Source organism: Bradyrhizobium sp. SZCCHNR1053 (genome assembly GCF_032381235.1).
Lineage (GTDB): Bacteria > Pseudomonadota > Alphaproteobacteria > Rhizobiales > Xanthobacteraceae > Bradyrhizobium.
Genome location: NZ_JAUHJM010000005.1, coordinates 285514 through 399620 on the forward strand (window position 1 = coordinate 285514; position 114107 = coordinate 399620).

Here is a 114107-nt window from a genome sequence, read left to right on the forward strand (position 1 = left end):
CGATTTGTGTTAAGGCAGCGTCATGTGCTCCAACCAGCAGGTACACATCCGAGAACTTCGTCAGCAGCTTGGCGCGATACTCCATGACTTCCGGCCGATTCTCGACGGCACCGAAGATCTTCTCGGCGCCGCGCAGCAGCCGTTCAGCACTCGAAACCTGGATTGCGCCGGTATTGAGCTGATCCTGAATTACATCGAGCACGCTCCCGACGACGGAAAATGCACTTTTCGCGCTCCGCAGCGCGGATTGCTCCTCCAAATCCGCCTTTCGCCAGCCCCACACCGCAAAAACGAGCAAGGCCGCCATGACAATCAGCGCGCCGTTCCTGGCGCGGGAATATCGTCGCGCCTGCAGCTCGTTGTGGGCCCGACTGGCCGCCACGAGCTCCTTGAGCTCCGGCGCGCCCTCCATGTAGGACGCCGCGTCGTCCAGAGCGGCGCCGGAGAGCAGATAACCGGCGTCGAAGCCGGATGCCTGCCAGCGCTGCGCCGTCGCGATGAGCTGCAGCTTCGCCTTGGAGCGGTTCCGCTCGTCCTGCAGCCAGTCGCGCAATCGCGGCCAGCCGTCGATCAGCGCGCTGTGGGCCAGATCGAAGCGATCGTCGTCCCAGCCGACGCCTGGGCTGCGCCGGATGAGCTCGGCATCCACATATCGCTCCAGAACATGGTCGACGCGACCGGCAGGCGCGATCTGCACCAGAACGTCCCGCCGCACCCGGCGGCGGATGAACCCCTCCACGTCGGGCTGCACCAGTTGCAGGAAGACGCACCTCGCGGCCACCTGGTCGTCAGACGTCAGACCGGCGTAAATCGCTTCTGCTGTACGGATCAGAGCGTCTCGCGGCTTGCCCACCTTATGATAGGCTTCCCAGGTGATGCGGTTGCGCTCGCGCTGGTCCCACAGCCTTCCAAGGGCAAATTGCAGCATGGCCAGCGCGCCCGCATCGCCGGCAACGCTCTTGGCGAGGTCCTCGACGATTCCCTCGTCGAACTTGAGCCCGACCGTGGTGGCCGCGCTCTCGATGATGTGCTGCACTTCGGCAGCGTTGGGCGGCGCAAGCGAGAAGCGCGCGGCCGGGTTCTCCCCGAGTGACTTGAGCGCGGCGAGCTGAAGCGCCGGTTGCTGGTACCGCTCCTCGATAATGAGGATGGTCCGGTCCGGCTGGCCACGCGCTCCGACCAGTGCCTGAACAAAGCCCTCCCTCGTCTTCTCGTCCGAGCAGATCGTAAAGATCTGCTCGAGCTGATCGACAACCATGATAACGGGGCGCCCCGGAAATACGCCGTCGAGCAAGGCGCCAAAAAGCTCTGGCGAACGTTCGAGCTTCTGCTTCTGCTCGGTGATCCATGTTTCGAGTTTGGGTAATGCGGGATTGGCAGCCGCCTCATATATGCTCGTGAGCAACGCGGCGAACGGATCTGCTCTCGGAACTACGACCAGAACGAGCGGGCTCTTGCCTTCCCCGGCAATCTGCGACTTCATCCTTGGGATGGCGCCGGCCATTACAATCGATGTCTTGCCGCTTCCCATCGGGCCGGTGACGAGCACTACTCGCTGTTCGCGAAGCTGCTCCAGAAGTCTTCGGACAGCCTCCTCTCGCCCGAAAAAGCGCCCTGCGTCGCCTTCGTCGAACGGGTTCAACCCTATGTAGGGATTAGCGGCGCTGGTGAGGTCCGGGGCGTGCGATGGGTCGAAGGGGGCGAGGGCGGGCAGCGTGGCAGAGAGAGCCTCCCGATCGCCGGCCGAAAACTGATACGACGTCCAGTAGGTAATGATGTTCTGGGCGGCCTCGCGGTCGGCCGGCGAATCTATCCATCGTCCCGCCGCCTGCGCCCGATCGACGAACTTATGGACGTCGGCAAGCAGATCTTGGTCGTTCTCTCGATCGCGGGCCGCGCGCATCAACGCGATGTGTTCGGCGCGCAATTCGGTTAGCGAGGTGAATGTTGACGGCACCGGTCCTGAGGCTTCCGGCGCAACTTGGTGATCTTTCGACATGGCTCACACCTTGTCAGACAGTTCTCGCAAAGGCTCACGGATCTTCAGGATGTCTCCACACTGCGCCTTGAGATCTCGATCGACATTGAAGAAGTGAAGAAGCGCCGTATCGCGGAATAGTTTGAAATTTCTGCGCAGCGTGCCGAAATTGGTAACGTGGCTAGCGATCGTCTCGTCGACCCGGCTGGCGTACTCCTTCGCATCCTTCGCCCAGTCCGCTTCAGCCTGCGTGGATGCGATCTCGTCGACGCGCGACTTGATCGCCGGCCAGAATTCCTTGAACAGGTCGAGCGATTCCGGTGTGTTCTTTTCGATGTTGTCTTCGGCCTCCCAGAAATCCTTCTCGATTCTCTGCCATTTGTCGTGTTCCGCAACCCGGCTACTCAGTTGCGACTTGATGTTCCTCAAAGATGCGATCGCCTCTTGAAGGTCGGCAGCCGACGCATCCCCTGCCGGTTTGGCGGCGACAGCATTGGCGAGGATTTCGCTCAGCTCTCGCAACGGGAGCTCTTCGGCATATCGGTTGAGCGATGCATTGACCCTGCTCTGTTCGGAGACGATCACGCTCCGAAACGGGAACACCGCAGTGATCACGTCGTGCGTATCCTCGTCGCGAACGGCCTTCCGCAATTTCGGAATCGCCGATTCGAGCTCCTCTATCCAGCCCCGCACATGCGTCCTATCGGCGCCGACCTCCGGGAGCAGTTCGGCCGCCTCGCGCACGCGGCTGCAGATTTTCGCGAGGTCGATGACGTGTTGTTGGAGCCCGAACGATGCTTGCGGATCGCGCCCCAGTTCCTTGGCACAATCGATGATCTCGCGGTAATGTCGCAATTGGATGTCGTGCAGGCAATCGTGCAGCTCCTTGTAATGAAAAAGAGCGTCGATTCTGCTGCTGACCTGGTCGAGCGTTTTGCGCGAGGCGGCGACGACGGAGCGTATCCCGGCGTCCTCCTCGACTTCCCGACGCAGGCTATTGATCCCGGTGTTGAGTGTCTTGACGCTGGCCGGGGTGGAAATGCGATCGAGGTGCTCGTCGACAACCCTCTGAAGGGCCTCGTTGGACTGTTGATCCTCCCAGTTCTTGATGCCATTGAGCAGGTCGAGAAGCCGGCCGTCCCCTTCGACCATATCCAGGAGATCGAGGACGATGTTCGGTTTCGGCTGATCCCAGGACAGTCGATTGAAAACGACTTTGCCCATCGTCGTGCGAACCAGGATCTTCAGATCGTTCATGTTGAACGCATCGCAGATGCCATGGAGCAGCTTCTTGTCCAAGAGAGAGTCCGCCCCTTTCGCGGAGCCGGCAGCGTCTGTCTCGACCATGGCCTCTACGCCCTTTCACTTGAAGCGAAGCGGACCCAGCGCATCATGGCGCCTCGAACTCGATCTTGCCTGCAAGCCGCTGGCGGATCATTCCAATCGGAATGCCCTGATTGAATTTCGGCGAGCCCCAGGCAGGGTCGCCCATGTGATGCATCGCAACCAGCGACCATTCCATATTGAAGCACGGGGACCCCGATGAGCCTCGGTCGCTGTTAGTGGCATAGCGAACCCGTGTGCCGTTGCCGTTCACGCCGAGCACAGCTTGCGTGTCCACGGCGAGCTTCAAAGGGCTCCCGTCCGGATGTTGGGCTATCAGCAGCGGCATGTCGATCTCAAGTGGCGGCTGTGTCTTGGGCATTGCGATCCAGCGCCGTCGCGGGGCACCGGAGCCGGCGTTCTTGTCGATCGGTTCGTTGCCGATGGATCGCGCCAAGCGGGCGAGTACGAAATCGAGTTCGTCGACCGCTGGAAGATCTCGGTCCGGCTGACCTTCGGCCTCGGCCTGGCTGTAACGCGCAAAGTCGATGCGCCAATCCGAATCGTGCAGCGGCACGACAACTCCTTCCGAGCGCGAGCCATCGGTGAGAACCTTGTAATCAAAATGGCAGGCGATCGCGGCCGGACGTGCCGTCCCCTCGATCGCGGACTCGAGCACGTGATAGTTGGTCAGGATGAGATCCGGTCCGATCAAGAAGCCGGTTCCCATCGCGTTGCCGTCAAACTCAATGCGGCAAACTTGGCCCTCGATCTGTGCCATGCATCCCCGCCACACGCCCATATCGAAGGTCTTAAGTCGCGGACGCACGATCGCTTCGAGGCCGCTTGCGGTGGCACGCTCGGGCGCCGCGGTGACGGACTTGCCCGCGTTCTGTACCGACATCGTCGGCGCCATGCCGAATTTCTCGTAGAGGCGTCGTATCTTCTCGTGGTCAGGCTTCGTAAGATACGCAGCGCGGGCCAAATCGACGACGATCGTCGCGCCCTTTCGCTCCGCCCAGTCGATCAGTTGAAACGCCACGTAGTTGTTCGGACCGGGTGTAACAATGTCTTCCAGCCGTTCGTTTAATCGAACGCGGACCATCATCTCCAATTCTCTAGGATTGAACGCTGCGACAAGCGCTTCCTGGAACTCGCCGAAATCGATGCCCGGTATCATCGCACCAGATCCTGCGCGAACTGAGGTGCCCGCCCGGCCGACGACCGGCACACGACGTCTCGTTGAAGCCGATGGGCTCGTCATCTCGGTGCCCCTCATTGCTCCACAGAACAATGTGCTGCGCTCAAGCTCTACTTTCAAGAGCGTTGTTGACGGTATGTAACCTCCCGCTGAAGTCACCGGAGGGACGGGAGGCCGCCAGATCCGGTCTGGAGAGTGTGGATCTTGTCGCGACGACCTGTGGTCGCATCGCATGCGGGCCACGCGATCGGGGCTACGTCCCGCGCCTCACCGCGAGCCGGTCAGCGGGGTGAGCCGACTGCCGTCGGGAGCGAACGCGGCGACGTGATCCGAGATGACGAACGAAGTAAGATCGCGCCCGACGACAAGCGGGCCCTGATAGGCCGTGCGCGTGCGCGCGACCAGCGCATCCTCCGGCACGTCCTGGACCGGCTTCACGGTCGCAAACACGATGTGCGAGTAGACTGCGAGCTTCGGCTTCGCCTCGCTGAAGATCCTGCCGGCCTCCTCGGGCGAGGTGTGGTGGTCCTCGATGGCGCGGTAGTTCGGGTAGGATTTCAGCAGCTCCGGATCGATGACGGCGACCTCATGGATCAGAAGATCGGCACCCTTCGCCGCCTTCTCCACCCGCGGATCGGGCTTGGTGTCTCCGGACAGCACGACCTTCTTGCCGTCGAACTCGACGACATAGCCGAGCGCCGGCTTGATCTTCTCGCCGTGATTGACCTCGATGGCGCTGACCCTGACGCCGTTACGCTCGTAGACGACGCCCGGCCCGATATCGGCCGCGGCGAAGGCGACGCCTTCGGGCGGATAGTGCTCGTCATCGATGCGGATGCGGATGTCCTCGGAGAAGGCTTTGGTGAGATTCTCCGTCATCGCCACTGTCCCCTTCGGTCCGAACACGACCATCGGCCCCTTGCGCGAGGCCCAGGGCGTGCCGATCCATCCGCTCAGCCACATGTCCGGCAGCCCCACCACGTGATCGGAATGCAGATGGGTGAGGAAATGCGCGGTGATGCTGCCGAGCGGGATGTTCTTCTGGAACAGGCGGATCGTGGAGCCGCGTCCGAGGTCGAACAGCAGCCGCTCCGGCCCGGCCTCGATCAGGGTGGAGGCGCTGAAGCTCGACAGGCGCGGCGTCGGCGTGCCCGTCCCGAGCAGGGTCACCTTCATCTCGGCCGCCGCGGCCGGCGACGATCCAACCGCTGCGCAGACCACGACTGCCACGGCTCCCAACCAACTCCGCATGAACGTCTCTCCCGTCTTCACTGGTGTCATTGGCGCGATGCCGCGCCTGCCCATTCTATCAGCTCGTCAAAGGCCGTGGCAGCGTGCTGCAGGAGCACAACGTAACGCTGAATTAACCGTGCAGGACTTAGTTTCAACACTGGATCATCCGGCACGCTAAGAGCCGGCTTTGAGTGGCGAAACATGGCGTTGCCGAACAAAAAACTCTCTCTTCCGGCCGCCGAGGAGCGCCGCCGTTTCCAGCGGGTCAAGGTCCACCTGCTCGGCCGCTACATGCTGCCGGACCGCCGTGAGTTTCCCTGCCAGGTGATCAACATGTCGCCGGGCGGCCTCGCGCTGCTCGCGCCGGGCATCGGCAATGTCGGCGACCGCGTGATCGCCTATCTCGACCATATCGGCCGCGTCGAAGGCAAGATCACCCGCATCATCGACAACGGTTTTGCGATGACGATCGGCGCCACCGCGCGCAAGCGCGACAAGCTCGCCGCGCAGCTGACCTGGCTCGCCAACCGCGACATCCTCAACCTGCCGGAGGATCGCCGCCACGACCGTATCATTCCGCGCAACCCGATCGCGGTGCTGACGCTCGAGGACGGCACCAAGATGACCTGCCGCATCATCGACATGTCGCTGTCGGGCGCGGCGATCGCGGCCGAGACCCGGCCGCCGCTGAAATCGCAGGTCATGCTCGGCCGCGTGCAGGCGCGCGTGGTGCGAAATCTCGAAGGCGGCTTCGCGATCGAGTTCCTGCACGCCCAGATCGCCGAAACGCTCGAAGACAGCGTTACCGCGCGGTAAAGCCGCAAGCCTCTGAAATCCCGCAACTTCACGGAGAACACGGCGTCCGCCACCGCGGGCGCCGTGTGGCGTTCGGCCAGCGCACAGGTGGTCCGGCGCGGTTAATGGCTGGCGGGCAAAGCGCGGCAGACCCTGCAACGGCAGCGGTTCCCGGCTTAATGCCGCGCATTCGATTCAACCCCGAACGATTCAAATTTTAGCTAAGTTCGATTCAAGTGAAAGTCGAATAAGCCCTTTGTTTTACTTGGATTTGCGTCAAATCCATCGTGGCGATTTAGCGGCAGCGAAAAATCTTTATGAGACACATGGTCCCAACGAAAACGGGGGGCCAAAAATGGTCAAGCGGACGGGACAGGCAAAAGGGTGGGCGGTCGCAGCCTTCCTGATGGCGATGGGCGGGATGGCGCATGCCGGCGATGACCGGGTGCTCTATGCGAGCCTTGGCGACACCGCACGGGCGCCGATCGGCTGGGTCGAGTTCTGCACCGAGACGCCCGAGGAATGCCGCGGCGGCGCGTCGCAGCCCCGCGACATCGTGCTGTCCCAGACCGCCTGGCGCGATCTGCTAAAGGTCAATCGCTGGGTCAACGAGAACGTCAAGCCCATCACCGACATGGACCATTGGGGCGTGGTCGAGAAATGGTCGCTGCCGACGGACGGCTACGGCGACTGCGAGGATTACGTGCTGCTGAAGCGCAAGCTGCTGATCGATGCCGGCTGGCCCCGCGAGGCGCTGCTGATCACGGTGGTGCGCGACAAGAAGGGTGAAGGACACGCCGTCCTCACCGTGAAGACCGACAAGGGCGAATACGTGCTCGACAATCAGAACGAGAGCGTCGTCGCCTGGACCGAGACCGGCTACCGCTTCGTCAAGCGGCAGTCGCAGGGCGATCCCAACGTCTGGGTCTCGCTCGGCGACGGTCGCCCGGCAGTGGCCACCGCCAGCGCAAGAGAACGCTAAGGCGTCCGCGAACGCTGATCAGAGAGGCGAGACACGAATTCGAGTTACGCGACCCGGTCACATCCCCACCCCTCCCCGTCCCAGACCGGTTCGCGCGCGGCCAGGCCTCCCCCAAGGCCTGGCCGCAACTTTTTTGAGCCAGCCGAAATTCACGAAAACCGCTTGAATTCCACGGCTTGGCAGCACCGTTCCGGTCCCGCTCGCCGGTCCCCCCGTCACTTCGGCCGCTCGGGCCAGGCCCGACTGACCTGATCGCGCAGTTCCTCGAGCCCGCACGCGAGGCGCAAGTCCATCGGTATACTCGTTTTTTGAGGAACTCGCGGCTGCTGCAGCCCCACAATCCAAGATCAGCGATGTTCCGCATCAACACGCGAAGATTGATCGCGCTGAGACTGTGGTGCTAGAGTGTTTCCACTTTAGCGCGGGGCATTGCTATGGGGATGAACCTCGATGCCGTGATCTACTTGCAGCGGAACGGACATCTGACCGGCAGCAAAAACAGAATTCTCGATATCGGGCCGCAGACCATCTATTTCGCACGCGCCGAGCAGATCACGGAAATCGTCGAGCGCCTGGGACAGCCGCGTCCTGACGCAATAACCGTTGATCGGCTCGTCCACTTCTCGACGCCAAGAGCGGACGAGAGAACGACGATGCTTTCCGAGATCACGGATCTCGCAAACATCGAATATGAGGCGATCGATGTTTGTCCCGGGCTGAAGAACACCAACATCCTGGATCTCAACTTCGACGAACTCCCTTCGCAGCTCCGTGGCCATTTCGACGTGGTTCTCAACTTCGGTACCACCGAGCACATCGTCAATCAGTGGAACTGTTTCGAAGTGATGCATGACGCCATGAAGGTCGGCGGCGTGATCTACCATCAGCTGCCAGCGAGCGGCTATCTCGACCACGGATACTTCTGCTACACGCCGCTCTTCTTCCGGGAGCTTGCCCAGGCCAACGGCTACGAGATCGAGTGCCTCGCAGTCACCCATGCGGGCGAAAACCGGATCGACGCTCTCGGCATCACTTGTCTCGGCGGCGATACGATGTTGAATGAGCCGGCCCATCTCGCCGACAACAATCGCGTCCCCCAGCTCAATCTTCACGTCATCCTGCGGAAGACGATCGACCAGGCGTTCCGCCCCTCGCTCGAGATCGCTACGACCCACAGCCAACTGAGCGAAAGGATGCGAGCTCGCTACAGCGACCTCCTCCAGTTGCAGGATCGCATCGAGGCGCTTGAGTCGGAACTCGGCAGAACGGTGAGCCCCCGCCTTATCCGCTGGCTGCAGAAGAACTACGCTCTGCTGCGTGGGAGCGGGCGCGCGCCCGTCCGGCTGCCATAGCGAAAGGTGGCCTACCGTTTCTCGAATTGTGATGCCAGAGAAGCGTAGCTGGCATCAGTATCTGCCATCGGGCGCAGCCGCGCCTTCAATCGACCAGGCCGTGGCAAAGGCTGCGGCCAGGATCTCTCGCGCGTCGGGCACGATCGACTGTCACCGTGAATCTCTCGACGACGCCGTGCTGAGAGCAGGCCGAGATGCAAGCGTCCGCCGTTAGAGGCCAGCGGCGATCTCGACCGTCCCAGCTCCATCACCCGCCAGGAATCACGGAGGCTTGAGCCGGCAATGGACCATTGTTCAAGCACGTCTGCGGCAGTCGGTCGAACGCGCGAACAAACTCCGAGGAGAACCGCTTCGAGCTGTCAAATGACAGATGAGCCTCGTCGACGAAGGTGAGATCGTCGCCGGTATCAGCATCGATATACATCGCCCCGATCGTCTCGGCGAGTTGCTTGGTCGGATCCGGCTTTGGCCAGATTTCGGTCGTCGGCATCGGGACCAGGACGACACAGTCGGCAGGCATGCCAATTCGCTTCAAGAAGTTGTTTGCCTCGATCGCCGAGAGCGGCACATTGACCTGAAAGTCCCGCAACTGGCTCCGACGAACTCGCGGGCGCTGGCGATCCGCCATCAGCACATCCCGCCAACGAAAATAGCCATCCACTGAGGATCTGAAGGCCGTCGGCGCAATTTCGCAGTCGACAAACCGTAAATTGCACAGGGCTGGCTGGGCCCACATCTCCCCCTTCTTGACCAGAGCCCGCCCGAGCTCCCATCCATCATGCAGCGCGGCCAAGGCGGGCTCGCTTACCCGATCGTTGAAATAGGGATCGACACCAATCACCAGCACACGCGGACGCAGATGGTGCTTCACCGCAAGCGCAGAGAAGAACGTCTGCTGGTCCTCATAGCCGAATCCGAAATTAAACTGCCGTAGACCGCGTGCGGCAAAATACGACCGCACTTCGGCCGTGCTGAAAGCAAACATCGTGCGGCTCGACCCAGTAAAGACCACATCGGCTGCCTTCAGGTTGGCAAGCGCCCTGCGCTCGATCCCGAACCAAAACGCAGCATGCTCGAAGTCGCCAAATCGGCGCGCACTGCAGTAGCTGATGAACTGATCAGGCTCCGGCGCCAGCTTGCATCCGGCGATCGAGATCCCCCTGCCGCCATATGCGATCGGAGCCGCCAGGCAGCCCGATACAATGACCATGGCAATATAGATCAACAACCAAAGTTTGTGCCCATCACGCACGCACGCGCCCCCCCTCTGCCGGCCGGAAAAACGGTTAGCAAATACCACATGGCTCGCCATCACGCGCAAAAAATCGACTTAAGATTGAATTCAGAGTCTAACGCAATCAATAACGGTATTTTTATACTTATCTAAGCCGAGTTTCCGGCAAGCCGGGGTGAGCTGCCGGAACAAAAAAAGCCCGGCGGCGCGGGGGTCGCGGACTTCGTAGTTCGGCGTCTTGCCGTGGGTCGCGGACGGTGGGAGGCACGTCATCGCCTCGCGTAAGGTCGTCTCGATGCGCAACTTTTTTTGGCCTTGCTTTGACGATATGTCGCAGGCGGGGCGCGGCAATGGCCGGCCAACCTTGTTTTCCCTCGACCGTCGGGTTTAGGTTGTCGGCATGATGATGATCCTGCGAAGCGCGACCCTGCTGGCCGCGGCCCTGACGCTGGCGAACTGCTGCATGTCCGGCACCGGCTGCTCGGGACCGCTGGCCTCGGCCGGCGCACCTGCAGCCACGCCGGCGATGGCCGCTGCGCCCGCCGTGATTGCCGCGCAGCCGACGAGCGCTGCGGCCGACTGGGACGGCCGTGTCGCCACCTCCGACGCCGACACCGAGATGGCGACGGAGCCGGACATCGGCACGCCGCGCAAAGGCGCCAAGCGCCGTGGCGACTCGCGGGTCGACGTGATGTCCGCGCAGTCGAGCTCCGGCTATCGGGGCCGGATGAGCTGGGAGGAGGAACAGGCGGCCGACCTCGCCGACGAGGCCCGCCTCAAGCAGAAGCTCACGATCTGCCGGAACTGCAGCGCAACGCAGTAAGCATCTGTCCCGCCGCATTTTTCGGCTGGTCGCGACCGCCGCACGGAACCGGCATGGTGCATGGCGCGGCGGCGCGCTTTCGGACTTGCAGGCCTCGCTTTTGTCGGATTTCCTAATCAAACCTTGACGACTTGGTTCGTCCGTCAGACGCTCGATTTGCGGGCTGGGCGAACAGCGTTCTCTGCTCGAGTTTTCGCCTCTCCCAGTTTTCGGGAGGAGCATCCGAAGCTTTTTCAATTTGGGTGGTTTCGTGATGAATCCGGTGACGCGCGACACCAGACGCTACCCCGAGAAGCTCAGCCCGAGCCCCGTCAAGGGCGCCCAGCCGATCGCGCTCGCAGCCGCGACGCTCGTGGTGCTGGTCGCGGGCATCGGCGGCATCATGTTGTGGCGTGCCCATGGGGGCGCGCCGGAAGCCGAGCGCGGCGCGGTGACGCGGCAATTGCAGGCGCGCACTGTGCAGGCGTCCGAGCAATTGGTGGAGAAGACCAAGGGCCTGGAAGCCACCCAGCAGGAATCGATCGATCAGCTGCAGATGATGCAGGAGCAGATGCAGAGCATGCGCCGCCTGCTCGCCGCCCAGCAGGCCGACACCAAGCGGCTCTCGGACCAGGTCTCGACCTTGAAGGACTCCATCGACGGCCTGCGCCAGTCCTTCGCCAGCACCCAGAGCTCGGAGCAGGCCGCGCCGGCCCCGCGCAACCGCAGCATCCGCGCCCGCGCCCATGCCAGCCGCAGCGGCCATCGGCATCGCCGCAACCGGTCCTGATATGGCCGGTCCTGACACCTGCTCGTAGAATTTCCCGCCGAATTTTCCCGGCCCCTGTGAAGTGCTTCACAGATTGAAACCGGGAGTCACGCCATCCTGCCTTCACCGGATGGCGAGCCAATTTCAGGATGGCACAGGGCCAATTTCAATATCCGGGGCTGGCAAGGTCGTTGGCGCCATACTGCGCCGACGGCCTTGTTCTTTGTGGGATCGCGTTCGACCGCCCGGAACGGACCCGACTGCCGCGGCTCTCCGGCTGGTGACTTGCTTTTCCCAGCCAATTCTCGGCTCAATGCGCCCGCAAGACGCAGAGGAGCCCCCATGTCCGCCGATCCAGCACTGACCTCCGATGTCATCGGGCTGACCACGGTCGCCCCCTTCTCACGCCGCGGCTTCATGACCGCGTCCGCTGCCGTGACGGCCGGCTACACGCTGGCTGCCGGCCCGGTGCGGGCCGAGGTCATCACCACCGACAGCAATGGCCTGAATGCCGGAGATGCGAAGATCAAGGTCGGCGACCGCGACATGCCGGCCTATTTCGCCCGCCCCGCCAGCGCCAGCAACCCGCCCGTCGTGCTGGTCGCGATGGAGATCTTCGGCCTGCATCAGTACATCAAGGACGTGACCCGCCGTCTCGCCAAGCTCGGCGCGTTGGCCGTGGCGCCGGACTACTACTTCCGCAGCGGGACCGACCTCACCAAGATCACCGAGATCAAGGACCTGCTGCCGATCGTGAATGCCAAGCCCGACGCGGAGCTGATGTCGGACCTCGACGCGACCGTGGCCTGGACCAAGTCGCAGGGCGGCGACAGCTCGCGCCTCGGCATCGTCGGCTTCTGCCGCGGCGGCCGCAACGTGTGGGAATATGCGGCGCATAGTTCGGCGCTGAAGGCGGGCGTCGCGTTCTACGGCCCGCTGATCGATCCGCCCAATCCGGCCTGGCCGAAGAGCCCGACGCAGCTTGCACCCGAGATGAAGGCGCCCGTCCTCGGCCTCTACGGCGAGGCCGACACCGGCATTCCCGTCGCCAGCGTCGAGGCCATGAAGGCCGCGCTCGCCGACAACAAGAAGACCGCGGAGTTCAAGATCTATCCCGGCGCGCCGCACGGCTTCCATGCCGACTATCGCCCCAGCTATCGCAAGGACGCCGCCGAGGACGGCTGGGTGCAGATGCAGGCGTGGTTCAAGAAATATGGCGTGCTGAGCTGACGGCCGCCCGCCCGGGCGAGCGAACCGGGTAAGACTGCCCCCGCAAGACGTCCCGCATGTCGCTTGCGCTCATGCGGGCTCGGGGCTGTCGGCGGTTAGCGCAGGCGATGATCGTCGCGACGGATCTTCGCCAGCTGCCTGCCGCCCTGCTCGAGCTCCCAGGCCATCCAGACCAGCGCTGCGCCCAGGCCGACGACGACGCCCATGAAGACCAACGTGAGTTCAGGGGATGTGAGTGTGTTCATCATGCCTGGATCCCATGCAAGCGTTGCGCCAGCTACTTCTCCGCTGCGCGCCGCCGATCGGAGCGACAACAAAAGGTGACGAGATGTCGTTAAGGCGAAGTGACCGGATCGGCCGGTCACCTCGCCCAAGCTTCATTCACACACCTCGACGTTCCGATAGCGCCAGCCGTGCGCCGTGCGCACGCGCTTGCGGGCGACGTAGCAGCCGCCGAGATCTTCGTAGGTGTACGGGTAGTAGTAAGGATAGCCTCCGTAACCGTAGTAGCCTGGATAGCCGAAGCCGAACCCGATTCCGAAGCCTGGACCAAAGCCATGATGATAACCGAATCCGTGATGGAAACCGCCGCCATGAAAGCCGCCCGGCCCGCGCGCCGATGCCATGCCGGGCACCATCGCCGCCGCGATCACGGCACCCGCCAGCAATCCCATCAATCTCTTGCGCATCGATCCGTCTCCAAATTCAACCGGCATGACAATGTCATTGCACTCGGTACTCTCAGCCGGATGTCTCTAAGCCGAATTTGGAACGGCGCGGGGGCAACCCCGCTCACATCTGCGCGATCTCGATGTCGTTGCGTGACGTCCGGAGCCGCGGGCAATATTCAGCAACCGCGGCAGATGCTCTTGACCTTCCGGTCGACCGTCTTGTTCTCCTGCTGAATCTGCTCATCGGTCGCATCACCGGCGCGGTTCGGTCCCGTTGCCGCGGTGCCTCCCGCCGCTCCACGACCCGTGCCCGTCGTGACGCCGGAATTGCTCGACCCCGACCCGCTCGCGCCGGAACCGGACGACTGCGCCGTGCCGAGGCTGTTAGTCCCGTTGGTGCCTGCCGCCCCCGGTTGCGACAGCCGCGAGGGATTGTTGCCGCTTCCGGCTTCGTTCTGCGCGTTGCCGAGACCGGCGGCGTTCCCTGATCCCGCGGCGATACCGGTCGTGCCGGTGCCGGCGGCCCCCGCACCCGGCGCGCCGCCGCCAGCGCCTCCTCCACCGCCCCCACCGCCTTGCGCGAACACCGCTGTGGGCGTGCTGAGGCCTGCAATCACGATCAAAGTGCCCAACGAAGATCTGGCCATGTGACCGTCTCCCTTTACGCTTCAACCCGACCGGGCGGACCGCGTTCCGGAACGAATGTTGATCGGAGAGGATTGATGGGGCGAGGAGACCGAGGAGCCGTGCGCAAGCTGATCGCCTTCGACGAGGACACGTTCGGCAAGCTCAAGCAGCTGGGCCGCGATCAGATGCTGAGTCTGCAGGATCTCGCCGACGAGGCGTTCATGGACCTGTTGGAAAAGCACGGCGTACCGGCGGATCTGAAGGACGCGCTACGCAAGAGCGCTGCGGAGGATGGCGATGGCGCAGGCAAGCCTGCGCGCAAACGGAAAAGCGAGACCGACGACAAGTCCAGAAACCAGTCGAAGCGCAAACCGAAGCAGAGAAGCAGGGCATCAGCATGAGCACCGACCCCGATCCGTTCGAGCAGGGCGAGCGCGCCGCGCGCGAGAACATTCCGGCCGAGGCCAATCCCTATCACGACGGCAGCGAGCAGCATGCGCTGTGGGCGAGCGGCCACGAGCGTGTCGCCAGCGCAGCCGAAGCTGGCGAGTCCGAAGGGACGTGAGGGATCTCCGATAGCCCGACAGTTCGATCGGCGGCGAGGTCAGCCGATCTTCTTCAGACCCTTGGTATAGCGCGGTCCCTTGGCGACATAGGCCTTGGCTGCGATACCCATGCGCTCGACCTGCGCCGGCTCCAGCGCGCGCACGACACGCGCGGGCGCGCCGATGATCAGCGAGTATTCCGGAAAATCCTTGCCCTCGGTGATGATGGCGCCGGCGCCGACGACGCTGCCGCGGCGGATGTGCGCGCCATTCATGATGATCGAGCCCATGCCGATCAGGGCGTCGTCCTCGACCGTGCAGCCGTGCAGGATGACATTGTGGCCGACCGTGACGTTGCGGCCGACGCGCAGCGGAAAGCCGGGATCGACGTGGCAGGTGGCGTTGTCCTGGATGTTGGAGCCTTCGCCGATCTCGATCGAGTCATTGTCGCCGCGGATCACCGCGCCGAACCAGACGGTGACCTCCTTGGCGAGCTTCACCCGGCCGATCACGGTGGCATTGTCGGCGATGTAGTAGTTGCCGTCCACCGGCAGCTCGGGCGCCTGCCCGTCGAGTTCGTAGATGGCCATCGAGGTCTCCCGTTCGCAGGTGACCTTGGCACAGCCGCCAGAGCGATTTCAAGCAACCGCGGCGGCGGCGCCCGGCACGGGAACTAGGTCAGCACGCCCGCGGCGCGCAGCGTCATCACCACGAAGGTGCCGGACATCATGCTCCAGAAGCCGGCGATGACGGTCGCCAGCATCACGAACTCGAAGCGGCGGCGCTCGATGCGCGCGCCGCGTAGCGTGTTGCGCATGATGATGAAAGGCGCGGCGAACACCAGGAACGGCACCGCGGCGAAGCGCCGGGGCGTGACGCCCTCCTGCAGCAGCTCGAAGCCCGGCGGACGTTCGGCATAGGCCTGATAGCCGCTCGCCAGGGCACCGGCCAAGGCGAAACCGATGAGGAGCGAGAACAGGGAATTGAACGCCTCTGCCGACATCGTACGCACTCACACACTTGCAGAACAGCCCGATGCTGGTTTGGCAAAAAGTGCTCGCGCCCGCCACATTATCCTTAAGGAACGGTTAACGGCGGCCGCAGCCGGTGCGCGGCTCCCTGCAGGTAAGTTTCTGCGGAATGCCGCACCGCCGTGGCATAGTCGCCGCTGATTCGGCCTTGAGATCCCCTGCCCGCCATGACGATGTTTTCGGTCCGCAGTGCCCGCCCTTCGAACGGACATGGCCATGCCGTGCCGATCATCCTGGGCTGCGTGCTGGCGGCGGCGGCGATCGCCCTCGTTGCCTACCTGCTCTGGCCGACCTGGCGCGCCAGCACCTTCAAGGGGCCCGAGCGCCTGCCGGTCAGCATCGGCAGCACCGTGTTCAACGTGCCGGCGGCCGCCATCCGGGTGAAGGTCCAGCGCCACACCGGCCCGCAGGAGCGCGTCGATCTCGGCTTCGAATATCCCTCGCTCACGCCGCCTGAGGCGCCGCATCACGTCAGCGCCGACCAGATCGATCAGGCGCCGCACCCGATCGATCGCATCTTCGTCTCGATATCGGCGCATCACGACGCGATGTCGCCCGAGACGCGACTGAAGACAATCTATCCGCGCTACCTCAATCCGGCTGCCGTGTCGGTGCAGGACGGGCTGAGCATGCGAAGCTTCCGCGCGGGCACACCGTACGACGTGGAGGATCTGTTCACGGCCGAGCAGCCTTTGCTGGTCGCCCGCTGCACGCGTGACGCCGCCACGCCCGGCATGTGCCTCAGCGAACGCCGCGTCGAGGGCGCGGATCTGATCTTCCGGTTTCCGCGCAGCTGGCTGTCACAGTGGCAGGACGTCGCCGCCGCGATGGAGCGGCTGACGGCGCAGATGCATGCGACGAAGTAGTCAGTCGTAGCCCGGATGAGCGCAGCGATATCCGGGGTCTTTCGCCCAGCGCGTGTGAACCCGCATGTCGCTTGCGCTCATGCGGGCTACGCGCTCTAGGACTTACTCCACCAGATCGTCTTCCAGGATCGCCATCTGGAACTGGAACGAGCGATCGTCGTCCTCGTCGTCGACGAACAGCACGCCGATGAACTCCTCGCCGATATAGACTTCGGCGGAGTCCTCCTTCTTCGGCCGCGGCACTACACGGATCTTGGGATTGCCAAACACGCGCTTCAGATACGCGTCGAGCTTCCTGACTTCCTGAACGTCCACGGTGATCTCCAATCGACAGCGAGGTTTGCGGATGATGAGGACGTTGCAGCGCGAACGTCCGTGTCCTTGTGATTTCGACATTCCGGCCCACCGATCGAGGCAAGACGAACCGGCGATGTCGAACGACCTGAAAGGGACGCCGTGGATCTCACATTCACTCCGCCAAGACAAACGGCGGATCGTCAAATCCACAGACGCCGATGTGTTGGCACGAATTTCCCTGGATGAGAAGGTCTTGACTTCGCTGTCGCCGACGCGCTCGCGGCTCAGATCCCGATCGCGTTGATCATCTGATCCATGGTGCGCGACGGCTCCGCACAACCGGCCTCGCCGACGATCTTCGCCGGCACGCCTGCGACGGTGACGTTGTTCGGTACCGGCTTCACGACGACGGAGCCAGCAGCGATGCGCGCGCAATGACCGACTTCGATGTTGCCGAGCACCTTGGCGCCGGCGCCGATCAGCACGCCATGACGAATCTTGGGATGCCGATCCTCATTCTCCTTGCCGGTGCCGCCGAGCGTCACGCCATGCAAAATCGAGACGTTGTCCTCGATGATGGCCGTCTCGCCGCAGACGAAGCCGGTGGCGTGATCGAGGAAGATGCCGCGGCCGATGCGCGCCGCTGGATTGATGTCGGTCTGGAACACGGCCGAGGAGCGGCTCTGCAGATAGAACGCGAAATCCTTGCGACTCTTGCGATACAGCCAATGCGCCAGCCGGTGCGTCTGCAGCGCGTGAAAGCCCTTGAAGTAGAGCAACGGATCGATGAAGCGCGAGGTGGCGGGATCGCGATCGTAGACGGCGACGAGATCGGCGCGAAACGCATGGCCGAGGTCCGGCTCGTCGCGCAGCGCATCGTCGAAGGTCTGGCGGATCAGGTCGCCCGACAGCGCGGAATGATCGAGACGATCGGCAACCCGGTGCACGACCGAATCCTCGAGCCGGCCGTGGTGCAGAACGGTTGAATAGATGAAGGTCGCGAGTTCGGGCTCGCGGCGCACGATCTCTTCTGCCTCGTGGCGGATCCGATCCCAGATCGGATCAAGCGTCGCCAGCTTGCTGCCCTGCTGCGGATTGGTCTGGTGCATAGCCATGGCTGCTTCTCGCAGTTTCAGTGGGCGGGCCTTATAGCACGGCGCTGGGAACGATGTCCTCCGCGGGCTGCGCGAGGCCGGCGATCCATCCCAGCCAGCCCGCCTCCCAGAGAACACGGGATTGAGACATTTCCGTTACGCCCCGCCGGTGACGTCCCGGTTGCGCCGCCATGCCGTTCGGCACCGCGTCGGCTCAAGGTGGGCAGCCGGAACCCGAAATCAAGACGATCGTGGCGGAAGAAGCGGCGGACACCGCGGCTGCGGCAAAAGGAACCACCCGGGCACAGAAGGCCGACCATTCCCCCGTTCAATCCCGGGATCGGCTTTACCATCCATCGCTCTGCGTCTACTAGTGAATATCGCCCTGACCATATTGCGGCCATGGTGCTCCTGATCGGGGGGACACGGGTATCAGTAACACTCAGATCCTGGACGAACGCACGACCGAGGCCGGATCGGCCTGGCTCCCCGTCATCGTCATCCCGCTCTTCCTGGTCGCGCCGGCGCTGTGGAACGGCTACCCGCTGCTGCAGTGGGACACCGGGGGCTATCTCGCGCGCTGGTACGAAGGCTATCTGGTGCCGAGCCGCTCGACGGTGTTCGGGCTCTATCTGCATTGGGGCGAGGGCTCGAGCTTCTGGCTCAATCTTGGTCTGCAGGCGCTGGCAACGCTCTGGATCCTGCAGCTCACCTTGCGCGTGTTGGGACTGGCCCAGCCGCTGCGCCTGCTCTGGATCTGCCTGCTGTTGGTCCTGACCACCGCCCTGCCCTGGCTCGCCAGCATGCTGCTGACCGACATCTTCGCCGGGCTGTCGGTGCTGGCGCTGTACATCATGGTCACGCAGGCACGCCGGACCTCCGTGCTGGAGAAATGCGCGCTGTTCGGCTTCGTGGCCTTCGCCTCCGCCACCCACAGCGCCACGCTCGGCGTCCTGTTCGGCCTGTGCTGCGTCGGCTGGATCGCCTATCCCCGGCTGCGCCGGCAGATCGCGCTCTCGGGCCTGGTCCAGGCCAGCATGACCATCGTCGCGGGGGCGGCGATGCTGCTCGCGGCCAACTTTGCCCTGTCCGGCCAGCTGGCGTGGACGCCGGGCGGCACCGGCGTCGCCTTCGGCCGCATGCTCCAGGACGGTATCGTGGCGCAATATCTGAAGGACCATTGCGCCCGCCAGAAGCTGAAGCTCTGCCCCTATCGCAACGAGCTGCCGCCCACCGCCGACGACTTCCTGTGGGGCAACAGCATGTTCAACAAGCTCGGCCGCTTCGAGGGCATGAACGACGAGATGGGCTTCATCGTGAAGCAGTCGCTCGCGGCCTACCCGCTGTGGCAGGCCAAGGCGGCGGCGATCGCGACGGCGGAGCAACTGGTTCACGTCGCGACCGGCGAAGGCACCAGCGGCTGGGTGCCGCACACCTATGGCATCATCGAGCGCTACATCCCCTCGCAGGTCCGGGAGATGCGTGCGGCGCACCAGCAGCATTGGGAGATCAATTTCGCCGTCGTGAACTGGCTGCACGTGCCGGTCGCGCTGGGCTCGATGCTCGCGGCAGCAGCGATCGCCGCTCACGCGATCTGGCGGCGGCGGCGCGACGACGTCGCCCTGCTCGCCAGCACCGTGACGCTCGCGCTGCTCGGCAACGCCGTGATCTGCGGCGTGATCTCCGGCCCGCACGACCGCTATGGCGCGCGGCTGGTGTGGATCGCCACCTTCACGGCGCTGATCGCAGCCGCGCGCTGGTTCGGCGGCGAGCGTGCGGACGTGCCGACGGCATGAGGGCCCCGCAGCCCGCATGAGCGACAGCCGAAGCCGCGAGGCTTCGGCGAAAGCGACATGCGGGTTCACACGCGCTGCTCCTGAGAACCCGGGGTCGCTCCGCTCGCCCGGGCTTCGCGTTCAGCGCCGCGCCAGGAAATCCACCACGCCGGCCTTGTAGACCTTGTCGCCGACCGCGCGCATGTGATCGCGGTTGGGAATGTCGAGCACCTCTGCGCCCGGGATGAGCGCACCGAGCGCGGGCCCCGAGCCCGACACTTCGTCCGTCGTGCCGACCGCGACCAGCACCGGCACCGCGATGCGGCCCGCCTCCTCCCGCGAGATCAGGCCGCGCGAGCCGCGCATGCAGGCGGCCAGCGCCAGGCGGTCCGAGCGGGTCTGGTCGGCGAAGGCGCGGAAGGTGCGGCCGACGGGATCGGTCACGTCGTCGATCGACGGCGCCTCGAGTGCCGAGGCGACGTTCTCGCCGGGGCCGCCGCCCTCGATCATCGCCATGCCGATGCCGCCGAAGATCGCCGAGCGCAGGCGTTGTGGCGTGCTCAAGGCAATATGCGCGGCGATGCGGCCGCCGAGCGAGTAGCCCATGACGTCGGCGCTGGCGAGGCCGAGATGATCCATCAGCGCCGTGACGTCGCTCGCCATCGCGGCGATCGAATACAGCGCGGGGTCGTAGAGCTTGGCCGAATCGCCATGGCCGCGATTGTCGAGCGCGATCACGCGGCGGCCGTCCTTGCGCAATTCGGAGATCCAGGACGGATAGACCCAGTTGACGTTCTTGGTCGAGGCGAAGCCGTGGACGAGCACGATCGGATCGCCCTCCCCCTCGTCGATGAAGGCAATTTCAACAGCGCCGTTGTGAAAGCTCGGCATCGGTCGCGGATCCCGGAATGTGCAAGGATTGATCTTGAGCCGCAGTCTAGCCGCAGGGCGCGGCCGCGACCAGTTCGGGACGGACCGCAGCGGCCTGCATCTGGCGCAGGCGGCGCCGCTTGCTCCGGTCGAGCCAGGCCTGGGTGGCCCGCTCGGCCATCGCCTTGAGCGAGGCGACGAAGCTGAGCAGCGTCATCAACGCGCCGAACAGCCACAGCGCGAGATTGAATGCGCCCGCGGTCAGCAGCAGCGCGCCGCGGCCGAGCAGCTTCAGGATCGCGCGGGTCTGCCCGCCCTTGGCCTCGGCCAGGCGGGCCGCACGGGCAATGTCCTTCGGCCCTTCGGCGAGCTTGAGCGAATCGAGCGCGCCACGCGTGCCGGCCTTTTCGGTGATGCGGCCGACATCCTTGGCGAGCCGCACCAGCGCGCCGGCCTTCTCGGCGCGGAACGCAGCCCGGATCGCGGTCGCGGTCTGGCCCGGCCGCAGCACCGAGCCCGAGGCCACCGCCTGCTGCAACAGCGGCGCATCGACAACCTCGCGCGCCGAGCGCCCGGCCCAGGCGGCGAGCCCCTCGCCGAGCCGGCCGACTTTCCTCGCGTCCTTGACCAGGGTGAGGCCCGCCCGCACCGGCGCGGCAGTCCCGACCGAGGCATAGGTCGCGGCCGTGACGGCAAGGCCCGCAGTCGCGAGACCCAGCACCAGCCGGTCGGTCTCCTCGCCCATCACCAGGTGCTTGCCTTCGCGCACCGCGTCGCGGATGTCGCCGAACACGAAGAGATCGCCCGCCACGGTGCCGGACAGGCTCGCGACGTCGTCGGCCTGGCCGGTGACAAGCCCGCTGGCGAAGCGCTTGGCGACACTCCCCGGCGCCTTCTCGGCGGCCACGGCATCGCTCACCCGCTGGATCAGCGCCTCGTCGAGCGCAACGCGATGATCCTGTGCGAGCGCGACGAAACTCTCGGCGAGATCGGGATCGCCAGCCGCGAGCGCATCCTCGATGTTGCGAGCAATCCGCGCCGGATCGTTCTGCAGAACGGACGCGATCTGAAGCTCCGACAGCCTCGCCGGATCATCCTGCGCCACGATGATGGCTCCGGCCCCATAGGCGTGCGGCCATATCGCAGCGCCGACCGCGGCGCTGACGGCAAGCCCGGCCAGCGCCAGACTGATTCCCAGCTTGATTCGCTTCGAGATCACGCCGCCTTCACGTTGTCGCGGGGACGATGCCGAAAGACATAGGATGTCCTGTGCCTGACACAACGGCCCCGACGAAAGAAGGGCTTCTCGGCGGGCCTGAGTTTGTGTCGAATCCACAGGCCACAACATAACGGCGTGCGTTGCACCAAACGCGGGTTCCCAACACTAGGAATTGGCCTTAAGGCTCAGTATGGTCGCGCCGTTTTCGACGCGTGCGGCCCTGCGACCTCAGTCCCGTCCTGCTCCGTCGTGCTGACCGCATACGCTCCCGTTGCCACGCGAGGTGATACCGATGGCCGATAACATCGTCCCGCATTTCCACAATGATGCCGGTGTCCCCGTCATCGAGATCGGCTCGCATGAGTTCATGTGCGTGGGCGCCAATCCGCCGTTCGATCATCCGCACGTGTTCCTCGATCTCGGCAACGACAAGGAAATCATCTGCCCGTACTGCTCGACGCTGTACCGCTATGCGCCGGACCTCGCCGCGGGCGAAGCGCGGCCGCCGGAATGCGTATTGAAGGACGTCGCCTGATCGGCGTGTCGTGGCATCGCGTACCGTCTATGTGGCTGGAGCCGGGATTGGCGGCCTGACGGCTGCGCTCGCGCTCGCCACCAAGGGCTTCCGCGTCGTCGTGCTGGAGAAGGCCGAACGGCTCGAGGAAGTCGGCGCCGGCCTGCAGCTGTCCCCCAACGCCAGCCGCATCCTGCTCGATCTCGGCCTGGGGCCGCGGCTGACCGCGCGCGCCGTGGTGCCCGACGCCGTCAGCATCATGAGTGCGCGGGCCGGCGGCGAGATCGCCCGCCTGCCGCTCGGCGAGGCCGCGAGCCAGGCGGCTGGCGCGCCCTATTGGGTCATCCACCGCGCCGACCTGCAGGCGGCGCTGGCCGCGGAGGTGATGGCGCATCCGGACGTCGAGCTGCGGCTCGGTTGCCAGTTCGAGGACGTCGCCGCCCACGCCAAGGGCCTGACCGTGGTGCATCGCCGCGGCAATGAGCGCCGCCAGGACGTGGCGCTGGCGCTGATCGGCGCCGATGGCGTGTGGTCGGCGGTCCGGCACCATCTGTTTCCGCAGGTCCGCGCCGCGTTTTCCGGCCTGATCGCCTGGCGCGGCACGCTCGACGCCCGGCAATTGCCACGCGAATTGACCGCAGCACGGGTGCAGCTGTGGATGGGTCCCGAGGCCCATCTCGTCGCCTATCCAATTTCTGCCGGCCGGCAGGTCAACGTGGTCGCGGTGGTGCCGGGGACCTGGAACCGGCCGGGCTGGAGCACGGAGGGTGATCCGAGCGAGCTGAAGGCGGCGTTCGCCCCACCGCGCTGGCCTGCGACGGCGCGCCTGCTGCTCAACGCGGTCGACGGCTGGCGCAAATGGGCGCTGTTCGGCGTCCCCGAAGGCATCGAATGGACCGACGGCAGCGTCGCGCTGCTGGGCGATGCCGCGCATGCCATGCTGCCCTTTGCGGCGCAAGGCGCGGGAATGGCGATCGAGGATGCGGTGGTGCTCGCCAAGAGCCTGAGCGAGGCACGCCCGGACGGTCCCGGCGCGATCCCGGCTGCGCTCAAACGCTACGCCAAGCTGCGCCGTCCGCGCGTCGGCCAGGTGCAGCGCACCGCGCGCAATCAGGGCCGCCTCTATCACATGACCGGGCCGCTGGCGCTGGCCCGCGACCTCAGCATCAAGGCGCTCGGCCCGCAGCGCCTGTCGGCGCGGCAGAGCTGGATCTACGACTGGCGGCTATAGATTGCCGCTGCGGCTGCGGTCAGTAGACCGAGCCGTCGCGCGGCAAGATCGATGGTGCGCCGGAATTGCTCGAGGCCATCGGCCGCGCATTGCGCGCCGGCTTGACCGGCTTGCCACCCTTCGCGGCCACCGGCGCCGGCGGCGTTTCCACGCATTTGTTGCGGCGCCAGGCCTCTTCGGCGAATTGCGACTGGCCCCTGATGGCGACATAATCGTTGCGATACGCGACCTCGGCGACGATGGCGCCGCCGGCTCCGGTCTCCGCCTTGGCCATCAGGCCCTGCAGCTCGGCCGCGCGCGCCGCGAGCGCCTTGCGCTCGGCTTCGAGCTGCTTGCAGTCGTAGAGATCGTATTTGGCGGGATCCGCGAAGGCCGTCGACACGCTGTCGCTCATGCCTGCGCAGCCTGAGAGCAGCCCACCCAACACGAACAGTCCTGCGGCGAGCGCGAGGCGACGGGAACGAAGGCGATCGGTGGTCATGCAGCCTCGATCATGCGGCGGCCTCGAGACGTCGACGCGATTGTGGGCCGATCGGCCGCGAACGGCGGCAGTGTTCGCCTCTGCGATGGTCTTCGGATTCGTCACGCTCACCTCGCCCTGCGACCGGTCCGCAAGGCATGCGGATCCGAATCGTTTTCTCGTGATGGGTCCGTGCCTTACAACGGCCGCTTCGTCCATGTCTTGCACCACGTGATCCCAGACTTGGCAAAGCGCTTCAACGCGAAGGCATCTCAAAGCAGCTGGTGACGGCCGGATTGAGGCTTTACCAAGGCGCTCTCGCTGGCTTAAGCAGAGGATGAGCTTCAGAGCCAAAGTGCAACCTCGTCCGGCCTCGCCGGATGGTGCGCCAGGTCTCTGAAATCAAAGCGCGGACGTGGCGGAATCGGTAGACGCAAGGGACTTAAAATCCCTCGATGGCAACGTCGTGTGGGTTCGAGTCCCACCGTCCGCACCAGCGCTATGCGCGCCTTCCTTGACCGCCCTGCCCGGCTCAGTTCAACGCCGCCAGCCGCTCGAGCTCGGCGAGATCGGTGACCTCCAGCGTGCCCTCCGAGATCGTCAGGATCTTGCGATCGCGAAACAGCGCCAGCACGCGGCTGACATGGACCGATGTCAGGCCGACGGCGTCGGCGATGTGCTGCTGCTTCAAGGGAAACGGATAGCGGTGATTCTGCATAACGCTGTGCGCCGCGACGCGCCGCATCAGGCTGAGCAGCAGATGTGCGATCCGACGCTCGGCCGGACGCTGGCCGAGAACGGTGATGAGCTCGTAGGAGGCCCGGCCGTTGTCGCCGAGAGAGCGGAACACCTCCATCATGACCAGCTCGTCGGCGCGACACTGCTTGCGGACCTCCTCGCCATCGAGCCGGCTGACCTGGACCTGGGTCAATGCCTTGGCCGAGAAGCTCATGCCTTTGGCGAAGATCGCCGCCGGCGAGAAGATGTCGCCCGGCAGCAGGAAGCGCAGGATCTGGCGGCCGCCATCCGACAACTGGATGTAACGGAATGCCCAGCCGGTGCAGAGCACGAGCACATCGTCGCGCGCCTCGCTCTGGCATTTGATCTGCTGGCCCGCCCGGACGGTGAAGAACTGCTGGTGGAGCCGTGGCAGCGCCGACTGCTCCCCGCAAGCATTGAACAGCGCGGCACAGAATCCGGAATTGAGGTGAGTGCAGGAGACGCAGCGGGCGGCTAGATCGGGGTCTGATCGCAGCATCAAGGGGGGTGCTTGTGTCCAATCTGTCCGCAGGGCCGACTTCGTCGCGCGGCCGTCGGCACGCAGCGGCGGCCGCTCCGAGTGAGCGGATGCCGAAGCCTCCGGCATGCCTGACAGCTAAGATGGAACCGGTCCGCAGCGATATAACTTGGATTAATGACGTGGCTGAAAGTCGCGCATTCGTCCGCCCCAGCGGCCTTCACGGCGCGATCAGTCGTTTGGACGCGGATCTCACGCCCAAGCAATGACCGACGCGGCTGGCGCCTACGCAGCCTGCGCTCGTACCATCAGCTCCGCCATGGTGGTGGACTTGAAGCTCGGCCGCCCCTCCAGCCGGTCGATCCAGGCGACGAGATTGGAATGGCCGGCGGTCAGCTCCGTCCAGTCCGGCGTCAACGACAGGAAGCTCGCCTGCGGCGCGGCCTGCAGATCCGCCAGCGACAGATGGTCGCCGACCATGAACGGCTGCTCGCCGAGCAGCCGCGACAACTCCGCGATGACGGCTCTCGCCTGCGGCGCGCGATCGCAGCTTCGTCGGTGGTCGTACCGAAGAATTGCGGACCGACGATGCGCTGGAAAATGATGACGTTGCACACGCCCTGGAACAGGTACCAGTCGCTGATGTTCATCACCTGGTCCATACGCGCGGCCGGATTGACTTCCTCGTCTACGCGCAGCAGGTTACAACCTTTGCGGGACGAATTGTACTAGCCAAATGCATCGAGTGGTTTTCCATTCGTTCGGGACGTGGGACCGGGGGGCCTCACCTTGCGCACAGTTTTGCTTGCTACTGCCTCGGGATTGATTGTTTTTGCATGCGCCGCCAGTAGCTGCGTGCAGGTCCCGCGCCGGGATGGGATCGCTGCCGTGGACGTCAATGCTGTCGTCAAACGGATTAAGTGCGACCTTAACAGGGCTGTTCTGGATAAGGCGTACTCACTCTTCCCGGAAGAAAAGCTACCCGAACGGCGGCAGCCCTTCCTCTTTTTGCGCTCGTGGGCTGCCAAGATTCGACTGACGGTCGCCATTGACGATAGCTTCCAGATCAATCCGGGAGCCTCGTACACGCAGCCACTCCGCACCGTGAACAATGTCGCCCAAACCTTCACGATCGGCGCGGGAGGTGGTTTGACGACGCAAGCGATCAGGCAGGAGGACGTAGAGTTTCTTATGTCGTTCAGGGATCTCGATGCGGAGAACGACAGCGGACGTCTGAAGACCGGGCTCTACGACTTCTGTCGTCCCGATCCTGGATTGCTGCTCGAGAGCGATCTGGGTTTAGACCGTCTCATTGACGCGGCTCTCAAGCCGGTCGAGACCGGCGTTTTGAGACCGGGCAACAATTTTGGACCGGGCGCATCGCCGCCGCCTGCCATTCCCAAACTGGACCTCCCGACAATCGTTGCCGAACGGCGAAAGGTCGATCCGAAGGCCATACCTGAGGATTCCATACGAACCATTGCGGGCCAGTCCGAAAAGATGAGGCAATTTTCAACTCAGCTCATTCAGAAATTCAACATTCCAGAACTGGCGGATAAGACCACCAAGGAGCTGACGGAGGCACCGTCGCCGAAGAATGAAAGCGCGGAACGGATCAAACAGATTCTTGCGAACTCGGCCGAAGCGACCCGCATCGAGACGAAGACACAGGCCATCATAAACAATGTGGTGAAGCCTCGTTACAGTATTGCGCAGGGAGCGCTCGACGGATCGTGCCTAAAGCCGGTCGCTGAAGCGCAGTTTGAGGCCATTGCACAATCAGCCAACGTTTCGACGTTCGTTATCAACATCGACAAGGCGGCCGAACTCACTTCTGATCATCCGAGCGCAGCGCCTCCATCTAAAGCGGACGAGGAAAGATTGAAGGAAGCCGCGGAGCAATCCGCGGCTGATCTCAAGAAATTGATTGAGGCCCGCGACAAGGTCATCGTCGCCACGAATACGATGAGAGACGCCATGCTCACCTGTTTGGTTGAGACGAAGAAGATACAGGAGGAAAAGAAGAGAGAAGGCCCGGCGGTCTTCGATCCGGTGTCAACCATAAGTGAAACAGTCAATTTCTATATAACGCTGACGGGAAGCGTCACACCGACCTGGAAATTGGTGCGGGTGACGGCACCCACCTCGGGAAATTTCCTCTCAGGCACGCGCAAGGATACAAATACTCTGATACTAAGTATGGGTCGACCGACACCTGGATCCAGCGCCGGACCTACGTCCGCCATCGACCAACAAATTCTCTATTCGATACTCGGACAGGCGATCCCAGCATCGAGGCCGTAGCGCCATTTCTCACGCGCCAGCTTACCATCGCGACGCAGAGTGTCGTTAATGGCCCTCGATGGCCAGCGTCGTAGCGATCGCGCCAATAGATGAAGCGGGTGCGGGGTCGCCTTCACCTCACCGAAAACCCATTCTGGCGTGCTCCTATTGCGTCTCAAACCCATTGCACTCGACGTCACTCCTTGGAATGACTTTGACCTCTTTCAGTAAACTTTGCAGTTTGCCTTGTCCGACGAGCCAACAAATATCTGCAATGTCTTTTCGGGGTCCGCGTACGTTCGCAAGATCGAATTCTCGCCATCGATACCGGCCGTGGCGCTCAGCTTGCTCTTCGTCAAATCTGGATCTCCGACTGTCCTCGCTGCGTACTTGTCCAACTCTTCTCCACACTTTACGCGCGGATTGTAGAGAGCAGGCCGCACCAGTCCAATGCGCTTCTGCAGCGCATCGCCAAACGGCGAGACATATTGCGCATCCCATATCGGGAAGGATTCGAGATGCTCCATGAAGACCCCTTACGGAAACTCCGATATCGTCGCTGAGCTGTCGATCCAGGCCCTCCTTCTTGGCGCCACGAAACCAAGGGGGAACGAACTCTTCAACAGGCTGCCCCGGAACCTCTCCTCCGGCCACATCACCGCGCGTGCGCGGCGACAATCAAGGTGAGAACTCCGCGACGATGAGGATGAGAGAGCCGACCTGGCGAAAGAGCAGTCCTGCAGCCTCGTTCGGGAGGCCGATACGGCCCGGCTTTGTCCCGAACAGGACAGCGGACTCGGATCAGCGGCGCGATACAAGCTGACGCCCGCCTGATCCGACGTGAACGCAACGTCGCTCCATCAGTGATCTGATCTGCAGTGATCTGATCTACGGCTCCGGCGTGGGGCAAGCCCTGCTCGCCGATGACGGCGCGACCGGCGGCTTGTTCCGCGGCGGCAGGCCCGCTCGGCTGGTCGCACCTAAACGACCTGCGGAGGCTACGCCGCCTGCGCTCGCGCCGTCAGCTCCGCCATGGTGGTGGATCTGAAGCTCGGCCGCGTCTCCAGCCGGTCGATCCAGGCGACGAGGTTGGGGTGGCCGGCGGTCAGTTCCGCCCATTCCGGCGTCAACGACAGAAAGCTCGCCTGCGGCGCGGCCTGCAGATCCGCCAGTGACAGATGGTCGCCGACCATGAACGGCTGCTCGCCGAGCAGCCGCGACAACTCGGCGATGACGGCTCTCGCCTGCGGCATCGCGCGTGCGATCGCGGCTTCGTCGGTGGTCGTGCCGAAGAATTGCGGGCCGACGATGCGCTGGAAGATGATGACGTTGCAGACGCCCTGGAACAGGTACCAGTCGCTGATGTTCATCACCTGGTCCATACGCGCGGCCTGCCTGACGTCCGCGGGCGTCAGGGCCGGCTCGGGCAGCATGCGGTCGAGATAGCGCAGGATCGCCTGGGTCTCGTACAACACGAAGCCGTCATGCTTGAGCACCGGCACGCGCCCGAAGGGATGACGCGCCAGATGCGCCTCTCCCTTGGAGTCCCCCGGCGCCAGCGCGGCGAGCCGATACGGCGCGCCCTTCTCCTCCAGCGCGATCAGCACGCTGCGCCCGAACGGGCTTCCCGGCACGGAATGGACCACGAACTCGGACATCACGGTCTCCCCACTCTTATGATGATTTGCTCAGGATGACGTCGGCGGCCGCTCGACCTCGGCCACGAAACGCTGCAGCAGCCCCGGCCAGCCGCCTTCGACGTCCCGCCGCATCGATGCGCCGGCCTCGCTGCCCATGGTTTCGAACTTGTGGTGCAGCAGCTCGACGCGGGTCACGTCCGCGCCTTCGACGACGAATTGCACATCGACCTCCGAGCGCATCGCCGCGTTCGGCTTCCACTGCGCATCGATCTGCCACAGCATGACGAAGCGATGCGGCGGCTCCCATAGCGTGATGGTCGCGACCGTGGTCGCCGTGCCGTCCTCGGCGATCTCGAGCCAGCGACCGCCGAGCTTCGGCTCCAGCAGCACCTTCTCGATCGGCTTGCGGCCGACCCCATGCGTATGCGGCCACCAGCGCGTCAGGCCGCGCGTGAAAACGTCGAACGCATGGTCGATCGGCGCCCGGACATGGACGAGCTTCCGAACCGGCGCGATCACGGCACCCTCACTCATCGATCCTCCCTTTCGTCTGCCGATGCGTGCGCTCCGCCTCGATCTTGAAGGCGAGCAGTGCGTCGTCCCAGAAGCTGTCGAGCCAGTCGCGGAGCTCGGCCAGCCCCTCACGGCGCAACGAGTAGATGCGCCGCACGCCTTCGCTGCGCTCCTCGACCAGCCCGGCATCCTTCAGCACCTTCAGATGCTGCGATACTGCCGGCCGCGACACCGGCATCCCGGCCGCAATCGCATGGACCGGGCGCGGCCCGCCGCGCAGCCGCTCGAGCACTTCCCGCCGCGTCGGGTCCGCCAACACGTTCAGCGCCGTTCCGTAAGCCATAGCTTACTGTAAGCTGCGACTTACATAATGGTCAAGGGCGGCAGGTCGGGGAACGCGAGAGCCTGATCCAGCAGATCTCGCCACCACCGGTTGCAGGAAGAAACCCGCCATTAACCACAACCGACGAGGGTGGAACCAACGGCCGCCGGCGTCCGGGCCGGTCACTGCGTGTGACCTCGTTCAGGCCAGCCGGGCTCGCCATCAATGAGAGGCACGATGCTGGGATTCCGCCGAAAGAACGAACCATCGGACGCCCCGCTTGCGTCCGACACCTCCGCACACGACGCCTTCCAGGACGCGCTGGCGCAATGCCTCGGCGACTGGGCGGACGGCAAGCTCAATCGCGATGTCGCAGGCGTCGATGCTGCCGCGCTGCACGCCAAGCTCAAGCCGCAACTGATCGAGGCCATCCATCGTCTCGGCACCGCGCTCGCGGCCCGCGCGTCCCAGGATCTCGATTCGGTCGTCGACCTCTGCATCAACAGCAACGAAGCCTCGATCGGCGCGGCGCGCCTGATCGGCGCCTCCAACAATCAGTCCGAACGCTGCCAGAGTCTCGCTTCCGCATCGGTCGAGATGCAGGCCTCCGTACACTCCATCCGGTCGACGTCTACCGAAGCCGCCGCCGAGGCCGCCGCGACGCGCCAGGCCGTCGAGAACAGCGTGACCGCGGTACAACGGACGTTGCAGACGATGAACGGCATCGCCAGCTCCGTGCGCGACACCTCGGCGAAGATCGCCGATCTCAGCGCCGCCTCCGCCGAGATCGGATCCATCGTCGGCACCATCGACGCGATCGCCAACCAGACCAACCTGCTGGCGCTCAATGCCACCATCGAGGCGGCGCGCGCCGGCGAATTCGGCAGGGGCTTCGCGGTGGTCGCAGCCGAGGTCAAGAACCTGTCGCAGCAGACCACCAAGGCGACGGAGGACATCAAGGGTCGCATCGAGCGGCTGCAAGCCGAGATGAGCGGCATCGTCGAGGCCATGGCCGGCGGCGCCAAGGCGGTTGAGGTCGGCATGTCCGAGATGAACGATCTGGCGCAGGCGATCGATCAGGCCGGCACCCGGACCGCGGTGGTCAGCACCAAGATGGACGAGATCTCCGGCATTCTCGCCGAGCAGTCCGCCGCAACCGACGAGGTCGCGCAGGGCATCACCATCATCGCCGATCTCGCGACCGCCAATGCCAACGAGGTGATGTCGCTCGCGGACACCATGGGCAAGACGGACGCGAAGGTCGGCAAGATGCTGGGCGAGATCGCCAAGCTCTCGCTGGACAACCAGGTCGTGAGACTGGCCAAGGCCGATCACGTGATCTGGAAGAAGCGGCTGGTGGACATGTCGGTCGGCCGGCTGCAACTTCGCGCCGACGAGCTCTCCGATCATCACACGTGCCGGCTCGGCAAATGGTACTATGGCGAAGGCGGTCGGCGTCTGGCCGGGGATCCGGCGTTTCGCAACCTCGAACGCCCTCACGAGGCGGTGCATCGCCACGGCAAGGAAGCCGCGCGCCTGTTCAGCTCAGGGCGCATCGATGAAGCCCTCAACGAGATCGGCAAGGTCGAGGTCGCTTCCAGCGAGGTGTTGGCGGCGCTGGACGAGATCAGGGCCTCATAGCTACGAGGCTGCTGCCGACGTCAGGTCACTCCATCCGCGCGTCATTCCGGGGCGTGCGCAGCATGAGCCCGGAATCCATAGCCACAGGACAGAGCGTGGTGCGAGATGGCCGTGGCGCTTGTCTTCGCCACATGACGGCGCGTGGATATGGATTCCGGGCTCATCGCTGCGCGATGCCCCGGAATAACGGCGAGAGAGTCGACCCCGTCGGCAGTCGCGTAGCCCGGATGAGCGCGGCGACATCCGGGTCTCCTCCACAGCGCGTTTGAACCCGGATGTCGCTATCGCTCATCCGGGCTACGGCTACGGGCCGCGGCCGACATCTCGTCACTCGCTCTTGTCGACGTTCCAGAACACCGGCACGGCCTGCCCTTCCAGGACGCCGGTGATCGATTTGCGCCAAGCGCTCGGCATGAACCATTGGCCGAGCGGCACGTAGATCACCTGGTCGTACACCTCCTGCTGAATCTGGGCGGCGATCCGCTTCTGGTCCTCCGGCTTCGTGGCCTTGGCGAAGGCGTCGCGCAGCTCCTCCATCTTGGGATCGTCGGGCCAGCCGAACGGGCTCTTCTGGCCGCGTGCGCCGACGAAGGTGCTGCCGATCGGATTGCCGGAGTCGGCGATCACCGAGTTGGTGAAGAACATGTTCCAGCCGCCCTCCTTGGGCGGCTTCTGGCTGGCACGCCGCGTCACCACGGTCTGCCAGTCCGTCGTCTGCAGATCGACCTTGAAGCCGGCCTCGCGCAACAGCTGCGCGGCGACCACCGGCTGCGCCTTCAGGGTGATCGCATCGCCCGGCGCGAGGATCACGACGGGAGTACCGTCGTAGCCGGCCTCGGCCAGCAGCTTCTTGGCCTGCTCCATGCCGTTGCCCTTCACCAGCGTCTCCGAGCCGATGTCGGATTCGAGCGGCGTGCCGCAGCCGAACACGGCGCCGCAGATCGTGTAGTACTTGGCGTTACCGACGAGCGCGTCGAGCACATCCTTCTGGTTCAGCGCCAGGAACGCCGCACGGCGGATCTTCACATTGTCGAACGGCGGAAACAGGAAGTTCATGCGTCCCAGGGTCTGGTAGCCGAACTTGTTCAGCACGTTCATCGAAAGATCGGGATTAGCGGCGAGCACCGGCTCGAGGTCGAGCGGCGGGAATTCCATGAAGTCGATGTCGCCCGCCTGCAGCGCGTTGACCGCGGTCTGCGCATCGGGCATCGAGACCCACTCGACGCGGTCGACCTTCACCACCTTGCCGCCGGCCGTCCAGCTCGGCGGCTCCTTGCGCGGCACGTAGTCGGTGTTCTTCTCATAGACCGCCCTCACGCCCGGCTGGAATTCAGCCTTCACGAACTTGAACGGTCCGGAGCCGATCTGCTCTGAAATCTGCTGGTTCGCGGGCGTCTCGGCGAGACGCTTCGGCATCATGAACGGCACGTAGGAGGACGGCTTGCCGATCGACTCCAGCACCAGGCCGTAAGGCTCCTTCAGCTTCAAGGTGATGGTCTTGGCATCGGGCGCCTCCAGCGAGGCCGTGGCCTCCATCAGCTTCTGGCCCATGCTGTCGTTGCGGCTCCAGCGCTTCAGCGAAGCGACGCAGTCCTCGGCGGTGACCGGCGCGCCGTCGTGCCACTTCAGGCCGTCGCGCAAGGTGAAGGTGTAGGTCAGCTTGTCGTCCGAGACCTTCCACTCCGCCATCTGCGGCTGGACCTGAAACTTGGCGTCGGTCCCGAGCAAGGTGTCGTACACCATGTAGCCATGGTCGCGCGTGATGTAGGCCGGCGTGAACACGGGATCGATGACGCGCAGATCCGAATGCATCACCGCCGTGATCGTCTTCTTGCCGGCGGCGAGGGCCTCGGTCGTCACGCCCGCCATCGACACGGCCATGACCGAGGCGACGAACCATGAAACGAGCGCGGATGAGGTCCGGCGCGGAGTATGTGACATGCGATCTCTCTTGGCGTGGCTTCCATCCGAGGGCCCTGATACCGATCAAGGCCTGACGAGGCGTCTTGCGTCGCGTCTGCAAACGCGGAGCAAAGAGTCTCGACAAGGAGACTTGCAGCAGTTCCATCGCAGGTCAATCGCCATGGGCGCATGGGTCACCGCATCGCGCGGATGCACATAGCGCGGCTGCAACGATGGCGTCCCGCCATCTGGAACTCGGCTGCACCTGGTCCGTTATGCGCACCAGCAAGGAGCTTGACGATGCCGAATGAAGTCACCGAACCGCGGGATAATGGCCGACGTCTGTCCGCACCTATCCGCACCGGCAAGACGCCACCCCAGGATCAGATCAGCCCGCCCTTGATGGTCGACGGCCTGGAAGCGGTCCGCGATCCGCACTGCTGAAGCGCGGCTCATGCACAAGGCGAGCGCAAGAACAAAAGAGAGACGCGGCGAAGTCTCCGCTTCACCGCGTCTCTCGTTGCGTCACGAGTTCGGCGCGCGGCCTACTCGCTCTTGTCGACGTTCCAGAACACCGGCGTGGCCGGGCCGTCGAGCACTCCGGTCAGCGACTTCCGCCAGCCGCTCGGGAGCAAATACTGGCCGAGCGGGATGTAGATCACCTTCTCGTAGTTCTGCTTCTGGATCTCGGTGGCGATCTTCTTCTGCTCGTCCGGCGAGGAGGACCGCGCATAGGCGTCGCGCAGCTTCTCGATCTCGGCATCCTCGGCCCAGCCGAACCAGCCGCCCTTGGTGCCGCGGCCGCCGATCGACACGTTCGCCACGGGATTGGCGACGTCGGCGCCGACCCAGTTGGTGAAGAACATGTTCCAGCCGCCCTCCTTCACGGGCTTCTGGCTGGCCCGCCGTGTCACCACCGTCTGCCAGTCGGTGGCCTGCAGGTCGACCTTGAAGCCGGCCTCGCGCAACAGCTGCGCCGCCACCACGGGCTGCGCCTTCAAGGTGGTGACGTCGCCCGGCGCCATGATCGCGATCGGCGTGCCGTCATAGCCGGACTCGGCGAGCGCCTTCTTGGCTTCCGCCATGCCGTTGCCCTTGATCAGCGTCTCGGCGCCGACATCGGTCTCGAGCGGCGTGCCGCACACGAACACGGCGCCGCAGATCTTCTGATACTTGTCGTTGCCGACGAGCGCGTCGAGCACGTCCTTCTGGTTCAGCGCGAGGAAGGCCGCGCGGCGCACCTTCACGTTGTCGAACGGCGGGTTGAGGAAGTTCATGCGGCCGAGCGTCTGGTAGCCGAACTTGTTCAGCACGTCGATCTTGAGCTCGGAGTTCGACTCCAGCACCGGCAGCATGTCGTAGGGAAGGTTCTCCATGAAGTCGATGTCGCCCGATTGCAGCGCGTTCACCGCGGTCTGCGCGTCCGGCATCGTGACCCACTCGACGCGGTCGACCTTCACCACCTTGCCGCCGGACGTCCAGCTCGCCGGCTCCTTGCGCGGCACGTAGTCGGTGTTCTTCTCGTACACCGCCTTCACGCCCGGCTGGAATTCCGCCTTGACGAATTTGAACGGGCCCGAGCCGATTTGCTCGGAAATCTGCTGGCCCTGCGGCGTCTCGGCGAGACGCTTCGGCATCATGAACGGCACCAGCGAGGACGGCTTGGCGATCGACTCCAGGACGAGTCCATAGGGCTCCTTCAACTTGAGCACGATGGTCTTGGCATCGGGCGCCTCCAGGCTCGCCGTGAAGTCCATCAGCTTCTGGCCCATGCCGTCGTTGCGGCCCCAGCGCTTCAGCGAAGCGACGCAGTCCTCGGCGGTCACCGGCGTGCCGTCGTGCCATTTCAGGCCGTCGCGCAGGGTGAAGGTGTAGGTCAGCTTGTCGTCGGAGACCTTCCAGTCCGCCATCTGCGGCTGGACCTTGAAATTCGAATCGGTCGCCAGCAGCGTGTCGTAAACCATGTAGCCATGGTCACGGGTGATGTAGGCCGTCGTGAATCCGGGATCGATGACGCGCAGATCCGAATGCATCACCGCCGTGATCGTCTTCTTGCCGGCTGCGATGGCCTGGGTGCTCAGCGCCGTCGAGAGCGAAAGCACGGAAACGGCGAGGCTCGTCGCGAGCGTCAGACGTTTCCAGCGCGGGCTGTGGAACATTACGAGGTCTCCTGAGTGGATGGTTTGACCTGAAACTGATCAGATCCAGATCATTCGTTGGGCGTGCAGATCAATCCTTGTGCGAACTAACATGCTGTAAGTCGCAAGCCTTCGACAGTTGCAGAGGTCGCCTTTCGCGTCAATCCGCATTCAGCGCATGCGGCCCGTGGCTGACAATGCCGTTAACGTCTGCATAGCTTTCGCTTTACAAAGCGCGCCCGCCTGCGTCTCGTATCATGAGATCGCGACAATGCCTTGAGAGAGCACCAATGAATCCAGCCCATCTTCCCTTTGATACCGAAATCATGCTGCAGGGCTTGCGCGGCTGGGTCGAGTGCGAAAGTCCGACCTGGGACGCCGCCGCGGTGGAGCGCATGCTGGATCTTGCCGCGCGCGACATGGCGATCCTGGGTGCGACGATCGAGCGCATCGCCGGGCGCCAGGGTTTCGCCGGCTGCGTGCGCGCCCGATTCCCGCACCCGCGGCAGGGTGAGCCCGGCATCCTGATCGCCGGCCACATGGATACCGTTCACCCCGTCGGCACGCTGGCCAAGCTGCCTTGGCGCCGCGAGGGCAACAAATGCTATGGGCCCGGCATCTGCGACATGAAGGGCGGCAACTATCTCACGCTGGAAGCGATCCGCCAGCTGATCAAGGCCTCCATTGCGACGCCGCTGCCGATCACCATCCTGTTCACGCCGGACGAGGAGGTCGGAACGCCCTCGACCCGCGACATCATCGAAGCCGAGGCGCAGCGCAACAAATACGTGCTGGTGCCCGAGCCGGGCCGTCAGGACAATGGCGTGGTGACCGGCCGCTACGCCATCGCCCGCTTCAATCTCGAGGCGATCGGGCGCCCGAGCCATGCCGGCGCGCGGCTCGGCGCGGGTCGTTCCGCCATCCGGGAAATGGCGCGACAGATCCTCGCCATCGACGGCATGACAACGGAGGACTGCACCTTCTCCGTCGGCATCGTTCATGGCGGCCAGTGGGTCAACTGCGTCGCCACCACCGCCACCGGCGAAGCGCTCAGCATGGCGAAGCGGCAGGCCGACCTCGATCGCGGCGTGGAGCGCATGCTGTCCCTGTCCGGCACCGCCGACGACGTGACCTTCAAGGTGACGCGCGGCGTGACGCGGCCGGTGTGGGAGCCGGATTCCGGAACCATGGCGCTGTACGAGAAGGCGCGCGGCATCGCCGAACAGCTCGGCCTATCGCTGCCGCACGGCTCGGCAGGCGGCGGCTCGGATGGCAACTTTACTGGCGCGCTCGGCATTCCGACCCTCGATGGCCTCGGGGTGCGCGGCACCGACATGCACACCCTGAACGAGCACATCGAGATCGACAGCCTTGCCGAGCGTGGCCGCCTGATGGCGGGGCTGCTCGCGACGCTCGACTAGATCGCGACACAGGACGGCGCGTAGCCCGCATGAGCGCAAGCGAGATGCAGGTCCCGCTCGTCCGCGCGGTCGCTCCGCTCGCCCGGGCTACGCTGCGCAGCAGCACGGTTTCATTTTCCGGGACCTGCGCGGGGCGAGTGGACAATCACTCCGCAGCGCGCGCATGATGGCATGCGGCTTGCAAAGTTTTGCGCAAGGTTCGCCGCAAAAGTGCTGCGACATTGTTCGCATATGCGATGGTTCGCGCGGATCACGAACACCGTGTCGTCCCGTGTGCACGAGCAGATGAGCGAACACCGGAGACCTTGAAAGCGATGGATATCGGTGACATGCACACTCTCTCACGACGTTGCGCGCGTCGCCCCAGCACCATGAAGGCGGTTCTCTCGAGATGATCGGTTATCTGCTTCGCCGCATCCTCGCATCCATCCCTGTGATGGGCGTGGTGGCGCTGTTCGTCTTTCTCCTGCTGCGGCTGACGCCGGGCGATCCCGCCGCGATTCTCGCCGGCGACAACGCGACCCCTGAGCAGCTCGAGCGCATCCGCGCCACGCTCGGACTGAACGAGCCGCTCTACATCCAGTTCTTCACCTGGATCAATCAGCTGCTGCATGGCGATCTCGGCGTATCGCTGATCTCCAAGGTGCCGGTGCTGCAGATGATCGGGCAGCGCATCGAGCCGTCGATCTCGGTCGCGATCTCGACCATCATCCTGTCGATCCTCGTCGCCGTCCCGCTCGGCGTCATCGCGGCCTGGAAGCACGGCACCTGGATCGACCGTTTCGTGATGGCGCTTTCGGTGATCGGCTTCTCGGTGCCGGTATTCGTCATCGGCTACATCTTGATCCAGTTGTTCGCGATCAACCTGCGCTGGGTCCCTGTCCAGGGCTTCAAGAGTCTCAGCGCCGGCTTCGGCCCGTTCTTCGAGCGCATCATCCTGCCGACCTGCGCTTTGTCCTTCATCTACGTCGCGCTGATCGCGCGCATGACGCGCGCCGCGATGCTCGACGTGCTCGGCGAGGACTTCGTGCGCACCGCGCGCGCCAAGGGCGTCAGCGAGATCGCGGTGCTGTTGCGCCACGCGTTGCGAAATGCGGCCGTGCCCGTCATCACCGTGATCGGCTCCGGCTTCGCGCTGTTGATCTCCGGCGTCGTGGTCACCGAGAGCGTGTTCAACCTGCCCGGCATCGGCCGCCTCACCGTCGACGCCGTGCTGGCGCGCGACTATCCGGTCATCCAGGGCATGATCCTTCTCACCTCGTTCATCTATCTCGCGGTCAATCTCCTGATCGACCTCGCCTACACCCTGCTCGATCCACGCATCCGCTACTGAGGCCCTCATCCGATGGCGATCGTTACCACCCCTGAGCCGTCGATCCCGGTCACCACGCGACTGGGTCCCCGGTTCGGCTTTCTCACCTCGACCCCGATCATCGCCGTGGCGACCGTCTGCCTGTCGCTCATCGTGCTGATCTCGATCCTGGCACCGCTGCTGGCGCCGCACGATCCCGTGCTGCTCGCGCCAGCGCAGCGGCTCAAGCCGTCGAGCGCGCAACACCTGCTCGGCACCGACGCCTATGGCCGCGACCTGTTGTCGCGCACGATCTATGGCGGCCGCATCTCGCTTCTGGTCGGCGTCGGCGCCGCGATCATCTCGATCGCGATCGGACTCGTGATCGGCCTCGTCTCCGGCTTCTTCCGCTGGGTCGACGCCATCCTGATGCGCGTGATGGACGGCCTGATGGCGATCCCGAGCATCCTGCTCGCCATCGCCGTCGTCTCGCTGTCGGGCGCCAGCGTCGGCACCGTGATGATCGCGATCACCATCGTCGAGATCCCGCGCGTCGCGCGCCTGGTTCGCTCGGTCGTGCTGACGGCACGCGAGGAGCCCTATGTCGAAGCTGCGATTTCATTGGGCACGTCGATGCCCAAGATCATGTGGCGGCATCTGATGCCGAACACGATCGCCCCGCTGATCGTCCAGGGCACCTACATCTGCGCCGCCGCCATTCTCACCGAGGCGATCCTGTCGTTCCTCGGCGCCGGCATCAGCCCGGAGACGCCGACCTGGGGCAACATCATGGCCGAGGGCCGCTCCTACTTCCAGATCAAGCCATCGCTGATCTTCTGGCCCGGCCTGCTGCTGTCGATCGCCATCCTCTCGATCAACCTGATCGGCGACGCCGCGCGCGATGCGCTCGACCCGCGCATGAAGCAGCGCGAGGCCGGCAAGTGACAATGGTTTTTCGTCATCGCGAGCGAAGCGACGCGATCCAGGGGCCGCACCCGGAGCTCTGGATTGCTTCGTCGCTATCGCTCCTCGCAATGACGGTGGAGAAATGAACACATGACCGACACCATCCTCGACATCGACAATCTCGTCGTCACCGTCGGCAAGACGAAGAACCCGAACGGCCCGCGCATCATCGACGGCGTCTCGATCAAGGTCGAAAAGGGCGAGACGCTCTGCGTCGTCGGCGAGAGCGGCTCCGGCAAGTCGGTGACGTCGCTGACCACCATGGGCCTGCTGCCGAAGAACGCGCTGCATGCCGTCGGCGGCAGCGTCAAGCTGGTCGGCGAAGAGCTGCTCACCGCGAGCGATCGCCGGCTGCGCGAGCTGCGCGCCACCCGGATGGCGATGATCTTCCAGGAGCCGATGACCGCGCTCAATCCGGTCGTGCCGGTGGGCCGCCAGATCGACGAGGTCCTGCGCGCGCATACGTCCCTCGATGCACGGACGCGGCGCAAGCGCATCCTCGACATGATGGAGCAGGTCCACCTGCCCGACGTCGAGCGCATTTTCGGCTCCTATCCCCATCGCCTGTCCGGCGGCCAGCGCCAGCGCATCATGATCGCGATGGCGCTGGTGCTCGAGCCGAAACTCCTGATCGCCGACGAGCCGACCACCGCACTCGACGTCACCACGCAGAAGCAGATCCTCTCGCTGATCCGCGAGTTGCAGCGCGATCACGGCACCGCCGTGCTGTTCATCACCCACGACATGGGCGTCGTCGCCGAGATCGCCGATCGCGTCTCGGTGATGCGCCAGGGACGCCTGGTCGAGACCGGCGCGCTCGACAAGATCCTGCGGGCGCCCGAGATGGACTACACGCGCAACCTGCTCGCTTCCGTGCCCAGCCTGATCCCGCGCCCGCCGCGGCCGGACAGCACCGAGCCGGTGGTGCTGGAGACCAACGAGCTCGGCAAGGTCTATCGCGAGCGTTCGTTCCTCGGCAAAGCGCGCGAAGTCGTCGCCGCGCAGAACGTCACGCTCACCCTGCGCAAGGGCCGCACGCTCGGCATCGTCGGCGAAAGCGGCTCCGGCAAGTCGACGGTGGCCCGCTGCATCGTCCGGCTGATCGATCCGACCTCCGGCGGCGTCCGTCTGGCCGGCCATGAGATCTCGATCCTGACCCGGCGGCTGCTGCAGCCGCATCGCAAGCGGATCCAGATCGTGTTCCAGGATCCCTACCGCTCGCTCAACCCGCGGCTGACCGTCGGTGAAAGCATCGCCGAGGGACCGGTCAACTACGGCACCTCGCATGACAAGGCGATGGCGCGGGCGCGCGAGCTGCTCGAGCTGGTCGGCCTGCCCGCGGACGCGATCTCACGCTACCCGCACCAGTTCTCCGGCGGCCAGCGCCAGCGCATCGCTATCGCCCGCGCGCTCGCGCTCGATCCCGACGTGCTGGTCGCGGATGAAGCGGTGTCTGCGCTCGACGTCTCGGTACAGGCGCAGGTGCTGGAGCTGCTCGACGAGATCCAGCGCCGGCTCGGCATCGCCATCCTGTTCATCACGCATGACCTGCGCGTTGCCGCGCAGATCTGCGACGACGTCGTCGTGATGCAGAAGGGGCGCATAGTCGAACAGGGTCCGGCCGGCGAGATCCTGACGCATCCGAAGGAAGCCTACACGCGCGCGCTGCTCGAAGCGGCGCCGGGACGGAACTGGGACTTCGCCAACTTCCGGCCGGTGTCGGAAGCAGTGGCGTAGCAACGCCACCCACCGCCGTCGCGGCAAGCGGTGAAGCAATCCAGACTGGATATCTAGACGGATCCTGGCTTGCTTCGCAGCGAAGCAATCCAGGCGGCCCGGGGACTCTGAACTGCGTCGCTGAGCCGGCAAGGACCCACGACGAGACGCCACCGCGCCAACGCGCCGTCATCGTGGCCCGCATGCAAAACGGCATCGCTCGATCGCTTGCGTGGGCCGCGATACGCGGTCTAACGTCATCGCACCACCAACAGCCTGAGGCGGAGTGATGACGCGCGTCGCGATCGGCGGCTTTCTGCACGAGACCAATACATTCGCACCGACGAAAGCGGACTACGACGCGTTCATGCATGGCGGCGGCCGCGCCTCGATCGCCGATGCGGCCTCCGTGCTCACGACGATGCGCGGCATCAATGCCGGCCAGGCCGGCTTCATGGCGGTCGCGGAATCCTACGGCTGGGACGTCGTGCCCACCATCGCCTGCGCGGCGAGTCCCTCGGCGCATGTCACCAGGGACGCGTTCGAGCGCATCACGACCGTGATGGTCGAGCGCATCAAGGCCGCCGGCCCGCTCGACGGCGTCTATCTCGATCTGCACGGCGCGATGGTGGCCGAGCATCTTGACGACGGCGAAGGCGAGATCCTGGCGCGCGTGCGCAAGGTCATCGGCCCGAACGTGCCGCTGGTCGCGAGCCTCGATCTGCATGCCAACGTCACGCCCGAGATGATGGCACATGCCGATGCGCTGATCGCCTACCGGAAATATCCGCACACCGACATGGCCGACACCGGCCGCGCCAGTGCCGAGCATCTCTCCCTGCTGCTGCGCGCAAAGGCGCCGCTGGCGAAGGCCTTCCGGCAATTGCCGTTCCTGATCCCGATCAGCTGGCAATGCACCAACGACCAGCCGACCAAGGGCATCTACGAGAAGCTTGCGGCGCTGCAGAGCGAGGCCGTGCCGACGCTGTCGTTCGCGCCCGGCTTTCCCGCCGCCGATTTCGCGCATTGCGGCCCGAGCGTGTTCGCCTATGGCCGGACGCAGGCCGACGCGGACGCCGCGGCGGATGCGATCGCGGCGATCGTCGCGGGCCACGAGGATGATTTCGACGGCCGCATCTACACGCCCGATGACGGCGTGCGCCATGCGATGACGCTGGCGCAGACGGCGACGCGCCCGATCGTGATCGCCGACACCCAGGACAATCCCGGCGCGGGCGGCGATTCCGATACGACCGGCATGCTGCGCGCGCTGGTGCGCAACCGCGCCAGCCGCGCCGCGATCGGCATGATCTACGATCCGCAAGCGGCGCTGGCCGCGCATGCGGCCGGCGAAGGGGCCACCGTGACGCTGTCGCTCGGCGGCAAGAGCGGCATTCCCGGCGATGCACCGTTCGAGGAGAGCTTCATCGTCGAGAAGCTGTCCGATGGACGTTTCGTCGCGCCGGGTCCGTTTTACGGAGGCCGCAAGATGGAAATGGGACCGTCAGCGTGCTTGCGCATTGGCGATGTCCGCGTCGTCGTGGCCTCGCACAAGTCCCAGCTCGCCGACCAGGAAATGTACCGCTTCGTCGGCATCGAGCCGACCGCGCAGGCGATTCTCGTCAACAAGAGCTCAGTGCATTTCCGCGCCGATTTCGAACCGATCGCGGAACATCTCCTGATCTGCGCCGCGCCCGGCGCGATGCCCGCCGATCCCTCCACTTTGCCCTGGACCAGCCTGCGTCCGGGCGTCCGCCTCAAGCCGAACGGTCCGGCGTTCAAAGCTTAAACCTCTCCAGGGAAACGCACCCATGCCCACCATCGATCGCATCCAAGGTTACGCCGACGAGCTCACCGCCATCCGCCGCGACCTGCACGCCCATCCCGAGATCGGCTTCGAGGAGACGCGGACCTCCGGCATCGTCGCCGAGAAGCTCGCGCAATGGGGCATCGAGGTGCATCGCGGCCTCGGCGGCACCGGCGTGATCGGCGTGCTCAAGGGCAAAGGCGATAGCGGCAAGAGGATCGGCTTGCGCGCCGACATGGATGCACTGCCGATGGAGGAGAACACCAACCTGCCGTGGCGCTCGACGATCCCCGGTCGCTTCCATGGCTGCGGCCATGACGGCCACACCACGATGCTGCTCGGCACCGCGCGCTATCTCGCCGAGACGCGCAATTTCGACGGCACGGTGCACTTCATCTTCCAGCCGGCCGAGGAAGGCCTCGGCGGCGCGCGGGCGATGATCAAGGACGGCCTGTTCCAGAAATTCCCCTGCGACGAGCTGTACGGCCTGCACAACGCGCCCGACCTGGAGCATGGCGAGATCGCCATCCTGCCCGGCCCTGCCATGGCCGGCGCCGACTTCTTCGACATCAAGATCTCCGGCTACGGCGCTCATGGCGCCATGCCCGAGCGCTCCAAGGACGCGGTGGTGATCGCGACCAGCGTGGCGCAGGCGATCCAGACCATCGTCAGCCGCAACGTCGAGCCGCTGCAGGCGGCCGTTGTCTCGATCACGCAGATCCATGCCGGCTCGGCCTACAACGTCATTCCCGGCGATGCCTGGCTGTGCGGCACCGTGCGCGCGTTCTCGGACCCCGTGCGCGCGCTGGTGCGCGAGCGCATGCGCGCGATCTGCGCCGGCATGGCGGCGGCGTTCAATTGCGAGATCGATGTCGACATCCGCGACACGTTCAGCGTGCTGGTGAACCAGGAGGAGCAGTCCAAGGTCGTCGAGCAGGTCGCGCGCACCGTGGTCGAGCCGTCCAAGGTGCTGACCCGCTCGACGCCGAAGATGGGCAGCGAGGATTTCGCCGACATGCTGCAGACGATTCCGGGCGCCTATTTCTGGGTCGGCCATGACGGCTCGGTGCCGGTGCACAATCCCGGCTACGTGCTCGACGACAAGATCCTGCCGATCGGCGCCAGCATGTTCGCCCGCATCATCGAGACTCGTCTGCCGGCAGCTTAGCGCTGATCTACGTCAATGAGCGGGCGCGAATTGAGATGAACTTCGGCAACGGAGCACCAGCATGCACAAGCCCGCCTCTGACGACATCACCTCGCTGCACGATCTCTCCGCGGTCGACCTGATCGCCGGCTATCGCGCGCGCCAGTTCTCGCCGTCCGAGGTGATGGACGACGTGCTGGCGCATGTCGCAGTGTGGGAGCCGCACATCAAGGCGCTGTATCTGCTCGATGTCGACGGGGCGCGGGCGGAAGCGAAGGCCTCGACCGAGCGTTGGGCCAAGGACGAGCCGGCAGGCGTCCTCGACGGCGTGCCGGCGACGGTGAAGGACAACATCGCCACCAAGGGCCAGCCGATGCCGCTCGGCGCAGCCAGCGTCACGCGCGCGCCGCTGGCGGCCGACGCGCCGCCGGTGGCGCGGCTGCGCGAGGCCGGTGCGATCATCTTCGCCAAGACCACGATGCCCGACTACGGCATGCTGTCGTCGGGCCTGTCGAGCTTCCATCCTCTGACGCGCAATCCGTGGGACCTGCGGATGAACCCCGGCGGCTCCAGCGCCGGCGCGGGTGCCGCGGCCGCAGCCGGCTATGGCCCGCTGCATGTCGGCACCGACATCGGCGGCTCGATCCGGCTGCCGGCGTCGTGGTGCGGCCTGGTCGGGCTCAAGCCAAGCTTCGGCCGCGTGCCGATCGATCCGCCCTATGTCGGCCGCGTCGCCGGACCGATGACGCGCATCGTCGACGATGCCGCGCTGATGATGAGCGTGCTGTCGAAGCCCGACCGCCGCGACGGCACCAGCCTGCCGCCCTCGGACCTGCACTGGAAGGTCGCGGAGAAGCCGGTGCGCAAGCTGCGCATCGGCGTGATGCTCGACCTCGGCGGCGTCGGCCAGGCGCTCGAGGAGCCGGTGCGTGCGACGACGCTGGCGGCCGCAAAAGCCTTCGAATCCGCAGGTGCCGTCATCAGCGAGGTGAAGGGCTTCCTGACCCGCGAGATGCTCGACGGTCTCGACAATTTCTGGCGTGCGCGGCTGTGGGACGATCTGGCGCGGCTCGCGCCCGACGTTCGTGCCAAGACCCTGCCCTACATCCTGCAATGGGCCGAGCGCGGCGCCGCGCTGTCGGGCGTCGAGGTCATCAGGGGCTTCAACGTCACAATGACCCTGCGCGCCGCCGCAGCAAGACTGTTCTGCGACTATGACTACATCATCTCTCCGACCTCGCCCGGCGTGAAATTCCCCGCCGAGTTCGCCTCGCCGCTCAACGACCCCGAGAGGCCGTTCGAGCACATCACCTACACCGTGCCGTGGAACATGTCGGAGAACCCGGCGATCTCAGTCAATGCCGGCTATGACGCCGACGGCTTCCCGATCGGCCTGCAGATCATCGGCCGCCGCTTCGACGACGTCGGCGTGCTCGGGATGGCGAAGACGTTCGAAGGATTGCGCGGTGAGCAGCGGCCGTGGCCGGTGGCGCCCTGACGGATTCGTAGGGTGGGCAAAGGCGCGTACACGGCGCTATCCACGCTCACCGCTGCTGACGGGCGCCGTGCCTACCGCCGGACCATCGGTGAAAATGGTGGGCACGTCGCCGCGCGCAATGCGCGCCGCGCCTTTGCCCACCCTACGGAATACCATACGCACTTGCCCATGGCTTGATGCTTGCGCATCGCTCCGTAATGACGTTTCTAACAACGATAACAACAACACATCAGGAAACACCCATGGCGTATCAGACCATTCTCTACGACGTCGCCGACAAGATCCTCACCATCACGCTGAACCGGCCGGAGAAGCTCAACGCCTTCACCGGCACCATGATGGAAGAGCTGATCGACGCCTTCGATCGCGCCGACAAGGATGACGGCGTCAGGGCGATCATCGTCACCGGAGCGGGCCGCGCCTTCTGCGCCGGAGCCGACCTCTCCTCCGGCGCCGACACGTTCGATCGCGATGCCAAGCGCGGGCCGGTGAAGCGCCACGCCGATGGCCGCGTCGACTATTCCGATCCGCAGGTGCGCGACGGCGGCGGCCAGGTGACGTTGCGCATCTTCAAGTCGCTGAAGCCGGTCATCGCCGCGGTGAACGGCCCGGCCGTCGGCATCGGTGTCACCATGCAGCTCGCGATGGACATCCGCATCGCCTCGGAGGGCGCGCGGTTCGGCTTCGTGTTCTCCCAGCGCGGCATCGTGCCGGAGGCGGCGTCGAGCTGGTTCCTGCCGCGCATCGTCGGCATCTCGCAGGCGCTGGAATGGTGCTACACCGGCCGCGTGTTTCCGGCGCAGGAAGCGCTCGCCGGCCGTCTCGTCAGCAAGGTGGTGCCGCCGGAGGAACTATTGCCCACCGCACGCGCGCTGGCTCGCGAGATCGCCGACAAGACCGCGCCGGTGTCGATCGCGCTGATCCGCCAGATGATGTGGCGCATGATGGGCGCCGACGATCCGATGGAGGCGCACAAGGTCGACAGCCGCGGCATCTACGCGCGCGGCCGCTCCGACGACGTCAAGGAAGGCGTGGTGTCGTTCCTGGAGAAGCGCCCGGCGCAGTTCAAGAACACCGTCACCGCCGACATGCCGGACTATTTCCCGTGGTGGGACGAGCGGGAGTATAAATAGAACGCTGTCATCCCGGACAAGCGCGCGGCACGCGCGCGCCGATCCGGGATCAATAGCCACCGGATGCCGTTTGGCGAAGAACGACGTCCAGGGTGCCGCACGATGGATCACGCGGTATGGGTCCCGGCGCTGAGGCCGGGACGACAGCGAGTGGCGCCCCGCGTCACTCCATCATCAGCGCCATGATCATCGGCGCCACGCGCTCGGCCGCTTTCGCTCGATGAGAAGCCAGTCACATCTCGTGAGATCGCTCACGCCGCCTTGATGCCGCGAATGAATTCATCGACATGGCGGCGCATGCTCTCGGACTGGCGCAGCAGCTCCGCCGACGCCCCGAGCACCTGGCTGGCGGTGACGCCGGACTCGTTTGCGGCGGCCGTGACCTGCTGGATGTTCTGCGAAATCTCGTCGGTCCCCTTGGCCGCGTGCTGGACGTTGCGCGCCATCTCGCGCGTGGCCGCGCCCTGCTCCTCGACGGCATTCGCGATCGACGACGCGATCTCGTTCAGCTCGCCGATGGTCGTGGTGATGCCGCGGATGGCCCGCACGGCCTCGCTCGACACCTCCTGCATTCCGGAGATCTGCGCGCGGATCTCGCCCGTCGCCTTGGCGGTCTGCTCGGCGAGCAGCTTCACCTCGCCGGCGACGACGGCAAAGCCGCGGCCGGCTTCGCCCGCCCGCGCGGCCTCGATGGTCGCATTGAGCGCGAGAAGGTTGGTCTGGCCGGCAATGTCGCTGATCAGCCGCACGATGTCGCCGATCCGTTCGGCCATGCTGGAAAGGCCCTGCACGGTCTCGTTGGTCCGCTGCCCTTCCGCGGCCGCCTTCTGCGCCATGTCTGCCGACTGCGTCACCTGACCGCCGATGCCCGCGACTGAGCTCGACAGTTGGTCCGTCGCCGCGGCCATCGTCTGCATGTTGCTCGATGCGGCCTCGGTCGCCTGCGCGACGCTGCTCGCTTCACTGCAGGTCCTGCTCGCCGTGCGGTTCATCACGGCGGCCGTCGATTCGAGCTGTGCCGAGGCTGAGATCACGCTATCGATCACGGCCGCGATATCGCCGCTGAAACGGTCGGTCAGCTCGCCGACGCGCTTGGCTTTTTCGGCGCGCTGGCTCATCGCTTCCGCATCCCTGGCGGCGAGCTCGGCGCCATGAATCATGTTCTCCTTGAAGACCTGCACTGCCCTCGCCATCAGACCGACCTCGTCGCGCCGATCGACCGCGTCGATCGCGGTGCTCACATCGCCCTTCGCCAGCCGCGTCATCGTATCGGCAAGAGCGTTGATCGGCCCGGTGATGCTGCGCGCCAGCGCGACGACGATCGCGAGGCTCAGCGCCAAGGCGAGCAGCAGCAGCACGCCGACGGCGGCGAGACTGGCCGTGGCCGCGGCCTGCTTGCCGGCCATCAGCTCCGACAGCTCAACGGCCAGAGCGTCTTCGACCTGCTTCAGGAGATCGATCCGCAGCGTGGCCGCATCGAACCAGGCTTTGCTCGCGAGCCCTTTGAAATCACCACTGACGCCGCCCTGCTCCACCACCTTGCGCATGGCAACGACGCCGTCGATCGCCGGCCCGGTCATCGCCGCATCGAACGCCGCGCGCCCTCTCGCCGAGACGGCGGCGCGAAATGCCGCGAAATAACTGTCCTGTGCTGCAGCCAGCCCTATTGCACGCGCATAGGCGGCCTGCTCGAAGCGACCGGCGGCAAGGCCTCCCGCCACGACGGCGCGCTCCAGGCCGGCGCGCTCCTTGCCTTCCGTCAGGTTGCCATAGGCGATGATCGCCTTGGAGATGTCGTCATCATCGCTCAGCGTCGACATGCTGCTGATCAGACTGGTCAGCCGGCTGACGATATCGGTGAGCGAGCTGACCGCTGCCGCCGGCGTGACGGCTTGGGCATCGATGTCGCCGCGGCGGCGATCGAGCTGCGCCAACGCCTGCTCGCTCGCCTGCGCCGCCTCGGCCAGCGCGCCGCTCCGGCGCAGCCCGTCCAGCGCGGCGACCGCATGCGCGCGCTCGCCGTCGGTCAGCCTGCGCTGCTGATCCAGCTCGGCGCGCATCTGCGTGCCCTTGCTGCTGAGAAACGCCGACGACATGCCGCGCTCACGCTGCAGCTCATGAACGAAACGGCTGAGCTTGCCGACGGCTTCCGCCACCGGCTGCATGTGCATCATCTCGACGCGCACCGCCCATTTCGTGGAGATCTCGTAGGCCGCCAACGCAGCCAATGTGAGGATGGGCAGCAATGCAGACAGGGCAATGCGGTGAAGTATCTTCGACGTCTTCAACATGATCGGCCTCAACCTGTCCGATCATTCTATGAATCCAGTGGTAAAAAAATACATAGACCCGTCCGCCACATTTTTGGGCAGGCGCCTGCAAACTAATCCATCACCAGCGCCACGCGGCCGATTGCCTTGCGCTCGATCAGGAGCCGCATCGCCGCTGCATAATCCTCGAACGGCACACGGTGCGACACGTTTGGCCGCAGCCTGCCCTGCTCGGCGAAGGCCAGCAGCGCGGCCATACGTCGCTCTCCGAGTTCAGGGTCCCTGCGCACGGCCTCGCCGGCGCGCACGCCGAGCACGCTGGCGCCCTTCATCAGGATCAGGTTGGTGCGTGCGAGCCCGATGCCGCCGGTGAAGCCGATCACGAGCAGCCGCGCGCCCCAGGCGATGCAGCGGACGCTGTGCTCGAACACCTCGCCGCCCACCGGGTCGAACACGACGTCGACGCCCCGCCCATCCGTGATGCGCTTGACGGCGTCGCGGAACGGCTCGCGCGCATACAGCACGAGATGATCGGCGCCACGCGCGCGTGCCACCGCGAGTTTCTCCTCCGAGGACGCTGCTGCAATGACCGTCGCGCCCAAGAGCTTGCCGATCTCGACGGCGGCGAGGCCGACGCCGCCACCGGCGCCGTGCACCAGCAGAGTCTCGCCGGGCTTGAGCTGGCCGCGATCGACCAGCGCGTGATGGGCGGTGCCATGGCCGGCGAGATAGGTCGCGCCTTCCGCGTAGTCGAAGGTCGACGGCAGCGGCGTGAGCTGGCTCCCTGCCACCAACGCCTCCTCGGCGTAAGCGCCGAAGCGCATCCGAACGATGACCTTGTCGCCGACGGCATGGCCGGTCACGGCTGCGCCGGTGGCGATGACGTCGCCGGCCGCCTCCACGCCGGGCGTGAACGGCAGCTCCGGCTTGAGCTGATACTCACCCGCCGCCATCAGGATGTCCGGGAAATTGATGCCGGCCGCGCGGATCTTCACCCGCACCTCGCCGTCAGCCAATACACGAGACGGCAGGCTTTCGAGCCTCAGCTTCTCCGGCGGGCCGAGCTCGCGGCAAACGATCGCCCGCGGCATCAGCTGGCGCGCCCCTTCGCCCTTGCCAGCGCTTCGCGGATCAGCGGCAGCCGGTCGTTGCCGAAATACATGTCGGTGGCATTGACGAAGATGGTCGGCGAGCCGAAGCCGCCGCGCTTGACGACCTCCTCGGTGTTGATGCGCAGCTGGTCCTTGATGCCCTGCTGGGCGATGCCCGCGAAGAAATCCTTCGGGTCGATGCCGACACGCCGGCACACCTCCGTCAGCACGGCATCCTGCGAGATGTCCTGGTCCTCCCCCCAGTAGATATCGAACACGGTCCGCGCGAACGGCACCATGTCCTGCCCCAGCCAGATGCAGCCGCGCATCGCCTTGACGCTGTTCACCGGAAACACCGTCGGCGGCATCTTGATCTTGAGCCCGGCCGAGCGCGCCCAGTCGCCGAGGTCCTTCAGCATGTAGGCCGCCTTGGCCGGCACCGGCTTCTCGCGTTGCGCATAGACGCTGGGATTGACGGTGTTGAAGATGCCGCCGACCAGGATCGGCCGCCAGACGATGTCGACGCCGAACTCGCGCGCGAGCGGCTGGATATTGTGGAAGGCGAGATAGGTCCAGGGGCTGGAGCAGTCGAAGAAGAATTCGATCATTGAGTGGTCCCGTTCTTGCTATCACTCCTCATCCTGAGGAGCGCGCATCGCGCGCGTCTCGAAGGATGAGGCCTGTGCGGTGGCCTCATGGTTCGAGACGCGCCTACGGCGCTCCTCACCATGAGGGTCGTCTTCAGCCTCTCCCCATCATCTCCTTCGCGCGCGCGCCGAACATCACATGACGCGACTGCTCGTTGAACGGCTCCTTGACGAACTTGCCGATCGCAAGCCCGGCCTGCAGCTGCGGCCGCGCGCGCAACGTCGCGTACCAGCGCTTGATGTTGGGATAGTCGTCGAGCGTGAAGCCCTGGGCCTTGTGCGTCATCATCCAGGGAAAGCAGGCGACGTCGGCGATCGTGTAGTCGTCGCCGGCGACATAGGCGCCGGTCTTGCCGAGCTGCACCTCGAGCACGTGGAACAACCGTGCGACCTCGTCGCGGTAGCGCTGGATCGCATAGGGAATCTTCTCGGCGGCATACAGAGCGAAATGGCCGTGCTGCCCCATCATTGGCCCGAGCCCCGCCATCTGCCACATCACCCATTGGATCACGCGCGAGCGCGCCCGCGTCTCCTGCGGCAGGAAACGGCCGGTCTTGTCGGCGAGATAGATCAGGATGGCACCGGTCTCGAACACCGGGAACGGCGCGCCGCCATCGGCCGGCGCATGATCGACGATCGCCGGAATCCGGTTGTTCGGGCTGATCGCCAGGAACTCCGGCTTGAACTGGTCGCCGGCGCGGATGTCGACGGGAATGACGGTATAGGGCAGCCCGAGTTCCTCGAGCATGATCGAGATCTTCCAGCCGTTCGGCGTCGGCGCGTAATGGAGATCGATCATGCTTTCCCCGATTCCTTCCCCGGACCATTTTGCCGCGCCGCGGAACACGCGAGGCGGCTTCGTTCTTCTGTACCTGAAGGGTAAGCCATGGCAGACAGGCGCTCAAGCCTGACCGCCCCATACGCCGACGGAGAGTTCGACCATGCTGTTTCCATCGACCATCGCAGGCTCGCTGCCGAAGCCGGAATGGCTGGCCGAGCCGAACGTGCTGTGGGCCCCGTGGAAGTCGAAGGGCGATGAGCTTGCGCGCGCCAAGCGCGACGCGACCATTCTCGCGCTGAAGCTGCAGGAGGATTCCGGCATCGACATCCTCACCGAGGGCGAGCAGTCGCGGCAGCATTTCGTGCACGGCTTCCTCGAGCGGGTCGAGGGCATCGACTTCGCGCACAAGGTCGAGATGGGCATCCGCAAGGATCGCTACAAGGCGATGGTGCCGCAGGTGGTGGCGCCGCTGTCGCTGAAGGGCCGCGTCCATGGCGACGAGGCGCGGATCGCGCGCACGCACACCACGCGCGCCGTGAAGTTCACCCTGCCGGGGCCGATGACGATCATCGACACCGTCGCCGACAACTACTATGGCGACCGCGTCAAGATGGCGTTCGCGTTTGCCGAGTTGCTGAACCAGGAAGCGAAGGCGCTGCACGACGACGGCATCGACATGATCCAGTTCGACGAGCCCGCCTTCAACGTCTACATGGACGAGGTGCGCGACTGGGGCATCAAGGCGCTGGAGCGCGCCGCCGAAGGGCTGACCTGCCCGACGGCCGTGCACATCTGCTACGGCTACGGCATCAAGGCCAACACCGACTGGAAGGAGACGCTCGGCGGCGAGTGGCGGCAGTATGAGGAGACGTTCCCGGTCATCGACGCCAGCACCATCCAGCAGGTCGCGGTCGAATGCCGCAATTCGAAGGTGCCGATCGAACTGCTCGGCCTGCTCAAGAACAAGATCGTGCAGGCCGGCGTCATCGACGTCGCCAGTGACGCGATCGAGACCGCCGAGGACGTCTGCAAGACCCTCGAGGACGTCATGAAGGTGGTGCCGAAGGAGAACATCATCGCCACGACCAATTGCGGCATGGCGCCGATGCGGCGCGAGATCGCCGAGGCCAAGCTGATGGCGCTCGGCACCGGCGCGAAGCTGGCACGGCAGCGGTTCGCGTAGTTCGTAGCCCGCATGAGCGCAGCGACATGCGGGTTCAACGCAGCACCGCACGAGACCTCGGATATCGCTTCGCTCATCCGGGCTACGAGGCTTGTGCGCTCGGATGCAGCACGGGCCGAAAGCCGGCCTCCAACGTGCGCAATGTGGACGGCGGCGTCAGCAGCCGCGGCGCCGTGAGATCGTCGCGCGCAGCACCGTAGCCGGTAAAGCACCAGGGCAGCGCCCTGCCCTGCACGACCAGGAAGCTTTCTTCGTCGACCTGCACCATCGCGCCGTCGGGCAGCTCGCTCCACGGCATCGGCAGTGGGTGCAACCGCTTCCTGCCGCGCTCCAGCCGCTCGCGGTGCAGGACCTTGTCGATCTCCGCAGCCCGAACCCCGCTGACGCCATTGCCCTCTTCCCACGCGCCGCGAAACCGGTTGGCGTCGTCGCGGCGGCAGTAGAAGCAGGGGCGATGACCGGCGGCGAAGGCCGTGGCCTCGTCGAGGAAGAACAGCTCGGTCCAGCTCCGCCGTGCCATCACCTCCCGGCGGCGGCCGCGGAAGTCGCAGAGGCAGACCAGCCAGGCGGGGCTCGACCAGCGCTTCCTCAGCAGCGTCTTCGTCGCGGGATCATGGATGATGCCGCGATTGCCCGTGAAGAGGCCGCGGTGTGGCGTAGCAACGATGTCGCCCGTTGGGGTGACGCGATTCTGCAGAGGCATCGGCTCCTCCGCCTTCGGCTATGGAGCAGGCGAATGGCGAGTAGGGAGTGGCGAATAGAGCATCCCGCCAATCCCTATTCGCTACTCCCTATTCGCCATTCGCGCCCTCCTCACGCCGCCCCGTCGCGCAGCGGCGGCGCAAACGACAGCGCGGTGTCCCAGGGGAAGAAGATCCAGGTGTCCTGCGACACCTCGGTGATGAAGGTGTCGACCAGCGGCCGGCCCTTCGGCTTGGCGTAGACGGTGGCGAAATGCGCGTCGGGGAGAATTTCGCGGACCATGCGTCCGGTCTTGCCGGTGTCGACGAGGTCATCGACGATGAGGAGCCCTTTGCCGGTGCCGCCACCGAGTTGCGCGGTGTCGAGCGAGATGCCCTTCAGAACCTGAAGCTCGCCCTGCTTGGTGTGGTCGTAGCTCGCGATGCAGATCGTGTCGATGACGCGCACGCCTAGCTCGCGCGCCACGATCGCCGCCGGCACCAGCCCGCCGCGGGTGATGGCCACCACGGCATGAAACGGCCCGATCTCGTTCAGCCGCCAGGTCAGCGCCCGGCAATCGCGATGAAACTGGTCCCAGGACACCGGGAAGGCCCGGCCCGCGCGCTCCTCTGCACTCAAAGTCTTGTCTGGCATCTCATCTCGTCCGTGGGTTCTCGAAAGCTGCCCCTGCTTTAGCGCGTCACGTTGAGCCCGGCGAGCATCTCCTTCACCGCAGCCATCGCGGCCGACAGCTTGTCCTGGTCGCGCGAGCGCACCACCAGATGCGTATTCGGCTTCTGGTCCTCGTCGATGAACGGATAGCTGCCGATGATGGTGTCCGGGTGCACCTTGGCGATCTCGCGCAAGGGGCCGCCGATGTCGCCCTCGCGCGCATTGGCGCGCACCGTCTCGGACAGCATCCGCACGCCCGATTTCAGCTTCGGCGCCACGATGTCCATCATCGCCTGCATGATCGAGGGCACGCCGGCCATGACGATGACGTTGCCGAGCTTGAAGCCCGGCGCCAGAATGGTCGCGCTCTGGATCAGCTCGGCGCCGTCGGGGATGCGCGCCATGCGCAGCCGCGCCTCGTTGAGCTCCTGCTCGCTCCAGCGCTCTCGGAAGCGCGCCACCACCTCGGGGTGATGGTCGATGCCGACGCCGAACGCCTTCGCGATCGCATCCGCGGTGATATCGTCATGGGTCGGACCGATGCCGCCGGTGGTGAACACATAGGTGTAGCGATGCCGCAGCGCGTCGAGCGCCGCGATGATGTCCGGCTCGTCGTCCGAGACCACCCGGACTTCCTTGAGGTCGATGCCGAGATTGGTGAGGTATTCGGCGATGAAGCCGATGTTCTTGTCCTTGGTCCGGCCGGACAGGATCTCGTCGCCGATGACCAGCAACCCCGCGGTGACGATCTCGCTCATGGTTTCTCCTCGCATCTGCCGTCTCTTTTGGCCCGCCACGGCGCCAATGTCATCCGGAACGTCGCAGTCTATGCCGCGGATTTGAGCACGACGCAGCCGGTTTTTCGGGCATGGCTTCAGCAACCCCCACGAAATGCCGCAGGAGAATGCATATCGCGCTGGCCCGGCCCTTGCTACCGTCATGCAGAGTCATGCAGTGTATGGCGAGGCTGGGACACACGGGCATCTATGGCAGTTGCGTTCGACGAAATGAACGAGCCGGGCGGCGAGGTCCGTCAGGCTTATCAGGAGCTGTCGCGGTGGCTGAAGGAAACGCCGCCGGAGGCGCTGGAGTATCGCAGCCACGAGGCGGAGCTGCTGTTCCGGCGAATCGGCATCACCTTCGCGGTCTATGGCGAGGCGGAGGCGCAGGAGCGGCTGATCCCGTTCGACGTCATTCCGCGCATCCTGTCGGGCAAGGAATGGGCGCTGCTGGAAAAGGGGCTGAAGCAGCGCGTCAAGGCGCTGAACATGTTCCTGCGCGACATCTATCACGGCCGGGACATCCTGCGCGCCAACGTCGTGCCGGATGACCTGATCTTTCAGAATCCCGTGTTCCGCCCGGAGATGAACGGGCAGGACGTGCCGCACGACGTCTACGTCCACATTGCCGGCATCGACATCGTCCGCGTCGACGCCAACGACTTCATCGTGCTCGAGGACAACGCGCGCACGCCGTCCGGCGTGTCCTACATGCTGGAAAACCGCGAGATCATGATGCGGCTGTTTCCGGACCTGTTCGCGCGCCACCGCGTCGCGCCGGTCGAGCGCTATCCGGACGAGTTGCTGTCGGCGCTGCGCTCGGTCGCGCCGCTCAGCGCCTCGGCCGAGCCGACGGTGGCGCTGATGACGCCCGGCATCTACAACTCCGCTTATTACGAGCACTCCTTTCTCGCCGACAAGCTCGGCATCGAGCTGGTCGAGGGCCGCGACCTCATCGTCAAGAACGATGAGGTGTTCATGCGCACCACCGAGGGGCTGAAGCGGGTCGACGTGATCTACCGCCGCGTCGACGACGACTTCCTCGACCCCCTCACCTTCCGCCCCGACTCGGCGCTCGGCGTGCCCGGCCTGATGTCGGCCTACGTCGCCGGCAACGTCACGCTCGCCAACGCGGTCGGCACCGGCATCGCCGACGACAAGGCGATCTACTCCTACATGCCGGACGTCGTGAAGTTCTATCTGGGCGAGGAGCCGATCCTGAAGAACGTGCAGACCTGGCGCTGCCGCGAGCCGCAGGATCTGTCCTACGTGCTCGACCATCTCGGCGAGCTCGTGGTCAAGGAGGTGCACGGCTCGGGTGGCTACGGCATGCTGATCGGCCCGGCCGCCACCAAGGCGACCATCGAGGCGTTCCGCGACAAGCTCAAGCGCGAGCCCGAGGGCTTCATTGCCCAGCCGACCTTGGCGCTGTCGACCTGCCCGACCTGCGTCACGTCAGGGCTGGCGCCGCGCCATGTCGACCTGCGCCCGTTCGTGCTCACCGGACGCGACCGCACCACCATCGTGCCGGGCGGCCTCACCCGCGTGGCACTGAAGGAAGGCTCGCTGGTGGTCAATTCCAGCCAGGGCGGCGGCACCAAGGACACATGGGTGCTGGATGAGTAGCGGCGTTGTTATCGGGGGCTATGCGTCCCCTCTTCCCGAAGGACGGAGTGTGAACATACATCTTGCCACGACGACGGTGCACCCTCTCCCCTTGTGGGAGAGGGTGGCGACGAGCGTCATCTCGGCGCCGGGTGAGGGGTTCTCTCGGCATGTGCACACGCGGAGAGAGACCCCTCACCCGGCTTCGCTCCGCGAAGCCACCCTCTCCCACAAGGGGAGAGGGTGCACCGAGTACGCAGCGAAGGCATGTGCTCAAACAAGCAGGGTCAAAGAGGGGGTCCATTCTCTCGATGATTGCGCGTCTGCCTTGGCGCGCAGAGAACTTCCGCCCCGTCTCAGCAAGCACTACTTACCAAGCAGCCGATAGAAACCGCCCATGCTGTCGCGCACCGCCGAAAACCTGTACTGGCTGGCCCGCTACGTCGAGCGCGCCGAGTACCTCGCCCGCACCATCGACGCCACCCTGCGCGTCACCGCCCTTCCCGCGGCCTATATCGGCAAGACCAACGAGTGGGAGTCGGCGCTGATGACCGCCGGCGTCAATGTCAGCTTCTACGAGCACTACTCCGAGGCCAACGAGCAGAACGTCGTCGAATATCTCTCGTTCAATCCGTCGAACCCGTCCTCGATCAAGAACTGCATCGAGGCCGCCCGTCTCAATGCCCGCTCGGTCCGCACGGCGCTGACCTCGGAGATGTGGGACACGCTCAACGGTTCCTGGATCGAGCTGCAGGAGGTGTGGAGCAAGGGCACCAAGACGCGCGAGGATCTCGCGCGCTTCCTGCGCTTCGTGCAGGAGACCTCGCTGCGCTTCGACGGCTCGGCCTACCGGACGATGTTGCGCAACGACGCCTACTGGTTCTCGCGGCTCGGCCTGCATCTGGAGCGCGCCGACAACACCGCGCGTATTCTCGACGTCAAATATCACGTGCTGCTGCCCGAGGACGAGCATGTCGGCGGCCCGCTGGACTACTATCAATGGACCTCGATCCTGCGTTCGGTGTCGGCGCTCACGGCCTATCACTGGGTCTATCGCGAGACGCTGAAGCCCTGGCTGATCGCGGACCTCTTGATCCTCAACGACACGCTGCCGCGCTCGCTGGCGAGCTGCTACGGCAACCTCGTCCGCAATCTCGACCAGATTGGCGTCGCCTATGGCCGCCAGGGGGCGGCGCAGCGTCATGCCCGCGGCGTCCGCAACCGGCTCGACCACTCCAACATGGACGACATCTTCCAGCGCGGCGTGCACGAGTTCATCCAGGAGTTCATCGCCGACAATTCGCGACTTGGAGAGATCATCACCAAGCAGTATCTGATCTGAGCGCCCGGAGCGCAGCGGAAACAGCGATGGGCGGCCGTCGGACTGTGTCTGCGAGACCACGTCCGGCGCCGGGCGCCCTCCCCTTCGCCCGAGGGGTCCTCCTTCCCCCTTTCAGGGGAAGGTGAAACGAGCTACCGCGGACAGCACATCTGACGAAGACTGGTCGACCGCCATGCGCCTGCGTATCTCCCATTCCACCACCTACCGCTACGAGCCGGCGGCGACCGGCGCCATCCAGATCATCCGCATGACGCCCGGCAGCAATGACGGCCAATATGTGGCGGAGTGGCAGATCGACGTGTCGACCGATGCCCGCCTCGACATGCATGAAGACGCATTCGGCAACGTCACCCATGTGATCACCCATGGCGCACTCGAGGACCTCACGATCACGGCCGAAGGCCTGGTCGAGACGCACGACACCGGCGGCGTGTTGAAGGGAGCGGACGAGCGCTTCCCGCCCAGCTTCTTCCTCCGGCAGACACCCCTCACGGCTGCCAATGCCGCCATGGCTGCCGTCGTGCGCGATCTGCGCGCGGAATCGGACAGCGACGTGCTCGGTCTTCTGCACACCCTGATGGTGCAGGTCTACGAGCACATGACCTTCGACGAGGATCCGACCCACAGCGGCACCTCGGCGGCGGAAGCCTTCGTGCTGAAGCGCGGCGTCTGCCAGGACTATGCGCACATCTTCATCGCCTGCGCGCGCGCCGCCGGCATCCCCGCGCGTTTTGTGTCCGGCCACTTCCTGCGCTCTGATGGTGCAGTGCACCAAGAAGCCGGCCATGCCTGGGCGGAAGCCTATGTGCCGAATCTCGGCTGGGTCGGTTTCGACGCCGCCAACTGCATCTGCACCACCGACGCCCATGTCCGGGTCGCCATCGGGCTCGATTATCTCGGCGCCGCCCCGGTGCGCGGCACCCGCTATGGCGGCGGGACCGAGACGCTCACCGTGAAGGTGAAGGTCGAGCAGGTCGGCCGCGGCGGTCCGTCGCAATCGCAGTCGCAGCGCCAGTCCTGAATTCCGGAACCGCCGGTCTTCCCGTGGCCCGCATGAGCGGCTTGTCCGCCGAAGCCCGCAAGGGCGAAGGCGGAAGCGACATGCGGGTTCACCGAGACAGCGCGTGAGATCCCGGATGTCGCTCCGCTCATCCGGGCTACGGAAGTGCGGGGTTGGACGAAGGGGCGATTTTCGCTAGTAATTCGCGCAATGGCTCGAGGGGACTGAGATGACCTATTGCTGCGGAATTCTGGTGCGTGACGGCCTCGTCATGATCGCGGACACCCGAACCAACGCCGGTCTCGACAACGTCTCGACCTTCCGCAAGCTGCACATCTTCTCCAATCCGGGCGAGCGCATCGTGGCGGTCGCCAGCGCCGGCAATCTCGCCGTCAGCCAGTCCGTGCTCTCGACCTTGACCGAAGGGATGGAGGACCCCGAGACCGGCGAGGTCGAGACCCTGATGAACGCGCCGACGATGTTTCAGGCCGCACAGCGCATCGGCAAGGCGATCCGCATGGTGCACGCCACCGAAGGCCCGGCGCTGAAGGCCGAAGACATCTCGTTCGACGTCTCCTTCCTGTTCGGCGGCCAGATCAAGGGCTCGCGGATGCGGCTGTTCATGGTCTACACCGCCGGCAACTTCATCGAATGCACCACCGACACGCCCTATCTGCAGATCGGCGAGCACAAATACGGCAAGCCGGTGCTGGACCGCGCCATGCATTACGACGTCGAGCTCTACGAGGCGCTGAAGACGGGCCTGATCTCGATGGACTCGACGATGCGCTCCAATCTCGGCGTCGGCCTTCCGATCGACGTGCTGGTGGTGCGCGCGGAGGCCTGCGAGGCCGACCTCAACCACCGCATCGAGGCCGGCGAGCCCTATTTCCACGATCTCCGCTCGCGCTGGTCGGCGGCCCTGCGCGCGGCGCACAACAACATTCCAAGGCCGCCCTACAAGACTCAGAGCGAGTCGAAACACTGAAACTGCAGAACACTGCAAGACACGTGAACTGAAGGTGAGGAAACATGGCTGAAGCGGCAAAGAAGATCGCCCTGGTGACGGGCGCAGGCACGGGGGTCGGCCGCGCCGCATCGCTGGCGCTGATGAAGGGCGGCTTCACCGTGGTGCTGGTCGGCCGCCGCAAGGAGATGCTGGAGGAGACCGCGAAGCTCGGCGAGCCGGGCATGAGCCTGCCCGTCCCCGCCGACATGACCGATCCCGCCTCGATCGCGGCGCTGTTCGACACCGTGAAGTCGACCTACGGCCGACTCGACGTGCTGTTCAACAACGCCGGCATGGGTGCGCCGCCGGTGCCGTTCGAGGACCTCACTTTGCAGCAGTGGCAGTCGGTGGTGGCGACCAACCTCACCGCGCCGTTCCTGTGCACGCAGCACGCCTTCCGCATCATGAAGGATCAGTCGCCGCGCGGCGGCCGCATCATCAACAACGGCTCGATCTCGGCGCATGCACCGCGGCCGTTCTCCTCGCCCTACACCTCGACCAAGCACGCGATCACGGGTCTGACGAAAGCGTCGAATCTCGACGGCCGCGCCTATGACATCGCGGTCGGCCAGATCGACATCGGCAACGCCGAGACGCCGATGACCGAGCGCATGGTCGGCGGCGTACTGCAGCCCGACGGCCGCATGATGCCGGAGCCGCGCATGGACGTGAAGGCCGTCGGCGACGCCGTCGCCTACATGGCCTCGCTGCCGCTCGACGCCAACGTCCTGTTCATCACCGTGATGGCGACCAAGATGCCGTTCGTGGGACGGGGCTAGCCACCGTTTGTAGGGTGGGCAAAGGCGCTGACGCGCTGTCTCGGCAAACGAGATAGCAATGGCGCCGTGCCCACCGTCTGGCCGCTCATGATGCCGCTCAATGGTGGGCACGCTGCCGCCCTTCGGGCGGCCGCTTTGCCCACCCTACGGCAGGGTGCCTCCACGACTCCTACTCCAACCGCTCCACCTTCCGCAGCGTCGGAAACAGCTTCATCCACAGAAGCGCGACCGCGATGGTGCCGACGCCGCCGAGGATGGCGGCGGGCATGGCGCCGAGCAGCGCGGCTGTCACGCCGCTCTCGAACTGGCCGAGCTGGTTGGAGGCGTTGATGAACAGGAAGTTCACCGCGCCGACGCGGCCGCGCATCTCGTTGGGCGTCGCGAGCTGCACCAACGAGAAGCGGATCACGACGCTGATGGTGTCGGCGGCACCGAGAATGGCGAGCGCAGCGACCGAGATCCACATCACATGCGAGACGGCGAACACGACCGTCGCCGCGCCGAACACGATCACCGCCTGGAACATGCGCAGGCCGACGCGCCGCCGGATGGTGTAGCGCGCCAGCACCGCCGTCATCGCCAGCGCGCCGGCCGCGGGCGCTGCGCGCAGCACGCCGAGCCCGAACGGCCCGGCCTGAAGGACGTCGCGCGCATAGATCGGCAGCAAGGCCGTGACGCCGCCGAGCAGCACCGCGAACAGATCGAGCGAGATGGTGCCGAGAATCGCAGGATGGGCGCGGATGAAGCGGACGCCAGCGAACAGGTCGGCCTTGCTGCCGTCGATCCGCTCGAGCGGAACGTCCTCCGGTACCTGCATCAGGCCGGTCAGCCCCATGCCGGCAATCCAGAACAGCATCATGATGCCATAGGGTAGACCCGGCGCGACCGCATAGGCGAAGCCGCCGATGGCGGGACCGGCGATGGTCGCGAGTTGCGCGGCCCCGCTCGACAGTGCGCTCGCCCGCTGCAGCGTGCCTGCCGGGGCGATCAGCGGCAGCAGCGCCGCGGTCGCGGGGCTCTCGAACGCCCCGGCAATGCCGAGCACGAAGATCGCAGCAAACAGTTCGAATTCGCCGAGCTGACCGGCGTAGGCGCCCCAGCACAGATAGAGCGCCGTCAGCGCCTCGACGAGCTGACAGAGCTGCACGACGCGCTTGCGCTGGAATCGGTCGGCGGCGCTGCCGGCGACGAACACCAGCAGCGCCGTCGGCAGGAACTGGATCAGCCCGACCATGCCGAGATCGAAGGCACGCCCGGTGAGATCGTAGATCTGCCAGCCGATCGCCACTGCGGCGATCTGGCTCGCAAAGCGCGACAGGCTGCGGGACGACAGGAAGAACAGGAACGCGCTTTGCTTCAAGAGATCGCGCGCGCCGATCGGGACGGTGGACGACATGATGGCGCCTGCGTGACGCAGCCCCCACTCCTTGTCAATCGCGGGCCCCGCATGGCCGCACGGCATTGCGCGCGGCTGTTCCCTGCGCTCATAATGAAACGGGGTTCGGGGGATCTGATGCTGCAGCTGCAATCGGGGTTCGGGATCGTCGCGCTGCTCGCGATCGCATGGGCGCTCGGCGAGAACCGGCGCGCGGTGTCGCTGAAGCAGGCCGCGCTTGGCCTCGTGGTCACGATCCTGACCGCGCTCGTCCTGCTCAAGGTCCCCGCGGTTGCCCGCGCCTTCGGCGCCATCAACGAGGTCGTCGGCGCCATCTCGTCGGCCTCGCGGGCCGGCACCTCCTTCGTCTTCGGCTATGTCGGCGGCGGCGCCCTGCCCTTCGACCTCAAGGCGCCCGGCGCCGATTTCGTGCTCGCCTTCCAGGCGTTGCCGATCGTGCTGGTCATGAGCGTGCTGACCACGCTGCTGTTCTACTGGCGGGTGCTGCCGCCCTTGGTGCGCGGCATGGCATGGCTCTTGGAGCGCACCCTCGGCGTCGGCGGCGCCGTCGGCCTGTCGACCGCCGCCAACGTGTTCCTCGGCATGGTGGAAGCGCCGCTGTTCATCCGGCCGTATCTGGCGCAGATGACACGCAGCGAATTGTTTCTCGTCATGACCGGCGGCATGGCCGGCATCGCCGGCACCGTGCTGGTGCTCTACGCCACGCTGCTAGCGCCACTGATCCCGGATGCCGCCGCGCATTTCGTCATCGCCTCGGTGCTCGGCGCGCCGGCGTCGATCCTGATCAGCCTGATCATGGTGCCGGAGACGTCGAAGCAACTCACCGGCGGCGCGCTCGGCGAGGAGACGCAGGCCACCTCGACGATGGACGCGATCGTCAAGGGTACCAGCGCCGGGCTCGAGCTGCTGATGAACATCGTCGCGCTGCTGCTGGTGCTGGTCGCGCTGGTGCATCTCGCCAACGCGATCCTGTCGCTGTTGCCCGCCATCGGCGGCGCCGACATCTCGCTGCAGCGGCTGCTCGGCCTCGTCATGGCGCCGGTGTGCTGGCTGATGGGCCTGCCGTGGTCGGAGGCCGTCACGGCCGGCAGCCTGATGGGCACCAAGACGGTGCTCAACGAGCTGATCGCCTATGTCGAGCTGGCGAAGCTCGATGCGACGGCGCTCGATCCGCGCGCGCGGCTGATCATGCTCTATGCGATGTGCGGCTTCGCCAACTTCGCCAGCCTCGGCATCATGATCGGTGGACTCGGTACGATGGCCCCGACACGGCGCGACGAGATCAACGCGCTCGGCCTCAAATCAATCGTCTCCGGCACCCTCACCACCTGCCTGATGGGTGCGATCGTCGGGCTGCTGACGTGAGCTGAGCTCGGTCGTCATCGGCAGCAGTTGCGGCACGATCCTCGCCATCACGAGCTGGGAGCCCTCCGCCGTGAGATGCGCATGATCGAACGACAGCGGGACGTCGCCGACCGTGAGCGGACAGCGGCCGTTCTCGCAGACCGCCGACAGGATCGAGATGTAGGACAGGCCTTCGCTCGTCGACAGCGCCGCCTGCATCGCCTGATCCAGCGCAAAGATATCGGACCGGACGAACGCAACGGGATCCGGCGACATGCCGCGCAAGGTGGCGCGCGCCAGCATCGAGGGCAGCCGCGCCCGGAATTGCACGGAGGGACCGAGCAGCACCACCGCAATGCCGGCCTCGCTGAGACGCGCCAGCGTCAGCCTGAGATCGCGCACCATACCGGCAAAGCGCGGCGGGCGGGCGTTCTCGAGCCAGTCCGCCGACATCACCACGAGATCGGGCCGCGCCGTCACGAAATAGTCGCGCATCTGGCTTGCCAGGGCGCGGCAGGCCGCGATCCCCTGCGTCTCCGCGCTGAAGGTCGGCATGCAGGTCGGCTGGCTCGCCTGCATGACGTTGACGGCCTGCGGATCGATGCTCGCGGCGAGGCCGTGATAGTAGTGGGCCGCAAAGCTGTCGCCCCACAGCAGCACGTTGACCTTGCCGCTCACCGGACGGAGACAATCCCCGGGCACGCGCCCGTCCGGCGTCGTGAAGCAGGTGCCATAGCGATAGACCGGCTTCATGTCGTAGGCGTTGTAGGCGTCCAGCCGCTGCGCCGCGCGGTCGGCGTCCGACACGACGCCGGCGCGGAGCAGGCCGACGCCGCTGCCGGCCAGCAGCAGCAGGCTCGCCAGCGCCGCAAGACCGAAGGCCGCGCGCGGGGTCGCTGCGAGCTGGCGATTGCGGAACGGTTGCTCGATGAAGCGCCAGGACAGCGTGGCGACCGCGACCGTGAGGGCACACAACGCCACCCGCTCCCAGCCGTCGAGCGCCAGGCCGGGCTTGGCGAAGCGCGCGAAGGCGAACAGCGGCCAGTGCCACAGATACAGCGAATATGAGATGCGGCCGACGAACGCCGCTACGCCGAGCGGTGACAACGGGCTACGCGGCACATTGGCAACGCCGACGCCGCTCCACAGGAACAGCGCCGCGCCAAGGCATGGCGCGAGCGCGTCGACGCCGGGAAAGCCCGGTCCGGGGCGCAACGCCAGAATCGGCACCGCCATCAGCAGCAGCGACAGCGCGCGGGCGCCGCGCTGGGCGAAACCCGGCCGCGGTGCGGGAAGTCCGGAAATCGCGACCAGGCCGCCGAGCAGGAATTCCCAGGCGCGCGGCGGGCTGAGGAAGAATGCGCTCGCGGACGCGCCGCCTCGCATCAGCAACAGACCGAGCGCGAACGAACCAACAGCCAGCAGCGCCAGCGTGACCGGCAGCGCCAGCCGTCGCCCGCGCGCTATCAGCAACACGGCCCAGACCACGACGGGGAGTACCAGATAGAACTGCTCCTCGACGGCGAGCGACCAGGTGTGCAGCAGCGGCTTCTCGACCGCGGCGTGGTCGAAATAGCCGGACTGCTGCCAGAAGAAGATGTTCGAGGTGAAGGTGACGACGGCGGTCGCGGAACGGAAGAACTCGGCGCGCTCGGAGCCCAGCATGTCCTGCGACGCCGGGATCGCCGCGAACGCCACCATGGCGTAGAGCGCCGGCAGCAGCCGCCGCACCCGCCGCTCGTAGAATTGCGCGAACGAAAAGCGGCCCGCCGCCATCTCCGCGGCAATGATGCCGGTGATCAGGTAGCCGGAGATGACGAAGAAGATGTCGACGCCGACGAAGCCGCCGAAGATCGCCGGCGCCTCGAAATGGAATGCGACAACGGAGAGCACCGCGATGGCGCGCAGCCAGTCGATGTCCTCGCGATGGGCGGCACCTGAAGCCGAACCGGCGCCCGCGTTGGCGATGCGAGGCTGCACCGATGCGCGCGTGCGAGGCGCGCGCGGGATCGTGGGAGCGAACTGGACGACGAAGCGCGGCAACGGGACGGGTACGCCTTTACGCAAGCCCGCGGCGAACACCTCTTACGGATTCGTCGCCGGCCCATCCGTCCCAGTGACGCGAGACCGGATGTCAACACACACGCGCGATGGGACCGCCGTCCATCGCACGCAAATGTTTCCATCCATTTCTGTCGGCTTTACGTCGACAGTTCGACGGTTTTGAAGTCGGCCGGCAGGATCACTTCCAGCAGCTCGACGTCGTCGGAATAGTCGAGGATCATGTGCCGGATCTTCGGCGGCTGGGTCCAGCAACTGCCCTCCTGCATCAGCGTCTCGCCGACGCCTTCGAGGTAGCTCTTCACCCAGCCCTTGAGCACATAGACCATCTGGAAGTCGACCGCATGGGTGTGCAGCTTGGAGACTTCCTGCGGATTGCACGGCGGCAGCATGCGGATGACATGCGCGCGCGCCAGCCCGTGCGTCGCGTCGGCGATGCCGAGGTCGCGGTAAACAGCATAGGCGCGCAGTCCGTCGGCCTTGAAGTCCTCCTCGCGGTGATGGCTGATGGCGACCTTCTGTTTGCGCCGGCGCGGCGCCGGCGCTGGTCGCCCCTTGCTCGCGAGCGCCTTGCGCGTCGAGGGTTTCGCCACCCTTCCCGGCTTGGCCGGCGCCGCGAAGGCGGTCTTCGCCGTCGGCTTTGTCTTTGCGGTTTTTCGCGGCGCGGCTTTCGCGGCGGCGCGTGATGCTGATTTGGCGGTGCGGCTCTTCTTGGCCATGGCGCTCTCCCTGCGTGTCCTCGCACGCGAGGATAGCACAACCTGCCGCTTTGCGGGTCGACCGATCGACGACCTCAACAGGGCCGAGGCAGCGCTTAACCCGGATGAGCGAAACGACATCCGGGGACTCACGCGCGTCCGCGTTGAACCCGGATATCGCTTCGCTCATCCGGGCTACGCGTCAGCCTCAATGCAGCCGGAAGATGCCGTCGACGGCGCGCAGCTCGGCCGGCTTGATCAGCTTGGAATGCGCCACCGTGACCGAGTACAAGGGGCCCTCGATCTTCTCCTGCCAGAACGCCAGGAAGTCCTGCAGCGCGGGGAATTTCGGAAACAGGTCGTAGTTCTGCCAGACATAGGTCTGCAGCAGCGAGCGGTGATCCGGCATCCGATACAGGATCTGCGCCGTCGTCAGCCCGTAACCCAGCACCTGTTTCCGAAAGTCCTCGGAAACCTCAACCTTCGACACCATGCCAACCTCCGTTTCTGGAGCGCATGTCCGTGTGGCCAACCGGGATGGAGCCACCCGGCAAAGATGCGCTCACTGCCAAGAAATGTGACGCATGTCCTCAACCCATCTCAAGCTTAAATGTTTAACGACATGTTGAAAAATTCTGCATTAGCAGCCACTTAGCCCAGGTGCTAATACGGGGGTTTCATGGTTCGTTCCGCTCCCGTTAACGCTATCGGAACGCTTTGGCAGAGCCCGCAGTTGACTGCTAATTTTTCTGCTACAAGCCCTTGTCCGGCTGAATGCTCTCCCCTAAATCCAGCCCACGTGCTGGCACTCGCCGGCACCGACTGCCAAAATTCCAGAAACTGACAATCGCCTCAATAGCTTAGGAGGACTGTATGGCTTTCCGTCCGCTTCACGACCGCGTCGTGGTCAAGCGCATCGACGCCGAAGAGAAGACCGCTGGCGGCATCATCATCCCCGACTCGGCCAAGGAGAAGCCCTCGCAGGGCGAAGTGATCGCGGTGGGCCCGGGCGCCCGCGACGAGAGCGGCAAGCTGGTCCCGCTCGACGTCCAGGTCGGTGATCGCGTGCTGTTCGGCAAGTGGTCGGGCACCGAGGTCAAGATCGACGGCCAGGAGCTGCTGATCATGAAGGAAAGCGACATCATGGGCGTGCTCACCGACACCGCGTCGAAGAAGAAGGCCGCCTAAGCCCAACCCGCTCAACGCTCACCCTGAGGAGCGCCTGCGGGCGCCCTGCCCAGGGTGAGACGACCAATTCAACTCAGGGAAACCCAATATGTCAGCAAAAGACGTTAAGTTCGGCGTCGACGCCCGCGATCGCATGCTGCGCGGCGTGGACATCCTCGCCAATGCCGTCAAGGTCACGCTCGGCCCGAAGGGCCGCAACGTCGTCCTCGACAAGTCGTTCGGCGCTCCCCGCATCACCAAGGACGGCGTCACCGTCGCCAAGGAGATCGAGCTCGACGACAAGTTCGAGAACATGGGCGCACAGATGGTGCGCGAAGTCGCCTCGAAGTCCGCTGATGCGGCCGGCGACGGCACCACCACCGCGACCGTGCTGGCCCAGGCCATCGTGCGCGAAGGCGCCAAGGCGGTTGCCGCCGGCATGAACCCGATGGATCTGAAGCGCGGCATCGACCTCGCGGTCGAAGCGGTCGTCGCCGATCTCGTCAAGAACTCCAAGAAGGTCACGTCGAACGACGAGATCGCCCAGGTCGGCACCATCTCCGCCAACGGCGACGCCGAAATCGGCAAGTTCCTGGCCGACGCCATGAAGAAGGTCGGCAACGAGGGTGTCATCACCGTCGAGGAAGCCAAGTCGCTCGAGACCGAGCTCGACGTCGTCGAGGGCATGCAGTTCGACCGCGGCTACATCTCGCCCTACTTCGTCACCAACGCCGACAAGATGCGCGTCGAGATGGATGACGCCTACATCCTGATCAACGAGAAGAAGCTCTCCTCGCTGAACGAGCTGCTGCCGCTGCTCGAGGCCGTGGTGCAGACCGGCAAGCCGCTGGTCATCGTCGCCGAGGACGTCGAGGGCGAGGCGCTCGCCACCCTGGTCGTCAACCGCCTGCGTGGCGGCTTGAAGGTCGCGGCCGTCAAGGCTCCGGGCTTCGGCGATCGCCGCAAGGCCATGCTGCAGGACATCGCGATCCTGACCGGCGGCCAGGCGATCTCGGAAGACCTCGGCATCAAGCTCGAGAACGTCAACCTCTCCATGCTCGGCCGCGCCAAGAAGGTGATGATCGACAAGGAGAACACCACGATCGTCAACGGCGCCGGCAAGAAGGCCGACATCGAGGCGCGCGTTCAGCAGATCAAGGCGCAGATCGAGGAGACCACCTCGGACTACGACCGTGAGAAGCTGCAGGAGCGTCTGGCCAAGCTCGCGGGCGGCGTCGCGGTGATCCGCGTCGGCGGCGCGACCGAGGTCGAGGTCAAGGAGCGCAAGGATCGCGTGGATGACGCGATGCATGCGACCCGCGCGGCTGTCGAGGAAGGCATCCTGCCGGGCGGCGGCGTCGCCCTGCTGCGTGCTTCCGAGCAGCTCAAGGGCCTGCGCACCAAGAACGACGACCAGAAGACCGGCATCGAGATCGTCCGCAAGGCGCTCTCCGCCCCGGCCCGCCAGATCGCGATCAACGCGGGCGAGGACGGCTCGGTCATCGTCGGCAAGATCCTGGAGAAGGACCAGTACGCCTATGGCTTCGACAGCCAGACCGGCGAGTACGGCAACCTGGTCTCCAAGGGCATCATCGACCCGACCAAGGTGGTTCGCGCCGCGATCCAGAACGCCGCCTCCGTGGCTGCGCTGCTGATCACGACCGAAGCCATGGTCGCCGAGCTGCCGAAGAAGAACGCCGGCGGCCCCGCAATGCCTCCGGGCGGCGGCATGGGCGGCATGGACTTCTAAGGTCCAGCCTCCTCAAGAGATACGAAGGGCGCGGCGAAAGCCGCGCCCTTTTTGTTTCGCCGGGGCCCGAATGTCGCCGGGGCTCATGCGGGCTTCGTCGCTAAACTCCTCTCCGCCGTCATTCCGGGGCGTTCAAGCGCAAAATGGCGAAGCCATTTTGGAGCAGCGCGAATGAGCCCGGAATCCATAGCCCGAGCGGTGGTTGGTCGAAGACAGACGCCACAAGCACCTCGCGCCACGCGACGGCCTGTGGCTATGGATTCCGGGCTCGCGCTACGCGCGCCCCGGAGTGGCGAACGGAGAGCGCGGGCCTTGTGCGACGCGCCCCCTCACCTGCTCCGCAGATACATCACGTCCGTCCGCAGCACGTATTTGCGCCCCTTCGTCACGGGATCGCCGCGATGCATGATCGGGTGATGGAACAGCAGCGCCATGCCTTTCTTCGGAATGATCCGGAACGGATCACCGATGAATGCTCCGCCATATGCTTCCTTGAATGACGTTGCTCCGCCTTCGAACTCGTCATTGAGATAGACCATGAACGTAAAGTGACTTCGCTCACCAGGATGGCGTTCGAAATACCCGTCCAGATGCCAGTCGAACTGTTGCCCGACATCATAGCGATAGAGTCGCAGCCGTTCGTTCAGCGCAAACGGCGTCCATTTCTTCTGGAAGCGCGGCGCCAGATGGACGGTGAGCCTTTCATAGAGCTCCTTAGCCCGCGCGGCATCGTCGACCATGACACGATCGTTGTTGCGAACATCCTTCATCATGATCATACCCGCCGCGGTCGATATCGGTGCTTCGGCAAAACCTATCGCCTCTCCGAACCGGAGATAATCGTCGCACTCGCTCGCCGAGAGAAAGTCCTCGATGGTACCGACGTTCTTCGCTCTCCACCTGATGTCACTCATGGCTCGGCTCCGTCTCATTGGCGAATGGCCGCCCATCGGCGACCACTCTCAATTTTGCGAGTAGCATGCTGGTCAATCCTTAAACGGATCGAACTCGCCCTCGCCCGCCATCACCACGGCGAACGGCCGCAGCCTATGCACCACCCTCACCGAGCCGGCGTGCTCGGCCAGCACCTCGGGCAAACGGCGATAGGCCATCGGGCTCTCGTCGAGATCGGCGCCGATCAGGGTGACGCCGCGGCCCTGCAGCCAGGCGTCCATCTCGTCGCGCGTGAAGCGCCGCTTGGCCTCCCTGCGCCCGAACAGCCGCCCGGCGCCGTGCACCGTGGAGTACAGCGAGGCCTTGGCCTCCTCCGACTCCACGCCCTCGATGATGACGGCGTCGTCGCCCATCGAGCCGCCGACAAAGCCGCGCTGGCCTGGGAAGGCCGGCGTGGCGCCCTTGCGCACCACCCACAGGTCACGTCCGTCGTGGCTCTCACGCCAGGCGTAGTTGTGGTGGTTGTGCACACTGTCGGTGACCGCGCCGCCGATGATCCGGCGCACGCGCTCGGTCACCCACTCGCGTCCCGCATAGGCATAGCGCCCGGCGAGCTGCATCGCGGCGATGTAACGCTGCCCGATTTCGCTATCCTCGTCGACCACGGCGGGCGGCACGTTCATGCCGTCCTTGCCGCCGGCGGCCTTGAGGTAGCGCGTCGCCGAGGTGTGGCCGAGACCACGGCTACCGAAATGCACGCCGATCCAGACGAAGCCGGCCTCGTCGCGCATCAAATCGACATAGTGGTTGCCCGACCCGACCGTGCCGAGCTGCCCGACCGCCTTCTGCCGGTACGCGTCCATGTCGGAGCAGCGCCACGCATCGGCGTCGTCGAACAGCTCATGCTCGACCCGCTCGGCGTTCTTGCGGCCGACGCCGAACGAGATCACCCTGGCGACATCCTTTATGATGGTGCCGACCTTGTCCTCGATCGCGCTGAACTGCGTGTCGAGCCGGACCGCCATGTTGCCGCAGCCGATGTCGAAGCCGACCCCGGAGATGCTGATCTGCTTCTCATAGGCGATCACGCCGCCGACCGGCTGGGCATAGCCGAGATGGCCGTCGGCGCAGATCACCCCGGCCACGGCATTGCCGACCGCCATGCAGCTCCTCATCTGCGCGATGGTCGCATCCTCGTGACGGCCAAACACCTTCAGCGGGCTGTTCTGATACTGCGCGGCCTGTGGCCGGCTCGCGACCGTGTCGCCCAGCGCCGTGGCCTCGCGCGCCAGCTGCTCCTTGCGCGCGGCGTCGCGGAACGTGCACCACAGCGGCATCGATCGCTGCCCGGGCCGCTCGACCCGTGCATCCGGATCGAGCCCGGCCTCGATCGCCAATAGCCTCGCGCGCTCCTGATAGGGATCGGCTCGCATGTGATCCTCCTCACTCGTTCATGCATGACCCTGCCGCGCCGGCGTGGCGCTGCAATGATCGGGACTTGCACGGCGTGACGCCGCGCAAGTCCGGTGGTGCAAACAGAGAGACGGATCTGATCGGAGTGTCCCGGATGGGACATCAGCCTGGCGGATCGTCTCTCTGGCGTTCAAGACAGAGGGACGATCCCGCTGCCTCGCTACGCTGCTAGTTGATTGTGACGGGACAGCGCGCTCCCCGCGGAGACTGCCGTCACGCACAGGACGCAATCACGGCGCCGCAGTTGCGGCAGCGCGCTGTCCTCTATCTGACGTGGGGTCGAAATCGGCATGGCTCTCTCGCTGGCGGATGTCCGCCGGATAAGTTGGCGCGTGCTCTTACAGGATTTTTCACGTTTGTAAAGTGAGCCGTACGTAGCTGATATAACTTCGTGGCGTTTTAGCACCGCCGACGCACGTCACGAATTGTCATGGTTATGGCTTCTGGCTCGCACTGCGCGCGCCCCGAAATGACGGCGAGATCGTTGCAGCTCAGCATGATGAGTAGTCGTAGCCCGCATGAGCGCAGCGACATGCGGCTTCATACGAGTGGCACGCGAGACCCCGGATGTCGCCTCCGCCGAAGCCCGTTGGGCTTCGGCGTCCGCTCATCCGTGCTACGCGGCGCTCACCGCTCGAGCTCCACATCCCAGTACAAATAATCCTGCCAGGTCACGTGCAGGAATCTCGGCGGAAACAGGCGCTGCGCGGCCATCAGCTCGTGCCGTGCCGGCTCGAACGGCGGCCGCCGCGGCTTGAGATGGCGCCGGTCCTTGCGCGCGTTGCAGGGACTGCAGGCGGCGACGATGTTGGTCCACGACGTCTCGCCGCCGTCGACGCGCGGCACGACGTGATCGAAGGTCAGCTCGCCGTGGAGATAGCGGCCACCGCAGTACTGACATTCGAAGCGATCGCGCAGGAACACGTTGAAGCGCGTGAACGGGACGCGCGTCGCCGGCCTGACATAGTCGCGCAGCGCGATCACCGACGGCAGCCGCATGGTGACGCTCGGGCTGCGCACGACGCGGTCGTACTCTGCGACCACGACGTGCGACTCGCCGACAACGGCCCTGATCGCGTCCTCCCAGCAGACCACCGACAGCGGAAAATAGCTCAGCGGCTGGAAGTCGGCGTTGAGAACCAGCGCCGGGTTTGTTGCTGACATCATCGACCTCCTCTCTTCGCTTCATCTGCCCGGTCGTGTTGGCGCCCATGACGGGAATCGAACCCGCCTTTCCGGATCGACAATCCGGTCCCTTCACCAGACGGGAACATAGGCCATGTCATCGCGCCCGGACTGCACCGGGCATGGTCATCGTCAATCAGTCGAACGCGACCGGAGCGTGCTCCGGCTGAACGCCGTTGATGTAGTCGAGATAGATCTGGCGAGCCCGTGCCTCGCTGACGCCGCGGCACGTCATGACGATGCGCACGAAGGCAACCGCCACCGGCGAGCACAGCGCTCGGGCGTGGTCGACTATCTCGGAATCTGGGCTCATCATGCGGGTCATCAGACCCTCCGCTATATCTGCGGAGGGTGAGATCCCGCCGCCGGTTATGCTCTTGCTGGAATTTCGCGTCCCGATGTCGTCAGGGACAGCACGAGATCATTCGGACCCTGACAGGCGACGCCCATGCCGGACCCATCGCGCGACCAGTTAAGCGGTCGTTCGTTGGCGGGGGCGTTCGCGAGATGTGAGCGTAGGCTCAACACGGTCGTGGTCCTCAAGAGCGCGCCGGCGAACGGCGCGTCAATTTCGATGGGGCAGAGCTATGCGCAGAATTTTCCGAAGCCGTCAAGGCCGGAGGGGGAAGCGATGACGGCGCGCCTCCGGCGACGCGACAGATTTGCAACGACCAGATTGGTTGTCGGGCAAATCAGTTGCGCATTATCGCGAGCTACAAGGCCGCAATCGGCCCTGCGAGAGGTCGAAAACGCGTGCGCGCGAAAATTCGTTTGTCGAGCCGGGTCAATGGGATCGCCCCGCTCACCGCCAACCCCGAACATTTTCCTGTTTCCAAAAATCAGAAACCGTGCATTCTATGCCGGTCCCGTCCTCATGAGAGGGGCGCTTCGCGATCGTCATGAACGTGGAGGGCGGGATGCGGTGGGCGCGTCGGGTTGCAGCGTGATCTGATCACGCGGACGAACGATCCGGTGCGCACGGCGAAGTCGTGATGTCCTGGCACCCCGATGCTGGTGTCAAGGTCGGAGAGACGAATGCTCCGACCGATGGTGGCCAGAAAGCCCGGCGCACCAGGGAGACCACGTATAAGCCGTAAGGCCATCGCGCGGGGAATGCCGGATGATGCGGCTGAACCTGTGGTGACTGCCGCCTGCTTTTTCTTCTGCAGGCGGGCCATGGGTGAGGCCCTCACCCGGCATTCCCCGCGCCCTCTTCCGATTTCGGAGGGCCAGTTTACGAGCAGCACTCGGGCGCCAGGCGCCGCGAGAATGCGCAGTCATGGCCGTGCTTTTTGAAGCGTGAAACGGATCTCATTCCGGCCCCGGCTCAACGCCAGGCGACGGCGTTGTTTGTCGATGCAGGACCTGTGGGGTGGGCAAAGTGGCCGACGAAGGCGGCAGCGTGCCCACCGTCAATCAGCCCTCTCCTCGGCAAAACGGTGGGCACGGCGCCAACTACAAATATTCGTGTGGCACGCGCGGAATGGGCGCCTTTGCCCACCCTACTCCGTAACGGCTGCGCCTCAGTCGATGCGCGAGAGCACGGCGAGCTTGCGGATGCCCTTGTTCTTGTAGGCATCGAGGAACGCGTAGTAGTCGCGGAACGAAACGCAGCCGTTGGAGTCGCCGTTCGGCCCGAGCATGAAGGTGTGGGCCAGGAGGCCGTTGCGACCGTGGATGGCGTCCTCGCCGCCGATCGGATTGAGCCGCAGCGCCGGCACGCCGTGGAACAGCGCCTCGCGCGGCTTCAGCTCGTAGATGTGCGGCGGCGTCACGCCGCGCATCTTGATCTTCTCCGAGCTCGGCTTGTCGAGGTTGTCGCCGAGGCCGGAATGTGCCTCGAGCTTGGTGCCGTCGGGCAGATACACCGCCTTGGCCGAGATGTCGTAGACTGCGGTGCTCAAATCATACGGCGGCCGGCCGCCGCGGGTCGGATCCTTGGCGATGCTGGCGGTGATGTTGGAATCAGCCGAGGCATAGGCCAGGAGGCCGCCATCCTGGTTCTCCGGCTTGCCCCAGAGCTTTTCCTGGATCGAATGCCGGTCGCCGGCGATCGACAGCACCGCCGCCTTGGCGCGCTCGGTCATCGCGCGCAGCGAGAAGCCACTGCTCTTCGGCGGATTGGCCTCGGCGGCCTGCGCCGGCGTCGCGGGCTGCGCGGCCGGCTTGGCATTGGCGAGCGCCAACTGCATCGGCGGCCGGGCATCCTTCTTCGGCGCCTCGGCGACCTTCGCAGTCTCGGCCGGCTTGGCTTCGACCGACTTGCCCTCGATCTGCTTGGCCTCGATCTGCTTGGGCGCGGCTTCGGCGAGCCTGGGCAGCGGCGGCGCGCCGTTCGCGGCGTTGGAGGCGACGCCCTGAGGCACGGCCGCGCCGAAGCGGTCGTTGAACATCTGCGGCGTGATGGCGGCGACCGTGGTAACGGGCGGAGATTCCGGGAATGCCGAGAAGGCCTCACCCACCGCATCGGCGGCGCTGCGCGTCGCAAGCCGCGGCGCCGGGCGCACGACGGGCTCATCCTGCTCGATGCTGCCCAGGGTCGGATAGGCATCCGCCGCGATGATCTTGGTATAGACCGTCACAGCGCAGCCCCCGATCAGGCATGCGATTGCCGCGCCACCGATCAATTTGTGAGAGAACGCGATCAGGGAAGACTTCCTGCGATTTCGTGCGGCCAACGCAGCTCGACTGTTACTCATTCACTCACGCCCGAACGAATACTCGATAACTCTCGCTCGATGCGCCACGGACAACCGCTTTGCATCTCGCAGAAGCACAGAGCTTCATTAGGGCGACTTTTAGTTAAATGCTGATTAAGTTTTGGCAGATTAAGGGCGGGTTAACCATGGACGTCTGTTTTGCCGGCAAACAGGGCAAAAACAGGGCGAAATTCCAGCCAAAAGCAATATTGCCGCCCCAGGGCGTTCCTGAGGAGCAGCATTCGACGGCCGCCGGAATCCGTAAACCATCGCAGGCCGCGTTAACGATTGAGCTCTGCCAGAGGGGCGCTATCGATGACCTCACGTTTAGGCGTGCTGACGAGGGAAAGGGCGTAGTTTTCACTTGTTCAAGGCCCCTGCTCGGACATGGTCTTGCCGATCTTCTCGACGCGGCTGAAAGCATTGGTCACGTACAATCCCATGTCGCCCGGTCTCCGCGGCAATCGGATCAGGACGGTCGTGGTCCAAGGCGCAATGGCGACGGCAGCCGCAGGTGGACCGCATCCGTAACAAACCGGGATTTTCCGCGCTGTGGACACCGGCGGCCGTATGGTAGGGAACGATTCTCGGCAACACTCTGCCGGCGAATCGTACCGCGTCCGCTCCCTGCCGAACACGACACGAGAGGACTCCATGCAGATCCCCGACCGGAAGCTGGCCTTCGTCTTGGCCGCGAGCAATCACGGGACGATGATCGTCAACCGGCTCGACTATCGCATGGTCGACGCCAACCGGGGCTACGGCGTCGGCTATCAGATCCTCGACACGGGGGCTTTCGATCCGGGCGAGGTGCAGCTCGCCGTCCGCCTGCTCGGCTTGCGCCGCCGGCACCATGGCGATGGCGCCGTCGCGATCGACTGCGGTGCCAATATCGGCGTCCACACCATCGAATGGGCGAAGGCGATGACCGGCTGGGGATCCGTGCTCTCGATCGAGGCGCAAGAACGGATCTACTACGCGCTCGCCGGCAACATCGCGATCAACAACTGCTTCAATGCGATCGCCATCCATGCCGCAGTCTCGTCGGAGCGCGGCGTGCTCAACATCCCAAGCCCGAACTACCTGACCCCATCGAGCTTCGGCAGCCTCGAGCTGCGCCAGCGTCCCAACACCGAGTTCATCGGCCAGGCCATCGACTATGCGGACAACACCGTCGAGGTGCGCAAGCTCCCGCTGGACGATTTCAATCTGCCGCGCTGCGACCTGATCAAGCTCGACGTCGAGGGCATGGAGATCGAGGCGCTCGAAGGCGCGGCGGCGACGATCGAACGCTGCACGCCGATCATGCTGATCGAGAAGATCAAGACCGACGCGGACCAGCTGCGGCAGTGGCTCGAAAGCCGCGGCTACAAGACCATCGATGCCGGCATCAACATGGTCGCAATTCATGCGCGGGACAAGGCGCTGGCGGACATCATCCCGCAGCAGCCCTGAAGCGGGCGTCAGCGCTGCAGCTCCGGCGGCGGGGTGCGGTCGAGCACCTCCCGCTTGGGCTCGCTCAGCGCATAGAAGGCATAGGTCTCGATGGTCAAAGGTCCACGCCTGCGTTCGGCCTCGCCGATCTTCTCGACGCGGCCGAATGTATTGCTGACGTAGAACCGCGATGCGATCTGGACCTCGTCCACGAGCAGCTGCGTGCCCGCCAGCTTGGCCGGATCCGGCTCCGGAAAATTGACCCAGCGGATGCGCTGGATCGGCTGCAGCACGCAGGTCCCGGACGGAAGATAGAACGACAGCCAGGCGGTGGTGCCATAATCCATCGCCAGCACGCAGGAGGCGCCGGCGCGCACGCGCGCTGCCTCGATCTCGGCAGCCAGGGGGCGCCAGCCGACGCCGACGCTGCGGACGGTGGCATCGCGCCGATAACCGGACAGCAGGCCCGTGTTGGCCTGCACGATCAGCGCGACGAACATCACGACGCCGGCGGGCACGGCCCAGCGCAGGCAAAAGTCCGCCGTGCGCTGCTCGCGCGGGGACCAGGCGACAAGACGGGCCGCCGCAGCGGCAGCCACCACGAAGGCCGGATAGATCGGCGCGAACCAGTTGGCTTCGACGCGGGCATGCAGCGAATGCCACGCGAAATAGGCGACGATGACCCAGACCATGGCCTCGATCAGGACGCGGGCCGCCGCGTCCCCTGCCCTGCGCCGGGCCAACCCATAGAGGCCCATCACGCCGAGGATGAAAACCAGCGGCGTGGCGAAGGCGAACTGCGTCGGGATGATCTCGGCGATGTAGACCGGACGAACCTCCTCGACCCTGGCGCGGCCGAGCTGCTTGATGAACGACACCCATTGGTGATCGGCATTCCACAGGATCACCGGCGAGAAGATCGCGAACGCCAGGCCGCCGCCGAGATAGGGCCAGGGCGAGGCCAGCCAGTGCCGCAGCTTCGGCACGGCGACCAGCCAGATCAGGATCGCCGCACCGAAGAACAGCGACGTGTATTTCGACAGCAGCGCGGCACCGACCGCGGCACCGACCGCAAGCCACCAGACACCCCGGCCGGTCTCCAGAACCTTGGCGCAGAAGAACAGCACGAAGCTGGAGGCCACCAGCAGCGGCGCATCCGGCGTCACGATCAGGGTGCCGACCGCAGCCATCAAGGTGACGTTGAGCAGCAGCGCCGCAGTCACCGCAACCCTCACGCTGCCGAACAGGATCTCGGCGGTGCGATAGACCGCATAGCTCATGGGCAGGCCGAGCAGGATCGAGACCAGGCGCACGCCGAGCACGCTGTCTCCGGCGATCAGCGTGCCCAGCCGGATCACGACCGCGACCATCGGCGGGTGGTCGTAGTAGCCGCCGGCGAGATGCTTCGACCACATCCAGTAATAGGCTTCGTCGAAGGTGATCGGCGTGACCGCGGCGGCGATCAGCCGGAGCACGACGAGACCTGTGATGGTCAGCCAGACATTGCGGACCAGCCGGGCGTCGTCGGCGCCTGCCGCAGAGGTCATCGCTTGCGCCAGACGAACAATCCGGAGATCGCGTAATTCCAGACCACGCCCATCAGCGCGCCGGCCGCGCCCGCCAGCCACCAGATCGGCTCCTGGTCATAGACCGAGAAGGCGACGCCGACATTGGCGAGCAGGCCGACCGAGCAGACCAGATAGAACGCGAGCAGGCCGCGCAGGATGGCAAAGCCTTTCAGCCGCTGGTCGCGATAGGTGAGGAAGTTGTTGAGGATGAAGTTCGAGGTCATCGCGATGAAGGCACCGAGCGCCTGTGCCTCCGCGAACGGCATGTCGAACAGGTTGAGACCGAGAAAGAGCGTGGCCAGATGCACGACGAGACCGGTGCCGCCGACCATGGCGAACAGCAGGAAGCGCAACGACACCACGTCGTTGGTCATCTTGGCCAGCACGAGGCCGAGGAAGTCGAGGGCGACCATCGAGTCGAGCTTGCTCTCGCCATGCAGGCGCGAGCCGAACGTATAGGGCACCTCGACGGTGCGCAGGCCGCCTTCCGCGCTCGCAATGATGTCGAGCAGGATCTTGAAGCCCTGCGTCGACAGCTTCGGCGCGATCTGTTCGAAGCGGTCGCGGCGGATCATGAAGAAGCCGCTCATGGGGTCGTTGACCTCGACCTTGAGCGCGCGGCGCGCGATCTCGGTGGCGAAGGCGCTGGCCCCGGCCCGCTTGCTGTCGAAGCTCGCGGCGCTGCCGCCCTCGATGTAGCGACTGCCGACGACGAGCTCGGCGGCGCCGCTCTGCAAGAGCGCCAGCATCTTCGGCAGCTGGGTCTCGTCGTGCTGCAGATCGGCGTCGATCACGGCGGCATAGGGCGCACTGGCGGCCAGGATGCCCTCGATGCAGGCACCGGACAGGCCGCGGCGGCCGATCCGGCGGATGCAGCGGACGCGTTTGTCGCTGCGCGACAATTCGCGCACCACCTGCCAGGTGCCGTCCGGAGAGTTGTCGTCGACGAATACGACCTCCCACGGCACGTCCCTGAACGCCGCCTCCAGCCGCCGGTACAGCGTGGTGACATTGTCGCGCTCGTTGAAGGTCGGGACGACCACCGAAACGATCGGAATATCAGCGGTTTGCGGCGGCGCGGGCATGGCCGGTCGGAGGACATCGTTCATGGTGCGGATGCGTATATCTGCCGCGTTCCACACTGCCAAGCGCAACGGCTGAAGGAGGGCCCAAAAAGGCCGGACTGTGGTGCCGGCTTGCATCGCTCCCAAGCGAGGGGCCCAAAATGCCAACGACCACAAACAAAGGGTGCGCGTACATCCGGCGCAACCGCTCTGCCGTGGTCGTCTCGGTGCCGGAGCCGTTACAGCTCGACGTCACCGTCCCGACCAAGATGGGGCGCCTCGGCTGGATTGCAAGGGCCCCGGCCGGCCTAGTTCGGAACCTCACGGACCACGGGTCCGCGCACGGCCGGAGCCACCGGAACCGTCTGCACCGGGGTTGGCGGCACCTCGACCTTGGCCGGCTGCATCTGACGGGCCATCGGCCCGACGGGAACATAGTAGAAGGCTGCCGCAAGCACGGCAGCGGCGACGATCGCCCCCAGCAGGCCGCCGACCGATTCCGCTCTCATTGCTATATCTCCCCTTCCCGGCCCGTGCCCTGGATACACGAGGCTCCGGAGCACGGGAAGAGCGACGGCGCAGCAGCGCCGAACTGGTCAGAACCGGCCCGGTTGACTATCGTCTCCCTACCGCAACACCCTCACCAATCAGCATCGGAATCGATCCGTGAGCAAAGCCCCTGCACGCGCCTCGCAATCCAAGAGCCACATCTACATCGGCATCGGCGGCTGGACCTTCGCGCCCTGGCGGGGCGTGTTCTATCCGGACAAGCTGCCGCAGTCGAAGGAGCTCGAATACGCCGCCTCGAAGCTGACCTCGATCGAGATCAACGGCACCTATTATGGCTCGCAGAAGCCGGAGAGCTTCCGCAAATGGGCGCGCGAGGTGCCGGACGGCTTCATCTTCTCGCTGAAGGGGCCGCGCTTCGCCACCAATCGCCGCGTGCTCGCCGAGGCCGGCGATTCCGTGAAGCGCTTCTACGACACCGGCGTGCTCGAGCTCGGCGACCGGCTCGGCCCGGTGCTGTGGCAGTTCGCGCCAACCAAGAAGTTCGACGAGGCCGATTTCGGCAAGTTCCTCGAGCTGTTGCCGCGCGAGCTCGACGGCCGCAAGCTGCGCCACGTCGTCGAGGTCCGCCACGACAGTTTCTGCGTGCCCGGCTTCGTCGCGCTGCTGCGCGAGTTTGCAACGCCGGTCGTGTTCGCCGAGCACGGCAAATATCCGGCGATCGCCGATGTCGTGGGTGACTTCGTCTACGCCCGACTGCAGAAGGGCAATGACGAGCTTGCGACCTGCTATCCGCCGAAGCAGCTCGACGCCTGGGCGAAGCGATTGCAACTGTGGGCCGGCGGCGGCGAACCGGACGACCTGCCACGGGTTGACGACAAGCCGGCGAAGAAGATGCCGCGCGACGTGTTCGCCTATGTCATCCACGAGGGCAAGGTGCGCGCGCCAGCCGGCGCGATGGAGCTCATCGAGCGCGTGAGCTGACGCAGGAGGCGCATGATGGCCAAGAGCAAGACCCTGTTCACCATCGGCTATGAGCACACGCCGGCCAAGGCCGTGCTCGATGAGTTGCAGGCCGCCGGCGTCAAGCTGCTGGTCGATGTGCGCGCGGTGGCGGCCTCGCGCCGGCCGGGCTTCTCCAAGAGCCAGCTCGCTGCCGGGCTCGACGAGCGCGGCATCGGCTATGTGCATCTGCGCGGGCTCGGCACGCCGAAGGAGGGCCGCGAGGCCGCCCGCAGCGGCCATTACGACACGCTGCACAAGATCTACAGCGCGCATCTGAAGACGCCGCAGGCGAAGGAGCAGATGGACGAGCTGGCCTCGCTCGTGAAGAGCGCCGGTCCCGTCTGCCTGCTCTGCTACGAGCGCGACCACGCCCATTGCCACCGGCAATGGATCGCCGAGATCATCGAGGACCGCGATCAGGTCAAGGTGAAGAACCTGGTCGCGCCTCAGGTGTGAGTCGCTACTCCGCGGCGCAGGTGAACGACGACGCCTGCTCGATGTCGCCGCTGACATATTTGGCGAATTTCGGCCACGGGCACAGCGGCCGCGCCCGCTGCGGGCTCCATGTCGATGGGAGCTCCTTGTTGGCCGCATTGACCGAGGCCGTGATCGCCTCCGGCGTCTTGCCCTTTTCGACCCAGTCCATCAGCGCGCCCAACGCATCGAACTTCTCCAAGGTGACGCCGCCGCCGCAATGGGTCTCGCCGGGCAGCGCAAACAGCCGCGCGAACGTATCGGCCTTGCCCTGCACATTGGCATTGAGCTTCTCGTACCAGCGGACGGTGTCGTTGATCGAGAACACCGGATCGGCCTGGCCGTGATAGATCAGCATCTTGCGGGCGCCGCCCTGGAACGCCGGCAGGGTCGGGTTGTCGACCGCGGGCGGGGCCATGAAGTCCATCGCAGACTCGGTGAAGGGACCTTCCTTGGCGTAGATCTTCGGTGCGTCCTTGTCGAAATCATAAGTCTGCAGCTTCTCGACGAGCTTGTCGGGCGAGCCTTCGATCTCGACTGGCGGCGTCGAGAAGATGTAGTTGAGCGATGCGCCGCCCATGGTGGCAATGATCGGAAGGTTGTTCCACGGCTCCACCGGGCTCTCGACCTTCCAGGCGCGCCAGTTGCCGGTGCCGACCCCGCCATCCACCGGCCAGTCGGAATACAGCGGCTCGCCCTTCGAATTGTGCGGGCCCGCGAAGACTTTCTTCAAAGCATCGACCTTGGCGGCCGGCAGGCAGGCCTCGGTCGCACCAGCGGCGCAGCGGAGGCTGTCGAAATTGAACGCTTTCTGGCACGCCTTCAGGTTCGCCGTCAGCCCATCCTTGGCGCCGTCGAGCTCGTCGCAGACCTCCGTGATCTTGGAAGCGATCAGCTTGGCATCCTCCCGCGTGATCGACTTGCGGATGTCGACGTCGGCCTTGGTCAGCGCCTGCACGTCCCAGGCGTGCTGCACGGCAGCGCGCGGCAGGTTGAAGCCGGGATTGCCGACCAGGAAGCCGTCATACTGCTCGGGCATGCGCTCGGCGGCCACCATGGTGTGGCGGCCGCCATTGGAACAGCCGGCGATGTAGGAATAGTCCGGCTTCCTGCCGTAATGCGCCGAGATGATCGCCTTCGCGATCGGCGCCAGCGTGATGTCGGCCGAATAGCCGTAGTCGCGGCGCGCCTGCGGATCGAGCCCGAAAGCTGAGCCGGACGCAAGCCCGCGCGGCTTGTTGGCGGGATCGTTACCGGAGTGGCCGCTGTCCGACGACAGCACGGCAAAGCCGCGGGCGAGCGGCGTCATACCGCCACCGACGAGGCCGTCGGCCTTGTCGCCGAGCGCCGGCACCACGACGCCATCATTGCCGCCATTGACCTGGTGCAGGAGGCGGCCGTTCCACGTCTCCGGCAGCCGCATCTCGAACTGGATCGCATACGCATGGCCGTCGACGCCGGTGCGCTCATTGACCTTGCCGGACAGAATGCAATGCCGCGGCAGCCCGTCGGCGGCCTCCTGCAGCTTCGATCCCGTCAAGGCCAGCCCCGGAACCTTCAACGCCTCGGCCGTCACCTTGCTACAGGCAACATCCTCAGCCCGCACCGCCTCCAGGCCGGCTGCGCACACGATGCCTGCTGCGGCCAAAAACGACGCCCCGGTTCGGATCATGCGTTCCCCCTGATCATGCTTTTCGTTGAGGGCAGTTAAACGCGGAGGCCATCCAATGTAAATCTCAGACGTCGGGCGACGGGTCGCCTGCGTCAGTGCAATTGCCAGATCTCGAACGGCCGGTCGTAGCCGCGCACCGACACCGCGCCGTGGAAGACGGCGTCGCGCGCCCCGTCGCCGGCCGCCTGCCGCACCTCGCTCGAGATCAGGAGCTGCGAATCGAACTCCTTGTTCAGCGCCTCGAGCCGCGAGGCGAAGTTCACGGTGTCACCGATGACGGTGTACTCTTTGCGCCGCGGCGAGCCGATGCTGCCGGCGACCACCTCGCCGAGATGAAGACCGATCCCGATCCGCAGCGGCCAAGACGACATCGCGTTGACGCGCTCCATCGCGGCCACCATCTCGCGCGCAGCCATGACCGCCTGCACGGCGGCATCGCGCGACTCGAACGGCGCGCCGAACAGCGCCAGGAATCCATCGCCGAGGAACTTGTTCACGATGCCGCCATGGCGCTCGAGTATCTCGACCAGCACCGCGAACGCACCATCGAGGCGATCGACAACCTGTTGCGGCGTCTTCGACCGCGCCGCCGCGGTGAAGCCGCGGAAATCGACAAACATCACCGCGACCTCGCGGATGTCGCGCGCCTCCGCCGTCCCCTCCTTCATCAGGCGCTCGACGACCTGGGGCGAGACGTGCTGGCCGAACAGATCGGTGACCCGGTCGCGCGCCGACGCAGCCTCGATGCTCGCCGCGAACTGGCGTCGCAGCTGCACGCTGACGGCACCGGCGAGCATCCCGCACAACAGGATGATGAAGCTGCGCTCACCGTGATAGTAGATCTCCGGATTCTGACTGAGATCGATCGAAGGCCGATCGATCAGTGCCACCGCCAACAACTCCACCGCGGCGACGAGGCCGGTGAAGCTCGACAGCCAGAAATCGAGACGAAGCGTCGAGAGAACGATGAAGATGAAATAGACCAGCGGCGCGCCGAAGCCCAGCGCCTTGTCGTGGCCGATGCCCTCGATCTGCAGGATGAGGACGAACGTTGGCAGCGAGGTCTCGACCAGGGCGCTGACATAGCGCCAGATCACCGGCACGTCCCGGCCGTGGCGGATGTCCGCCTTGATCCTGAACAGGATGAGAGTCTCGAAGCTGATGAATGCGACGATGATCGCGTAGACGTAGAGGACCCCGATCCGGCTCGGCCAGATCCACTCCGAGATCCTGGGCTCGAAGATTTCGACCAGCACCGACATCACGAGAAACAGAGCCGCAGTGGCGATCAGCGCCCTCACGCGCAGCAGCTCGGTGTTCAACGTCTGACGCATCAGCGCCTGGTCGAACTCGGCCGGCGCTGCCGCCGGCGCTTCGTTCGCCTGTCCTGCTCCCACGATCTGCATCTTGCCTCAGCCGTTCCTGCTCCCAGCCGCCATTGTGCCTCAATCGAGGGTGCGGCGGAAGCGCAGGACGGCGACCGTCATGGCGAACAGCATGAGGCCGAACAGGGCGATCGTATCATGCTGCAGGTTCTGGAGCGTCGAGCCCTTGAGCATGATGGCGCGGACGATGCGCAGATAATGCGTCAGCGGCAGGCACTCGCCGAGAATCTGCGCCCATTGCGGCATGCCGAGGAAGGGAAACATGAATCCGGACAACAGGATGCTCGGCAGGAAGAACATCATCGACAGCTGCATCGCCTGCAGCTGGTTCTGCGCCAGCGTCGAGAAGGTGTAGCCGATCGAGAGGTTGGTCGCGATGAACAGAGTCGACAGCAGCGCCAGCAGCAGCAGGTTGCCCATGATCGGAACCCCGAACAGCAGGACGCCGATGCCGATGATGATCGTCGCCTGCAGGAAGCCGACCATGACATAGGGGATGATCTTGCCGAGCATGACCTCGACCGGCTTGATCGGCATCGACAGCAGGCTCTCCATCGTGCCGCGCTCGATCTCGCGCGTCACCGAGAGCGCAGTGAAGATCAGCATGGTCATGGTCAGGATGGTGCCGACGAGGCCCGGCACGATGTTGAGCCGCGACGAGGCCGCCGGGTTGTAGCGCGCGTGGGCCCTGATCTCGAACGGCGTCGTGACGGGATTGCCGGTGTAGAGATCGTGCGCGAGCGCGGTCTGCACGATCATGCCGAGCGAGGACAGCGCCGATGACGCCGCGACCGGATCGGTCGCGTCGGCCGCAACGAGCAAGGCCGGCCGGTCGCCGCGGCGGACCGCGCGCTCGAAGCCGCGCGGGATCTCGACGCCGAACAGGACCTTGCCGGACAGCAGGAGATCGTCGAACTCGGCGACGCTGCTGACCTCCCGGGTGAAGCGGAAATACGCGGTGTTCTCCATCGCCTTCAGGATCGAGCGGCCGAGATCGCTGTCCTCCTGCAGCAGCACCGCCGCCGGCAGATGATGCGGCGTGGTGTTGATGGCGTAGCCGAACAGCATCAGCTGCATCACCGGGATCATCACGATCATCGCAAACGAGACCCGGTCGCGCTTGAGCTGGATGAACTCCTTGACCAGCATCGCGTAGGTGCGCCGCCAGAAGCCGAAGCGGGACTCGGGAGATGCCTGGTGGACGGCCGCGTCGCTCATTGGAAGTTGTCCCGTGAGCGGTTCATCAGGTCGATGAAGACGTCCTCGAGCGAGGGCTCGGCGGGCTGCCAATGCAGATCAGCCTTGTCGCGCCAGGACGCGATCGCGGCGTCCAGCGCGTTGCGGTCGCGGCCGGACACGTGCAGGCTGGTGCCGAACGGCGCCACCATGTCGACGCCCGGCTTGCCGGTGAGATCAGCCGCGAGTTCGCGCAGATCATCGCCGCTCACCGTGTATGTGGTAAGCGCCGATTGCGCGATCACCTCGGAGACCGTGCCGTGCGCCAGCAGATGACCATAGGCGATGTAGGCGATCTCGTGGCAGCGCTCGGCCTCGTCCATGTAATGGGTCGAGACGAGCACGGTCAGCCCTTCGCCGGCGAGCGCGTGGATCTCGTTCCAGAAATCGCGCCGCGCCTTGGGATCGACGCCGGCTGTGGGCTCGTCGAGCAGCAGCAATTGCGGGTTCGGCAGGGTGCAGGCCCCGAGCGCCAGCCGCTGCTTCCAGCCGCCCGACAACTCGCCGGCGAGCTGCCGCTCGCGGCCGGCAAGCCCGAGCCGCTGCACCATGTCGCGCGCGGCCTGGCGCGGATCGGGCATGCCGTAGAGGCGCGCGACGAATTCGAGGTTCTCCCGCACCGACAGGTCCTGATAGAGGCTGAAGCGCTGCGTCATGTAGCCGACCAGGCGCTTGATCTTGTCGGCATCGCGGCGGATGTCGAAGCCGAGGCAGGTGCCCTCGCCTCCGTCGGGTGTCAGCAGGCCGCACAGCATCCGGATGGTCGTGGTCTTGCCCGAGCCGTTCGGGCCGAGAAAGCCGTAGATCGAGCCGCGCTTCACTTGCATCGACAGATCATGCACGACCTCGCGGCCGTCGAAGGATTTGGTCAATCCCTGGACGTCGATCGCGATCTCGGCGGGACCCGTTCCGTTCATTGCTTGTCCGCCACCGGGGTCTTCGAATCAGGCGTCTTGGAACGCGGATAGATGCTGACGGGTTGACCGACGCGCAGTGCATCCGGCCGCGACGGCCGCGCCTGGATCAGATACACGAGCTTGTTGCGCTCATCGAGGCTGTAGATCACGGGCGGCGTGTATTCCGCCGAGGTCGCGAGGAAATAGATTCTGGCCGCCAGATCATCAGCGCAATTGTCGCAGGTGACACGGACCTCGTCGCCGATCGCGAGCTTCGGCAGATCAGGCTCGGGCACGTAGAAGCGCAGCTTCATGTTGCCCGGCGGCATGATCGACAGCACCGGCCGTTGCGCCGCGACCATCTCGCCCTCGCGGAAGTAGATCTGCTGGATGGTGCCCGCGACCGGCGCCACGCCCTTGCGCCTTGCCAGCCGCGTCTGCGAGGTCACGAGATGGGCCTCGGCGACGCGCAGCGCCGAAACGGCGGAGTCGAGCGTCGCCTGCGTCCCCGCGCCCGTCTTGCTCAGGGCCGCGGCGCGGTCATAGGTCTGCTGCGCATTGGCCAGCGTCGCCTTGGTCTGGTTGAGATCGGCCTGCTGCAGATCGTCGTCGACCGAATAGAGCGGATCGCCGACCTTGACCACGTCACCCTCATGCACGTTCAGCTTCGTGATCCGGCCCGCTTCGTCCGGACTGACGAAGATCATGTCGGCCTCGACCCAGCCTTGATAGCCGGGATCGCGCGTCTCCTTGCAGCCGTTGAACGTGAAGGCCGTGACCAGCACGGCAAGGCAGTGCAGCAGGCTCATGTCGGCCTCCTCGCGCCAAAGATCAGATCGAGATGGGTCTGCAGCATCGCTTCGGCGTCGAGCGGCGCATGTCGCTCGAACAGGCTCTTCCAGAGCACCGCGACCATCATCGGCGCGATCATCAGTTGCGGGTGTTGCACCAGCTTGGGCTCGCGGATCTCGCCGCTGACGATCCCGATCTGGATCAGGGCGCGCATGGCCGCGAGACCACGGGAAACGACCTCGCGGTAGTAGAAGTCGGCAATCGCGGGAAAACGGGGCCCCTCTGAAATGATGAGCCGCACGAGATCACCGCGCCGCGTGCCGGCGACCTCCTGGAGGAACATCCGCGCCAACCCCTCGACCATGTCGCGCACCGAGCCGCCGGCCGGCGGCGGCGCGGCAAGACGGCCGACGAAGGGCACGATCGCGGTCCGGATCAATTCCTCGAACATCGATTCCTTGTCCTTGAAATGCAGATAGATCGTGCCCTTGGCCACGCCGGCCCGCTTGGCGATGTCGTCCAGACGGGTCGCCGCGAAACCGCGGGCAATGAACTCGTCCATCGCCGCTTGCACGATCGCCGCGCGGCGCTCGGCGGAGCGATCCGCCCGGCGCGACGTGGCAGCTCCCGCGTCCGCTGTCTTGACGGCCTGAACTCTGCGCTCGGACAATTTCGAAGGTTTCGACATCGAACAATTATGACTGACTGGTCAGTCAATGTAAAGAGGCCTCGCAGAGGCCGGTCTCGGCCCGCGTCAGGAGGTCGTACCCGACAGCGCGCGGCCCCCGTCAGACGACGCCGGCCGCGATCACGCGCAGGATCTGATGTAAGGCCGATTGATCTCCCAGAGCTCGTCCACGATCTGGCGCGCAGCGGCGGCCGAGTTGACCACGGGATCGATGAGCAGCGCCTGCAGCGCGAGATCCTTGGAGGCAGTCATGGCCGCCTGCACCGCCAGCTGCTGGACCTGAACCTGGACCGACATCAGCTTGGCGACGGCATCTGGAAGCGGGCCCAGCGACACCGGGTGGATACCAACGCGATCCGCGACAACGGGCACTTCGACGGCGGCCTCGGCAGCCAGGTTGGGAATGACGTGACGGTTCAGAACGACGCCGGATTCGATGACCTGCTTCCGATCGTGCAACACCGAGCCGATCACGGTGACCGCGCGCTCTCCGGAGGGCATTCGCCACCAGTCCGGCATGCCGGCCCTGCCCGCCAGGACCTCGTCGATCTGCCGGATCAGCTTGGCCCGCTCCGCCTCGTCCCACGCGAAGTCGTACCCGCTCTCGCCCGCTTCCCAGCCATAGGCGAGATACTCGCCGACATGGCTGTCGCCGCAGCCCAGCCAGAAGCCGAAGTCGCGCAACAGCGCCCGCGTCAGCGGCGCGACCTTGGGGTCGTGGCTCCCAGCCTTTTCGCGGAGCAGTGGATAGAGATCGGCCCCGCTGTCGCGATCCCGGATCTGCATGAGACATTGGAAATGGTTGAGCCCGACGCCCCACACGTCCACGCGCTCCTCGGCCAGTCCCAGAATGGAAGCCACCTGGCTGCGCGCGATGAAGATGCCGTGGCACAGGCCGATATGCGCGAGGCGGCTGTGAAGCCCCAGCGCGAGGATGATGCGGCTCTCGGGATTGGAGAAGTTGATGAGCAGCGCGTCCGGACAGCGCCGCTCCATCTCGCGCACGAAGTCGAATACGACCGGCAAGGTGCGGAGCGTGAAGAACAATGCGCCCGGCCCGCCATTCTCGCCCAGCGTGTGACGGATGCCGTATTTGCGCGGCACCTCGAAATCGAGCTTCCACAGGCGGTTGCGGTCGATCGCGGTGGCATGGATCACGAAGCCGGCGCCGTCGAGCGCCGCGCGCCAATCCGTGGTCGCCTCGATCTTGAGGCCGGCGCCGGAGAGGTCGTTGAGCAGCCGGGCCAGTGCTTCCGACCGGGCCAGCCGGGTCGGGTCGCGGCCGACCAGCACGAGCGTAGAACCCGCGAGATCATGCGTCGAAAACAGGTCCCGGAACACGCTGAGTCCAAAGGACGCGCTGCTCGCGCCGAGGAAGACGATCTTGGTGACGGCTGCCATGAGCAATTTGTGCCAGCGCCGCGCGTCCCCATTCCTGATCCAGATCAAACCGCCGCCCCCATGTTCGGCACGGCGGCGCGTCAATCGGTCTTGCTGATCAGCCGAAGTCGAGCACCACGCGACCGTCGATCTTGCCGGCCTTCATGCGGTCGAAGACGGTGTTGATCTCCGACAATGGCGCCGTGGTCACCTCGGCCGTCACCTTGCCGTCCGCGGCGAAGGCGATGGCCTCGTCGAGATCACGCCGGGTGCCGACGATCGAGCCTCGTACGGTGATACGCTTCAGCACGACATCGAAGATCGGCGTCGGGAATTCGCCCGGCGGCAAGCCGACCAGGCTGACCGTCCCCTTGCGGCGGACCATGTGCAGCGCTTGGGCAAAAGCCGACGTCGACACCGCGGTGACCAGCACGCCATGCGCGCCGCCGCCGGTGATTGCGATCACCCGCTCCACGGCATCCTTGTCGAGCGCGTTGACGGCGTGCTCGGCGCCGGCCTCCAGCGCGAGTTTCAGCTTGTCCTCGGCGATGTCGAGACCGATCGCCTTCAGCCCCATCGCCTTCGCATACTGGATTGCGACATGACCGAGGCCGCCGACGCCGGAGACCACCACCCACTCGCCCGGTCGCGTGTCGGTCTCCTTCAACCCCTTGTAGGTCGTGACGCCGGCGCAGAGGATCGGGGCGATCTTGGCGAAGTCCACATTGGCCGGCAGGCGCGCGGCGAACGCCGCGGATGCGATCACGTATTCCGCGAAGCCGCCGTTCACGCTATAGCCGGTGTTGTGCTGGTGCTCGCACAAGGTCTCCCACCCGGTCTCGCAATATTCGCAGCGCAGGCAGGCATCGTGCAGCCACGCCACGCCGACGGCATCGCCGACCTTGAAGTCGGTGACGCCGGGCCCGAGCGCGGCGACGATGCCGGCCGCCTCGTGACCGGGGATGAACGGCGGCACCGGCTTCACCGGCCAATCGCCGGAGGCGGCATGAAGGTCGGTGTGGCAGACGCCGCACGCCTTCACCCTGACCAGAAGCTCGCCCGGCCCCGGCGCAGGAATCGGAACGTCCTCGATAACCAGCGGCTTGCCAAAGGCTTTGACGACGGCGGCTTTCATGGTCTGCATCTGTCTGCTCCTCATGTCGCGGCGCAAACTAACGACGTCGGCGTATTCCGGTCTTGATCGGCATCAAGCCGCGCCGCTGCATGAAGTAACAGTTTGATGACAGCGCAATGTGCCCGTGGCTGTCAGGCGTGAAATTTGAGTCCGTCGACGACCTTGTCGACCAGCTTGCGCTCCGCGCGAAACGCCAATCCCACCAGATTGAGATCGGCGCGCGCCACCGCCTTCACGGCATCACGGTTGGCCTCGTCATGCGTGGTCTTGAACATGTCCTCGGTGTAGAGCGCCGGCTTCACGCTGCGCGACAGCGCGCGATCCAGAGCACGCGCCAACGCTGCACGATCCGGCGCGCCGTAGATCAGGATCGGCTGCCCGATCAACGCGTGATACAGGGTTGCCGAGCCGTCCTCATAGGGCGCGCCGATGCATTCGGGAAATGCAGCGGCGATGCCGCTGGAAAGAAACGCCGCGACGTTCAACTTCTGCCAGGCTTCGAGATCGTTGCGAATGATCAGCGCGATCTTGGTGTCGAATTGCATGCCATTTCCAGAGTTCGATGTCATCGAACGCTTAGAATAGCCGAGCCGCTCTCGAGGTGAAGCATCGAAATGAAAGCGCGGACGAGAGACATCAGGCTCAGATCAGCCCTTGGCGTCGCACACCCAGGCGCGGATGACACATTCCTTGCCGCCATATTTGTAGCATTCCCGGGTCGCCTCGTTGAGCGTGGTCGAGATCGTCGGCCGAACAGCATAGCCGTGGGCGCCGCAGGGATTGGTGAGATCGACCGCGAACGCGGCGCAGGCCTTCTTCATCGTCACCGCGGTGCAGTCGCCCTTGCACTGCTTGAGCGCCGCGGCCTTGGCGAGATGCTCCGCCGGATAGTCGAACGCCTGGCCATAGGCGGCGCACCGGCCAATGGCGAACGCGCCGGCGGCATGCGCCGGGCTGATGGCGCCGTAGCTCGCGATGCGCGCAACGCCAACGAGAACGGTCAATCCAAATGCAAACAGCGCGACACGGCGCGCAGCGGTCGAAGCGATCACTTTTTCCTCCCCCGAGGCCCAATGTCGGCAAATCTAGCCGGGGGTCGTTGAAACTTGGTGAATGGGAGGTTGAGGGCGGGCTACGCTGGCTCAGCCGCGCCGGGCGGCTTCCAGCGCCTGCGGCGTGTCGATGTCGAGGAAGGCGCTGTTGCCGTCGACCGGCACCTCGGCGACGGCCTCGGTATGCTTGGCGATCAGGTGCCGCGCGCCGACGTCACCGTCCAGCGTCATCAGCTCGGCGAAGAAGCGGCGTGACCACAGCACCGGGTTGCCGCGGCGTCCCTCGGACACGGGCACGACGATCAAATTGCCGCGATCGGGCGCGAACGCGCCGATCAGACGGTCGAGCAGATCCGAGGACACCATCGGCATGTCGCCCAGGCACACGACCGCGCCATCGACGCCCTCAGGCACCGCGGCAATGCCTGATTTCACCGAGCTGGCGAGGCCGCCGGCGAAATCCGGGTTGCGGACGAAGCGGACGTTGAGGTCTGACAGCGCCTGCTCGACCAGCTCGGCCTGATGACCGGTGACGACGATGACCTCACCGGCCTTGGAGGCCAGCGCCTGCTCGGTCACGATGCGCACCAGCTTCTTGCCGTCGAGCTCGGCCAGCAGCTTGTTCGGCCCTCCCATGCGGGTCGAGCGTCCCGCAGCCAGCACGACCGCGGCGACCTTGCGTTCGCCCTCGGCCTCCGGCTTGGCGCGCGGCTGCGGCCGTGTCACGATCTCCATGAGGAGTCCGCCCACGCCCATGGCCGTGAGCTCGGCGCGGGTGACCTTGATGCCGGCGAGCAGCCGCATCAGCACCCAGTCGAAACCGTTCTCCGCCGGCGAACGGGCGCAACCGGGGGCGCCGAGCACCGGCACGCCGGCGGCGCTACCGATCAAGAGCAGATTGCCGGGATCCACCGGCATGCCGAAATGCTCGATCGCACCGCCGATGCCGGTGATCGCGGCGGGAATGACGTCGCGGCGGTCGGCGATCGCGGACGCGCCGAACACGATGACGAGCTCGGCGCCCAGCGCCAACAGCTCCTTGATCGCAGCGGCCAGCGCGGCCTGCTCGTGCGGCACGCGGCGCTCCGCGATGATGGTGGCGCCGGCCGGCGCGAGCCGCTCTGCGGTGACGCGCAGCGTCTTGTCGATGACCTTGGGCGCGAGCCCAGGCAGAAGCGTCGAGACGACGCCGACGCGCTTGATCACATAGGAGGCGATGCTGAGCGCGCCCCTGCCCGCCGCAGCGACGGCGGCATCGCGCAGACGGCCTTCGACGCCGAACGGGATCAGCTTGACGGTGCCGACCATCTCGCCTTCGACCACCGGCTTGAAGGCCGGCAAGGTCGCAAAGGTGATGGCCTCGTCGACTCCGTTGATGCGCTCGACGGCGGCGCGGTCGATCATCAGCACGCCGGCCTGCGCCGCGAACAGATTGGCGCGCCCGGTGAAGGCGCGATCGACGTGAATGCCTTTGCCTGCGACGACCTTCGCGACGTCGGCAGCCGCCTCGTCCTCCGAGACATCGCCCGCCTCGAGCCGGACGACCACGATCTCCTTGACGCCCTCTCGGGCCAGCGCCTCGACCTCGGCGGGACCGATCAGCGTGCCCTTCTTCAGCACCAACGATCCCTTGCGCAGGGTGTGCACGGTCACCCCGCCGATCGCTTCAGTCGGACTGGCAGGACCGAACTTCATGCCGCCTGCTCTTTCTCCTTGGCCGGCAGCCGCAACGTGGCGGTGATCTCGGCCATGATCGAGACCGCGATCTCCGACGGCGACACCGCGCCGATGGCGAGCCCGATCGGCGCATGGATGCGGGCGATGTCGGCGTCGCTGGCGCCTTGGGCGCGCAGGCGGTCGCCGCGCTTGGCATGCGTCTTCCGTGAGCCGAGCGCGCCGATATAGAAGCAGTCGCGCGAGAACGCGTGCAGCAGCGCCGGATCGTCGATCTTCGGATCATGCGTCAGCGCGACAAAGGCCGTGTAGTGATCGACGTTGAGCGGCGGCAGGGCCACGTCGGGCCATTCGGCGATCAGCGGCACGTCGGGGAAGCGCTCGGGGCTGGCGAAGGCCGTGCGCGGATCGATGACGGTGACGTCATAGCCGAGCGACTTGGCGATCGGTGCCAGCGCCTGGCTGATATGGACGGCGCCGATGATGACGAGCCGCGCCGTCGGCGCGTAGACGTTGAGGAACAACCGCTTGCCGCCCACCTCGACCATGCCGCTCTTGCCCATCCGCAGTTGCGTTGCGAGCTCGTTGCGCAAGGGATCGGCGGCGATGTCCGCGGCCTTGACCAGACGCTGCTCGCCGGTGGCGACGTCGGTGACGAGAATGGCCGGGCGGCGCGCGGCGCGCTCGGCATTGAGCTCGGCCAGTGTTCCCAATTGCATCGGTCAGCCCACCTTCTCGACGAACACGCGGATGGTGCCGCCGCACGACAGCCCGACGTTCCAGGCGGTCTCGTCGGCGACGCCGAACTCCAGCATCTTGGGCTGACCGCTGGAGATCACGTCCAGCGCCTCGGTGACAACAGCGCCCTCCACGCAGCCGCCGGACACGGACCCTAAGAACGTGCCCTCGTCGTTGATCACGAGGTTGGACCCGACCGGGCGCGGCGCCGAGCCCCAGGTCTCGACCACGGTGGCGAGCGCCACGCCGTGACCGGATTTGTGCCAATCCTCGGCGGCCTTGAGGATGTCTTCGTCGCGGTTGAGCATGACTATCTCCTTCTCAGGCGGCGGGCCGGATCGCGCTGCGCTGATGCGGCGGCAGCGGCGACGACAGCGCCGAGATCAGCGTCCCGATCGAGGTCAAGTTATGTACCGGGCGGAATTCGTCAACGTGGGGCAGCATGGTTTTGATGCCCTGCGCCTTCGCCTCGAAGCCGGAATAGCGCAGCAGCGGATTGAGCCAGATCAGCCGCCGGCAGGAGCGGTGCAACCGGTCCATCTCGAAGGCGAGCTTGCTGTCGGCCTCGCGCTCCAGCCCGTCGGAGATCAAGAGCACGATCGCGCCCTGCCCGAGCACGCGGCGCGCCCACTGCTTGTTGAAGGTCTGCAGCGAGGTGGCGATCCGCGTGCCGCCGGCCCAGTCCTCGACATTGGCCGAGCAGCTCGCCAGCGCCTCGTCGGGATCGCGCTGGCGCAGCGCCCGCGTCACGTTGGTCAGCCGCGTGCCGAACAGGAATACCGAGACGCGCTTGCGCGCATCGGTAATGGCATGCAGGAAATGCAAGAACAGGCGGGTGTACTCGCTCATCGAGCCGGAGATGTCGAGCAGCGCCACGATCGGTGCCGGCTTCTCAATTCTCCCCAGGCGATGGAAGTTGATGATCTCGCCTTCGGTGCGAAGCGCCTGGCGCAGCGTCTTGCGCATGTCGATGCGGTGGCCGCGCGGGTCCGCGGTGTGGCGGCGCGTTTTCAGCTCGGCCTGCGGCAGCCGCATCTTGGCGATGGCGCGTGCGACCTCGGCGATCTCCGCCGCGCTCATCTGCGCAAAGTCCTTCTTCTGCAGCACCTCGCGGTCGGACACCGCGAGCCGCAGGTCCTGCTCCTGCGCCTTCGGCTCCTCGTGGGTCTGCGGCTGCGACATCGCCTCCTGCACCCGGCGCGAGGCCGGCGGCGGCTTCTTCTTGGCGTGGTCCGGCAGCGGCACCGAATCGAGCATCGACTTCCATTCCTCGGCGGGACGGAAGAACAGGTCGAAGGCCTGGGCGAAGATCAGCGCATGCTCGTGGCGCTTGACGAAGATCGATTCGAGCGTGGTGAAGACGTCCGCCCGCTTGCCGATGTCGATCACTTCGAGCGCGGTCATGGCATCGATGACAGCACCCGGACCGACCGGAAGGCCGGCGGCGCGTAGCGCCCGCGCGAAGCCCGCGATGTTGTCGGCGATGCCGCCGGTCGGCGGCGCGAGGTGATTGATGGGCGTGGGCATCGGTCTATCCCCTCGTCATTCCGGGACGTGCCTCAAACTGAGTTCATCATTCCGGGGCAACCCAAAGGGCCGAGCCCGGAATCCATACTCACGGTCGTGGTTATGGATTCCGGCCTGCGTGCTGCGCACGCATCCCGGAATCACGACCTACGTTGTGACGCGACCGCGGCTCAAGTCTCGCTGGTCGCGTCCTTGATCGCCTTCTGCAACGCATCACCCTGCATGCGGGCGATGTCGTCCTGATACTTCAACAGCGCGCCCAGCGTGTCGCCGACGACCTCGGCATTCAGCGAACGCGCATCGAGCTCGGTCAACGCCGTGGCCCAGTCCAAGGTCTCGGCGACCCCTGGCGACTTGTAGAAGTCCTGGTCGCGCAGCGCCTGCACGAAGCGCACGATCTGCTGCGACAGCCGCTGCGAGATGCCGGGCAGCCGGGTCTTGACGATGGCGAGCTCGCGCTCGGCGGAGGGATAATCGACCCAGTGATACAGGCAGCGCCGCTTCAGCGCGTCATGGATCTCGCGAGTCCTGTTCGAGGTGATGATGACGATCGGCGGATGCGGCGCCTTGACGGTGCCGAACTCCGGGATCGTGACCTGGAAGTCGGAGAGTATCTCCAGCAGATAGGCTTCGAACGCCTCGTCCGCGCGGTCGAGCTCGTCAATGAGAAGAACCGGCGCGCCTGCGACATCCGGCTCCAGCGCCTGCAGCAGCGGGCGCTTAATCAGATAGCGGTCGGCGAAGATGTCCGACGTCAACTGATCGCGGTCGACCTCGCCGCCCGCTTCCGCCAGCCGGATCGCGATCATCTGCGCCGCTGAATTCCATTCGTAGACGGCGGAGGCGACGTCGAGACCCTCGTAGCACTGCAGCCGGATCAGCTTGCGGCCGAGCGCGGCCGACAAGACCTTGGCGATCTCGGTCTTGCCGACGCCGGCCTCGCCCTCGAGGAACAGCGGCCGGCCCATCCGCAGCGACAGATAGGTCACCGTCGCCAGCGATCGCTCGGCCAGATAGCCGCGCGAGGACAACAATTCGAGCATCGCGTCGACCGATGCTGGCAGGGCCGGAGCACTCATGGGCGAGACCGCTTCCTTCCTCACGCGTCCGTCACGAAGCCGGAGCCTCCGGTTCGGCGGCTCCCTCCGATGCGGTTGAGGCCTTGGCGCCGGCATTGGCCGCATCCACCGCGCGGCGCGCCAGCACACCGATCAGATGGGCGCGATATTCGGCGCTGCCGTGAATGTCGCTGTTGAGGCCTTCGGCCGAGACCGAAATTCCCTCCAGCGCCTTCGGCGAGAAACGCTTCTGCAGCGCTTCCTCGAAAGCAGTGACGCGAAACACGCCATTGCCGCCGGCGCCGGTCACGGCGACGCGCACGTCCGAGGGACGACGGGCGACGAACACGCCGACCAGCGCATAGCGCGAGGCCTGGTTGCGGAACTTCACGTAAGCGGCCTTCTTCGCCAGCGGAAAGCTCACCTTGGTGATGATCTCGTCCGGCTCCAGCGCGGTCGTGAACAGCCCGAGGAAGAACTCCTCGGCCTTCAGCTTGCGCTTGTTGGTGACGATGGTGGCGCCGAGCGCGAGGCATGCTGCCGGATAGTCCGCGGTCGGATCGTTGTTGGCAATCGAACCGCCGATGGTGCCGCGATGGCGCACCGCGGGATCGCCGATCAGGCTCGCCAGATGTGCGAGCGCCGGAATGGCCTCGCCGACCGTTGCGGAGTTGGCGACGTCGGCATGACGCGCCATCGCGCCGATCACCAGGTTGCGGCCTTTCACCTCGATCGTATCGAGCCCCTCGACATGGGAGAGATCGACCAGATGCGGCGGGCTCGCGAGCCGCTGCTTCATGACCGGCAGCAGCGTGTGGCCGCCGGCGACCAGCTTGGCGTCTTCGTTCTTGGTGAGGAGATTGGCGGCCTGGCGCACGGTCGCCGGCCGATGATATTTGAATTCGTACATGGGGAAATGTCCTGTGCGCAGCGGGCCGACTGGGGCGAGGTCAGACGTTTAGGCGAGGTCCGATTTGGCCATCGCCTTGGCGCCGGCGGCGATCGATTGCACGATGTTCTGATAGCCGGTGCAGCGGCAGAGATTGCCTTCCAGCTCCTCGCGGATGGTCTCTTCGCTGAGCTCATGTCCCTTGCGATGGACGAGATCGACCGCGGTCATGATCATGCCGGGCGTGCAGAAGCCGCATTGCAGGCCATGGTGTTCGCGAAACGCTTCCTGCATCGGATGCAGCGGCGCGCCGTCGGCGGCGAGCCCCTCGATCGTCCTGACCTCATGACCATCGGCCATCACGGCCAATGTCGTACAGGACTTGACCGCCTTGCCATCGAGATGGACGACGCAGGCGCCGCATTGCGACGTGTCACAGCCGACATGGGTGCCGGTGAGGCGCAGATTCTCGCGCAGGAACTGCACCAGCAGCGTCCGCGGGTCGACGTTCGCCGTGACGGGATTACCGTTCACAATCATGGAAATCTTGGCCATTCAGGACTCTCTATTATCCGCGCGACAGCGTTGCACTGCAGCGCAGCCCAGCAAAATCAGTCGAAAACCATCATATGGGCGCTCCCGGCGGCGGGCAACCTCGCCCCCGGCCGCGCATGGGTCGGTTGCGGTCAGCCTTGAACGGCCTTGGCGAAGTTGGCGAAGAATTCGTCGGCGAGTTTCTTTGCGGTGCCGTTGATCAGCCGCTGGCCGAGCTGCGCCAGCTTGCCGCCGATCTGTGCCTCGACATTGTAGGTCAACAGCGTGCCACCGTCCTTGTCCGCCAGCGCAACGACCGCACCGCCCTTGGCGAATCCCGCGACGCCGCCCTCACCTTCGCCGGAGATCTTGTAGCCGTTCGGCGGATCGAGATCGCTCAAGGTGACCTTGCCCTTGAAGCGCGCGGAGACCGGTCCGACCTTCATCTTGGCGACGGCGCGGAAGCCACCGTCCTCGGTCTTCTCCAGTTCCTCGCAGCCGGGAATGCAGGCCTTGAGCACCTCCGGATCGTTCAGCTTGGCCCAGACCTGCTCTCGCGGAGCGGCCAGCTGGACCTCGCCCGTCATCGTCATTGCCATGTGCATCTCCCCCGATTGGCGCGGTTAGAGGCATTCAAGTAAAGCACCGAACGTCCAAAAGGAAGGGCGAGCAGCGACCGGAAGCGTTGCAGAAAAGCCGGAGCACCGCAGCATTCCGGATCTCGCCGCCGTTGAGTTTTGATTGGCAGACGGCGGTGGGGGTGGTTAGTTCGCCATCGAATCTGCACGATTCCTCCGGCGGCGCGGCCGCCTGCGACAAGGATTCCGCTCATGCCGATGATCGATGCCGACGGCTGTCTGTTGAATGTCACCGTCGAGGGCCGCGACGGCGGACCGACCCTGATGCTCTCGAACTCGCTCGGCTCGACGCTGCAGATGTGGGAGCCGCAGATGCGCGCCTTCACGCAGGTGTTCCGCGTGATCCGCTATGACCGGCGCGGTCATGGCAAGTCGCAAGTGCCGCCCGGGCCCTACTCGATCGAGCGATTCGGCCGCGATGCGCTGGCGATTCTCGATGACCTCAACATCGAGAAGGTGCACTGGTGCGGCGTGTCGATGGGCGGCATGGTCGGGCAGTGGCTCGCGGCCCACGCTCCTGAACGTGTAGGCAAGCTCGTGCTCGCCAACACCACCTGCTACTACCCCGATCCGGCAATCTGGGACGCCCGCATCAAGGCGGTCGAGGACAGCGGACTCGCTGGAATCGCCGACACGGTCATCGCCGGCTGGCTGACTCAGGAGTTTCGTGATCACAATCCCGACGTTGCCGACCGGATGAAGGCAATGCTCGTGGCCACCCCGGTCGAGGGCTATCTCGCTTGCTGCAAAGCACTGCGGGCGCTGGACCTGCGCGAGGACCTGCCGGCCATCAAAAGCCCAACCCTCGTCGTGGCCGGCCGCTACGACAAGTCGACGCCGATCGCGATGGCGGAAGCGATCCGCAGCCGGATCCCCGGCGCCAGCATGACCATCGTCGATGCCGCGCACATCTCGAATGTCGAAGCGGCGGGCCAGTTCAACGATGCCGTGCTGGGCTTTCTGACCCAGCGCTGACGCACCGCGATGGATCAGGGCGTTACGCCTGCTGCGGCGCCGGCGTCGCCGTGGGCCCCATCTTCGGCGGAGCGGATGCGGAGGACGGCGAGGCTTGCGTCGACGGCTTCTCCACCAGCATGACGATGGCCGTGCCGAGCAGCATCAGGAGTTCCGTGGCATGCAGACGCAGTGCCTGGGGCTCCCCGAATTTGGCGGCCATGATCATGCTGAAGAAGGCGAGCATGCTGCCGAAAGCGAGCCCGATCGACAGCGCCTCGACATAGCCGGCCACCTTTCGCACCCGCGGAACCAGGATCAGGACGAGAAACATCGCGAAGAAGCCTGCGACCGTCAGTCGCGCCAGCGCAAGCAGCCAGGCGGCGCGGACCGTCTCGATGCCCGACAGCTGCAGGTAGTCGCTGATGAACAATGCCACCGCAATATTGGGCCGCGCGAACAGCCCCTGGATCGGCGACACCATGATCTGAAACGCGATGATGGTCCAGGCGGGCACGAAATAGAGCGCCAGCAGCACACCGTTGACGCAACTGAGCCGCCAATTCCTGATCACGCAATCCTTGATCATGTCACGCCCACCTTTCCATCCCACAAACCGCCCGACCGACCGACTTCCAGACGAGCTAACGCGCGGCAAACGCGCCCGGCAATTTAAACCATTCGTTTACCTTAACAGGGTGGCGACGGGCGCGATCCACTAACGGTCACCGTCCAAGAGGCCGTGCCGATGACCTCGCCGATCAGGCCTCGACTTCCCGCGTGACAACGGCCTTCCCGGCCATCAACGCCTCCTCGAACGTCTGCATCGCATCCGACATTGCGCGCCCGCTTCGTCTTCAGCACCGCGATGCGGCTGCTCCGCTGAATGATCGCCGAACCGACGCCTGCATCGGGGTCACGATCGATGCGCCGGCAGTCCGATCGCGTCGATGGCCGCTGCACCGCAATTATGTGCGCCGCGCCATCGTTGCTTTTGACTAGCGTCAAAGTAGCTAGACAATGTGATACTATCTTAAGACGAGCGCTGCTGCGTTTCGCACAGCTCGATCGTGATGCGGCAAGCAGCCGCCGAGCGGGAGTACTGCATGAGACTGGCTCGGATCTTCATCGGCATCCTCCTGCTGGCCGGCGGCCTCTACATCCTGGTCGGCGAGCATTTCGCCGGAACTTCAGGCGACGCGACCGTCAATGCCCGGCTTTACGTCGTGCGTGCGCCGATCGAAGGCCGCGTGACGCTGGGGGTGAGCCATATCGGCGTCAGGGTCAACGCCGGGGAACTCATGGCCGAGATCGTCGACGACCGGTTCGACACCACGCGCCTGCTCAATCTCGAGCGCGACCGTGACGAGCAGAAGATCGCGCTCAAGCGGGTTCCGGCGCAGCGTTCGGCGCTCGAGCAAGCGCGGGCCGCCTTCGCGGCCCAGTCGACCAACTACAAGACCGGCCGCGTCCGCCAGATCGCGGCACGCATCGCCGAGGCCAAGGCGGCGGAGGATGCCGCGGCCGCCCGGCTGAAGCTCGCGGATCTCACCTTCACGCGGGCCAACGAGCTGAAGGAACGCGGGGTCCAGACGGTCGCCGGCCTCGACCAGGCCAGCGCCTCGCTCGATATCGCCAAGCAGGATTTGGAAAGCGCGAAACAGCGCACCAACTATGTCGAGACCGAGCTCGGCTCCGCGCAATCGGGGGTCTTCATCGGCGACTCCTACAACGACGTGCCGTTCTCGATGCAGCGCATTCACGAGCTCGACCTGCGCCTCGCAGAACTTGCCGTGGACGAGCAGCAGATCCAATCCCGCCTGGTCCAATACGAGCAGCAGATCAACGCCGAACGCGTCCGGATCAACCGACTGACCTCGGCGACGCTGAGGGCCCGCGTCCCGGGCATGGCCTGGGATTTCCTCGTCGACGACGGCGAATATGCCCGTCGCGGTCAGGATCTCGCCAAGCTGGTGGACTGCAACAGTCTCGTGGTGACCGCGAGCGTTCCCGAAAGTCTCTACGCCAGCCTGTCGATCGGCGCCCCGGTGCAGTTCCGTCTGTTCGGAGACGACCGGATATTCGATGGGACGGTGACACGTCTCGGCGGCTCGGGCGCCTCGCAACTCTACGCCAATCTCGCCGTCGGCCCGACGCCGCAGCACTTGCAGCGCTTCGACGTCACCGTTGCGGTGCCAGATCTCGCCAAGCAGCCGGATCTGTCCTGCGCCATCGGGCGCACCGGCCGGGTGATCTTCACCAGCGGACCGATCGCGGCATTGCGCGGCTTCGTCGCCCGGTACGGCTACTGATGCCGACGCTGTCACCATTCCTGTCCGCGTTCGCAGTCGTTGCGATCATCGTAGGGCTGCGCGTCCTGGTGTTGCCCCTCCTGGACCCGAAGATATGGTACTGGCGGACCCTGCTCCTCAGCGGCTCGATCCTGCTGGCCTGGCGCTATGTCGCCTGGCGCTTCACCGAGACCCTTGCTCCGCCCGGCCTCACGCCGGATGGGATCCTCAGCTGGGGCTTCGCCATTCTCGAAGCGCTCACCGTTGTTTCGTCGTCCTTCGCCTTCCTGATCCTGACCAGGACCAAGGAGCGGACGACGGAGGCTGATCGCCATGCCGGCTGGTGGCTTCCGAGGCCGCCGCCTCGGGTCGACATCTTCATCACCACCTACAACGAGCAGCTCGAGGTCCTGGAGCGAACCATTGTCGGCGCCAAGGCGATCACCTATGCGGCATTGCGCGTCCTCGTCCTCGACGACGGCAGCCGGGCCTGGCTCCGGGATTACTGCACCGAGCACGGCATCGGCTATGTCGCCCGTACCGACAAGTCGCACGCCAAGGCCGGCAACATCAACAATGCCTTGCGGCTGCGCGCGGCGGATGCGGACCGGCCGGATTTCGTCGCCGTTCTCGACGCCGACTTCGTGCCTCATCTTGACTTCGTCGAGCGGACGCTCGCGTTGTTCCACGATCCGGCTGTCGGCCTCGTACAGACACCCCAGCACTTCTTCAACCCGGACCCGATCCAGCACAATCTCGGCATCGGCGCGTCCTATCCCGACGAGCAGCGCCACTTCTTCGACAACGTCGAGCCGGCGCGCGACGCCTGGGGCATCGCAATGTGCTGCGGCACCTCCTCGATATTCCGCGTCTACGCCGTAGAGATGATCGGCGGCGTGCCGACCGAGAGCGTCACCGAGGATTTCCTGCTCACGCTGCGCCTGTCCGCGCACGGCTACCAGACCGTCTACCTGAACGAGGCGTTGTCGGAGGGATTGGCGCCGGAAGGCCTTGCGGAATACGTCACGCAGCGCGGCCGCTGGTGCCTCGGCCTCATGCAGATCGTGCGCAACGTCTACAATCCATTCGGCTCCCATGGTCTCGACTTCTTCCACCGGCTCAGCGTGCTCGACTCGCTGCTTTACTGGACGTCGACCTATCCGTTCCGCCTCGCCGCGCTGATCTGTCCACTGCTCTACTGGTGGGGCGGGGTGACGGTGGTGAACGCCTCGATCGCCGACATCATCCGGTATTACGGCCCCTATTATCTCTCGATCATGTACACGCTGAACTGGCTGTCCAAGGGACTGTTCATACCGATCGTCAACGATGTCTCGCAGATCGTCGCCGCCTGGCCCGTGCTCCGCGCCGCCGCTCTCGGCCTGCTCTCCCCCGGTCCGCACAAATTCTCGGTGACCGCCAAGGGCGGCGATCGCGCCAAGATCATCGTCCAATGGCCGCTGATGCGGCCCTTCCTGATCCTGATGGCGCTGACGATCGGTGGCATGATCGTGTCGCTGACGTCCGATTTTGTCTTCAATACCACGGGGACCGCGGGAGACGGCGTCATCGTCGTGATGTTCTGGACGATCTACAACATTCTGGTCCTGTCGGTGGCGATCGCCGTGTGCATCGACCGTCCACGCTACAACCGGCCGCAACGCCAGATCGTCGAGCCGATAACCCTGACGGTCGACGGCGAGCCGCAACGCGGCTGGATCGTCAATCTCGGCCCCGGCGGCGCACGCGTCAGCGGTCCGGTCGGCCTTGCGACCGGCGCCATCGGCACGCTCACTTTGCCCCTGATCGGCGATATCCCGACCAAGGTCGCGGCGCCGACCAACGACGGCTACCGGCTCATATTTACGGTGACGCCGCAGCAGCGCGCCCAGATCATCGAGCGGCTGCACACCGCGAGCGGAGTGCCCGGCGCCGACAGCGGCGATCTCGGCCGCATGCTGAAAGAACTCGCGCGAGCCGTGGCCGATTGAGGAGAAGACGATGACGAGGCGACGGTGGAGCTTACAGACAGCGGTGTTCCTCGGCGGCACGACACTGATCGTCGTGACGGCGCTGGCCGTTGCCATCCTCTATTCGGCGTCGCTGCAGCGGCGCGGCGAGGAGCTCGCGATCGAGCAGCTGAGGACGCGCGGTGAGCTCAGCGCAAACCTGCTGGCGCGACAGATGTACGGCACGTGGATCGACGTGTCGCGGCTCGCCGCGATCATCGACCCCGCCGACGTCGCCGAGGCGCGCCGACAGATCCAGTTCGTGAGCCAGTTCCAGCCGCGCTATGCCTGGCTCGGCATCGCCGACCCCGGCGGCAAGGTCATCGCGAGCAAGGACCGGATGCTGGAAGGACAAAGCGTCGCCGACCTGCGCTGGTTCCGGCATGGACTCGGGGTGCCGACGGCGGTCGATGATCGCGAACCAGAGACCCTGGGCCGGATGTTGCAGGCCGCTTCGGGACCGGACCGCTTGATCGCCATGTCGGCTCCGCTGATGCACGACGGCGCCCCCGCCGGTGTCATCGGGGCCCAAATCGATTGGAAATGGGTGATCGAATCCGTCGCGGCGCTGGCGTCGCGCGACATCGATCTGGTGTTGCTGTCGCGCGAGAGCATCGTGCTGTTCGGCCCGCCGGATCTCGTCGGCAAGCAACTGACGATCGGCTCGGCGCAGGCCGCAAGCCGCGGGGCCCCGGTCGCGCTCATCGAGCGATGGCCCGACGGCAAGGACTATTTCACCGTCACGTTCCCCACCGTGAAGTACGCCGATCTGCCGAGCTTCGGCTGGTCCCTTCTGATCCGGCAGGACGCCGTTGCCGCGATGCTGCCGACCCGCCAGCTTGTGCGCTCGTTTTGGTTCAACGTTGCCGGTGGCGTGTTCTCGATCCTGGTGCTGCTCAATTTCGCCGCGAAATGGGTGGCGACGCCGATGCGCCGTCTTGCCCAGGCCGCCGAGACCATGGTGAAAGATCCGTTTTCCGGCATGGTGGCTCGGGAAACCCGGTACGATGAGGCGACGCGGCTGCGCGACGCCTTGGTCAGGCTCCAGTCGAAGCTGATGGCAAAAGTGCCTGGTTCGACGGAAGACAGCGGTAGCGGCATATGAGCGGCGCCAGCGACAAGATCAGCTCGATGCGCTCGACGTCCAAGGTCGCGGCCCTCGTCGCTCGCGCCTCCTTCGCCATCATTGGCCTCAGCGGCTAGCCCGAGCGGCGGCGAGAGAATCCGAGCTGAAAGCGAATCCTCCAGTGTCCACGCCAACGAGCGGTCCTGCAGACGCGGGTCCTGGTATTGCTGGCCGAGACGCGGCTGCCCCTCCGTGTCCCTCATCTTGCCGGATCGGCCTCCCGCGAGTCTGCCCTACGGATTCTGGGTCGGATTCTGGCGCCCCTGGTTCTTGTCCGCCAGCCTGCTCATGGGGTTCTCGCTTCGCTACCGCGCGCAACCAGTGCGAGAGCACCTCCTTCGGCGGTAGGTGCTGTGTTCCGCGGTGGTCATTTGATGGCGATGGCCGGACCCGAGAAAGGCACGGGAACCGCGCCGTCAAAGGAGGCGGGATAAGCCCGCAATTGTGGCACTGCACGCTGTTGCGGCACCCGGTTCCTAGCTGTTAGTACTGGCCCACGCGTCGCCTTGGGCGCGGGTGCGATCTCCAGGCATACCAGCACCTGCTCTGCAAGGCCCCCGCCGCGTTGCGAACCGGTATCGGCAGTCTCACTCACGGCAGTTCATGGATTATTTCGCGCAACAGCTCATCAATGGCCTCGTCCTTGGCTCGATCTACGGCCTGATCGCCATCGGCTACACCATGGTCTATGGCATCGTCGGCATGATCAATTTCGCCCATGGCGACATCTTCATGATCGGCGGCTTCATCGCGCTGATCTCGTTCCTGGTCCTGGTGTCGCTGGGCCTGACTGCGGTTCCGGTAATTCTGCTGATCGTGCTGCTGGTCTCGATGGCCATCACGGCGCTCTATGGCTGGACCGTCGAACGCATCGCCTACCGCCCGCTGCGGCACTCGTTCCGCCTGGCGCCGATGCTGTCCGCCATCGGCATGTCGTTCGTGCTCACCAACTATTCGCAGGTGTCGCAGGGCGCGCGCGTCAAGCCGGTGCCGCCGATCATCACCGGCGGCTATACCCTGCACGAGGGTGCGGGCGGCTTCGTCGTCCAGCTCTCCAACATCCAGATCGTGGTGGTCATCACCACCATCGTTCTGCTCGCGCTGTTCACCTGGCTGGTATCCCGCACCCGGCTCGGGCGCGACATGCGCGCCTGCGAGCAGGACCAGACCATGGCGGCACTGCTCGGCGTCGACGTCGACCGCACCATCTCGATGACCTTCGTGATCGGCGCGGCGCTCGCTGCCGTCGCCGGCATGATGTACCTGCTGTATTACGGTCTGGTCGATTTCTTCATGGGCTTCGTCGCCGGCATCAAGGCGTTCACGGCGGCGGTACTCGGCGGCATCGGCTCGCTGCCGGGGGCGATGCTCGGCGGCCTCGCGATCGGACTGATCGAGACGTTCTGGTCGGCCTATTTTTCCGTGGAGTACAAGGACGTCGCGGCATTCTCGATCCTCATCGTGGTGCTGATTTTCCTGCCGACCGGCCTGCTCGGCCGGCCCGAAGTCGAAAAAGTCTGAAGATGGAGTCCGCGTGAGCGCGTCCCTTCCCGCCTCGTCGAAAGGCTCCGAACCGGTCGGAGCCGCCTTCATCCTCAAGAAGGCCTTTCTCAGTGCGCTGGTCGCTCTCGGTCTGTTCTCCCTGATGGTCGGCGTCCGCACCGAAGCGGGCCAGAGCGGCCAGCTCGTATACTGGACCCGCTTCGGCGACCTCGCCAGCCTGGTTGTGGCGGTGTTCGTCGGCTCGATCGCGGTCGAGCTGCTGCGGCTGTGGCTCGGACCGCGCGGCGGCCTCGGCAGCTTCGTGCCGCCGTCCGTGCAGAGCGGCATGTCGGTAGCCGGCCGCTATCTCGCGCCGGCGCTGCTGATCTTCACCTTCCTGGTGCCGGTGATCTTCTACAATCAGCGCTATATTCTCGACCTCGGCATCCTGGTCCTCACCTACGTCATGCTGGGCTGGGGCCTCAACGTCGTGGTCGGTCTCGCCGGCCTGCTCGACCTCGGCTACGTCGCGTTCTACGCGGTCGGCGCCTATTCCTACGGCCTGCTCTCGACCACCTTCGGCCTGTCGTTCTGGATCTGCCTGCCGCTCGCCGGTATTCTCGCCGCATTCTGGGGCGTGCTGCTCGGCTTTCCGGTGCTGCGGCTGCGCGGTGACTACCTCGCCATCGTCACCCTGGCCTTTGGCGAGATCATCCGCCTCGTCCTCATCAACTGGCAGGACGTGACCGGCGGTCCCAACGGCGTCTCCGGGATTCCGCGACCGACGTTGTTCGGCATTCCGCTCACACCGGGCGAAGGCGGCCTTGCATCGATGCTCGGCATCCCGTTCTCGCCGACGCATCGCATCGTTTTTCTGTTCTATCTGATCCTGGCGCTGGCACTCCTGACCAACTGGGTCACCATCCGGCTGCGCCGGCTGCCGATCGGCCGGGCCTGGGAAGCGCTGCGCGAGGACGAGGTCGCCTGCCGCGCGCTCGGCATCAACATCACCACCACCAAGCTGACCGCATTTGCGACCGGCGCGATGTTCGGCGGTTTCGCCGGCGCCTTCTTCGCCACGCGCCAGGGCTTCATCAGCCCGGAATCCTTCACCTTCCAGGAATCGGCGCTGGTACTCGCCATCGTCGTGCTCGGCGGCATGGGGTCGCAGCTCGGCGTGGCGCTGGCGGCGCTCGCCATGATCGGCGGCTTCGAGCTGTTCAGAAGCCTCGAGGGCTACCGCATGCTGGTGTTCGGTCTCGCCATGGTGCTGGTGATGATCTGGCGGCCGCGCGGCATTGTCGGCCATCGGGCGCCGACCGTATTCCTGGAAAAATCCAAGAGCATCTCTTCGGACCTCGTCAAGGAAGGCCACGGATGAGCTCCGCTCCCATTCTCGCACTCGAAAATCTCACCATGCGCTTCGGCGGCATCGTCGCCGTCAATGCGCTGTCGTTCACCGCGCAACGCACGCAGATCACGGCCCTGATCGGCCCCAACGGCGCCGGCAAGACCACCGTGTTCAACTGCATCACCGGCTTCTACAAGCCGACCTCCGGCGTCATCCGCCTGACGCATGACGACGGTGCGCAGTTCGAGATGCAGAAGCTGAAGGACTTCAACATCTCCAAGCAGGCCAAGGTGGCGCGGACGTTCCAGAACATCCGGCTGTTTCCGGGCATGACGGCGCTCGAGAACCTGATGGTCGCGCAGCACAACGCGCTGATGCGCGCGTCCGGCATGACGGTGCTCGGGCTGCTCGGCGTGCCCTCGTGGCGCGCGGCCGAGCAGAACGCGATCGATGCGGCCGTGTTCTGGCTGAAGCGCGTCGGGCTGATCGACCGCGCCGACGACGCGGCCGGCAATCTCGCCTATGGCGACCAGCGCCGGCTGGAGATCGCGCGCGCGATGTGCACCTCGCCCGCCCTGCTCTGCCTCGACGAACCGGCCGCCGGCCTCAACGCGCGCGAGAGTGCGGCTCTCAGCGAGCTGCTGCTGTCGATCCGAGCCGATCACGCCACGTCGATCCTGCTGATCGAGCACGACATGAGCGTCGTGATGGAAATCTCCGATCGGATCGTCGTGATGGACTACGGCGTCAAGATCGCGGAAGGCACGCCGCGCGAGATCAGGGATGATCCCAAGGTCATCGCGGCCTATCTCGGCACCGACGAGGAAGAGGCCGCAGCCGTGATGGAGGCAGAGGCGTGAGCGCGTCCCTCCTCGCAATCCGCAGCCTGCGTGCCTCCTACGGCAAGATCGAAGCGCTCAAGGGCGTCGATCTCGACATCAAGCCCGGCGAGATCGTCGCGCTGATCGGCGCCAACGGCGCCGGCAAGTCGACCCTGATGATGTCGATCTTCGGGCGGCCGCGCGCGAGCTCGGGCAACATCGTCTACGACGGCAACGACATCACACAGGTACCGACGCATCAGATCGCGCAGCTGCGCATCGCGCAGTCGCCGGAGGGACGCCGCATCTTTCCGCGCATGAGCGTCGCGGAAAACCTGCAGATGGGCGCCGACGCCGGCGAGACGACCGACGCGGAGCGGGCCAGCATGCTGGAGCGCGTCTTCGCGCTGTTCCCGCGCCTGAAGGAGCGCATCGACCAGCGCGGCGGCACGCTGTCCGGCGGCGAGCAGCAGATGCTGGCGATCGGGCGCGCGCTGATGAGCCGGCCGCGGCTGCTGCTGCTGGACGAGCCCTCGCTCGGCCTGGCGCCGCTGATCGCACGCCAGATTTTCGACGCCATTCGGACACTCAACCGCCAAGACGGTCTGACCGTGCTGATCGTCGAGCAGAACGCCAATCACGCGCTGAAGCTCGCCCATCGCGGCTACGTGCTGGTCAACGGCCTGATTACGCTGTCGGGCACCGGCACCGAGCTGCTGCAGCGGCCGGAGATCCGCGCTGCCTATCTGGAGGGCGGCCGCCACTGAGGCGGAGCCCTCAAAATCCGGCCGAAATGACATTAGTCCTTCGTAGGTGTCGTCGAAAATTGCCGGTGACTTCGCCGGAAAATCAGCCACAATGCGCGCGGTCTGCGGCCCGCCGTTCGGGCCGTTCCGTGTCGACCTACCCCCCGCGAGGATTTCTCATGAAACCACTCAAACTCATCGGCTTGGCTCTGGGCGCATCGCTGGCGCTCTCGACCGCTGCTTTCGCCGAAGACATCAACATCGCCGTGGCCGGCCCCATGACCGGCAGTGAATCGGCCTTCGGCCGCCAAATGCAGAACGGCGCCGAGATGGCGGTAGCCGACCTCAATGCTGCCGGCGGCGTGCTCGGCAAAAAGCTCGCACTGCAGGTGGGTGACGATGCCTGCGATCCGAAGCAGGCGCGTTCGGTTGCCGAAAAGCTCGCCGGCTCCGGCATTCCGTTCGTCGCTGGCCATTTCTGCTCATCGTCGTCGATCCCGGCCTCCGAGGCCTATGCCGACAGCAACGTCCTGCAGATCACGCCGGCCTCGACCAACCCGCTGTTCACCGAGCGCAAGCTGTGGAACGTGGCGCGCGTCTGCGGCCGCGACGACCAGCAGGGTCTCGTCGCCGCCAACTACATCGCGAAGAACTTCAAGGGCAAGAACATCGCGATCCTCAACGACAAGACCACCTACGGCAAGGGTCTCGCCGACGAGACCAAGAAGGCGCTCAACAAGGCCGGCGTCACCGAGAAGATGTTCGAGTCCTACAACAAGGGCGACAAGGACTTCAACGCGATCGTCTCCCGCCTGAAGCGTGACAACATCGATCTCGTCTATGTCGGCGGCTATCATCAGGAAGCCGGCCTCATCCTGCGCCAGATGCGCGACCAGGGTCTCAAGACCATCCTGATGGCGGGCGACGCGATGAACGATAAGGAGTTCGCCTCGATCACCGGCCCGGCCGCGGAAGGCACGCTGTTCACCTTCGGCCCCGAGCCGCGCAACAAGCCGACCGCGAAGGCGATCGTGGACAAGTTCAAGGCCAAGAACATCGATCCCGAGGGCTACACGCTCTACACCTACGCCGCGATCCAGGTCTGGTCGCAGGCGGTGAAGAAGGCCAACACCACTGACGCCAAGAAGGTGATGGACACCATCAAGGCCGGCGAGTGGGACACCGTTCTCGGCAAGCTCGGCTTCGACGCCAAGGGCGACATCAAGCAGATCGACTACGTCGTCTACAAGTGGGACGCCAAGGGCGGCTACGCCGAGCTCGGCGGCAAGGGCTCCTGACAAAACTCCTGATCCGCTTCGATCATCATCAGCAAAATGCAAACGCCCCGGTCCTGGACCGGGGCGTTCTGCTGAGAGCTTGGTTCGTCGTTGAAGCGCCTGCAGGACAGTGGGGAGCCACGTCGTACGGAGAGTAAGTAACAGGCCGGCTCAGCCGGCACAGGCCGAAAGCGATGGGGCTCCCTTCGCCGCCACTGCCGCACGGGCCGTTTCGACGGCACGCATCAGTTCGGCCGGGCGGAACGGTTTCTGCAGGTAAACGACCCGGGTCAGTTCGTCCGACATCGACGCGCCATCGAAGGCGGTCATGCCGGAGACGGCGACCACCGGCACGTCGGGAACCAGCGCGCGCATACTGCTGACCAGATCGAGCCCGTTGGAATCATCGAGATAGATGTCGACGATGACGGCATCGAACGCCTGGTCGCGGAACAACTGCAGTCCGGACGCAGCGGTCCCCGCTTCGACCACGTCGAACTGATTGACGCGCAGCACCATACAGATCATGGCGCGCACATCCTTCTGATCGTCGACCACCAGAATCCGTGGCATCAACTTCTCCAGAATTTTCCGTTGGACAACCTACAACCTAGAAGGAAATTGAGCACAACTACCGGTATATTTATCCCATTGGGGTAAAGGTGCAGTTACTTTAACTATCGACTCATTCTACAGAACGTCGCGATCTGGTACCATACAACCTTTATTAGAATATCTAAACTTTTCGCGCGCCAGTCATCGCCTCCTTTTTTGCATGTTGGCTCCCGTTGCGCAGGATTCCCGGAGATGCAGAGCATCGAGGATCACCGCGAAGTCCTGCTGTCGACGTCCACCGCGACGCGCCGAGACCAGATCGCAGCACTCGCTGCGGTTGCGATCTCGACCTTGCTGTTTGCCGCCGCCGCTCCCTTTGCCAAGGTGGAGTTGCCGGCGGCGCCTGCGTTCGTCGCGAGCTACCAGTCGGCGCTGGCGCTGAACGATCTCATCACCGCGTTCCTGCTGTTCTCGCAGTTCGTGCTGCTGCGTTCGCGACCGCTGCTGTGGTTGGCCTCGGGTTACCTGTTCACCGCGCCGGCCTCGCTACTGCACACGCTGGTGTTCCCAGGCCTGTATTCTCAGACCGGCCTGCTCGATGCAGGTCCGCAGACCGCAGTCTGGATCTACATGATCTGGCACGGCGCGTTCCCCCTGTTCGTTCTGGCCTATGCGCTGGACGACCGTCGCCGTCCGACGCCCGTTGGGTCGGTTGCGCTGTCGCTCTCGGTCGCCGTGCTCGGCGTGGCGATTGCACTTGCGGCGCTCACCTGGGCGGTGATCGCCCATGATACGGCGCTGCCCGCGCTCGTCCGCGATGACGCTGCCACGCCGGCTTTGAAAGTCGTGGTCGGCGCCATCTGGTGCGTGACATCGGCTGCCCTGCTCGTCCTGGCGCTGCGCAGGCCGCACAGCATTCTCGACCTCTGGGTCATGGTGGTGCTGTGCGCCTGGCTGTTCGACCTCTCGCTCTCCTCGTTGCTCAACGCCGCCCGGTTCGACCTCGGCTACTACGCGGGCCGCATCTATGGCTTGCTGTCCGCGAGCTTCGTACTCGGCGTCCTGCTCGCCGACAATGTCAGCCTGCAGGCGAGGCTCACGTGGCTGTTGCAGCAGCAGCGCCGGCAGAGCGAAAGCGAGCGGACACGCTTCATCGCGCGGGAGCGGCTGTTCAGCGCCGTCGTGGAATCCTCCAACGACGCCATCATCACGCTGACCCTGCAAGGCAAGATCACGTCCTGGAATCGCGCCGCCGAACACCTGTTCGGATACGGCGCAGACGAGGCGCTTGGCAACGACATCGGCCTGATCGTGCCCGCCGAACGGCGCAGCGAGGTCGATCGCATCCTGAGCCGGATCGGCGGCGGCGAGAAGATCGCGCATCACGAGACGATCCGCCGCCACAAGGACGGCCGCGAGATCGAAGTATCGCTCGGCGTGTCGCCGATCCTCGACGCGCATGGTGCGGTCATCGGCGCCTCGAAGGTGGCGCGCGACATCACCGAGAACAAGCGCACCCGAACCGCCCTGACCCGTGAGACCGAGGAGCGCCGCCGCATCTTCGAGACCTCGCAGGACCTGATCCTGGTTGCCAACTCCTACGGACAATTGATGCAGGTCAGCCCGAGCGCGGTGGACGTGCTCGGCTACCGGCCGGAGGAGATGGTCGGTCGCAATGCCAGCGACTTCGTCTATCCGCCCGAGCTCGAGGCCGTCCGTAGCCAGATGCGCGCCTGCCGCCGCGGCCGCGACGTCCACAATTTCGAGGCGCAGCTCTTGCACAAGGAAGGCCGCGGCGTCGTTCTGAACTGGATGGCGAGCTGGTCGGACCCGGTGCAGCGCCACTTCTTCGTCGGCCGCGACCTCACCGAGAAGCGCGCCGCCGAGGCGCAATTCCGCCAGGCGCAGAAGATGGAGGCGGTCGGGCAGCTCACCGGCGGCGTCGCCCACGACTTCAACAACATCCTCACCGTCATCACCGGCAGCATCGGCATTCTTGCCGACGCCGTGTCCGACCGGCCGGAGCTCGCCTCCGTCGCCAAGCTGATCGACGACTCCGCCGACCGCGGCGCGCAGCTCACGCGGCAGTTGCTGGCCTTCGCCCGCAAGCAGCCGCTGCAGCCGACCGATCTCGACATCAATGCGCTGTTGAACGAGACCGCAGCCTTGCTGCGGCCGACGCTCGGCGCGCAGATCGAGATCGAGCGCATCCTCGGCGCCGATCCCTGCATCGCGATCGCCGATCCGAACCAGCTCGCCACGGCGGTCATCAATCTCGCGCTCAATGCGCGTGATGCGATGCCGCAGGGCGGCAAGCTCACGCAGGAGACCGCGAACGTCACGCTCGACCAAGACTATGCCGACGCCCATAGCGAGGTCATCGTCGGTGACTACGTGATGATCGCCGTCAGCGACACCGGCTGTGGCATTCCGCCGGCCTATCTCGAGAAGGTGTTCGATCCGTTCTTCTCGACCAAGGGCACCGGCAAGGGCACGGGGCTCGGCCTCAGCATGGTATTCGGCTTCGTCAAGCAGTCGGGCGGCCACATCCAGATCTACAGCGAGGTCGGCCACGGCACCTCGATCAAGCTGTATCTGCCGCGCTCGGCGTCCGCTCCGGCGGCCAGCGCGGGCTTGCAGGCGCCGGACGCGCGCGGCGGCAATGAGACGATCCTGGTCGTGGAGGATGATCTGCTGGTACGCCAGCACGTGATCGCCCAGGTCGCCGGCCTCGGCTACACCACGCTGGCCGCCGCCAATGCCGCCGAGGCGCTCGACGTGCTGGAGCGCCATCCGGAGATCGACCTGCTGTTCACCGACGTCATCATGCCCGGCGCCATGAACGGCCGCCAGCTCGCCGACGCCGCACGGGTGCGGCGGCCGGCGCTG

At 65.3% G+C, this 114107-nt stretch carries 107 protein-coding genes and 2 tRNA genes (2 of these 109 only partly in view); 46 read left to right on the forward strand and 63 right to left on the reverse strand.

Annotated elements, in window-relative coordinates:
- The 4 genes from QX051_RS15455 to QX051_RS15470 all read right to left on the reverse strand — a co-directional run.
- Positions 1-1999, reverse strand: the 5' portion of a protein-coding gene (locus tag QX051_RS15455; RefSeq protein WP_315776689.1) for a tetratricopeptide repeat protein. Its footprint begins 1133 nt before the window's first position; only the first 1999 of its 3132 coding nucleotides appear in the window; its start codon is at positions 1997-1999; its stop codon lies off the left edge, out of view.
- Positions 2000-2002: 3 nt separating this feature from the next.
- A complete protein-coding gene (locus QX051_RS15460) occupies positions 2003-3277 on the reverse strand; it encodes a hypothetical protein (RefSeq protein WP_315771090.1) in 1275 nt (424 codons plus the stop codon).
- A 91-nt stretch (positions 3278-3368) separates the two neighbouring features.
- Positions 3369-4481, reverse strand: coding sequence for a trypsin-like peptidase domain-containing protein (locus QX051_RS15465; RefSeq protein ID WP_315776690.1), 1113 nt, complete (start codon positions 4479-4481; stop codon positions 3369-3371).
- Between the two features lie 288 nt (positions 4482-4769).
- Positions 4770-5753 carry an MBL fold metallo-hydrolase gene (locus tag QX051_RS15470; protein WP_315776691.1) on the reverse strand — a complete coding sequence of 328 codons (984 nt, stop codon included), beginning with the start codon at positions 5751-5753 and terminating at the stop codon, positions 4770-4772.
- A 183-nt stretch (positions 5754-5936) separates the two neighbouring features.
- Between QX051_RS15470 and QX051_RS15475 the strand changes: the two genes are divergently transcribed.
- From QX051_RS15475 to QX051_RS15485, 3 genes are all read left to right on the forward strand, one after another.
- Entirely contained in the window at positions 5937-6551 is a 615-nt protein-coding gene (locus QX051_RS15475; protein WP_315737497.1) for a PilZ domain-containing protein, read from the forward strand.
- Between the two features lie 334 nt (positions 6552-6885).
- Complete coding sequence (locus QX051_RS15480; RefSeq protein ID WP_315737496.1) at positions 6886-7512, forward strand: transglutaminase-like cysteine peptidase; 627 nt, start codon at positions 6886-6888, stop codon at positions 7510-7512.
- Between the two features lie 440 nt (positions 7513-7952).
- Positions 7953-8864, forward strand: a complete 912-nt coding sequence (locus QX051_RS15485) for a methyltransferase domain-containing protein (RefSeq protein WP_315776692.1) — start codon at positions 7953-7955, stop codon at positions 8862-8864.
- Positions 8865-9111: 247 nt separating this feature from the next.
- On the opposite strand, the gene QX051_RS15490 is transcribed toward QX051_RS15485, so the two are convergent.
- Positions 9112-10176: a hypothetical protein gene (locus QX051_RS15490; RefSeq protein WP_315776693.1), complete on the reverse strand. Its 1065-nt coding sequence runs from the start codon at positions 10174-10176 to the stop codon at positions 9112-9114.
- Positions 10177-10498: 322 nt separating this feature from the next.
- Here QX051_RS15490 and QX051_RS15495 point away from each other — a divergent pair, with 322 nt between their 5' ends.
- The 3 genes from QX051_RS15495 (at position 10499) to QX051_RS15505 (ending at position 12899) form a co-directional block, all read left to right on the forward strand.
- Entirely contained in the window at positions 10499-10921 is a 423-nt protein-coding gene (locus QX051_RS15495; protein ID WP_315776694.1) for a hypothetical protein, read from the forward strand.
- Positions 10922-11174: 253 nt separating this feature from the next.
- Complete coding sequence (locus QX051_RS15500; protein ID WP_315737492.1) at positions 11175-11690, forward strand: hypothetical protein; 516 nt, start codon at positions 11175-11177, stop codon at positions 11688-11690.
- Positions 11691-12086: 396 nt separating this feature from the next.
- Positions 12087-12899, forward strand: coding sequence for a dienelactone hydrolase family protein (locus QX051_RS15505; RefSeq protein WP_409998104.1), 813 nt, complete (start codon positions 12087-12089; stop codon positions 12897-12899).
- A 95-nt stretch (positions 12900-12994) separates the two neighbouring features.
- Here the strand turns inward: QX051_RS15505 and QX051_RS15510 are convergent, their stop codons facing one another.
- The 3 genes from QX051_RS15510 to QX051_RS15520 all read right to left on the reverse strand — a co-directional run bounded on the left by QX051_RS15510 (position 12995) and on the right by QX051_RS15520 (position 14217).
- Complete coding sequence (locus QX051_RS15510) at positions 12995-13147, reverse strand: hypothetical protein (RefSeq protein ID WP_315737739.1); 153 nt, start codon at positions 13145-13147, stop codon at positions 12995-12997.
- A 129-nt stretch (positions 13148-13276) separates the two neighbouring features.
- Complete coding sequence (locus tag QX051_RS15515) at positions 13277-13588, reverse strand: hypothetical protein (protein ID WP_315754014.1); 312 nt, start codon at positions 13586-13588, stop codon at positions 13277-13279.
- Between the two features lie 158 nt (positions 13589-13746).
- Positions 13747-14217, reverse strand: coding sequence for a hypothetical protein (locus QX051_RS15520; protein WP_315776696.1), 471 nt, complete (start codon positions 14215-14217; stop codon positions 13747-13749).
- Between the two features lie 99 nt (positions 14218-14316).
- Here QX051_RS15520 and QX051_RS15525 point away from each other — a divergent pair, with 99 nt between their 5' ends.
- Both QX051_RS15525 and QX051_RS15530 read left to right on the forward strand, forming a co-directional pair.
- On the forward strand, positions 14317-14598 hold the full coding sequence (locus tag QX051_RS15525) for a hypothetical protein (protein WP_315776697.1): 282 nt from the start codon (positions 14317-14319) through the stop codon (positions 14596-14598).
- Entirely contained in the window at positions 14595-14762 is a 168-nt protein-coding gene (locus tag QX051_RS15530) for a hypothetical protein (protein ID WP_315737488.1), read from the forward strand. Before QX051_RS15525 ends, QX051_RS15530 begins: the two co-directional genes overlap by 4 nt.
- Before the next feature lie 39 nt (positions 14763-14801).
- Here the strand turns inward: QX051_RS15530 and QX051_RS15535 are convergent, their stop codons facing one another.
- Positions 14802-15332, reverse strand: a complete 531-nt coding sequence (locus QX051_RS15535) for a gamma carbonic anhydrase family protein (protein ID WP_315776698.1) — start codon at positions 15330-15332, stop codon at positions 14802-14804.
- Between the two features lie 83 nt (positions 15333-15415).
- Positions 15416-15745 (reverse strand): DUF6949 family protein, encoded by a 330-nt coding sequence (locus QX051_RS15540; RefSeq protein ID WP_172115419.1) that lies wholly within the window; start codon positions 15743-15745, stop codon positions 15416-15418.
- A 195-nt stretch (positions 15746-15940) separates the two neighbouring features.
- Here QX051_RS15540 and QX051_RS15545 point away from each other — a divergent pair, with 195 nt between their 5' ends.
- Positions 15941-16639 (forward strand): hypothetical protein, encoded by a 699-nt coding sequence (locus tag QX051_RS15545; protein WP_315776699.1) that lies wholly within the window; start codon positions 15941-15943, stop codon positions 16637-16639.
- Between the two features lie 102 nt (positions 16640-16741).
- On the opposite strand, the gene QX051_RS15550 is transcribed toward QX051_RS15545, so the two are convergent.
- Positions 16742-16954, reverse strand: coding sequence for a DUF3126 family protein (locus QX051_RS15550; RefSeq protein WP_006611186.1), 213 nt, complete (start codon positions 16952-16954; stop codon positions 16742-16744).
- A gap of 266 nt (positions 16955-17220) precedes the next feature.
- Complete coding sequence (gene cysE, locus QX051_RS15555; protein WP_315737485.1) at positions 17221-18051, reverse strand: serine O-acetyltransferase; 831 nt, start codon at positions 18049-18051, stop codon at positions 17221-17223.
- Between the two features lie 578 nt (positions 18052-18629).
- Here cysE and QX051_RS15560 point away from each other — a divergent pair.
- Positions 18630-19826, forward strand: coding sequence for a hypothetical protein (locus QX051_RS15560; protein ID WP_315776700.1), 1197 nt, complete (start codon positions 18630-18632; stop codon positions 19824-19826).
- A gap of 120 nt (positions 19827-19946) precedes the next feature.
- On the opposite strand, the gene QX051_RS15565 is transcribed toward QX051_RS15560, so the two are convergent.
- Together QX051_RS15565 and QX051_RS15570 are read right to left on the reverse strand one after the other, a co-directional pair.
- On the reverse strand, positions 19947-20696 hold the full coding sequence (locus QX051_RS15565; RefSeq protein WP_315776701.1) for an alpha/beta hydrolase: 750 nt from the start codon (positions 20694-20696) through the stop codon (positions 19947-19949).
- A gap of 46 nt (positions 20697-20742) precedes the next feature.
- Positions 20743-21894 (reverse strand): hypothetical protein, encoded by a 1152-nt coding sequence (locus tag QX051_RS15570; RefSeq protein WP_409997755.1) that lies wholly within the window; start codon positions 21892-21894, stop codon positions 20743-20745.
- A gap of 292 nt (positions 21895-22186) precedes the next feature.
- On the opposite strand from QX051_RS15570, the gene QX051_RS15575 reads away from it, so the two are divergent.
- Together QX051_RS15575 and QX051_RS15580 are read left to right on the forward strand one after the other, a co-directional pair.
- Positions 22187-22429, forward strand: a complete 243-nt coding sequence (locus QX051_RS15575) for a zinc-finger domain-containing protein (protein ID WP_006611181.1) — start codon at positions 22187-22189, stop codon at positions 22427-22429.
- Between the two features lie 10 nt (positions 22430-22439).
- A complete protein-coding gene (locus QX051_RS15580; protein ID WP_315737481.1) occupies positions 22440-23639 on the forward strand; it encodes an FAD-dependent monooxygenase in 1200 nt (399 codons plus the stop codon).
- A gap of 19 nt (positions 23640-23658) precedes the next feature.
- Here the strand turns inward: QX051_RS15580 and QX051_RS15585 are convergent, their stop codons facing one another.
- On the reverse strand, positions 23659-24120 hold the full coding sequence (locus tag QX051_RS15585) for a hypothetical protein (protein WP_315737480.1): 462 nt from the start codon (positions 24118-24120) through the stop codon (positions 23659-23661).
- A gap of 388 nt (positions 24121-24508) precedes the next feature.
- On the opposite strand from QX051_RS15585, the gene QX051_RS15590 reads away from it, so the two are divergent.
- Positions 24509-24595, forward strand: a tRNA-Leu gene (locus tag QX051_RS15590).
- A 36-nt stretch (positions 24596-24631) separates the two neighbouring features.
- Here QX051_RS15590 and QX051_RS15595 read toward each other — a convergent pair.
- The gene (locus QX051_RS15595; RefSeq protein WP_315776702.1) at positions 24632-25357 is read right to left on the reverse strand and encodes a Crp/Fnr family transcriptional regulator; all 726 of its coding nucleotides are present in this window, start codon (positions 25355-25357) and stop codon (positions 24632-24634) included.
- Between the two features lie 264 nt (positions 25358-25621).
- Positions 25622-25846, reverse strand: a complete 225-nt coding sequence (locus tag QX051_RS15600; protein ID WP_315776703.1) for a glutathione S-transferase family protein — start codon at positions 25844-25846, stop codon at positions 25622-25624.
- Between the two features lie 378 nt (positions 25847-26224).
- Between QX051_RS15600 and QX051_RS15605 the strand changes: the two genes are divergently transcribed.
- Positions 26225-27640: a hypothetical protein gene (locus QX051_RS15605; RefSeq protein ID WP_315776704.1), complete on the forward strand. Its 1416-nt coding sequence runs from the start codon at positions 26225-26227 to the stop codon at positions 27638-27640.
- A 203-nt stretch (positions 27641-27843) separates the two neighbouring features.
- Here the strand turns inward: QX051_RS15605 and QX051_RS15610 are convergent, their stop codons facing one another.
- The 4 genes from QX051_RS15610 to QX051_RS15625 form a co-directional block, all read right to left on the reverse strand.
- Positions 27844-28146, reverse strand: a complete 303-nt coding sequence (locus QX051_RS15610; protein WP_315776705.1) for a hypothetical protein — start codon at positions 28144-28146, stop codon at positions 27844-27846.
- Positions 28147-28617: 471 nt separating this feature from the next.
- Complete coding sequence (locus QX051_RS15615) at positions 28618-29277, reverse strand: glutathione S-transferase family protein (protein ID WP_315776706.1); 660 nt, start codon at positions 29275-29277, stop codon at positions 28618-28620.
- A gap of 30 nt (positions 29278-29307) precedes the next feature.
- Entirely contained in the window at positions 29308-29793 is a 486-nt protein-coding gene (locus QX051_RS15620; protein ID WP_315776707.1) for an SRPBCC family protein, read from the reverse strand.
- A complete protein-coding gene (locus QX051_RS15625) occupies positions 29786-30115 on the reverse strand; it encodes a metalloregulator ArsR/SmtB family transcription factor (protein ID WP_315737475.1) in 330 nt (109 codons plus the stop codon). Before QX051_RS15625 ends, QX051_RS15620 begins: the two co-directional genes overlap by 8 nt.
- Positions 30116-30331: 216 nt before the next feature.
- Here QX051_RS15625 and QX051_RS15630 point away from each other — a divergent pair, with 216 nt between their 5' ends.
- The gene (locus tag QX051_RS15630) at positions 30332-31735 is read left to right on the forward strand and encodes a methyl-accepting chemotaxis protein (RefSeq protein WP_315776708.1); all 1404 of its coding nucleotides are present in this window, start codon (positions 30332-30334) and stop codon (positions 31733-31735) included.
- 327 nt (positions 31736-32062) lie between these two features.
- Here QX051_RS15630 and QX051_RS15635 read toward each other — a convergent pair whose 3' ends face one another.
- Positions 32063-33676 (reverse strand): ABC transporter substrate-binding protein, encoded by a 1614-nt coding sequence (locus QX051_RS15635; protein WP_315776709.1) that lies wholly within the window; start codon positions 33674-33676, stop codon positions 32063-32065.
- 261 nt (positions 33677-33937) lie between these two features.
- Between QX051_RS15635 and QX051_RS15640 the strand changes: the two genes are divergently transcribed.
- Positions 33938-34081 carry a hypothetical protein gene (locus QX051_RS15640; RefSeq protein WP_315776710.1) on the forward strand — a complete coding sequence of 48 codons (144 nt, stop codon included), beginning with the start codon at positions 33938-33940 and terminating at the stop codon, positions 34079-34081.
- A gap of 101 nt (positions 34082-34182) precedes the next feature.
- On the opposite strand, the gene QX051_RS15645 is transcribed toward QX051_RS15640, so the two are convergent.
- Positions 34183-35796 carry an ABC transporter substrate-binding protein gene (locus tag QX051_RS15645; RefSeq protein ID WP_315776711.1) on the reverse strand — a complete coding sequence of 538 codons (1614 nt, stop codon included), beginning with the start codon at positions 35794-35796 and terminating at the stop codon, positions 34183-34185.
- Between the two features lie 269 nt (positions 35797-36065).
- On the opposite strand from QX051_RS15645, the gene QX051_RS15650 reads away from it, so the two are divergent.
- The 8 genes from QX051_RS15650 (at position 36066) to QX051_RS15685 (ending at position 46754) form a co-directional block, all read left to right on the forward strand.
- A complete protein-coding gene (locus QX051_RS15650; RefSeq protein WP_315776712.1) occupies positions 36066-37196 on the forward strand; it encodes a M20/M25/M40 family metallo-hydrolase in 1131 nt (376 codons plus the stop codon).
- A gap of 391 nt (positions 37197-37587) precedes the next feature.
- Positions 37588-38529, forward strand: a complete 942-nt coding sequence (locus QX051_RS15655) for an ABC transporter permease (protein WP_315776713.1) — start codon at positions 37588-37590, stop codon at positions 38527-38529.
- Between the two features lie 12 nt (positions 38530-38541).
- Positions 38542-39432, forward strand: coding sequence for an ABC transporter permease (locus QX051_RS15660; protein WP_315714711.1), 891 nt, complete (start codon positions 38542-38544; stop codon positions 39430-39432).
- Positions 39433-39543: 111 nt separating this feature from the next.
- Positions 39544-41190 (forward strand): ABC transporter ATP-binding protein, encoded by a 1647-nt coding sequence (locus QX051_RS15665; RefSeq protein WP_315737468.1) that lies wholly within the window; start codon positions 39544-39546, stop codon positions 41188-41190.
- A gap of 268 nt (positions 41191-41458) precedes the next feature.
- Positions 41459-42958, forward strand: coding sequence for a M81 family metallopeptidase (locus tag QX051_RS15670; RefSeq protein WP_315776714.1), 1500 nt, complete (start codon positions 41459-41461; stop codon positions 42956-42958).
- 22 nt (positions 42959-42980) lie between these two features.
- Positions 42981-44144 (forward strand): M20 aminoacylase family protein, encoded by a 1164-nt coding sequence (locus QX051_RS15675; RefSeq protein WP_315776715.1) that lies wholly within the window; start codon positions 42981-42983, stop codon positions 44142-44144.
- Positions 44145-44205: 61 nt separating this feature from the next.
- On the forward strand, positions 44206-45621 hold the full coding sequence (locus QX051_RS15680) for an amidase (protein ID WP_315776716.1): 1416 nt from the start codon (positions 44206-44208) through the stop codon (positions 45619-45621).
- Between the two features lie 242 nt (positions 45622-45863).
- On the forward strand, positions 45864-46754 hold the full coding sequence (locus QX051_RS15685; RefSeq protein WP_315737464.1) for a crotonase/enoyl-CoA hydratase family protein: 891 nt from the start codon (positions 45864-45866) through the stop codon (positions 46752-46754).
- 251 nt (positions 46755-47005) lie between these two features.
- Here QX051_RS15685 and QX051_RS15690 read toward each other — a convergent pair whose 3' ends face one another.
- The 4 genes from QX051_RS15690 to QX051_RS15705 form a co-directional block, all read right to left on the reverse strand.
- Complete coding sequence (locus QX051_RS15690; protein WP_315776717.1) at positions 47006-49045, reverse strand: methyl-accepting chemotaxis protein; 2040 nt, start codon at positions 49043-49045, stop codon at positions 47006-47008.
- Between the two features lie 92 nt (positions 49046-49137).
- Positions 49138-50115 carry an NADPH:quinone oxidoreductase family protein gene (locus tag QX051_RS15695; RefSeq protein WP_315776718.1) on the reverse strand — a complete coding sequence of 326 codons (978 nt, stop codon included), beginning with the start codon at positions 50113-50115 and terminating at the stop codon, positions 49138-49140.
- Positions 50115-50723 carry a 2-hydroxychromene-2-carboxylate isomerase gene (locus tag QX051_RS15700; protein WP_315776719.1) on the reverse strand — a complete coding sequence of 203 codons (609 nt, stop codon included), beginning with the start codon at positions 50721-50723 and terminating at the stop codon, positions 50115-50117. The genes QX051_RS15695 and QX051_RS15700 overlap by 1 nt, the downstream gene beginning before the upstream one ends.
- 133 nt (positions 50724-50856) lie before the next feature.
- On the reverse strand, positions 50857-51561 hold the full coding sequence (locus QX051_RS15705; protein WP_315776720.1) for a glutathione binding-like protein: 705 nt from the start codon (positions 51559-51561) through the stop codon (positions 50857-50859).
- Between the two features lie 142 nt (positions 51562-51703).
- Between QX051_RS15705 and QX051_RS15710 the strand changes: the two genes are divergently transcribed.
- Positions 51704-52726, forward strand: a complete 1023-nt coding sequence (locus QX051_RS15710) for a methionine synthase (protein WP_315776721.1) — start codon at positions 51704-51706, stop codon at positions 52724-52726.
- A gap of 82 nt (positions 52727-52808) precedes the next feature.
- Here QX051_RS15710 and QX051_RS15715 read toward each other — a convergent pair whose 3' ends face one another.
- The 3 genes from QX051_RS15715 to QX051_RS15725 all read right to left on the reverse strand — a co-directional run bounded on the left by QX051_RS15715 (position 52809) and on the right by QX051_RS15725 (position 54837).
- Positions 52809-53429 carry a hypothetical protein gene (locus tag QX051_RS15715; RefSeq protein WP_315776722.1) on the reverse strand — a complete coding sequence of 207 codons (621 nt, stop codon included), beginning with the start codon at positions 53427-53429 and terminating at the stop codon, positions 52809-52811.
- A gap of 110 nt (positions 53430-53539) precedes the next feature.
- Positions 53540-54061 (reverse strand): xanthine phosphoribosyltransferase, encoded by a 522-nt coding sequence (gpt, locus tag QX051_RS15720; protein ID WP_315737456.1) that lies wholly within the window; start codon positions 54059-54061, stop codon positions 53540-53542.
- Positions 54062-54099: 38 nt separating this feature from the next.
- Positions 54100-54837: a competence/damage-inducible protein A gene (locus QX051_RS15725; protein WP_315771079.1), complete on the reverse strand. Its 738-nt coding sequence runs from the start codon at positions 54835-54837 to the stop codon at positions 54100-54102.
- 228 nt (positions 54838-55065) lie between these two features.
- Between QX051_RS15725 and QX051_RS15730 the strand changes: the two genes are divergently transcribed.
- From QX051_RS15730 to QX051_RS15750, 5 genes are all read left to right on the forward strand, one after another.
- Entirely contained in the window at positions 55066-56484 is a 1419-nt protein-coding gene (locus QX051_RS15730) for a circularly permuted type 2 ATP-grasp protein (protein WP_315776723.1), read from the forward strand.
- 376 nt (positions 56485-56860) lie between these two features.
- Entirely contained in the window at positions 56861-57805 is a 945-nt protein-coding gene (locus QX051_RS15735; RefSeq protein ID WP_315737453.1) for an alpha-E domain-containing protein, read from the forward strand.
- A gap of 172 nt (positions 57806-57977) precedes the next feature.
- The gene (locus QX051_RS15740; protein WP_315737452.1) at positions 57978-58826 is read left to right on the forward strand and encodes a transglutaminase family protein; all 849 of its coding nucleotides are present in this window, start codon (positions 57978-57980) and stop codon (positions 58824-58826) included.
- A gap of 208 nt (positions 58827-59034) precedes the next feature.
- Positions 59035-59793 (forward strand): peptidase, encoded by a 759-nt coding sequence (locus QX051_RS15745; RefSeq protein ID WP_284419127.1) that lies wholly within the window; start codon positions 59035-59037, stop codon positions 59791-59793.
- 44 nt (positions 59794-59837) lie between these two features.
- On the forward strand, positions 59838-60593 hold the full coding sequence (locus QX051_RS15750; protein ID WP_315737451.1) for an SDR family oxidoreductase: 756 nt from the start codon (positions 59838-59840) through the stop codon (positions 60591-60593).
- A 169-nt stretch (positions 60594-60762) separates the two neighbouring features.
- Here the strand turns inward: QX051_RS15750 and QX051_RS15755 are convergent, their stop codons facing one another.
- Entirely contained in the window at positions 60763-61989 is a 1227-nt protein-coding gene (locus tag QX051_RS15755) for an MFS transporter (RefSeq protein ID WP_315776724.1), read from the reverse strand.
- Positions 61990-62106: 117 nt separating this feature from the next.
- Here QX051_RS15755 and QX051_RS15760 point away from each other — a divergent pair, with 117 nt between their 5' ends.
- Positions 62107-63354: a NupC/NupG family nucleoside CNT transporter gene (locus QX051_RS15760; RefSeq protein WP_315759266.1), complete on the forward strand. Its 1248-nt coding sequence runs from the start codon at positions 62107-62109 to the stop codon at positions 63352-63354.
- On the opposite strand, the gene QX051_RS15765 is transcribed toward QX051_RS15760, so the two are convergent.
- From QX051_RS15765 to QX051_RS15775, 3 genes are all read right to left on the reverse strand, one after another.
- On the reverse strand, positions 63292-65313 hold the full coding sequence (locus QX051_RS15765; RefSeq protein ID WP_315776725.1) for an acyltransferase family protein: 2022 nt from the start codon (positions 65311-65313) through the stop codon (positions 63292-63294). The genes QX051_RS15760 and QX051_RS15765 overlap by 63 nt on opposite strands.
- 221 nt (positions 65314-65534) lie before the next feature.
- Positions 65535-66113, reverse strand: coding sequence for a cupin domain-containing protein (locus tag QX051_RS15770; protein ID WP_315776726.1), 579 nt, complete (start codon positions 66111-66113; stop codon positions 65535-65537).
- Between the two features lie 187 nt (positions 66114-66300).
- Positions 66301-66585, reverse strand: a complete 285-nt coding sequence (locus QX051_RS15775; RefSeq protein WP_315776727.1) for an usg protein — start codon at positions 66583-66585, stop codon at positions 66301-66303.
- A 380-nt stretch (positions 66586-66965) separates the two neighbouring features.
- Here QX051_RS15775 and groES point away from each other — a divergent pair, with 380 nt between their 5' ends.
- Entirely contained in the window at positions 66966-67280 is a 315-nt protein-coding gene (groES, locus tag QX051_RS15780) for a co-chaperone GroES (protein ID WP_008966485.1), read from the forward strand.
- A gap of 88 nt (positions 67281-67368) precedes the next feature.
- Complete coding sequence (groL, locus tag QX051_RS15785; protein WP_315714737.1) at positions 67369-69009, forward strand: chaperonin GroEL; 1641 nt, start codon at positions 67369-67371, stop codon at positions 69007-69009.
- A gap of 329 nt (positions 69010-69338) precedes the next feature.
- Here the strand turns inward: groL and QX051_RS15790 are convergent, their stop codons facing one another.
- From QX051_RS15790 to QX051_RS15815, 6 genes are all read right to left on the reverse strand, one after another.
- Positions 69339-69959, reverse strand: coding sequence for a 2OG-Fe(II) oxygenase (locus QX051_RS15790; RefSeq protein ID WP_315776728.1), 621 nt, complete (start codon positions 69957-69959; stop codon positions 69339-69341).
- A gap of 36 nt (positions 69960-69995) precedes the next feature.
- Positions 69996-71336: an RtcB family protein gene (locus tag QX051_RS15795; protein ID WP_315776729.1), complete on the reverse strand. Its 1341-nt coding sequence runs from the start codon at positions 71334-71336 to the stop codon at positions 69996-69998.
- Positions 71337-72003: 667 nt separating this feature from the next.
- Positions 72004-72540: an HNH endonuclease gene (locus tag QX051_RS15800; RefSeq protein ID WP_315759261.1), complete on the reverse strand. Its 537-nt coding sequence runs from the start codon at positions 72538-72540 to the stop codon at positions 72004-72006.
- 39 nt (positions 72541-72579) lie between these two features.
- Positions 72580-72654: transfer RNA gene (locus QX051_RS15805), tRNA-Asp, on the reverse strand.
- Positions 72655-72697: 43 nt separating this feature from the next.
- Positions 72698-72886, reverse strand: a complete 189-nt coding sequence (locus QX051_RS15810) for a hypothetical protein (RefSeq protein WP_315737443.1) — start codon at positions 72884-72886, stop codon at positions 72698-72700.
- Between the two features lie 1198 nt (positions 72887-74084).
- Positions 74085-75260 (reverse strand): DUF2778 domain-containing protein, encoded by a 1176-nt coding sequence (locus QX051_RS15815; RefSeq protein WP_315776730.1) that lies wholly within the window; start codon positions 75258-75260, stop codon positions 74085-74087.
- 654 nt (positions 75261-75914) lie between these two features.
- Here QX051_RS15815 and QX051_RS15820 point away from each other — a divergent pair.
- Positions 75915-76715: an FkbM family methyltransferase gene (locus tag QX051_RS15820; protein WP_315776731.1), complete on the forward strand. Its 801-nt coding sequence runs from the start codon at positions 75915-75917 to the stop codon at positions 76713-76715.
- Positions 76716-76723: 8 nt separating this feature from the next.
- Here QX051_RS15820 and QX051_RS15825 read toward each other — a convergent pair whose 3' ends face one another.
- The 3 genes from QX051_RS15825 to QX051_RS15835 all read right to left on the reverse strand — a co-directional run bounded on the left by QX051_RS15825 (position 76724) and on the right by QX051_RS15835 (position 79835).
- Entirely contained in the window at positions 76724-78241 is a 1518-nt protein-coding gene (locus QX051_RS15825; RefSeq protein WP_315776732.1) for a glycosyltransferase family 39 protein, read from the reverse strand.
- Positions 78238-79371 carry a glycosyltransferase family 2 protein gene (locus QX051_RS15830; RefSeq protein ID WP_315776733.1) on the reverse strand — a complete coding sequence of 378 codons (1134 nt, stop codon included), beginning with the start codon at positions 79369-79371 and terminating at the stop codon, positions 78238-78240. The genes QX051_RS15825 and QX051_RS15830 overlap by 4 nt, the downstream gene beginning before the upstream one ends.
- 263 nt (positions 79372-79634) lie before the next feature.
- Entirely contained in the window at positions 79635-79835 is a 201-nt protein-coding gene (locus QX051_RS15835; protein ID WP_315737437.1) for a hypothetical protein, read from the reverse strand.
- Between the two features lie 157 nt (positions 79836-79992).
- Between QX051_RS15835 and QX051_RS15840 the strand changes: the two genes are divergently transcribed.
- Together QX051_RS15840 and QX051_RS15845 are read left to right on the forward strand one after the other, a co-directional pair.
- Positions 79993-80817, forward strand: coding sequence for a DUF72 domain-containing protein (locus QX051_RS15840; RefSeq protein WP_315714748.1), 825 nt, complete (start codon positions 79993-79995; stop codon positions 80815-80817).
- A gap of 15 nt (positions 80818-80832) precedes the next feature.
- Entirely contained in the window at positions 80833-81294 is a 462-nt protein-coding gene (locus QX051_RS15845) for a DUF488 domain-containing protein (protein WP_315776734.1), read from the forward strand.
- A gap of 4 nt (positions 81295-81298) precedes the next feature.
- On the opposite strand, the gene QX051_RS15850 is transcribed toward QX051_RS15845, so the two are convergent.
- From QX051_RS15850 to QX051_RS15935, 18 genes are all read right to left on the reverse strand, one after another.
- Positions 81299-82984, reverse strand: coding sequence for a tannase/feruloyl esterase family alpha/beta hydrolase (locus QX051_RS15850; RefSeq protein WP_315776735.1), 1686 nt, complete (start codon positions 82982-82984; stop codon positions 81299-81301).
- 92 nt (positions 82985-83076) lie between these two features.
- A complete protein-coding gene (locus tag QX051_RS15855; protein WP_315776736.1) occupies positions 83077-84390 on the reverse strand; it encodes an adenylate/guanylate cyclase domain-containing protein in 1314 nt (437 codons plus the stop codon).
- A gap of 39 nt (positions 84391-84429) precedes the next feature.
- On the reverse strand, positions 84430-85587 hold the full coding sequence (locus tag QX051_RS15860) for an ABC transporter permease (RefSeq protein WP_315776737.1): 1158 nt from the start codon (positions 85585-85587) through the stop codon (positions 84430-84432).
- Positions 85584-86522: an ABC transporter ATP-binding protein gene (locus tag QX051_RS15865; protein ID WP_315776738.1), complete on the reverse strand. Its 939-nt coding sequence runs from the start codon at positions 86520-86522 to the stop codon at positions 85584-85586. The genes QX051_RS15860 and QX051_RS15865 overlap by 4 nt, the downstream gene beginning before the upstream one ends.
- Entirely contained in the window at positions 86519-87310 is a 792-nt protein-coding gene (locus QX051_RS15870) for an efflux RND transporter periplasmic adaptor subunit (RefSeq protein ID WP_315776739.1), read from the reverse strand. The genes QX051_RS15865 and QX051_RS15870 overlap by 4 nt, the downstream gene beginning before the upstream one ends.
- Positions 87307-87981, reverse strand: coding sequence for a TetR/AcrR family transcriptional regulator (locus QX051_RS15875; protein WP_315776740.1), 675 nt, complete (start codon positions 87979-87981; stop codon positions 87307-87309). The genes QX051_RS15870 and QX051_RS15875 overlap by 4 nt, the downstream gene beginning before the upstream one ends.
- A 120-nt stretch (positions 87982-88101) precedes the next feature.
- A complete protein-coding gene (locus QX051_RS15880; protein WP_315776741.1) occupies positions 88102-89382 on the reverse strand; it encodes an alpha-glucosidase/alpha-galactosidase in 1281 nt (426 codons plus the stop codon).
- Between the two features lie 97 nt (positions 89383-89479).
- Complete coding sequence (adhP, locus tag QX051_RS15885; RefSeq protein WP_315776742.1) at positions 89480-90505, reverse strand: alcohol dehydrogenase AdhP; 1026 nt, start codon at positions 90503-90505, stop codon at positions 89480-89482.
- A 122-nt stretch (positions 90506-90627) separates the two neighbouring features.
- Positions 90628-91041, reverse strand: a complete 414-nt coding sequence (locus tag QX051_RS15890) for a DUF2000 family protein (protein ID WP_315737426.1) — start codon at positions 91039-91041, stop codon at positions 90628-90630.
- Between the two features lie 102 nt (positions 91042-91143).
- Positions 91144-91548 (reverse strand): DUF4189 domain-containing protein, encoded by a 405-nt coding sequence (locus QX051_RS15895; RefSeq protein WP_315737425.1) that lies wholly within the window; start codon positions 91546-91548, stop codon positions 91144-91146.
- 90 nt (positions 91549-91638) lie between these two features.
- Positions 91639-93243, reverse strand: coding sequence for a molybdopterin-binding/glycosyltransferase family 2 protein (locus QX051_RS15900; protein WP_315776743.1), 1605 nt, complete (start codon positions 93241-93243; stop codon positions 91639-91641).
- Positions 93240-93941, reverse strand: a complete 702-nt coding sequence (locus QX051_RS15905) for an XdhC family protein (RefSeq protein ID WP_315776744.1) — start codon at positions 93939-93941, stop codon at positions 93240-93242. Before QX051_RS15905 ends, QX051_RS15900 begins: the two co-directional genes overlap by 4 nt.
- Before the next feature lie 3 nt (positions 93942-93944).
- Positions 93945-94268, reverse strand: coding sequence for an XdhC family protein (locus QX051_RS15910; protein WP_231326115.1), 324 nt, complete (start codon positions 94266-94268; stop codon positions 93945-93947).
- A 13-nt stretch (positions 94269-94281) separates the two neighbouring features.
- Positions 94282-95487, reverse strand: coding sequence for a VWA domain-containing protein (locus QX051_RS15915; protein WP_315776745.1), 1206 nt, complete (start codon positions 95485-95487; stop codon positions 94282-94284).
- 170 nt (positions 95488-95657) lie between these two features.
- A complete protein-coding gene (locus QX051_RS15920) occupies positions 95658-96566 on the reverse strand; it encodes a MoxR family ATPase (protein ID WP_315737420.1) in 909 nt (302 codons plus the stop codon).
- Positions 96567-96597: 31 nt separating this feature from the next.
- Positions 96598-97455, reverse strand: a complete 858-nt coding sequence (locus QX051_RS15925; protein WP_315776746.1) for a xanthine dehydrogenase family protein subunit M — start codon at positions 97453-97455, stop codon at positions 96598-96600.
- Between the two features lie 48 nt (positions 97456-97503).
- On the reverse strand, positions 97504-97989 hold the full coding sequence (locus QX051_RS15930) for a (2Fe-2S)-binding protein (RefSeq protein ID WP_006612357.1): 486 nt from the start codon (positions 97987-97989) through the stop codon (positions 97504-97506).
- A 131-nt stretch (positions 97990-98120) separates the two neighbouring features.
- The gene (locus QX051_RS15935; RefSeq protein WP_315759237.1) at positions 98121-98567 is read right to left on the reverse strand and encodes a carbon monoxide dehydrogenase subunit G; all 447 of its coding nucleotides are present in this window, start codon (positions 98565-98567) and stop codon (positions 98121-98123) included.
- A 231-nt stretch (positions 98568-98798) separates the two neighbouring features.
- On the opposite strand from QX051_RS15935, the gene pcaD reads away from it, so the two are divergent.
- Positions 98799-99581 (forward strand): 3-oxoadipate enol-lactonase, encoded by a 783-nt coding sequence (gene pcaD, locus QX051_RS15940; protein WP_315776747.1) that lies wholly within the window; start codon positions 98799-98801, stop codon positions 99579-99581.
- Positions 99582-99603: 22 nt separating this feature from the next.
- Here pcaD and QX051_RS15945 read toward each other — a convergent pair whose 3' ends face one another.
- Entirely contained in the window at positions 99604-100149 is a 546-nt protein-coding gene (locus tag QX051_RS15945) for a hypothetical protein (RefSeq protein ID WP_315737415.1), read from the reverse strand.
- 517 nt (positions 100150-100666) lie between these two features.
- On the opposite strand from QX051_RS15945, the gene QX051_RS15950 reads away from it, so the two are divergent.
- The 8 genes from QX051_RS15950 (at position 100667) to QX051_RS15985 (ending at position 110684) form a co-directional block, all read left to right on the forward strand.
- Positions 100667-101872, forward strand: coding sequence for an HlyD family secretion protein (locus QX051_RS15950; RefSeq protein ID WP_315776748.1), 1206 nt, complete (start codon positions 100667-100669; stop codon positions 101870-101872).
- Positions 101872-103842 carry a glycosyltransferase gene (locus QX051_RS15955; protein ID WP_315776749.1) on the forward strand — a complete coding sequence of 657 codons (1971 nt, stop codon included), beginning with the start codon at positions 101872-101874 and terminating at the stop codon, positions 103840-103842. The genes QX051_RS15950 and QX051_RS15955 overlap by 1 nt, the downstream gene beginning before the upstream one ends.
- A gap of 43 nt (positions 103843-103885) precedes the next feature.
- Entirely contained in the window at positions 103886-104965 is a 1080-nt protein-coding gene (locus QX051_RS15960) for a hypothetical protein (RefSeq protein ID WP_315737412.1), read from the forward strand.
- A gap of 624 nt (positions 104966-105589) precedes the next feature.
- Positions 105590-106507, forward strand: coding sequence for an ABC transporter permease subunit (locus tag QX051_RS15965; RefSeq protein ID WP_315737411.1), 918 nt, complete (start codon positions 105590-105592; stop codon positions 106505-106507).
- 13 nt (positions 106508-106520) lie between these two features.
- Positions 106521-107849: a high-affinity branched-chain amino acid ABC transporter permease LivM gene (livM, locus tag QX051_RS15970; RefSeq protein WP_315737410.1), complete on the forward strand. Its 1329-nt coding sequence runs from the start codon at positions 106521-106523 to the stop codon at positions 107847-107849.
- Positions 107846-108679, forward strand: a complete 834-nt coding sequence (locus QX051_RS15975; RefSeq protein ID WP_315759230.1) for an ABC transporter ATP-binding protein — start codon at positions 107846-107848, stop codon at positions 108677-108679. The genes livM and QX051_RS15975 overlap by 4 nt, the downstream gene beginning before the upstream one ends.
- The gene (locus tag QX051_RS15980; protein ID WP_315737408.1) at positions 108676-109407 is read left to right on the forward strand and encodes an ABC transporter ATP-binding protein; all 732 of its coding nucleotides are present in this window, start codon (positions 108676-108678) and stop codon (positions 109405-109407) included. The genes QX051_RS15975 and QX051_RS15980 overlap by 4 nt, the downstream gene beginning before the upstream one ends.
- Before the next feature lie 158 nt (positions 109408-109565).
- The gene (locus QX051_RS15985; RefSeq protein ID WP_315737407.1) at positions 109566-110684 is read left to right on the forward strand and encodes a branched-chain amino acid ABC transporter substrate-binding protein; all 1119 of its coding nucleotides are present in this window, start codon (positions 109566-109568) and stop codon (positions 110682-110684) included.
- Between the two features lie 150 nt (positions 110685-110834).
- Here the strand turns inward: QX051_RS15985 and QX051_RS15990 are convergent, their stop codons facing one another.
- Complete coding sequence (locus QX051_RS15990) at positions 110835-111236, reverse strand: response regulator (protein ID WP_315750016.1); 402 nt, start codon at positions 111234-111236, stop codon at positions 110835-110837.
- A gap of 234 nt (positions 111237-111470) precedes the next feature.
- Here QX051_RS15990 and QX051_RS15995 point away from each other — a divergent pair, with 234 nt between their 5' ends.
- Positions 111471-114107, forward strand: partial view of a PAS domain S-box protein gene (locus QX051_RS15995; protein ID WP_315776750.1) — the 5' portion only. Its footprint extends 138 nt past the window's final position; the window shows 2637 of its 2775 coding nt (coding positions 1-2637); it begins with the start codon at positions 111471-111473; its stop codon lies beyond the right edge, outside the window.

Bases quoted from the DNA above. Each gene is read 5' to 3' on its own strand.
- QX051_RS15465 (WP_315776690.1), bottom strand. From the start codon at position 4,481: ATGATACCGGGCATCGATTTCGGCGAGTTCCAGGAAGCGCTTGTCGCA.
- QX051_RS15470 (WP_315776691.1), bottom strand. From the start codon at position 5,753: ATGCGGAGTTGGTTGGGAGCCGTGGCAGTCGTGGTCTGCGCAGCGGTT.
- QX051_RS15475 (WP_315737497.1), top strand. From the start codon at position 5,937: ATGGCGTTGCCGAACAAAAAACTCTCTCTTCCGGCCGCCGAGGAGCGC.
- QX051_RS15480 (WP_315737496.1), top strand. From the start codon at position 6,886: ATGGTCAAGCGGACGGGACAGGCAAAAGGGTGGGCGGTCGCAGCCTTC.
- QX051_RS15485 (WP_315776692.1), top strand. From the start codon at position 7,953: ATGAACCTCGATGCCGTGATCTACTTGCAGCGGAACGGACATCTGACC.
- QX051_RS15490 (WP_315776693.1), bottom strand. From the start codon at position 10,176: ATGGCGAGCCATGTGGTATTTGCTAACCGTTTTTCCGGCCGGCAGAGG.
- QX051_RS15495 (WP_315776694.1), top strand. From the start codon at position 10,499: ATGATGATGATCCTGCGAAGCGCGACCCTGCTGGCCGCGGCCCTGACG.
- QX051_RS15500 (WP_315737492.1), top strand. From the start codon at position 11,175: ATGAATCCGGTGACGCGCGACACCAGACGCTACCCCGAGAAGCTCAGC.
- QX051_RS15505 (WP_409998104.1), top strand. From the start codon at position 12,087: ATGACCGCGTCCGCTGCCGTGACGGCCGGCTACACGCTGGCTGCCGGC.
- QX051_RS15510 (WP_315737739.1), bottom strand. From the start codon at position 13,147: ATGATGAACACACTCACATCCCCTGAACTCACGTTGGTCTTCATGGGC.
- QX051_RS15515 (WP_315754014.1), bottom strand. From the start codon at position 13,588: ATGCGCAAGAGATTGATGGGATTGCTGGCGGGTGCCGTGATCGCGGCG.
- QX051_RS15520 (WP_315776696.1), bottom strand. From the start codon at position 14,217: ATGGCCAGATCTTCGTTGGGCACTTTGATCGTGATTGCAGGCCTCAGC.
- QX051_RS15530 (WP_315737488.1), top strand. From the start codon at position 14,595: ATGAGCACCGACCCCGATCCGTTCGAGCAGGGCGAGCGCGCCGCGCGC.
- QX051_RS15535 (WP_315776698.1), bottom strand. From the start codon at position 15,332: ATGGCCATCTACGAACTCGACGGGCAGGCGCCCGAGCTGCCGGTGGAC.
- QX051_RS15540 (WP_172115419.1), bottom strand. From the start codon at position 15,745: ATGTCGGCAGAGGCGTTCAATTCCCTGTTCTCGCTCCTCATCGGTTTC.
- QX051_RS15545 (WP_315776699.1), top strand. From the start codon at position 15,941: ATGACGATGTTTTCGGTCCGCAGTGCCCGCCCTTCGAACGGACATGGC.
- cysE (WP_315737485.1), bottom strand. From the start codon at position 18,051: ATGGCTATGCACCAGACCAATCCGCAGCAGGGCAGCAAGCTGGCGACG.
- QX051_RS15565 (WP_315776701.1), bottom strand. From the start codon at position 20,696: ATGCCGAGCTTTCACAACGGCGCTGTTGAAATTGCCTTCATCGACGAG.
- QX051_RS15575 (WP_006611181.1), top strand. From the start codon at position 22,187: ATGGCCGATAACATCGTCCCGCATTTCCACAATGATGCCGGTGTCCCC.
- QX051_RS15585 (WP_315737480.1), bottom strand. From the start codon at position 24,120: ATGACCACCGATCGCCTTCGTTCCCGTCGCCTCGCGCTCGCCGCAGGA.
- QX051_RS15595 (WP_315776702.1), bottom strand. From the start codon at position 25,357: ATGCTGCGATCAGACCCCGATCTAGCCGCCCGCTGCGTCTCCTGCACT.
- QX051_RS15610 (WP_315776705.1), bottom strand. From the start codon at position 28,146: ATGGAGCATCTCGAATCCTTCCCGATATGGGATGCGCAATATGTCTCG.
- QX051_RS15615 (WP_315776706.1), bottom strand. From the start codon at position 29,277: ATGTCCGAGTTCGTGGTCCATTCCGTGCCGGGAAGCCCGTTCGGGCGC.
- QX051_RS15620 (WP_315776707.1), bottom strand. From the start codon at position 29,793: ATGAGTGAGGGTGCCGTGATCGCGCCGGTTCGGAAGCTCGTCCATGTC.
- QX051_RS15625 (WP_315737475.1), bottom strand. From the start codon at position 30,115: ATGGCTTACGGAACGGCGCTGAACGTGTTGGCGGACCCGACGCGGCGG.
- QX051_RS15630 (WP_315776708.1), top strand. From the start codon at position 30,332: ATGCTGGGATTCCGCCGAAAGAACGAACCATCGGACGCCCCGCTTGCG.
- QX051_RS15635 (WP_315776709.1), bottom strand. From the start codon at position 33,676: ATGTCACATACTCCGCGCCGGACCTCATCCGCGCTCGTTTCATGGTTC.
- QX051_RS15640 (WP_315776710.1), top strand. From the start codon at position 33,938: ATGCCGAATGAAGTCACCGAACCGCGGGATAATGGCCGACGTCTGTCC.
- QX051_RS15645 (WP_315776711.1), bottom strand. From the start codon at position 35,796: ATGTTCCACAGCCCGCGCTGGAAACGTCTGACGCTCGCGACGAGCCTC.
- QX051_RS15650 (WP_315776712.1), top strand. From the start codon at position 36,066: ATGAATCCAGCCCATCTTCCCTTTGATACCGAAATCATGCTGCAGGGC.
- QX051_RS15655 (WP_315776713.1), top strand. From the start codon at position 37,588: ATGATCGGTTATCTGCTTCGCCGCATCCTCGCATCCATCCCTGTGATG.
- QX051_RS15660 (WP_315714711.1), top strand. From the start codon at position 38,542: ATGGCGATCGTTACCACCCCTGAGCCGTCGATCCCGGTCACCACGCGA.
- QX051_RS15665 (WP_315737468.1), top strand. From the start codon at position 39,544: ATGACCGACACCATCCTCGACATCGACAATCTCGTCGTCACCGTCGGC.
- QX051_RS15670 (WP_315776714.1), top strand. From the start codon at position 41,459: ATGACGCGCGTCGCGATCGGCGGCTTTCTGCACGAGACCAATACATTC.
- QX051_RS15675 (WP_315776715.1), top strand. From the start codon at position 42,981: ATGCCCACCATCGATCGCATCCAAGGTTACGCCGACGAGCTCACCGCC.
- QX051_RS15680 (WP_315776716.1), top strand. From the start codon at position 44,206: ATGCACAAGCCCGCCTCTGACGACATCACCTCGCTGCACGATCTCTCC.
- QX051_RS15685 (WP_315737464.1), top strand. From the start codon at position 45,864: ATGGCGTATCAGACCATTCTCTACGACGTCGCCGACAAGATCCTCACC.
- QX051_RS15690 (WP_315776717.1), bottom strand. From the start codon at position 49,045: ATGTTGAAGACGTCGAAGATACTTCACCGCATTGCCCTGTCTGCATTG.
- QX051_RS15695 (WP_315776718.1), bottom strand. From the start codon at position 50,115: ATGCCGCGGGCGATCGTTTGCCGCGAGCTCGGCCCGCCGGAGAAGCTG.
- QX051_RS15700 (WP_315776719.1), bottom strand. From the start codon at position 50,723: ATGATCGAATTCTTCTTCGACTGCTCCAGCCCCTGGACCTATCTCGCC.
- QX051_RS15705 (WP_315776720.1), bottom strand. From the start codon at position 51,561: ATGATCGATCTCCATTACGCGCCGACGCCGAACGGCTGGAAGATCTCG.
- QX051_RS15710 (WP_315776721.1), top strand. From the start codon at position 51,704: ATGCTGTTTCCATCGACCATCGCAGGCTCGCTGCCGAAGCCGGAATGG.
- QX051_RS15715 (WP_315776722.1), bottom strand. From the start codon at position 53,429: ATGCCTCTGCAGAATCGCGTCACCCCAACGGGCGACATCGTTGCTACG.
- gpt (WP_315737456.1), bottom strand. From the start codon at position 54,061: ATGCCAGACAAGACTTTGAGTGCAGAGGAGCGCGCGGGCCGGGCCTTC.
- QX051_RS15725 (WP_315771079.1), bottom strand. From the start codon at position 54,837: ATGAGCGAGATCGTCACCGCGGGGTTGCTGGTCATCGGCGACGAGATC.
- QX051_RS15730 (WP_315776723.1), top strand. From the start codon at position 55,066: ATGGCAGTTGCGTTCGACGAAATGAACGAGCCGGGCGGCGAGGTCCGT.
- QX051_RS15735 (WP_315737453.1), top strand. From the start codon at position 56,861: ATGCTGTCGCGCACCGCCGAAAACCTGTACTGGCTGGCCCGCTACGTC.
- QX051_RS15740 (WP_315737452.1), top strand. From the start codon at position 57,978: ATGCGCCTGCGTATCTCCCATTCCACCACCTACCGCTACGAGCCGGCG.
- QX051_RS15745 (WP_284419127.1), top strand. From the start codon at position 59,035: ATGACCTATTGCTGCGGAATTCTGGTGCGTGACGGCCTCGTCATGATC.
- QX051_RS15750 (WP_315737451.1), top strand. From the start codon at position 59,838: ATGGCTGAAGCGGCAAAGAAGATCGCCCTGGTGACGGGCGCAGGCACG.
- QX051_RS15755 (WP_315776724.1), bottom strand. From the start codon at position 61,989: ATGTCGTCCACCGTCCCGATCGGCGCGCGCGATCTCTTGAAGCAAAGC.
- QX051_RS15760 (WP_315759266.1), top strand. From the start codon at position 62,107: ATGCTGCAGCTGCAATCGGGGTTCGGGATCGTCGCGCTGCTCGCGATC.
- QX051_RS15770 (WP_315776726.1), bottom strand. From the start codon at position 66,113: ATGGCCAAGAAGAGCCGCACCGCCAAATCAGCATCACGCGCCGCCGCG.
- QX051_RS15775 (WP_315776727.1), bottom strand. From the start codon at position 66,585: ATGGTGTCGAAGGTTGAGGTTTCCGAGGACTTTCGGAAACAGGTGCTG.
- groES (WP_008966485.1), top strand. From the start codon at position 66,966: ATGGCTTTCCGTCCGCTTCACGACCGCGTCGTGGTCAAGCGCATCGAC.
- groL (WP_315714737.1), top strand. From the start codon at position 67,369: ATGTCAGCAAAAGACGTTAAGTTCGGCGTCGACGCCCGCGATCGCATG.
- QX051_RS15790 (WP_315776728.1), bottom strand. From the start codon at position 69,959: ATGGGCGGCCATTCGCCAATGAGACGGAGCCGAGCCATGAGTGACATC.
- QX051_RS15795 (WP_315776729.1), bottom strand. From the start codon at position 71,336: ATGCGAGCCGATCCCTATCAGGAGCGCGCGAGGCTATTGGCGATCGAG.
- QX051_RS15800 (WP_315759261.1), bottom strand. From the start codon at position 72,540: ATGTCAGCAACAAACCCGGCGCTGGTTCTCAACGCCGACTTCCAGCCG.
- QX051_RS15810 (WP_315737443.1), bottom strand. From the start codon at position 72,886: ATGACCCGCATGATGAGCCCAGATTCCGAGATAGTCGACCACGCCCGA.
- QX051_RS15815 (WP_315776730.1), bottom strand. From the start codon at position 75,260: ATGAGTAACAGTCGAGCTGCGTTGGCCGCACGAAATCGCAGGAAGTCT.
- QX051_RS15820 (WP_315776731.1), top strand. From the start codon at position 75,915: ATGCAGATCCCCGACCGGAAGCTGGCCTTCGTCTTGGCCGCGAGCAAT.
- QX051_RS15825 (WP_315776732.1), bottom strand. From the start codon at position 78,241: ATGACCTCTGCGGCAGGCGCCGACGACGCCCGGCTGGTCCGCAATGTC.
- QX051_RS15830 (WP_315776733.1), bottom strand. From the start codon at position 79,371: ATGAACGATGTCCTCCGACCGGCCATGCCCGCGCCGCCGCAAACCGCT.
- QX051_RS15835 (WP_315737437.1), bottom strand. From the start codon at position 79,835: ATGAGAGCGGAATCGGTCGGCGGCCTGCTGGGGGCGATCGTCGCCGCT.
- QX051_RS15845 (WP_315776734.1), top strand. From the start codon at position 80,833: ATGGCCAAGAGCAAGACCCTGTTCACCATCGGCTATGAGCACACGCCG.
- QX051_RS15850 (WP_315776735.1), bottom strand. From the start codon at position 82,984: ATGATCCGAACCGGGGCGTCGTTTTTGGCCGCAGCAGGCATCGTGTGC.
- QX051_RS15855 (WP_315776736.1), bottom strand. From the start codon at position 84,390: ATGCAGATCGTGGGAGCAGGACAGGCGAACGAAGCGCCGGCGGCAGCG.
- QX051_RS15860 (WP_315776737.1), bottom strand. From the start codon at position 85,587: ATGAGCGACGCGGCCGTCCACCAGGCATCTCCCGAGTCCCGCTTCGGC.
- QX051_RS15865 (WP_315776738.1), bottom strand. From the start codon at position 86,522: ATGAACGGAACGGGTCCCGCCGAGATCGCGATCGACGTCCAGGGATTG.
- QX051_RS15870 (WP_315776739.1), bottom strand. From the start codon at position 87,310: ATGAGCCTGCTGCACTGCCTTGCCGTGCTGGTCACGGCCTTCACGTTC.
- QX051_RS15875 (WP_315776740.1), bottom strand. From the start codon at position 87,981: ATGTCGAAACCTTCGAAATTGTCCGAGCGCAGAGTTCAGGCCGTCAAG.
- QX051_RS15880 (WP_315776741.1), bottom strand. From the start codon at position 89,382: ATGGCAGCCGTCACCAAGATCGTCTTCCTCGGCGCGAGCAGCGCGTCC.
- adhP (WP_315776742.1), bottom strand. From the start codon at position 90,505: ATGCAGACCATGAAAGCCGCCGTCGTCAAAGCCTTTGGCAAGCCGCTG.
- QX051_RS15890 (WP_315737426.1), bottom strand. From the start codon at position 91,041: ATGCAATTCGACACCAAGATCGCGCTGATCATTCGCAACGATCTCGAA.
- QX051_RS15900 (WP_315776743.1), bottom strand. From the start codon at position 93,243: ATGAAGTTCGGTCCTGCCAGTCCGACTGAAGCGATCGGCGGGGTGACC.
- QX051_RS15905 (WP_315776744.1), bottom strand. From the start codon at position 93,941: ATGCAATTGGGAACACTGGCCGAGCTCAATGCCGAGCGCGCCGCGCGC.
- QX051_RS15910 (WP_231326115.1), bottom strand. From the start codon at position 94,268: ATGCTCAACCGCGACGAAGACATCCTCAAGGCCGCCGAGGATTGGCAC.
- QX051_RS15915 (WP_315776745.1), bottom strand. From the start codon at position 95,487: ATGCCCACGCCCATCAATCACCTCGCGCCGCCGACCGGCGGCATCGCC.
- QX051_RS15920 (WP_315737420.1), bottom strand. From the start codon at position 96,566: ATGAGTGCTCCGGCCCTGCCAGCATCGGTCGACGCGATGCTCGAATTG.
- QX051_RS15925 (WP_315776746.1), bottom strand. From the start codon at position 97,455: ATGTACGAATTCAAATATCATCGGCCGGCGACCGTGCGCCAGGCCGCC.
- QX051_RS15930 (WP_006612357.1), bottom strand. From the start codon at position 97,989: ATGGCCAAGATTTCCATGATTGTGAACGGTAATCCCGTCACGGCGAAC.
- QX051_RS15935 (WP_315759237.1), bottom strand. From the start codon at position 98,567: ATGGCAATGACGATGACGGGCGAGGTCCAGCTGGCCGCTCCGCGAGAG.
- pcaD (WP_315776747.1), top strand. From the start codon at position 98,799: ATGCCGATGATCGATGCCGACGGCTGTCTGTTGAATGTCACCGTCGAG.
- QX051_RS15945 (WP_315737415.1), bottom strand. From the start codon at position 100,149: ATGATCAAGGATTGCGTGATCAGGAATTGGCGGCTCAGTTGCGTCAAC.
- QX051_RS15950 (WP_315776748.1), top strand. From the start codon at position 100,667: ATGAGACTGGCTCGGATCTTCATCGGCATCCTCCTGCTGGCCGGCGGC.
- QX051_RS15955 (WP_315776749.1), top strand. From the start codon at position 101,872: ATGCCGACGCTGTCACCATTCCTGTCCGCGTTCGCAGTCGTTGCGATC.
- QX051_RS15965 (WP_315737411.1), top strand. From the start codon at position 105,590: ATGGATTATTTCGCGCAACAGCTCATCAATGGCCTCGTCCTTGGCTCG.
- QX051_RS15975 (WP_315759230.1), top strand. From the start codon at position 107,846: ATGAGCTCCGCTCCCATTCTCGCACTCGAAAATCTCACCATGCGCTTC.
- QX051_RS15985 (WP_315737407.1), top strand. From the start codon at position 109,566: ATGAAACCACTCAAACTCATCGGCTTGGCTCTGGGCGCATCGCTGGCG.
- QX051_RS15990 (WP_315750016.1), bottom strand. From the start codon at position 111,236: ATGCCACGGATTCTGGTGGTCGACGATCAGAAGGATGTGCGCGCCATG.